Source organism: Pseudoalteromonas tunicata (assembly GCF_002310815.1).
Lineage (GTDB): Bacteria > Pseudomonadota > Gammaproteobacteria > Enterobacterales > Alteromonadaceae > Pseudoalteromonas > Pseudoalteromonas tunicata.
Genome location: NZ_CP011032.1, coordinates 1,539,455 through 1,654,797, shown reverse-complemented (window position 1 = coordinate 1,654,797; position 115,343 = coordinate 1,539,455). Strand labels below are relative to the sequence as shown.

Below are 115,343 nucleotides of genomic sequence, written 5' to 3'. Positions count from 1 at the left end.
CCTAAATACTCAAGCAATTCACTGACTAATACCGATGGCACCCGCTCTGAGTTATCAAAACACGAACGGCCAATATAACTGATGTATAAATGATGGCGTACGCTCAACATGGCTTCTAAAAACAAGTAACGGTCGTCTAATTTACGAGAACGGTCGCCTTTTTGTCGCTTGCTGTGGGGCAATAAATCAAATCCCATTGGTTGCACACTGCGCGGATAATCGGCATCGTTTAAACCTAACATGCACACCACTTTAAACGGCACAGCCCGCATCGGCATTAAGGTGCAAAAATTAACTTGGCCAACTAAAAACCGCTGACCTACGCCATTTTCGCTTAGTCCTTGTTGTACTAACGCACTGATAATGCGTGCGCTAACCTCGCCTTGGTAATCTTTATTATCATAATGTTTGCCAAGGTTTTGAATTAAGCTATCGAGCGTCAGTAAATCCCACGCTTGCTCGTCAGAATGATCATAAAAATCCTGCACTAATTGATGCAAGAGCTGGGCTTTGACTGCAAGCGTTGCATCGGGTTCTAAAATGGTTTTGTAATGGGCTAATCGATTCACAAATGCTAATAAATGCCCAAGTAATGCAGCCGCCATGCCTTCCACTTCATCGGCAGCATAAATACCACTAAATGCATTATTTTCATCACGTTGCACCACTCCAAGCAATAAGCGTTCAAGGCCATGTTGCCAAGTATTTAGGGCTAATTGAGGTTGCGCTAACTGGGCTTTATGACTGGCATTTAAACCCCATTTCACCCCCACTTGTTCAAGCCAAAAGCGAATTTGATCTAAATCGTTATGGCTAATATTAAAGTGGCGTGCAATACAATCAACTTGCAGTAAATCGAGTATTTCTGAGACACCAAAGCGGCTAAAAGGTAAATTCACCAATTGATTAAAACTACTTAATATTGGTTTTTCTTGTGCAATGGCTAAATCGGCTAAGGCATACGGAATATAACGTTCGGCACTTGCGGCACCAAATACAGCTTCAATATAAGGGCTGTAACTGCCGACATCGGGCATCATGACGATTATGTCTTTGGGCGTGAGGCTTGGGTCTTGGCTAAACAAATCGAGTAAATGATCGTGCAGGGCTTCAACCTCACGCAATGCGGTATGGCAATTGGCAAACTGAATGCTGCAATCTTGGGGGTTGACGGCTATTTTACCTTGGTCAGTCACATACCAAGTGGGATCATCGGGCAAACTCTGCCCTTTAAATGCCAAATGATATATTTCAGATTGCATGGCGCTCAGTAAATTGTCAGGTTCTGGTTCAACAAAATAATCGTGCCACTGGGCGTTGAGTTGTATCAATTGCTCAAAATAATCACGGCCAAGTTTACCCCATGACGATAGCAGCGGGTTGCCAACAAAATAGTAGTCTTGCTCTTGGGCGGCTAAATTGGGTTTTATTTGATATTTTGCATTGATTTTAGCTAAGGTTTTTTCATCAACCACATCGCCCCAATAATGCTCGCTCGGATTAAAAAAGTATAAATACACAGGGATCCGTTCTGCTAAAGCATGTAATACCACCAATTGAGAATTGGCTAAGGCTGAAATGCCAAAAATGCTGATCCGCTCAGGTAACAAATTAAGGGGGGCATTAGCTAAAGCCTCAAGTAAGGCATCTTGCATGTTAGCGCGATGATATTGGCTTTGCCCTAAGGATTGGCTGTAAGCCACCAATTTACGCCACAGCTCTGGTTGCCAAGGGGCATGGCTAATATCGACATCAGGTAAAGTATCTTTGCCGGTTTGCCATGTTGCCAGCCACGTGGGGCGATACATCAGGTATTGGTCGTACACATCGGCGATTTTTTCGCATAACGAAAAGAGTTTTTGCCCTGCGTTATCATCACTTAAATAGCGCTCTAGCGGTAAAAAGAGTGGTTCGTTTAAACACGTTGGTAAAATAGCAAACAGCTTCCAGGTTAAGTTTGCTTTATTAAATGCTGATTCGGCGGGCACATCAGGTAATAAACTTTGATATAAGCGCCACGTAAAACTCGACGGTAACGGGAAATCAACTTGTGCCACTATGCCCTGTGCGTGGGCCAGCCCCATTTTTAACCACTGCGACATACCCGGTGATTGCACTAATATAATTTCTTTTTTAAACAAACTATTAAGCGGGTATTGCAGGAGCTTAAGGTGTAATTGCTGTTGCAGTACTTCGAGACGATTTGATTGAATAATATGCAGCATTAGGCTCAGTCATCCTTGGAAAAACTTCTGCCATGAGTGTAAATTAAATTACTGAAAAGCTTAATGACTTTCTTGTAAAATTGCCGATAACTTGGGCACTAAAATGCCAATAACCCAAGTGAACCCGCCTAAATTTAATGATACTATAGCGCCACTTTGGTAAATGGTACGAGTTTACCCACCTCATTTTGCTTGGATTAAAACATGAAAATCATTTCATTTAATATAAATGGCCTGCGCGCCCGTTTACACCAGTTACAGGCTTTAATTGAAAAGCACCAACCGGATGTTATTGGTTTACAAGAAATAAAAGTACACGATGAAGCCTTTCCGTTAGCGGATGTTGAGGCCATGGGGTATCACGTTTATTTTCATGGTCAAAAAGCCCACTATGGCGTGGCGATGTTGTGTAAAAAAGAGCCGTTAAGTATTGAAAAAGGCTTTCCAACCGACACCGATGAGGCCCAGCGCCGCATGATCACTGTGACAATTGAAGATGAGCAAGGGCAACCCGTTAAAATTATGAATGGCTACTTTCCACAAGGCGATAGCATTCATCACGAAACGAAATTCCCATATAAAGAACAGTTTTATAAAGACCTAATGACCTACTTAGCAAGCCAAGACCCTGCAAGTCAGTTAGTTGTAATGGGCGATATTAATATTTCTCCTTTAGATAAAGATATCGGCATTGGTGAAGTTAATGCAAAACGTTGGCTTAAAACGGGAAAATGTTCATTTCAACCGATTGAGCGCCAGTGGCTTGCGGATTTAATGGCATGGGGTTTTACCGATACATTTAGACAAATTCACCCTGATACTAACGCGCATTTTTCGTGGTTTGATTATCGCTCAAAAGGGTTTGATGATAATCGTGGTCTGCGCATCGATGTTATTTTAGCGACAGCCTCACTTGCTGCTCGTTGTGTTGATGCTGGCATTGATTACGAATTACGCGCTATCGACAAACCGTCTGATCATGCGCCAATTTGGGCAAGCTTTAAGTAAGCAGAAGAAGTTGGCGTTATGGAGTCTTGGTCTTTACTACAAATTAGTAGCCTAGTGTGTTTTATTGCGATAGTCATAAAAGCGTGCGACCGCACGTTGATTGACACGTTACTGAAAAACACCTTACTTCAACAAAGTTGCTTAGTAGCAAGCCTCGTCATTGCTGGGCTTTGGTCTATTAAAGCAGGGATTTTGCCCAATCTAACGGTGCATATACTGGGCATGACCACCATCACACTTATTTTTGGTTGGCGTTTTGCGACCTTAATTGCCACGCTCGCTTTAATATTGCTGCTTATTTTTAGCGAGCTTGGTATCGAACAACTTGGCGTCACCGCAGTTGCAAATGCATTTTTACCAATTGCGGTAAGTTACTTAGTCTTTTTAGCCAGCTACCAGTATCTTGCTCGCCATGTATTTGTGTATATTTTTGTGTGTGCATTTTTGTCTGCAGCACTGTGCGCAGCCTTACATATTGGCTTTATGTCTGCTTTACTGTTGTGGCAAGATGCCTACCCGTGGCAACAAATTTACGATAACTACACTATTTTAGCGGCATTAATTTGGTTTCCCGAAGCCACCATTAATGGCATGGTTATTACTCTACTTATTATATATCGCCCACACTGGGTTAAAACCTTTTACGATAAGGATTATTTATCACAATGACTTTGGCCTATCTTTGCCCTATTTGTCAGCAACCATTGGCATTAACCGATAAAACCTTGCGCTGCGCTGCAAATCATAGTTTTGATTTTGCAAAGGAAGGCTATGTGAATTTGCTTCCAGTTCAATTTAAAAAATCTAAAGACCCTGGTGATAACCTTGAAATGGTGCAAGCGCGCCGAGCGTTTTTAGCCAGTGATCATTATGGCTTTTTACAGCAAGCCATTGCAGCTCATTTAACCGAGTTACCAGCAGGTAGTTGTGTGATTGATTTAGGCTGCGGCGAAGGGTTTTATACCCATGCATTAAAAGCCGCTGCGCCTGATTGCCAAGTGTATGGCGTTGATATTTCAAAACCTGCGGTTAAATACGCAGCAAAACGCTACCCAGATTGTCATTTTAGCGTCGCCTCCATTGCGCAAACGCCTTTTGCAACAGGCCAAGCCAATGCATTAGTCAGCGTATTTGCTCCCTTGTTTGATAATGAATTGGCACGGTTAGCGCATTTAGCCGATGCAGAGTCGACTCAGACTAATGGCTTTTTATTAGTCGCAAGCCCTGGGCCTTGGCACTTAAAAGAACTAAAAGAAATTATTTATCGTGAAGTCGAAGAGCATACGCCAGTGCCTTGCCCTTTGGGATTTAAACAAGTATCGCAACAAGTATTAAGCAAACACGTATTACTGCCCTCAGACCTTGCCTGCCATTTGATTATGATGACGCCATTTGCCTGGAAATTTCGCCCTGAGCATTGGGATTCCCTCAGAGCGCTCAATGAAATATCGGTTAAATTAGAGTTTTATCTCACGCGATTTGAGCGCTGCGCTCAGCAACAAGAGTCTGCCGAAGTCAATATTTAGTCTATAACCACTAAAACCTACTACACAAAAGGCCTTTTTAGGCCTTTTAAACTGCTTTATCTGCTCACTTAGCCGTAATAAACTGTAATACCCCATAAATTGTGATGCTCTAAAATTGAATACTCTAACACCGTATTCTCATTGGAGCTCAGTTGTGCAATACATTATTTCACCCTCTGATAATTTACAGAACTGGTTTAATCTCAATAACCACAGTATCTCTGAGCCCTTCATTATTGAAGCGCAATTACCACAAATACAGAGTCAAACTGAATTCATGTGGCATTGTGAATTAATCCCACATTGTTCTAATTTCGCCCATCACAGTATCATAGCCATTGAACCACATAGCCAATATGTGCTCTTTTTAACGATTAAGGGTGCACTTACGGCACGCAGTCTAGCTGAGCAGTTAATCAAAGACTGGCAACAAGAGTTATGGTGGCTGATTTTATATGAGAACATTTTAACGGATGAAGGGCATAAGATATTTCGTAATTCGATTACTCGCCAAGCATTAACGATTTCATATACTTTTGCAGCTAACAGTGAAATTGAAGCAACCTTACATGAAGCTAATTACCAATTGACGCAGATGCTTGAGTTTTCTGAAAAAGAAATCTTATCAAAAGATCAAAAGCTTGAATTAACGTTTATTTTAAATCAAAGTCGTAAAGCCTATATCAAATCTGGCGCAGTGATTTCTTTTTATCCTGCGGTACGTTTATTAGATCACGCATTAGCTGAGTTTTATAACCAAACCGAGCAGCAACAAGGCGTATTGTTCAATAGCCAAATACTCGAAAAACAACCTTTTGAATTCGACAAGGATAATATTATTGCACTGCAAGATTATCTGTTAGACAAAAAACTCAGCCAAGGCTGAGTTTTTTATTTATGAAACAATGAGTAAATCCAGAGGGTTAAAAAATTTCTTTCGTAAATGCTTTATCCATTTTTTCAAACATATCTTTTAGCAAATGCGCTAATTCATAAAAGCGTGGTTGCGCTCGACTGACACTTGGCTGATAACCGTTTTCTTGCATTTTTGATTGTAGCTGACGATACCATGACGCAAGAGAAGGCGGCAAGGTGGTATTCGCGCGTTTACCTAGCCAATACAAACCCTGCACAGGCATAGATAATAAAAACAACGCAAAGGTGAGAGCTTGAGGTAAATACTGAGTACCCATAAACTGAACTTGGACAAAGATACTCAATACAGCAAGCATAGGCATTACTTTTAACGCCATTTGAGTTGCTTTGATCACTCTGCGTTCGGGAAAAATTGGGGCAAGTTCAACATTATCTGGCCAGATCTTGCTGTATTGCTGGCCATCACTCAATTGCGCCACGATACTTTTTTGCATATGGACCCCTTAAATGACTTGAAACATTTAACCATATCAACCAAGTTAGGTTAAAATTAACGGCTGGATAACTCTAGTGTACCATAGTCTGAAAACCCTGCATGTAAATGCCGTTCACTATTGTTTATTTTTGTTCAATTTGAACCTCTATCGCCATTATTTTGGAATTGCCTTTTATGTCTCAACAACATGTTTTAGTTTTAAATTGCGGTAGCTCTAGCTTAAAGTTTGCTATCTTAAATCCTCACACCGCCACTGTGGTATTAAGCGGCTTAGCCGAATGTTTAGGCAGCGATACAGCACGCCTTAGCTATCGTTTTAATAATATAAAAACTGCGATAAATTTAGCACCTAAAGCCAGTCATCAACAAGCCATTGCTACGCTTGTTGATATCATAAAAGAAAATGATTTAGCACAACACCTGGTTGCTGTTGGTCATCGTGTTGTCCATGGCGGTGAGCATTTTACGCGCTCAGTGATCATCGATGCCGCAATTAAAAAGGTAATTGCTCAAACTGCAAATTTAGCACCATTGCATAATCCTGCAAATCTTATCGGTATTGAAGCTGCAGAATTAGCCTTTGCAAATTTACCGCAAATTGCGGTGTTCGATACTGCTTTTCATCAAACAATGTCTGCTGAAGCTTACTTGTATGCTCTACCTTATTCGTTATACGAAAAAGAAGGCGTAAGACGTTATGGCTTTCATGGCACCAGTCATTTTTATGTCGCACAACAAGCAGCAACTATGCTTAAAAAGTCCATTACAGATAGCTATTTAATCAGTGCGCATTTAGGTAATGGTTGCTCTGTTTGTGCGATTAAACAAGGGCAAAGTGTTGATACCAGCATGGGACTAACTCCACTTGAAGGAGTCGTAATGGGCACTCGAAGTGGTGACATTGACCCTGGCTTATTTAGCTTTTTGACTCAACAGCTCGGTTATAGTGCCGTAACCATTGATACCCTACTGAATAAAGAAAGCGGTTTATTAGGACTGAGTCAGTTATCGAATGATTGTCGCACCTTAGAAGAAGCGCACTATGCAGGTAATCTACAAGCAACATTGGCACTCGATGTATTTTGTTATCGCTTAGCCAAACAAATTGCAGCGTATGTCGTGCCTCTTGGCGAACTCGATGCCATTATTTTTACCGGTGGTATTGGCGAAAACTCATCGCTTATTCGTGAGAAAGTTTTAACCCTTCTGCGCTTTTTTGGATTTACCCTTGATAACGATGCAAACTTAGCAGCGCGATTTGGTCAAAGTGGCGTAATCACCGCAAATGAGGGCCCTTGTGCGCTCGTGATCCCAACCAACGAAGAGTTAGTGATTGCTCAAGATGCTGCTCAATTAATTAAGGAAGCCAATTAATGTCTCATCGCATCATGCTTATTCCTGTTTCAACGGGAGTGGGTTTAACCTCTGTATCGGTCGGAATTGTCCGTGCGCTTGAACAAAAAGCGGTCCGGGTAAACTTTTTTAAACCCATTGCACAACCAAGAGCGGGCGAAAGCGGCCCTGAAAAATCAACCGAAATTGTCAAATTAGGTTCAAACATCAAACCACCGATGCCGATTGAACTGAAATATGCTGAGCAAATGATTGGTGATGGTAAAGGTGATATTTTACTCGAAGAGGTGATAGCTCGCTTTGAAGAAAGTGTGCACGATGGTGAAGTGGCGATTATCGAAGGTATGGTGCCGACCCGAAAACAACCTTATGCTGGTCGACTAAACCGTGAAATAGCGCAAGCACTTGGGGCCGAAATTGTATTTGTTTTAACACCAGGCAACGATCCGCTTGATCAAATAGAACACCGCTTAGAGATTGCAGCAAGCTTTTATGGCGGCGTTGAAAACGAGCGTGTCCTTGGCTGTATTTTTAACAAAGTGAATGCTCCCCTTGATGAAGAAGGTCGAGCTCGTGCAGATCTGGCAGAACAATTCGATCCAGAAAACCTTGTTGCAGAACAAAATCGCCTAGCGGCCATGCCGTTATTTAGAAAGCATCCATTTAAATTACTAGGTTCGGTACCTTGGGATTTTGAGCTGGTTGCACCACGAGTCTCTGATCTTGCGCGTTACCTCAAAGCCGAAATTCTCAATGAGGGTGATTTTGCTCACCGTCGCCTGCGCAGTGTCACATTTTGTGCGCGCACAGTATCAAATATTCTATGTCATTTTACCCCTGGGGTATTGTTAGTCACACCGGGCGACCGCTCTGATGTATTAGTTGCTGCCTGTTTATCTGCAATGAATGGCACTAAAATTGGCGCAATTTTATTAACGGGTGGCTTTATACCTGAAGATAGGATCATGAAACTATGTGAACAAGCGATGGCCACTGGATTACCAATATTATCAACCCAAGCAGATACATGGCGCACATCATTGTTACTGCATAATTTTAATATGGAAGTACCAATTGATGATGAACAGCGCATTGAACGAGTAAAAGACCATAATGCAGCTCATCTTGATGCCGATTGGCTCCAAAGCTTAACTAAAGGGGTCGAAAAAACTCGTAAAATGTCACCACCTGCCTTTAGGCATTTATTGACAACTAAAGCACGATTAGCCAATAAAACCATCGTATTACCTGAAGGTACGGAGCCTCGCACCATCAAAGCGGCTGCAATTTGTGGCGAACGCGGCATTGCAAAAACCGTATTACTTGGCGAGCGTGAAGAAATTTTACGTATTGCTGAACAACAAGGTGTACAACTTAATGACGCTGTAACCATTATTGACCCGGTTGATGTGCGTGAAAACTATGTAGCACCTCTGGTAGAGCTTCGTAAAAACAAGGGGATGACCGAGGTTATTGCACAAGAACAATTACTCGACAATACCGTTTTGGCCACCATGATGCTGGCGCAAGGTCAAGTCGACGGATTAGTGTCAGGTGCTGTCAATACCACAGCCAATACAATTCGCCCGCCCCTTCAACTTGTTAAAACAGCGCCAGGTTCGTCTTTGGTCTCGTCAATATTTTTTATGCTATTACCCGACCAAGTTTTGGTTTACGGCGATTGTGCAATTAATCCCGACCCAACGGCGGAACAATTAGCTGATATCGCCATTCAATCGGCAGATTCTGCAATCGCTTTTGGTATTGATGCCAAAGTTGCTATGATTTCTTACAGCACCGGCACTTCAGGTGTCGGGGCGGATGTTGAGAAAGTAAGATTAGCAACCGAGCTTGCACAAGCAAAAAGACCAGATCTTATTATTGATGGCCCACTGCAATATGATGCCGCGATTATGGAAAGTGTTGCTCGCAAAAAAGCGCCCAATAGTTTAGTTGCAGGCAAAGCTACGGTCTTTATTTTCCCCGATCTCAATACGGGTAATACCACCTATAAAGCAGTGCAGCGAAGTGCCAAGCTCATTAGCATCGGCCCAATGTTGCAAGGGATGAGAAAACCAGTGAATGATTTAAGTCGTGGTGCCTTGGTTGATGACATTGTTTACACTATTGCACTCACTGCAATTCAAGCAACTCAAGTTACCCATTAATTAATTGGAGTAAGGTATTTTTTATACTTTGCTCCAATTTTATCTCTTAACAAATGAATCAAAATTTGTGCCATCCATTTAAAGTAAATAAAATCATAATGTTAATTAGTTAATCATCGGTAACTAACAAGGTTATCCACAGTTTTTGTGGACAACAATTAATAGGAAGATCAATCCCCCTCTCCTTTTCGATGGAAAAACACACCAAAAAAGCTATCAATTAACAGCGATAAATAGATTTTTTGCCGCTAATCTCACTTGTACTCAATTGCAGCGAATAAGCGTTTGACTTTAGTTAGAATTAATTTATTTTTTAACTCATCTGGCTTGCACGCATCAGCAGATCATCGCACAATAAGATAAGTCGTCATTCAAGGAAGTACTATGTCAAAACAAACTCTCGAGTTGATGAATGAAACCTTCACGATTCATAGCTTTGATCCATCAACACCTATTCCGAATGAAGTTTACCAAGCCAGTATTTTCTTTATTGCAAAAACCTATGACGAACTTTCGATTGTTTGCCCTGATTCATTCAAGTTGCAAAGTGATGAGTGCGAAACTGGATGGGCCGCGCTCGAAGTATTAGGCCCTTTGGGATTTTCTTTAACTGGGATCCTTTCAAATATTTCTGGTGTGCTTGCCAACGAAAAAATCTCGATTTTTGCAATCTCAACCTTTGATACCGATTATATTTTAGTTAAACAAGATGATATTACATCTGCGGTCAGTAGCTTACGCAAAAGTGGCTATCGAGTTACTAACGTGCCATGAGTGTTATTCATCGCCAAGTCATTAGCGCAAATCAAAATCAGTTAGCCGGTATTGGTTTACCCGTATTTAGCCCAATCTCAGGAAAAATACTGCCTCTGACCTCACACCCTGAGGCTCTTTTTTCTCAGGGTATTATGGGATGTGGACTTGCCATGACGTTAACAGGGCATAAAGTATTTGCCCCTTTTGATGGCAGTGTAGAGCAAATTCGCGCTGGTGGTACTGAGTTCATTTTAAAATCTCGCCAAGGGATCAGAATGATGATTGCGTTGAGTATTGCAACTGACTATTTACCATTACCTGGACTGTGTTTTTATGTGCAAGAAGGACAGCAGTTCAAAGCACAAGATGCGCTCTTTTATGCTGACTTTCGACACGTACCCCAGCCCATTTTCGCCGCAATCACCGTGTTAAATCATGATAAACTCGGTGGCATTTATTATTGTTTACAACAAGCGCGTGCGCCGCAAGACATTCTATTTCACATCACAGCACGCAACAAACGCTAACCAAATTTAGGACTTCTTATGACCATAATGTATGGGATCCCCAACTGTGACACGATTAAAAAAGCAAAAAAGTGGCTTGAAAGTCACAATATTACCTTTGAGTTTCATGACTACCGTAAACAAGGGCTCACCCTTGAATTACTTCAAACCTTTGAAACAGCATTAGGTTGGCAAGCACTTGTAAATACACGTGGTACAACGTTTCGCCAGTTACCAAAAGAGCAACAAGAGAATTTGAACAAAGACAGCGCACTGGCTTTATTATTAGCGCATCCAGCAATGATAAAACGACCATTATTAGTACACAATCAAGTGCACCACCTTGGCTTTAAAGCAGATCAATACCAAGAGATATTTGCATGAGTCAATCAGAGGTTATTACACTTGCCCAAGCACTCATTCAGCGCCCATCAGTGACACCAAAAGATGAAGGCTGCCAAACGTTAATGGCTGAGCGTTTGAAAAAGCTTGGATTTTCGATTGAAGAGCTGTTTTTTGTTGATACCCAAAATATGTGGGCTCGAAAAGGGCAGCAGTCTCCTCTCTTTTGCTTTGCAGGCCATACTGATGTGGTACCAACAGGACCAATAAATGCGTGGCACTTAGACCCATTTGCAGCCACTGTGCAAGATGGTTATCTGCATGGTCGAGGGGCTGCCGATATGAAAGGCTCTTTGGCCGCAATGATTGTCGCGACAGAGCGCTTCATCACTGATTTTCCCGACCATAAAGGGTCTATAGCTTTTTTAATTACATCAGATGAAGAAGGCCCTTTTATTAATGGTACGACACGTGTCATTGACGTGCTTGAAGCTCGTAACGAAAAAATTGATTTGTGTTTAGTGGGTGAACCTTCATCGACTCATCAAGTTGGCGATGTAGTTAAAAATGGCCGCCGAGGCTCATTAACTGGTTTTGTAACAGTAAAAGGGATCCAAGGCCATGTCGCTTACCCTCAGCTTGCGAAAAATCCAATTCATTTAGTAAGCCCTGCTCTGACTGAGCTCAGCCAAACCGTGTGGGATCAGGGTAATGCATTTTTCCCTGCAACTAGTTTTCAGATTTCGAATATTCAAGCAGGCACAGGTGCCGGTAATGTGATTCCGGGCGAGCTTGATGTGCAGTTTAATTTTCGTTTTAGTACGGAAGTTACTGTGGAGCAGTTACAAGTTCGGGTGGTCTCAATTTTAGATCATTATGGCTTTGACTATGATATTAACTGGATTATTAATGGTTTACCTTTTTTAACAGCTGAAGGCTCGTTAGTTGAAGCGACAGTGAAAGCAATCAAGCAAGTGCAGCACATCGAGACCTCACTAGAAACAACTGGTGGCACTTCAGATGGTCGATTCATTGCTCAAACTGGCGCACAAGTAGTTGAATTAGGACCCTGTAATGCAACCATCCATAAAGTGAATGAATGTGTCAGCATTGAAGATCTTGAGAGACTCACCGATATTTATTATCACATTTTACGAGAAATTTTGGCGTGAGTTTATCGCATCAGTTACTTGGGCAAAGTCGCGAACATTTAGTGCCGTTTGGCCAGCATTTCATTCATCCTGCAATACAAAGTGATTTACAACGGCTTTGTACTGCGGCTGAAGATGCAGGTTTTGATTTAACGATAGCCTCGAGTTTTCGTGACTTTGAACGCCAACGGCTCATTTGGAATAATAAATTTTTAGGGAACCGCCCCGTTTTAGATGCAATTGAGCAACCAATTGACATTAGCAAGTTGTCGACACTCGAGCTCTGTCATGCAATTTTACGATTTTCTGCTTTGCCTGGTGCAAGCCGTCATCATTGGGGCACCGACCTTGATATTTTTGATGCAAATGCGGTCGATAAAAAGTATCAACTTAAACTCGAGCAACAAGAATACCAAGCGAATGGCCCCTTTTATGCGTTTAATCATTGGCTGGATTTACATTTGGGGGACTTTGGTTTTTTTCGCCCGTATGCCCGTTATCAAGGCGGGGTGGCCTCAGAGCCTTGGCATATCAGCCATCAAATGCAAAGCCAATTAATGGCAAGTGCTTATGATTTAACCATGCTCGAGGCGCAAATAACTGAGCATGAGGTTGAAGGTAAAACTACGTTACTTGAACACTTACCCACTATTTATCAAACTTTTATTACTAATATTTGCCAGCCTTAATGCGTAAGGCTGGCAATAACTAGCTATCGGTCTTGCTTGTAGTTATCAAAAAAGCGAGCCATTTGGGCTAATGCAGGTTTAAGTTGATCTTGATGGGGTAAAAATACTAATCGGAAGTGATCGGGCTCTGGCCAGTTGAACGCGCGGCCATGTACTAGCAAAATCTTTTCTTGCATCAATAAATCGTAGATTAATTTTTCATCATCATGCACATTAAACTTCGCACGATCAAATTTCGCAAAAGCGTATAGTGCCCCTTTTGGTTTAACACATGAGATGCCGTCAATTGCATTTAAACCTTGATACACAATATCGCGTTGTTGGTATAAACGCCCTGTGGGCCTAATTAAATCATCAATTGATTGAACACCACCTAATGCCTGTTGAATCGCATATTGAGCCGGCACATTTGCGCACAAGCGCATTGATGCCAACATATCAAGTCCTTGAATATAATCATGCATCGAGGCAAGCTTACCGCTTAATACCATCCAGCCCATTCGTAAACCCGCTGCGCGGTAGGTTTTAGCTAAGCCATTGAAAGTAATGATTGGCAAATCATCACATAAACTGCCAACTGAGGTAAAAGTGACGCCGTCATAAAGAATTTTTTCATAAATTTCATCCGAAAAAATTAATAACTTATGCTCACGAGCAACACCTATTAGGTCTTGGATCATCGCAACATCGTAAACAGCGCCTGTTGGATTGTTTGGGTTAATCAAGACTATCGCTTTTGTCTTACTGGTAATTTTACTGCGGATATCATTAATATCAGGGAACCAGTCTTGCTGTTCATCACATAAATAATGAACTGGCGTACCGCTAGCTAGACGCACCGCTGCTGTCCAAAGTGGGTAATCAGGTGCAGGGATCAGTACTTCATCACCATCATTAAGTAATGCCTGAGTACTGAGTTGAATTAACTCACTAACACCGTTACCAATATAAATATTATCGACATCTAAATTAAAAAAGTTTTTTTGCTGATAATGCTGATAAATTGCGACTCGGGCGGAATACAAGCCCTTTGCATCACAATAGCCTTGTGCTGAGGAAAGATTACGAATGATGTCTTTATGCATATCCTCAGGCATATCAAAACCAAAGGCTGCAGGGTTACCGATATTTAATTTAAGGACCTTTTGTCCTTCGTCTTCCATACGACGAGCTTGTTTTAAAACCGGCCCTCGTATGTCATAACACACACCCTCTAATTTGTTACTCTTTTTTATGATCGGCATAGTCCACCCCTATTGAATTAGGCTAAGACTATCCGATCTAACACGTTATAAAAAGGGGGTAAAACTGAATTATATTCAATTTTATTGAGTGACGAGCCAAGAAGTCATTTTTTCTTTAGTGCTTGAGATATGTGGTGCCAATTGCTCTAGATAAACTCGTGCCTGGTTTGACTCAGAGCCACCTAATAAATGTTCAATTTGTCGCGCAATTTCGGCCAAAGAAACAGCACCAAACTGTGCAGCATTTGATTTTAAACTGTGAGCATTTCGCACCGCTGTTTCTTGGTCGGTATCAAAGTGTTCCGCAAGTTCCTGATGTAACCTATCAAACTCACTATGACAAAATAACAAAGTACTTTCAAAGTGCTCACCGAGTAACGTTTGCATGCTCGTAAGTGCGGCCTCATCAATAACAACATTTTGCATCTTAATAGCCTATTTCGTGTTAACATTATTAAAAGTTTAAACAAGGATGTCGTAAAAACCTAATATTTAAAAAAATTTTTACTTTAGATAAATCAAAAATTTGAATCTAAACTAAACAACACTATAATTTCCTTTTAATTTAAAAAATATAATATAAAAGATAGGCTATTCAAGGATGAATCCAACACCGCTTTTTGATACCCTCCTCGCAAATGCTCAACATGGTATTTTACTTGTCAATCAAGACACTGAGATTGTTTACCTTAACCCTTGGCTGGAACGCCGGGCAAGCATTGAACTAAATTTATCAAAAGGAGAGCCAGTTAAAGATACTTTTAATCTTCAATCAGATTGTCATTTTATTCAAACACTAGACAACTGCTTAAGACAACAAGACAGTATGACGCTCACTCCACCTAATAATACTTATTCACTCCCTTTATTTGATACCGACAAATGCAGCACAATTTGCCAGCAAATTCAATTTAAACCCTTTTATTATCAAGACTCCCTGCATTGTTTAATTGAAATTTTTGATATCACAGATACGCTATTTCGCTCAGAGCAATCACATCAGCGCACGCAATCCTTATTAAGCATGACTAAAAATCTTAAGTCATCCGAGAGTAAACTGAGAAATGTTATCGATCATATTCAGCAAGGTTTGCTCACTTTTGATGCCAAAGGGTTAGTATTAGATTACAACACTGAAGTTAAAACGCTGTTTAACTCACCACTAATAGACATTACCGAGATTTTACCCGAACTAAATTTACGTGATTTATCAATGGATGATGCCCTAACGCAATTAGGTCTTAACAATCAGCAAACCTGGTTTGAACTCAAACATTGCCAACAGTTAACCGATCGTCATTTTGAGATTTGTATTTGTAAAATTGACCAAGCCGATAAATTATTTTACCTCGCACAGCTTCGAGACATCACGGCACTCAAAAAACAACAGCAGCATTTAAGTGAAGTCGCTCGAATTGATCCATTAACAGGTATTGCAAATCGCTTAGTATTGGATGATCGCATTGCCCAAGCCCTGGCTCGCAGTCAACGAACCGGTCATTTAATGGCGATGGTACTTCTTGATTTAGATGAATTTAAGCAAATTAATGACTCTTTAGGCCATCAAGCAGGAGACAAATTATTAAAGATATTGGCCAATAGGCTCACCAAAGTCGTACGTAAAACAGATACAGTTGCCCGTCTAGGGGGCGACGAGTTTTGCATCATTTTTGAAAAAATTGATTCGCAAGAACAATGTCGTGACATGTTAAAAAAACTGATTATTCAGGTTGAAAAAAGCACCCTGCTTAGTGGTCACGCTATCAATCCTAAAGCCAGTATTGGGGCATGTATTTGTCGCGGCGATATTGATAAGCAGGAACTATACAAACGCGCAGATGCAGCCATGTATCAAGCAAAAAAAATGACTCGTGGCTCAATTAAAATTTACCAGCACAATGAAGAACAAAAACGACAATCAACGTTACAAATTCAACTTGAAAAAGGCCTTGATTACACTGAGTTAGAGCTTTATTTTCAACCTAGTTTGTCGACCAATGATCAAGAGTTAGTGAGTATTGAGGCACTCCTTAGATGGCGCTTTAATGGTAAAGCAATGTTACCTAAACAATTTATTAGTTTAATGGAACAAGATGGCTGCTTTACTCAAATCGAGCGTTGGGTGATCCACGAAGCGTGTAGACAACGCAAAAGTTGGTTGCAAAAAGAGCTAATTGAAGACTCCGTGACGTTAGCAGTCAATATTTCACAATCGTTTTTCTATCATCCAAGTTTAATTAAAATGCTGAAAAATGAGCTCAATCGCTTCGATCTTGCGCCTTCAATGCTCGAACTTGATATAAAAGAAGCTACTTTACTCCTTTCGAGTAAACGAGCAGCGAAAATCATGAGTGATTTAAAAGAACTCGGTGTAAAAATTGCGATTGATAACTTTGGCTTAGGTATGTCTTCACTTGCTATTTTACATCATCATCCGATTGATCGCATTAAGCTCGATAAGCAACTCTTTCACAACAATGCCACAGAGAGCTTGCCGCTAATTGTTGGCATTATTGAAGCGGCGCGCTCATTAAAGATAGATGTACTGGCAGAAGGAATTGAAAATCAAACCATGTTGGAATATTTACAAGAATATAAATGTGATGCTTATCAAGGTTATGTGATTGCTAAACCAAGTCGCAGTGAAGTATTTGAATCTTTTTTGAAGAATACCGTATAATCCGCTTTTATTTTTAAATTCGATATTTTATGTCCCGTTTGTTATGTACTGTTTGTTGCTATCCTCAGTTGCAATGTGTCTGCAAATGGGCCTCTCCCATTGACAATAAAACCTCTGTATTTGTAATGCAGCATCCAAGTGAAGTTAAAGCGGCTAAGAATACCGTGAGATTAACAAGTTTGTGCTTAAAAAACATTCGTGTTTTTATCGGCGAACAACCCAATGATTATATGCCGTTACAGCAATTAGATGTTGAAAGTACCTTTGTCGTTTATCCGGATCAATCGGATCTTTTTATTGAGTCTTTGCCTCGCACTCAGCTAACTAAAGATAAAATAAACCTGATTTTTTTAGATGGTACTTGGAAAAAAACATATAAACTACTGAAGCTCAATCCATGGTTAACGCGCTATAAATTTATTTCGTTTGCTCATATGCCAAAAGGACAATACCACATTCGTAAAGCGCCTCGACTTGATAGTTTATCAACACTTGAGGCGATAGCGTATAGCTTAACGCAACTTGAGCAACTTGATGTTTGCCCGTTGTATCATTTACTTGATGCAATGATGGAACAACAATTTAGCGCTATGCCAACTTCGGTTAAACAGCGCTATCTAGATACATAACTATGAAACCACTCGGGATAGAGAAGCTCTATTATCGTCAAGGCCCTGATCATCGCAAGGGGCTTAATACCAACTTTCTGCAGATAAAAAATACCTTTGGCTTTAAAGGGATCACACTTGGTAAATGGGTTAACGACAACGAAAAACAATTAGCCGCGAATTTAATTTTTGATGCATTTTCAGACTTAGCACTTTTGCTTAACGTTGCCCCCATTGTGATTGGACTACGCGGTAATTTGAGTTTAGCGTTCGGTACAGGAGGCAGAAAAGGCGTACAAGCCCATTATAATTTTGCTTCTTGCACTCTACATTTAGCCAAAAATGCGGGCGCAGGGGCATTAGCGCATGAGTGGTGGCATGCATTTGATCACTACATCTGCCCGTTTTTATTTGCTTCATGTAGCCCTTTAGACTTCGCCTCATCACAATGGCTAAACCAACCAGCATTAACTCACCATCCTCTAAATCAACGGCTTGACCTTTTTTTCCAAGCCATTTTTTTAAGTGATGACTTGTGCCAAAGTAGTCAGTACGTAAAAACAGCCATTGAGATTGATCACACATTTCAAACCAACTACTTCAGCCAACCTGAAGAGTTGACTGCTAGAGCATTTGAATCTTGGCTACAAAACAGAACCGAGTTAAAAAATGAATATCTGGTCTCAGGCACAAAAAAAAGCAAACTGGCACTTCAAGGTGGCTATCCACTACGAGTTCATCAGCTGAAATATGGCGCTTGTTTATATGACTATTTTTCGTTATTGGGTGAGTTGTTAGAAAGTAAAGGTTAAGCAGATTGGGCGTAGCGTTCTAACCATTGGCAATATTCACTAAATGGCATGGGTTTAGAAAAGTAATAACCTTGCGCTATTTCACAGCCATATTGACGCAGCATTTTAGCTACCAATTCAGACTCAACGCCTTCAGCAACAACATATGCATCAAGATTTTTTGCCATCTCAATAGTGGTTTTACAAATAGTTTGATGTCGACGGTTACTTTCTAAATTAAACACAAATTGTTTATCTATTTTTATTTCATGAAAACCTAACTGACTTAAATACGCAAGAGATGAGTAACCCGTACCGTAATCATCAATCGCAACTTTAATGCCCATTTCTTTAAAATCATCTAAAACATTTTTCGCTTCAGTTTTATCTTTTACCGTCGCAGACTCTGTTAATTCAATCACAATCGAAGATGGTTTTATATTCAACTCGGTTAATAATGTCAGGAGTTGAACGGGCAATTCTCGTTTATTTAAGTCTCGAGCTGAAATATTAATCGAAATTTTGTGGCTCGGTAAAGATGAGAGTATGTGTTTATGATGCAAAAGCGCCTGCTCAACCACCCATTCGGTAATTTCGTTAATAAGACCAGCAGATTCAGCAACTGGGATAAACTCATCTGGCGGTATAAAACCTAATTCTGGGTGTTTCCATCGCAGTAATGCTTCGCTACCATAAATTGAATTATTGCGTAAATCAATTTGCGGTTGGTGATACAAGCTAAATTCATTATTTGCGATCGCTTGATGCAAATCTGCGGCTAATTTAAGTCGATTGCGCATTAATGCATCTGTGTCTTGTTGATAAAGACACCAATGATCGACCTCACCCGCGGCAAATTGCAGTGATTGTAAGGCTCGCTGAATCAATAAATCGGCACTTAATGCATGCACTGGATAACTAGCAATGCCGATATCAACTTGGCCAACAAGATAAGTACCATCTAAATAAATTCCCTGCTCAAGCGCTTCTTTAATATTAGACACATATTGTTCGATAAGCAGCTCTTCTATTTTTGTGTCAATCAATAGGGCAAAAGTCTCATCGTTAAAACGACAAATAAATACAGATGAGCCTTGATTACGTTCTTCAAATATAAACATATTAAGGCCATCAAGCTTATCGTTCAGCTGAAAACACAATTCAATTAAGTATTCGTTGGCATGCACAATACCAAAATTGGCGCGAGTCGTGGTGTAAGTATATGGTTTAAAGAATAATAGCGTATGCGCCCGACCAGCAAGATGCAATTGTGCCAATGCCTTATTAAGTACGATATGATTAGGCAAACCACATACAGGGTCATGGGTCGATAAATACTGATGCTTTTGTTCTTTCACTCGATAACGCTCAGCATGGGCAAGAGTGATTAATGCAACTTGTAATACGATCGCAAGCATAAAAGAGTTTGTCATTAAATGATCATAAGGAACCACACCGTAATAATTTAAAGGCACTATCAAGCTCGCGTAATAAATAGGCAACCAGCTGATAATAAACGTTTTACTCCAGCGCTCTTTATTAGAGTAGCTATTGCTTAGAATCCAAGTCATTAGGCCATAAAAGGCCACTTGACTCACCGTTATTAGCTGATTATTAAATTGCTCAGGTAAGAAAATACAAATCAATGCCAGTATAAAACATAAAAAAGAAAAATACTGACCAACTAAAACACTGCGCATGGGTTGCTGGGAATGTGATTTCAAAAACTCAACGGCAAATAAAATAGCAAATCCTGCCATCAGGAATTTAAAGCTCACATCCTGCCCTACAAGTTTAAATACAAGATCATCAGGTAAAATAAAATAAATATAACCATGGCTCAACCCCGTCACTAATAAGGCAGAAATAAGAAAGCTACTGTGGTAAAGATACATATAACTGCGGCTATAGATAAACAAAGCGCCGTTATAAAACAGCATCAGTAGTACAATTCCGATATAAACACCCCAAAGAGCAAATTCAACATTAACTGTTTGATCAAAACTTGCTATTGAATGTAAATACACAGGAACATGAGGCAAACCATTGCTTTTAACACGAATAAATAAAGTGGCGCTACTGTTAGCAGGTAAATTCGATAACAAATGAGGAAAAGCCTTGCTGCTAATTGGAGCAATATGCTTGTGGCGACCAAGTGTTGCACTATCAATAAGTTGCTTATCTTTTACTAAATAAAAATCGATTAACTCTAAAGAAGGATTATCAAGATGTACTACAAAGTCACGTTGTTGAATATCTCGATTTGTCAGTGTGAGTTTCAACCATAATGATTCTGAAGCGTTAACCTGTGCAATACTAACTATTGATTCAAAAGGTAAATCTTCATGCGGCTGTATCAGTTGATTGATTGATAACTTATTGGAAGCATCATGAAAGACAGCAATTTCATCATTCACTAACTGGCCATTTGCAATGGATAACTCAAAAGCACTGAGGGTGAAGGGATAAAAACACCCAAAAAAAACAAATATAAATGCTAATAATCGTCCTTGACCAATCATTATTATCTCCCAAACCACGAACAATAATGAGTATGGAAGGTTTCAATGATAATGCCATTTTTTGTCTAGAAAATAGTGAAAATTTGTCCCGAATCAATAATAAAATGAATAGCTTCTGTGAAGTAATCAACAAAAAAAATAACATTAAAAAGGCACCGAAGTGCCTTAATTATATTTTTTTATCATCGCTTATTCGACTGGCCACTGCCCCATCTTGTCCCTTATATTTTGCATCAACTCTGACGTTATAAGGGTTATCAGCTGGACTCGACATGGTTTCAAAACTGAGCGCGCCAATTTTCATTAGCGGACGAAGCGCCAATGGCAGCTTTCCTGAATTATAAAATTCAAGCACAATATTGCCTGACCAACCTGGATCAATACGATGAGCGGTCACATGCACCATTAACCCTAAGCGCGCAAGAGACGAGCGACCATCAAGCCAACCAACAATATCAGCCGGTAACGTAACTGACTCATGAGTAATTGCCAAAGCAAGCTCACCTGGATGGAGAAAGAATGCCTCATCCCCTTTTAACACGATTTCATCGGTCATAATGGATTCCATCGCAAGGTTAAGCTGCTCTTTAGGTCCACTCAAATCGATATAAGGTGCGGCATGTTCTTGAAACACTCTAAATTTATTGCCTAGCCTTAAATCAACAGTGACACCCGATATCATCTCATCGGTTGGTGCCGGACTAATGCTAATGCGTTGTTGGGCTAGGTATTGCTTAATATCTCTATCTGATAATCTCATCTAATTAATCATCCGTAATGACTATTTCTAATTGATTTTGGGTCGCATCTTGGTAATAAAGCTGACTGGCAATGGTACGTGCAGCATCACAATAATTGTGCTTAATAACACTCTCACCCGCAAAACAAATTGATTGACCTTGCTCTGAATGTTCACGGATCCCAAGGTGCAGCGGTATTTGAGCTAATAAAGGCACACCATAACGATGAGCAAGCTCTTTGCCTCCATCATGACCAAATACATGGCTTGTTTCTCCACAATGACCGCATACAAATGCACTCATGTTTTCAATCAAACCAATAATAGGAATGTTGACTTTTTCGAACATCGCAATGCCTTTTTGTGCATCGGCGAGCGCCAAATCTTGCGGTGTTGTAACTATTACCGCCCCGCTAGCGGGAACCTTTTGACTCATAGTAAGTTGAATATCCCCAGTACCTGGCGGCATATCAACCACTAAATAGTCTAAATCACCCCAATCCGTTTCATTAAGTAATTGAGTTAAAGCTTGTGAAGCCATTGGACCGCGCCAAACCATCGCTTGCTCATTTGGCACTAAAAAACCGATTGATTGTGCTTTTAAGTTATGCGCTTGCATTGGTAACAATGTTTTATCATCTTTAGCTACGGGTTTTTGATCAGCTAAACCAAGTAACATAGGAATTGATGGCCCATAAATATCTGCATCTAAAATCCCAACCTTCGCACCTTCTAATGCAAAAGCCGCAGCTAAATTAACCGCTGTGGTTGATTTACCCACACCACCTTTACCAGAAGCCACTAAAATAATATGCCTAATGCTTGCTAACTTAGCAGGACTTTTAATCTGACATTCCATCTTTAATGCCACTTCATCAAGTGCAAGCTGCGTTTTTACAAATTGACTTATCAGTGCTTGTTCACCTGATGCTGCAAATCCGACTGACAAACTAAAAGACAGGGTGTTTTTTTTCCACGTTGAGGTGATAAGTTTGGCGCAATCCATCACTCCAACCGGAAAAACGGTAGAACGATATTGTGCCAACACTTCAACTAATTGAAGATTTCGTTTTTTGTCTTGATTGAATAATGAATTTAAAGCAAACATGAGAAGAAATTAAGGTTTCTATAATGAAAATTGCTGCAGAATTATGTAACATTCAACCCATTAACACCAGTCAAATCCATCAATTTGCAGTTTAAGCCATTTTACAGGCTACAAACTTGTTTATTATTGATATTAATTAACGCAAATTAACACTATTATTGTTGCAAATAGCAGCTTGGAACACGGTAACAACACTTATGGCACAGAGAAAAATTCTCATCACTAGCGCATTGCCTTATGCTAACGGCCCAACTCACTTAGGTCATTTATTAGAATATATTCAAACAGATATTTGGGCTCGCTTTCAAAAACTTCGCGGACACCAAGCTTATTATGTTTGTGCCGATGATGCGCACGGTACGCCGATTATGCTTAATGCACAAAAGCAAGGCATAACACCTGAAGAAATGGTGGCAAGAGTAAGCGTTGAAAGACAGCGTGATTTTGCGGATTTTAATATTCTGTTTGATAATTATCACAGCACTCACTCTCCAGAAAACAAAGTATTAAGCGAGCTTATTTATAACCGCTTAAATGATAAAGGCCACATCAAAAAACGTACTATTTCACAATTATTTGACCCTGAAAAAGGCATTTTCTTACCTGACCGTTTTGTAACGGGTACTTGCCCAAGTTGTGATGCGGTTGATCAAAATGGTGATAGCTGTGATGTCTGTGGTGCAACTTATAGTCCTACAGAACTAAAAGACCCTCGTTCAGTGATGAGCGGTGCAACACCAGTATTAAAAGACTCAGAACACTTTTTCTTCGATTTACCTGCTTTTGAGGGGATGTTGAAAACATGGCTTCGCTCAGGTTCAATCCAAAGTGAAATGGCCAATAAGCTAGAAGAATGGTTTGCAGATGGTCTACAACAATGGGATATCAGCCGCGATGCACCTTATTTTGGTTTTGAGATCCCAAATGCGCCAGGCAAGTATTTTTATGTCTGGCTTGATGCACCAATTGGTTATATGGCGAGTTTTAAGAACCTATGTGATAAAACAGGCTTAAATTTCGATGAATTTTGGTCAAAAGACTCAGATGCTGAGCTTTATCATTTTATCGGTAAAGACATTATTTATTTCCATAGTTTGTTTTGGCCTGCAATGCTTGAAGGTGCAGATTTCCGGAAACCAACCAATGTGTTTGCTCATGGCTTTGTCACAGTGAATGGCGCTAAAATGTCGAAGTCTAAAGGTACGTTCATCAAAGCTCGAACCTATTTAGATCACCTTAACCCCGAATATCTTCGCTACTACTTTGCGGCTAAATTAAATTCTGGCATTACTGATTTAGATCTTAACTTAGAAGATTTCGCACAGCGTGTTAATGCTGATTTAGTCGGCAAAGTGGTTAATATTGCAAGCCGTTGTGCTAGTTTCATTACCAAAAAATTTGATGGCACCTTAAGTGAAGTGATTTTAGACCCTGCACTTATCAGCGAATTTCAAAATGCGTCAGAGAGCATCGCCAACCATTTTGAAGGTCGCGATTACAGCCGAGCTATTCGTGAAATCATGGCATTAGCAGATAAAGCGAATCAATTTATTGATGCTCAAGCACCATGGGTGCTGATAAAAGATGAGTCAAAACAAGAGCTCGCTCATCAGGTATGTACTCAAGGTTTAAATATGTTCCGTTTATTAATGGTCTATTTAAAACCAGTATTACCAAAAATGGCATCGGATGTTGAAGCCTTCTTAAATACCGATTTGGCATGGGAAAGTGCTCAAACGGTATTAACTGGTCACACAATCAATCCATTTAAAGCATTAATGCAACGTGTTGAAATGGACAAAGTAAATGCGATGCTAGCTGATTCGAAAGAAAGCCTAGTACCAACGGTTAAAATCGATCCTAATAGCCCGTTAGCTAAAGAGCCAATTGCTGCTGAAATTGAATTCGATGATTTTGCAAAGGTTGATTTACGTATTGCTAAAATCGCTAAAGCAGAACACGTTGAAGGTGCCGAAAAACTACTTAAATTAACGCTTGATTTAGGTGGCGAAACTCGTCAGGTTTTTGCAGGTATTAAGTCTGCTTATCAGCCTGAAGATATTGAAGGCAAATTAACTGTAATGGTTGCTAACTTAAAGCCACGAAAAATGCGCTTTGGTCTGTCTGAAGGAATGGTGCTAGCAGCAGGTCCTGGTGGAAAAGAAATTTATATTCTTAACCCAGACGAGGGTTCAATCCCTGGTATGAGAGTTATGTAACATCCAGATAAAAAACGCACTTCGGTGCGTTTTTTATCTTTAAAATAAAACAAAACAAACCTTCCTCAAACAAATAAATCCAATTTGGTTATTGCCAGTTAATTTACTTTACAGTCACATTTTGTTGTAAATCAACTTGATTACATTAATTAACTAAAGAATGTGTTTAGCTTGATGCAACAGCTTGATCAGTACCTTATTTTAAAGTAAGTTAATACCATGAAATGTGGTTAAAGATAGACAGTCATAACGTTAAAAACTAATGTCTTGCATTCGTATTTTCCTATTTTAGGCGTCTATTCAATCAATAATACAGTTAAGCCACAGTTTTACTCACTATTTTGCAATCTACAACTTGAATTATGAGTATAAAAATTCCCTGATAATGGTAAAATATCTACTAGCGTAGAGGAAAGAAATGACAACAAATTACCAAGACATCAAAAAAATATGTGACGAATTACTGATCGCAGGAAAAAAAGTCACTGCAGCCAAAATATTAGCTCAATCAACAGGTTCACAAGCTAAAATTTTGAGTTTTTATCAACAGTGGCGCAATGAATTACTTGAGCATACAAAAGCCAATGCTGAGCCACCTGGGATCAGTGATACCTTTTTAACGTCATTTAAAGCTGAAATGACTCGTTATTCACAAGCACTCACTCATAATCAAGATCTACAACTTGAGCAAGCCCTTGAAGTGGAAGCTCTTTCTTTAGCAAGTTTAGATAAAGCAGAAACAGAACTTGTTGAATTACGCCAAGCAGTTAAATCACTGACTGAACAAGTAAAAGATGATAAACATCATTTTGAAACTGAACTGCATACAATTGAAGAAAAATACCAACAGCAGATCACTGATTTAAAAAGTCATTACGAAAAACAAATTCTAGCGCTCAACCATGACTCTCAAAATAGTATTTCTGAGGTTAAAAATGGTTATGAGCAACAAATTGCTGATCTAACCAATTCAACCGCCAATGAACTGACTGAGTTGAAAAAAGGTTATGAAACGCTGATTGCTGAATTAACTGATAACCGTAATGAAACAATTAACGAGTTAAAAGATAATTACGCTAAGCATATCAGTGAACTGACTCTTTCAAACGACACTACTGTTAGCGAGCTTACAGCCAAACATCAGCAAATTTTAGCCAATACGCAGCAACAAAGTGATGAGCAAATTAAAAATCTTAAAAGTGATTTTGAAGCCAAATTAGCCACACTTGCGACCGATAGTAACGAAAAAATCAAATCATTAGTGGATGATCGTGATAGTGCAATTAGCAACGCCACTGCTAGTGCTAATGCTCAAGTAGAGACACTTAATGCAGCACTAAATGAAAAAGAACATTTAATAGAAAAACTACAAACACAAACTAATGCTGCGCAGCAGGAACTTAAAGCTTTACAAACACAATTGGCAGATCACCAAGCATCAACCAGTGACAAACTCTCTGAACTTGATGATGCGAGCTCTGCCAATAAGCAACTTAAGCAAGCACTCGCGGCAGCGCAGGCTACAATCGCTGATTTAAACCAAAAAATGCAAGAAGCAAATCGTGTCAACGATAGCCAACAGCAAACCTTTAATAATCAAAAAACTGAAGTTGAAAAAGCAAAAGAGCAAGTGCTTTCATCACAACAAATGATGACAGAGTTACGTAATGAAAACATCCAACTATCTAAGCAGATGAACTTCATTAAAAACAGCTCAACTTCTACCATTGAACGTTTAACAACAAACTCTGAGCAAGCGCTGGCTAAAATTAAACAATTAGAAAGCAGCTTAATTAATGAGCAAACGGATGCCAAAAAAGCCATCTCTGAAAATAAACGTTTAGCAGAGCAACTTGATTTTATTAAACAAAACTCAGCAACTACGTTTGAACGTTTAACAAAAAGTGCCGAGCACGCTGCAAATAAAGCACGCCAACTTGAGGCTGAATTAAAAACAGCCACAGCCTTAGCTGAGCAACTAAAAGTTGAAAACGCAAAACTGACCAACCAAAAACAATTTGTTTAATCTCCCCTTTCCACTTGAGCACATATTCTGCTCAAGTGGAGACTCCTTTGTATAATAAAACGCCCGCTAAACCTAGCAAAATAAAATATAACCAATTGATTTTAAATGTTTTAAGTTATTTTAATGTGGATTTTATTTTAGCAACCACCTAGTGAAATATAACTGTAACAAACTTACTGTTTAATCCGCGACAGACAAGGTCAGCAGATGGTTTTTGCTGATCCAATTTAAATTTTGCGGGATGCAAACTCATTTTAAAAAGCCAAAAGTATGCGTATTGTACTTTTGCTGAGAATTTATTATGCATACACAACCAAATGTTACTAAAAAAGTGTTTAACTGGCTTAGCGTCGCTTTTTTTGTTTATTTAATGCTGGTCGCTGTTGGCACTGTCAGTAGCGGTTTTAAACTTTTTTCTGGTGGCAGCGAGGGAGCAAAAGAAATTTTTGAGTTTGCGACAAATCCTTTTGTCGCTTTACTTATGGGTGCACTTGCAACGGCATTGGTACAATCTTCTTCAACTGTAACCTCAGTGATTGTAGGGCTTGTCGCTGGTGGCTTACCCCTTGGCATTGCCATTCCAATGATCATGGGTGCAAATATTGGCACCACAATAACCAATACAATCGTGTCATTTGGTCATATCCGCGATAAAGAAGAATTTAGACGTGCATTTAGCGCCTCTACTGTGCATGATTTTTTTAATTTAATTGCTGTATTAATTTTCCTGCCATTAGAACTTGCTTTTGGTTTACTCGAAAAGCTTGCCAGTGCCTTAGCTCACCTTTTCATCGGTGATGCCGATTTATCAATGAAAAGCATGAACTTCATGAAACCTCTAATTAGCCCAGGTGTCGATTTAGCCAAAAGTGTATTGGGTTTCTTTGAAGGTAAAACATTAGGCATGGGATTAGTTATTTTAGGTATCGGGCTAATTTTAATCTCAGTGACACTGCTTGGAAAAATACTTAAAAAAGTTATGGTCGGTAGAGCTAAAGATATATTACATCGTGCCATTGGCCGTGGCCCTATCGCAGGTATTACATCAGGTGCTTTAGTGACCGTTATGGTGCAATCATCTTCTACTACCACGAGTTTAATGATCCCCTTAGCTGGCAATGGTATGTTCACCACTAAACAAATCTATCCTTTTACCTTAGGGGCTAATATTGGTACCACAATTACAGCTTTACTTGCAGCAACCGCGATTTCTGGCCCAACTGCCTTAGTAGCACTGACGATATCGTTAGTTCATGTATTATTTAATCTATTGGCAGTGCTGGTTATTTACGGTCTTCCTTTTTTAAGAGAGCTTCCAATTAAAGCTGCTGAAAAACTTGCGCAGATTGGTACAAAAAATAAATCATTAGCTCTGGGCTATGTATTAAGTGTGTTTTTTCTTATACCTGGATTTATGGTGCTTGCCGTCAGGTAACAAACAGCAAAGTCCGACAAAGCGCTCTGATTACTGAGCGCTTATTCTTTCGAATTTAGGAATAAACTCTTCGCTTGAACATCCTAAAACCTGAACCCAATACAGGTAAATCATTGCATTTATGGGGTTTTAATCTTACAAAATCGTGATTTATCGTTTAAACCTTGCCGCAAACAATAAAGCCACCTAATTTTAACGACATTATAACAATTAACCTCACTTTCCTCGGGAGAAAGGATGTTCAAAACATCACTTATCGCCTGCTTACTGTTAGCAAGCCCTGTTGTTTTTTCAGCAAACCCTATGTCAATTCCATTTATCGATACATCGGCAAATATTGATGGCCAATTGAGTGAACCACATTGGCAGCAAGCAAAAAAAATATCTGTTGATAACATTACTTGGCCCTATGAAAATCAACCTAGCCCTGAAAAAATGAATGTCTATGTTTATGAGAATGGCGAAATGCTTTATGTCGCCTTTGAGGCATTTGATAGTGAACCTGATAAAATACGTGCCTTTTATCGCGATAGAGATAAAGCCTGGGATGATGACCTCATAGGACTAAAAATTGACTCTTTCAACAATCAAAAATTAGCCTACCAGTTTTTCATTAATCCACTAGGGGTGCAAATGGATTCCATCGAAAATGAGCTGACAAAACAAGAAAGCGATGCATGGGATGGAATTTGGGAAAGCGCCGGTCAAATTAATGACAAAGGCTTTATTGTCGAAATTGCCCTCCCGTTTCGCATGCTGAACTTCGATGACAAACTACCCATTAAAACCATGGCCATGGAGTTTGTGCGTTTCTTACCTCGCAATGAACGCTTACGCATTTCAAGCATGAAAATTGACCATAATAATAACTGTTGGATTTGCCAGATGCCTCAAGTCAGTGGTTTTGAAAAAACCAAGCAAGGCAACAACCTGACGTTAGTACCAGCGTTAGTGATGGGTAAAAGCCAACAAAGAAACATCAGCAGATCTGCGCCTTCAGATTGGCAAAGTGAATCAAATATTGAACCGAGCCTCGATGTAAAATGGGGAATAACACCTGATATTACCCTTAATACCACGATAAACCCGGATTTTTCACAAGTGGAAGCTGATGCTGCTCAACTGAGTATCAATGATAATTTTGCTCTTTTTTATCCAGAAAAACGGGCGTTTTTTTCAGATAATGCCGACTATTTTGCCTCGTCTTGGGATCTTATCTATACCCGAAATGTCGCCGAGCCAGAATACGGTGCCAAAATTACCGGTAATTTAGAACAACATAACTTTGCTGCTTTTGTTGCTAACGACAAACAAACGAACATTATTATTCCTGGTAATTTAGGTTCGACCATTGTTTCGTTAGATGGTAAAAGTGAAAATCTTGCAATGCGCTATCGATACGATGTGAGTAATAATTTATCGTTTGCATCAACTGCAACCTCAAGAAGTAGTGGTGACTACTCAAGCCGTTTAATGAGCCTTGACAGCAAATACCGCCTAACAGACAGTGATACCTTTAAAGTGCAAGTTGCACACTCTCGCACCCAATATTCGCAAGAAATAATAAATCAACTGTGTAATGGCGACGATTGCCAAACAAACCAAGTTACCTCTTGCCAATCAGGACACGACTGCCAGTTTAACGAATTTGTTCTTCGTGTATTAAACCCAGAGCCGATTTCAGATCAAGCCTATTACCTTAGCTATGAACATAATGAAAAGCATTGGATGGCCTTTAGTAATTACAGTAATTTTGGTGCTGATTTTAGAGCCGATTTAGGGTTTATGGGTCAAATTGATTTTAATAAATTTGTTACTGGTGGTCGCTATCGCTGGTATGGCGAGCAACAAGACTGGTGGAGCCGGATGGAATTTTACAGTGATTGGGATATCAGCCATAACGACAATAATGAACTGCTTGAAAAAGAATTTGAAGCGAGTTTCTCCCTAAACGGTCCCCTTCAAAGTTATTTTGAACTCTATGTCATGCAGCGCGACAGAGCGGGCTTAAGACATGATAAAAGCAGTTTGTTGATTGATGGCAATACCACCTTATTTAATGAAGATAGTGTATCGCTCTATGCTGAAATTAAACCCATGGCAGGCCTTTTCAGTAGCCTTAAAATTTCAACCGATCACGCAATAGATTTAACCAATAATCGATTAGGTCAACGTTTGCGTATTGTGCCCGTCGCAAATGTAAATTTAACTCGCCACCTAGAATTAAAACTGCGCCATACCTATGAAAAAATGGATTCAGGTTCAGCGTCCCTTTTTACCGCGAATTTAACCGATGCAAGACTAACCTATCAATTTGATATAAAAAGTTTTTTACGGTTAGCATTTATTTATACCGATATTGAGCGCAATCCCGATAACTACCTAATTCCGGTCGATAAACATTACCAACAATTTTCGACTCAACTGCTTTATTCCTACAAAGTAAATCCACAAACGGTCTTCTTTGCTGGTTATTCTGATAATGGTTATAAGGACGATGACATCGAGCACCTTAAACGCAATGAGCGAGCCGTTTTTGTAAAATTAAGTTATGCGTGGTTATTATAAATTTTGCTAACAATTTCAGGGAAAGCCCTGATTTTATAAGCTTTGGTAAGCCTTATTGATATAAGTTATAGCCAAAGCTTCCTTCTTTTTTTATGGCACAATTGTATGCTTAAGCTAATACCTTCCAAACACATTGGAATATAAGGAAAAGCAAATGTCTAAGATTTTTAATGATAATTCACTTACGATTGGTAATACACCTCTTGTCAAATTAAACCGCGTTACTACTGGTAATGTCTTCGCTAAAATCGAAGCCCGTAATCCAAGTTTCAGCGTGAAGTGCCGCATTGGCGCATCAATGATTTGGGAAGCTGAGAAATCAGGCCAACTTACCAAAGATAAAGAAATTATTGAGCCAACATCTGGTAATACAGGTATAGCACTTGCTTTTGTTGCAGCTTCACGTGGTTACAAGTTAACACTCACAATGCCAAGCACCATGAGCTTAGAACGCCGTAAATTATTAAAAGCGTTAGGCGCTAATTTAGTATTAACTGAAGGGCCAAAAGGAATGAAAGGTGCAATTGAAAAAGCACAAGAAATCCAACAAGCCGAGCCAAATAAGTTTGTTTTATTACAACAATTTGAAAATCCAGCCAATCCTAAAATTCATTTTGAAACAACTGGACCTGAAATCTTTGAAGCAACCGATGGCAACATTGATTTCTTCGTAGCCGGTGTTGGTACTGGTGGTACGATTACAGGTGTAAGCCGTTATCTTAAACTTGAAAAAGGCTTAGCCGTTAAAGCTATCGCTGTTGAACCTGTTGATTCACCAGTTATTTCTCAAAAATTAGCAGGACAAGAAATCAAACCTGGTCCACACAAAATTCAGGGGATTGGTGCAGGTTTTATTCCTGGCAACCTTGATTTAGAAATGCTGGATGGTGTTGAACAAGTATCAAATGAAGAAGCGATTGCTACGGCGCATCGTTTAATGAAAGAAGAAGGCATTTTAGCTGGTATTTCATCAGGCGCTGCTGTTGCTGCTGCAATCCGTATTGCTGAAAAACCGGAAAATGCAGGTAAGAATATTGTGGTTATATTACCAAGCTCTGCAGAGCGCTATTTATCTTCTCCATTATTCTCAGAAGAGTTTAGCGATCAAGAACTTGTACAGTAAATTATAAATATTCAAAAAGCACCTAAGGGTGCTTTTTTTGTGCCCAAAATACACAGTTGCACTCACATTCTCAACTGATATAGTTACCAGTAGTTAAAAATATAGGTTAATAATTTATGGTTTATTTACGTATTTTACTGTTAGCTACATTTGGCATGTTGCTCACAGCTTGTGGCGATGAAGGGCCGGATATAAAAGGAGATACAAATACTCCTGAATATGCAACTATCCATTTTTTTCATGCTATGTATAACGATAAAGATTTAGAACAAGTCATGTCAATGTCGACACCTAAGCTTGCTCGAATCATTGAATCGTATGGTTCAACCAGTCAATTTGCTCGTAGCATCATTAATATGCAGTTTGATGAGGTAACGCTTGAAGTGGACCAAACAAGTCGCTCTGTTCGTAAAATTTATGGTGATAACGCAACGATCACACTGATTTTTTCTGGTACATTTCAAGGGAATAAAGTTGATGATATGCGCAGTGTGAAACTCATCAAAATCAAATCTACTTGGTATATCGATAAAATAATTGATGATCCTTACGGTAAGTAATACCGCGCATAAAAAAGCCAACATCAAGTTGGCTTTTTTGTTTACATAGGTGAGAAGTTAAGCCGCTTTTGAACTCTTAACTGTGCGTCCTTCAAGCTCCCCAGGGGCAAAATTATCAACATTAATTGCCTGTAAACGTAGCTCATTAGCCGCAAGCATCGCTTCGGCTTCATCTTCATTAATCAGCTTAATGAATTTTGCTTTTTCAATTAATTCGATAATCGATACTTTGCTTGGCAACTCACCTTTATGTTGCGCTTTGTTTAGCTTTGCAAATAATCCTTCACAGCGGTACATGGCTTGAAACGCCTGTTCCATTACACCAGTACCTGCATTGTCATCAATAAAACATAAGTGCGTTAAACGGTTGCGCATGACTCCTGGTTTAATCATATGCTGACAAATTTGCTGAGCGGACTCGTCACTCGGTTGTCTATAACTATTACCAAACGGAAAAATCAAACGCTTAAGTGCATAACCGATCAATTTATTTGGGAAGTTACTACACAAGCCATAAAAAGCTTGGCCAATTTGATACAAACTGTGATCTATTGAGTATTCAACAAAAGGTAAATCAGATTGCTGGCGGCCTTGGTCTTCATAACGCTTTAACACCGTTGAAGCGATATACAAATGACTTAATACATCACCCAAGCGAGCCGAAATCATTTCTTTACGTTTAAGCTCACCACCAAGTAACAACATTGCCAAATCAGTAGAAATTGCAAGCGCACGACTCATACGGCCAAGCTGTTTATAATATTTTGCCGTTGGGCCAGAAACTGGCGCCGAATTAAAACGCGCAGCAGTTAAACCATGAAATAGAGTCATTGTAGCGTTGGTACCTGCAAAGAGGATATGTTTGACTAATAAGTCATCAAACTGTTTAAGACCCTCTTCTGCATCGGCCATCGCAGCGGCTTCCATCTCTTTGAGTACATACGGATGACAACGGGTTGCACCTTGACCAAAGATCATTAAGTTGCGGGTTAAAATGTTAGCGCCTTCAACAGTAATTGAAATCGGCACGCCCATATAACCATGCGCTAAATAATTGTGATGACCTAATTGGATAGCTTTACCTGCATGAATATCAAACGCATCGTTAACTACGACACGACTCATTTCAGTCATATGATATTTAGCAATCGCAGTCACGACCGACGGGCTTAATTTCATATCAATAGCGCTTGCTGTCATCAATCGCATCGCTTCTAGGGCATACGTATGGCCACCAATTCGAGCAAGTGACTCTTGCACACCTTCAAATTTACCAATTGATAAACCAAACTGTTTACGCACATAAGCATAAGCACCGGTCATGCGAGCACTTAAGTGACCGGTCGCACTGGCAAGTGCAGGTAATGAAATACCGCGTCCAGCACTTAAGCATTCAACTAACATGCGCCAGCCTCTTCCAGCATATTCTGGGCCACCAATAATCCAATCAAGAGGAATAAAAACATCTTCGCCGTAGGTTGTACCGTTCATAAACGCCATGGCCATTGGGTAATGACGCTCTCCTATTTGCACACCAGGATGACTCGTAGGTATTAGCGCGCAGGTAATACCAATATCGACCTTATCGCCGAGTAATCCATCAGGATCTGACATTTTAAATGCAAGGCCTAAAACGCTTGCTACTGGCGCTAGGGTAATATAGCGTTTAGACCAATTAAGCCTTAAACCCAATACTGTTTCACCATTATAAAGACCCTCACAAACAACCCCGGTGTCAGGAATTGAGCCGGCATCAGAGCCTGCCTCAGGGCCAGTCAGGGCAAAACAAGGTACATCTTTACCTTTTGCTAAACTGGGCAACCAACGCTCTTTTTGCTCCTCAGTACCGTAATGCATCAGTAATTCACCCGGACCTAAGCTATTAGGTACCATTACAGTGACCGCTGCGGTTAAGCTTTTTGTTGCAATAGTTGAGACTATGGTTGAATTTGCAATTGCTGAGAAGTCACGACCACCGTAACTTTCTGGAATAATGAGGGCAAAAAAACCTTCGTCTTTTAGGTACTGCCAAACCTCTGGCGAAAGGTCTTTATCTTGATGAACAATTTTATAGTCATCTAACATTGCACACAGTGTTTGTACTTGGTTATCTAAAAAGCTTTGCTCTTTTTCAGATAAGCTAGGTTTGGCGTATGCATGTAATTTATGCCAATCAGGATCACCTTTAAATAGTTCTCCATCCCACCAGATATCGCCCGCTTCCATCGCTTCACGTTCAGTTTGTGATAATGGCGGCAGTACTCTTTTGAAAAACGCAAATGCTGGTCGACTGATCAAACTCAAACGAATATCAGTCACCATAAAGATAATTACCACTGCAACTATCAGCAGAATTAAAATAGACATACAAGATCCCTTTTTATTCAAATAAAAACCAATGAGATTCAGTATAGTCCGAACTCAAATGAATATTTAGTTTTAGGCTAATACAATTTACTTATTTTGATTTCGCTCAAGCAAAAATTTAACCAGTGCCTGATAGCTTAAAACTTCTTCATCATACCTGAAAATTTATAGGCTAATAGACTGATTTAATTTTTATTTTCCTATAGTTCAAACTTCTGTAACCATGCGTGATTTACCCTAGCTGCACTGGCTGTTATCATGCATAAACACAATAATAATGTTTCAGGGGAACACCATGACAACAAAAACCTTTAAGCTAAGCTTAACGGCACTGGTAGTAGGTGCAAGTTTATCGCTTACAGCCTGCAATGATGCAAATAAAAGCAACGCCATACCTGTCGTTGCACAAGCTGTGACAGCTCAAGATGCTAAACAATTTTTAGCCAAATCAGAGCAAGAACTGCAAGCACTATATTTAGAAAGTAATCGAGCTGAATGGATTTATGCTAATTTTATTACCGAAGATACCTCTGAGTTATCAGCCGCTGTAAATGAAAAAATGACTGCTGCCGTGGTCCGTTTAGCGAATGAAGCAGCCAAATTTAATGCGCTTGAGCTCGATAGTGATACTCGTCGTAAACTTGATAAACTAAAACAAGCGCTCACGCTTGCAGCACCGCAAGATGAAGCTAAAAATGCTGAACTTTCAAAATTAATGGCTGAGCTCGGTGGTTTATACGGTAAAGGTAAATACTGTAAAACTGAAGGTGAATGTTTAAGCTTAGGCGACATGACAGCCAAAATGGCTACCAGCCGTGATTACGATGAATTACTCGATTTATGGCAAGGTTGGCGTCAGGTTTCAAAACCTATGCGTCCACTGTATGAACAACAAGTGACGCTTGCAAACGAAGGTGCTAAAGAGCTTGGCTACGCAGACACCGGCGCAATGTGGCGTAGCAAATACGACATGCCTGCTGATGATTTTGCCAAAGAGCTAGACCGTATTTGGGGCCAAGTTAAACCGCTTTATAATTCTTTACATTGTCATGTTCGTGCTAAATTGGGCGAAAAATATGGCACAGATAAAGTACCTCAAGATCAGCCAATCCCAGCACATCTTCTTGGTAACATGTGGGCACAAACTTGGGGCAATGTTTATGATTTAGTGGCACCTGCAGATGCGGATCCGGGTTACGATGTCACAGAACTTTTAGCCAAACATAACTATGATGAACTCACTATGGTTAAAGGCGCAGAAAAGTTCTTTACCTCGATGGGTTTTGACCCCCTGCCAGAAACCTTCTATGAGCGCTCTCTTTTTACTAAACCACAAGATCGCGATGTACAATGCCATGCGTCTGCGTGGAATTTAGACAGCAAAGACGATTTACGTATTAAAATGTGTATTCAACGCACTGGTGAAGAATTCTCGGTCATCCACCATGAGTTAGGGCATAACTTCTATCAACGTGCTTACAACAAATTGCCACTTTATTATCAAGAAAGTGCCAATGATGGTTTCCATGAAGCGATTGGCGATACGATTGCTCTTTCGGTCACACCTGGTTATTTAAAAGAAATTGGTTTACTCGACCAAGTACCTGATGAATCAAAAGACATTGGTTTATTAATGAAAATGGCGATGGATAAGGTAGCTTTCATTCCATTTGGCTTATTAGTTGACCAATGGCGCTGGCAAGTATTTTCAGGCCAAGTAACTCCTGAAAATTACAACCAAGCGTGGTGGGATTTACGTGAAAAATACCAAGGTGTAAAAGCGCCAATTGCCCGTAGTGAAGCGGACTTTGATCCAGGTGCAAAATACCATGTACCAGGTAATACGCCTTACACCCGTTACTTCTTAGCACATATTCTACAGTTTGAATTCCATAAAAGCTTATGTGAAATTGCAGGCAATAAAGAAGCAATTCACCGTTGTTCGGTTTATAACTCAAAAGAAGCGGGTGAACGTCTTAATGCTATGCTAGAAATGGGCTCAAGCCGTCCATGGCAAGAAGCATTAGCTTCTGTAACAGGCAAGCCTGAAATGGATGCAACTGCAATTTTAGATTACTTTGCCCCACTACAAAAATACCTTGATGAGCAAAACAAAGGCCGTCAATGTGGTTGGTAAGTAACATTAACAACTAAATAAAAAGGCTCATTCTGCAACAGAATGAGCCTTTTTTAGTCGTTAAAATATGAGTAGTGCTTAGTTACTTAAAAGAACCGCTAAAACTCAGTGACTTTTTTAAAGATATATTACTATTATGTTTATAATACGAACTGACTCAAAATACGGTAAACATCATTGATGTTATCACCAGCTTTAAACTCTTTCACTAGTGGTAATGGCTCTGAGCCAATCCAAATTTTGAGCTCTGCATCTAAATCAAAATGACCTGCGCTTTCTTTACTAAATTTAGTAATTTTATTATAAGGAATACTCAGCATTTCAATTTTTGAACCAGTAACACCTTGTTTATCAATCAATATTAGCCGTTTATTGGTAAAGACAAACATATCACGAATGACTTTATACGCCTTTTGCACTGACTCACCATCAATCAACGCGTCTCCTATCAATTGATCAAGTGTATTTCCATCAACCTCACTGGCATTGCCCATTAAACCACTTAATAATCCCATTAGGGTCTCCTTGTTTTGGTATTAACTGATAAAGTGTAGCTCGATATTACTGAATTTCTTATAATTGCTAATAGAAATCTATTCAAACAGCTGATTTTCAAGTGTTTTACCATTAACTAAACTACGATAACGCCAGTTTTTTTGATGGCAAAGCTGTAAAATCTTAATGTCCGCTTCATGACTTGCGACATTAGCAGCGAGCGTAATCAAATACTCTCTATCTTGGGGCATTGTGACTTTTTCAACTTCGGCAAGCCCTTCAAAAAGACTGATAAGTTCCTCTTGTTTTTGACTCATCGCAAGGGTTAAATAGCCTTGCGTTGCATCACTGGCTAAGGTTTGATGTTGATGCATTTGCCCAAGTTCTAAATACAATACTTGTTGGCATAAACGCTCTAACTCACTTAAATCATGAGAACTTAAAATAAACGTTGTTTCTTGCGATAAGTCCGCCACAAGTTGGCGAATTTCACGAGCATGTAAGGGATCAAGACCTGCGGTTGCTTCATCAAGCATCACAATTTTTGGTTTACCTATTAAAGTTTGAGCGATGCTAACTCGTTTGCGCATACCATGAGAAAGTGCAGCTGGCTTTTCTTGCAATACCTCACTCAAACCGACTAAATCAAGAGTACGCTGCGCTTCAATTTTACTTTCTTTTGCAGACAATCCTTGTAAACGGCCATAAAAAGTAAGCTGATGAGCAATCGAAAAACGCGGATCAAGCACCGCATCTTGAGGTAAGGCCGCCAATTGACCAAATAATGCCGAACTTCCAGCAGGGTGCCCTAAAATCTCAACCTGACCAGAACTGGCTTGTAAATAACCGCATAAAATACTAAACAGTGTGGTTTTACCTGCACCATTGGGGCCAACTAATGCGACAGGATCACCCGCTGCAATTTCAAAGCTCACGTTTTTGAGCGCGTGTTTAGCACCAAAATAATGGTTTAAACTATCAACCTTAATAATTGTACTCATAGCGAACTCCTTTTTATCACCAAACTGGCTGCGGCCAAATAACAGGCGCTTTGAATAACTGGAATAAGGTAACTACTGAGTGAAAAACTCTGCTGACCAATAACTTCATTTAATTGAAACCCAGGATAAATGTAATAAAGGTATTCAGAAAAAGGAATATAGTGAGTCAAGATTGCAATCAGCGCGCTGCCTATGCCATAAAATAAGACACACATCACAATGGCTAATTTGGACGAACGGATAAAACTATTCAAAAACGCCATTAAGGCAATAAACGGGATCACCGCTAATACTAGCTCCTTAAATAACCCAATCCCTTTAGCAAAACCAGGCATCAAAAGCGCGCTCTCACGATAAGTCGCCATCAAAATAGTAGCCAATAACGTCAGTGCAATTAATGCTGTCACTATCAGTAATTGCCCAATAAATCGGCCAAATACCACTTCATTTCGAGTTGCTCTAAGTGTAATAAAACGCAGCGTACCGCGAGTGCGGTCAGAACAAGTTTGATCGCTTGCAGCAAAAAGAGCAAACAATGGAAAAGAATACAATGCAACTAACCAATAAATGGCTAATTCAGGTACTTTCCAAGTCAACAGTTCTGATAAACCAAGCACACCAAACATTTGCATCGCCATTTGGCGGAAATCTTCCGATGATACAATCGTTACCGCCGAATTAACTGGGTAACGCAAAATAACAAACCACACTGTGGCAAAAGCCGCTAAGGCTAATAAACCCCGTTTGGTAAAAAACAACCTTACTAATTCAAAGGTTGCTAAACACCAAGCACGATTAATGCTTTGTTGTATAAACATATTTTTGCTCTTTTTATTTTTACTTACCCTACCCTAATCATAATAAAGAGTGATTGCGAGGGTTAAATTGTTAATGAGTATGTTATTTGTAACAATTGCCATTAAAAAGCCTGCTACGCAGGCTGTTTATTAAATATTTTGTTGATAAATGGTCAGTGCTTGCGCTAAGTCTTCAATCAAATCATCGGTATCTTCTAAGCCAACATGGATACGAATAAGCGGCCCATGCTGCCAACCCGTTGCAGTTCTAAGATGTGATAATGTTAAATTTGCCGTTACTAAGCTTTCAAATCCACCCCATGAATAACCCATTTTAAAATGATGTAATGCATCAAGAAAGGCGTTAATAGCATCTTGAGTGCCCTCTTTCATCACAAAAGAAAATAAGCCATTACTGCCCTGAAAATCGCGTTTAAAGAACTCATGCCCGGGGCAAGTTGGCAATGCAGGATGACGAACATGATCAACTAAAGGATGCGCACTTAGCCAATCGGCAATTTTCAATGCACTTTTTTCGTGTTGTTGTAAACGCACAGCCAACGTACGTAAGCCACGAAGTGCTAAATAAGCATCATCCGCAGACGTACATTGCCCCATTAAATAAGAATTTTCGCGCAACTGTGGCCAATGTTTATCATTTGCGACAGCCACTCCCATCATTACATCTGAATGACCAACAATGTATTTTGTCGCAGCTTGAATACTAATATCAACCCCAAAATCCAGTGGTCTAAAATGAAAGCCATTACCATAAGTATTATCAAGCATCACTAGCATATTGTGCTCATGTGCAATACTTGCAAGCAATGGCACATCTTGCACTTCCATTGAAATTGAACCTGGTGATTCTAAAAACAAAATACGCGTATTGGGACGAATTAACGCTTTAATCCCTTCGCCAATTAATGGGTCGTAATAAGTCGTTTCAACCCCCATATTTTGTAAAATTACTCGGCAGAAATCACGTGTCGGTTCATAGGCGGTATCCACCATTAAAATATGATCGCCAGTTTTAACAAAGGATAAAATCGCATTGCTGATTGCAGCAGCACCTGATGGATACAAAGCACATCCGGCACCGTTTTCTAACTCACTAATGGCATCTTGCAGCGCAAAATGTGTAGTGGTACCTCTGCGACCATAAAATAAAGTGTGATTGGCTCTATTAATCACCGCGTGTTTCATATCGGCTACGGTATCAAACACAATCGTAGAGGCGCGTTGTACCACGGGATTTACCACGCCATGAGTAAATGCTTTTTTACGTCCTGCACTGACAATTTGTGTTTCTTTTTTCATTTTATTCTCCAAATTCGCCTCTGAAATAGCAAAAAATCATACTGTTTCTGGCGAAGCTAAATTGCGCCAGTGTTCAATTAAATAACGAGAGATTGAGTCAATTCGCGGTAATTTATAGCCTTGGCTGTCATCGCCCCATTGACCAAATTCATTTAACTCTGCGCGGCTAAACCAATGAGCCTGCTCAATTTCATCTTCATCAACAGTAATTTTTGGCTCTTCTGCGCGCGCAATAAATCCTAACATAATTGAAGATGGAAAAGGCCAAGGTTGTGAGGCTAAATACCCAATATCGGTCACTTTTATACCCGCTTCCTCCATTACTTCTCGGGCAACGGCTTGTTCCAGCGTTTCACCAGGATCAACAAAACCAGCCAATGTTGACATCGCCCCATTTGGCCAAACACTTTGTCGACCTAATAAGCATCGCTCAATGCCATCGGCAAAGACATGTGTTACCAGCATAATAACCGCAGGATCGGTGCGAGGAAATGTTTGATGCAAGCAGTTCGCATTAGTGCATTTTCGAGAATGCCCAGCTTCAACCATATGATTTTGATGACCGCAGCGGCCACAAAAACGATGCGTTCGATGCCAATAACTTAAGCCCCTAGCAAGTGCTAAAATTGAAGCTTGTTCGCCAAAAATGGCTACACCATGGCGACGTAAATCAACAAACTCACCAAAATAATGTAACGCCTTGATCGCTGGTTCTTCGAGATGACTGACATCAATTGCAAAATACGCATGCTCAGCGTTATTTCCTAAAAAGATGGCTTGGCTGACATCAAGCAGACCAAGTTGCTCTTTAGTTAAAAATACAGGTTCTGCAACATCAACCTTAAATAAGTTTTTATCTTGATAGGTTAATACCCAACGACTATTTTGCACCATTTGACGTTGGCACCAATCCTGACTTTTTCGCTCTTTACTTGCCCGATTAAGGTACATTTGTGCGTAATTATACATCTCGGGTTCCTTTTAACAGTAAATCAGCCCATGTTTGAGACCAAGCTGCCATTGGCTTAATGTGCTCTGCAAGTAACTGGGCATGTTGACTTAAATCATATCCATAAGGAGTTTTTATCACTAAACCTAAAGCAGCAAGCTCTTTTAATCGAGAATTGAGTAACGTCGGGGAAATATCTTCACAGCGCAGTTGAAGCTCGCGAAAAGTAGCAGGACTTTCTCGTAATTGCCAGATAATCCCCAAACACCAAGTGCGACCTAACAAATCAAACAAAGCCATAATAGGCTTTCCTGTTTTTGAGCCTCGTACCGCTTGCCCAGGAATGGGAATAGCCATGATAAGTCTCTATAAAAAAATAATTTTTTAGAGCCTATCAAATCAAGGTAAACTTCGCTACAGATTTTGTAGCGTTATAGCTGTAAAAAAAGACCTTACGGTCTTTTTTAGTTAAAGTGTGGCTAAATGCGCCAATAACTTTTGGTTTTCAGCTTCGATGTGTTTATAAAATTCAACATCGGCTAATTTACTTGCTGCAGCATCATCAATCACAATAACCGCATTACGATGCATTTGTAATGCCGATGCAGGACACGCCGCAGTTAACGGGCCTTCAACCATAGCTTGGATTGCATCGGCTTTATTTGCGCCAGTTGCCAATAAGACCACCTTACGCGAATCTAAAATAGTACCTATGCCCATAGTGATCGATAAATGCGGTTGATATTCATCAGCAGCAAAAAAGCGGGCATTATCTTCAATCGTCGCTTTTGTTAAGGTTTTTACTCGGGTACGAGACGTTAAACCTGACGATGGCTCATTAAAACCAATGTGTCCATTGCGACCAATACCAAGCAACTGCACATCAATACCACCAGCAGCTTCGATTTTTGCTTCATATTCTTTACATGCTGTAAGCGGATTTTTAGCGTCGCCCGGCGGTACATGGGTATTACTTTTATCAATATCCACATGATTGAATAACTGTTCATTCATGAAATACCGATAACTTTGCGGATGCTCACCCGTTAATCCTAGGTATTCATCTAAGTTAAAACTGGTCACTGCAGCAAAACTAACCTCTTTTGCTGCATTACGAGCGATGAGGTCTTGGTAAAGTGCTACAGGTGTTGAGCCTGTTGCTAACCCTATGACTGAGTCTGCTTTTTTATTGATTTGGTCTACAAAGATTTGTGCACCGTAGTGTGCAACCTCTGCGGCGTCTTTTAAAATGACTATTTGCATTTGACTTGGCTCAAGTTAGGAGTTGAAGAAAAAATGGGATCTATGATTAACCCGTCCGTGCAGTTAGATTAACCATAGATCAAAACCAAATCGGGATACGACTACGTTTGGTTTAAACCATTATGACAACGCTGTCATTATTGCGTTAATGATCTTTTTTGTAAAGACCATTAACCCGATTTTTTACATATTTGTGTTTAATTCAGACAAATACACTTAAACACTAATTAATATTTTGCGTTTATATAACCAATGTAACACTAAAAGCTGGACGGCCAGTAAAGCAAATACCGCCAACAAGGGCTGCCAAGCTTCAGAACCCGCATTAACTAAACCACCAAAAACACTTTGGGCAACATATTCCCACTGTACTAAGCTCGATGCTAAATAAATAACTATCGAATTTGCACCAATAATTATAAATGGATAAAAGTACTTTTGAGTATTGAGTAAATCAACAACCGCATAAAAACTAGCTAAGAAAATCAAGCTCCAACCAACTGTCACCAAAACAAACGAGCTGGTCCATAAATCTTTATTGACCGGGAAAACCATATTCCAAGCCCAGCCTAAAGCAAGGCTTGTTAATCCTGCGCCAAATAAATAACTGACGGTTTTCCATTCACCGAATTGATTAGCTTTTGCTATCAGTCGCCCCGCAAAAACCCCCATCAATGCATTTACTACAGCAGGCACATTCGACAGTAAACCTTCAGGATCGGTTGCTCTGTTTTGATAAGTAATTCCAGGCAATAAATGTTGGTCAACCCACGCATTCCAAGTGCCAGCCATGGTTAAATCACCTGCTTGGCCGCCTGGTACGGGCACAAAACAAAGTAATAACCAATATCCGATCAGTAACGACACTGCGGTAATTATTTGTGTTCTCAGACTTGTATGCCATACCAACATAACACAAACAAACCAAGCTATTGCGATACGACCTAGCACACTGGCGTAGCGAATTTCTTCAAGATTAAACGGGATACCTGTGCCCCAGCCATGATTATACAACACACCAAAACCAGCTAATAAAAATAACCTTTTCAACGCTTTTGCATAATAAACGCGCCGCTCTTGAAAAGGTAAATGATCAATTCGTTTGGGCGATAAGCCCATTGCAACACCGGCTAAAAAAATAAACAGCGGAAAAATTAGATCGTAAAATGTAAATCCATGCCAATTACTATGCAAGGTTTGCCCATGAGCCACTTGCCAGCCTGTCCAACCGGTTAGGATAAATAACGCAGCAAAAATTTTCTCACCGCCCAAAATCCAAAACATGTCCATGCCACGCAATGCATCAAGTGATGCTAACCGTCTTTTTTGCGGTTTTGTCTCTGTGTTTGTCATTTTTGCTCTCTTTTTCAATAACCAGAATCAATAAAAAAAGCCCCACTTATTGCTAAGCGGGGTTTTTTATTCCAGGAATTTTATTAAACAAGCTGTCCAGCTATAAAGGTCTGTAATGCATATTGATTGATATCAAGTAGTACAAAATCTGCATCGTAATCAACAGCAATACGCCCTTTAGCATGTGAAAGCCCTAAATATTGCGCAGGATACAACGAAGCCATTCGTAAACTTTCTGCAAGGGAAACATCAAGTGTATTGACCGTATTACGCACTGCACTTGCCATATCTAATACCGAACCTGCTAATTCGCCGGTTGATGAATTAAGGCGATCACCAGTACGAATTACTTTACGACCATCAAAAAAGTCAAATTCGGTTAAATCAGTTCCAACGGGTGGCATCGCATCCGTTACTAATAACATTTTACCTTGCGCTTTAGTTCGAATCGCTAGTTTTGCTGCATTTGGGTGAACATGATGACCATCAACAATAAGGCCACACCAACTATTGTTATCCCAAAGTGCAGCACCTACCACACCAGGTTCACGCGATGTAAACGCCGACATGGCATTAAATAAGTGCGTGAAACCATCAGCACCGGCCTGCAGCGCAGCTTGAGTCGTTTCAAAATCTGCATTGGTATGGCCAAGACACACCTTGACGCCATAACCCACTAACCGTTTAATATCTTCAACCGATACATTTTCAGGCGCTAATGTAATCATTTTTATGCCTAAATCTTGGCGGGCATACACTGCAAATTCGGCTTCTGAAATTGGACGAATATATTGTTCACTATGAGTGCCTTTTTTTGGCAACGACAAATGCGGCCCTTCGAAATGAATCCCTAATACTCCTGGCACTTTTTCTTTTAATGCCTGTGCAGTTGCGTCTGCTGCGGCTTGCATCACTTCAATTTTATCTGTGATAAGTGTCGGCATTAAGCCTGTACTGCCAAAACGACCATGTGCTTTTACCATTTGATTTAAGCAAGCTGGGGTTTGATCAGCATTAAAAAAAGCTCCCCCACCGCCATTGACCTGAACATCAATAAAACCTGGCACGAGTAAACCCATAAGATGTTGACCTTCACCTTCAAATCCCGCCTGAATCGACGTTATAACACCATCAGTCACGGTAATTGTTGATTGAGAAAGAAATGCATCACCAGTGAAAACGCTATCAACATGAAATACTTGAGTCATACAAAGTGCCTTTTAATTTAAACTGCAAATGAACTTTGGGCATAATATACAGCACCCATCTCTGGTGGCTGTTTAGGTGTTTTCACTAATGCTGCAATTTCTGGGCGTAACCACTTTTGCAAAGGCTCAGCCAAACCACCAATCATAGATAAACGTGGTGGATTATTTTCCATCAGTTTTGCTGCTAAGTCGCTAATGTAACCCGCGCCATCTTTAACGATTGCAACAGCCACTTCATCACCTTGGTTGGCACACTCAATAACCAAACGAGCTAATGTGGCATAAACACTTGAAGGCTTACCCGCCATTTTTTCTGCAATTGCCATACTATCTTTTGCCTGTAATTGTGCCATTACCGCATTAGTAATACTGGTTTGTGGTCCAAGGCCATCAAGCGCTAATAAAGATACCTTTACTGCTTCAAGCCCCATCCAAGCACCGCTACCTTTATCACCTTGAGCGAAACCATGGCCGCCATAGATGGTACTTTTTCCATTTACATACGCGAAACCACATGACCCAGTACCAGTGATAATAACTGCACCATCTCCTCCTTCATGGGCGCCAATACAGGCTGTATGAAGGTCGGTTGTTAAAAACATTTTTTTGAATGGATGATGCCATTCTATAATTTGACTATATAGGCTGGGTAAATTGACACCTGCAAGACCAAGACCTGCGACCATGTCATTTACCGAAGATAGACTTAATCCTGCATTTTCAATTGCAAGCTGAGTCGAAACCATGATGGATTCTAAAGTACGGTCTAAACCATGAAGTGGGTTAGCAGGCCCACCAAGACCCGTGCCAAGCACGCCTTTTGCTGGACTAAAAATTGTTGCGCGACATTTAGTCCCACCACCATCAATTCCTATGTATAACTGGTCCGCATTTGCACTTATTGCAACCATCAAATGACCTCAATCTCTTCTTTTTATCATTAGCTTCGGTATTAAATCCAACCGAATCTAATATTCCTCGACCCATTGTTGATTTAATGTTACACAAATAATGACAGCGTTGTCATTAAGTTTTTACTAATATTTAAAATTCACTCTTCTTGAGCAAGAAAATTCTACAAAAATATTTTATGTTTGAACTGATATAGATTTGTTATCTACCACATCAGGTTACTTAGTCAAATCTCATACCTTGTTACTGTATTTCAGCTTGGCAATGAAAACAAGCCAACGATTATTACATAATTAGTCTGATATACTTGTAAAAATAAGTGACTCTCTGATTTTGCGCAAAATTTAAAAACCGCTAGACTTAACCAACAGCATAACATCTTAAAAATTAAAAACACTTCTCATAAAACAACTTTGGTACTTAGTATGGAATCCATAAAAGTCATTGATTATTTAAATAAGCGTCCAGTTACGTTTAAAGCCACTATGAGTGTAGCTGAAGCTTCAGAACGTTTATTACTTTCACACCAGTCAGGCGGCCCTGTTTTAAACGATAACAAACAAGTGATTGGATTTCTTTCTGAACAAGACTGCATTAAACGTATGTTACATGATACCTATTTAAGCGAAGCCTTTTTTACCGTACAAGAAATTATGACTAGCTCCCCATTGACCGTGACCGCAGAGCACTCGATTTTTGAACTTGCTCAACAAATGACCGAAAACAAACCTAAAATTTATCCGGTCGTTGATAGCGATAATCACTTAATTGGTACGATTGGACGCACAGAAGTACTCAAAGCCATTGATATACATCTTCATGCTATTTATGAAAAAGGCCATGCTCGCTTTGTATAGCGAGCTGTCTTATAAAATCTAAAGCAAAAATTCAGGCGTAATTGCAGTAAAGTGTTTTGCACTTCTAATTAATGAATCAGAAGTCAACGTCGGTACGCCATACACCTCAACAGGTTTATCGTATTTATTCTGAATACGGTCAACTAACATTGCAAAATCACCATCACCAGAGACTAAAATAAGCTTATCGACACTTTGCGCATAATCCATCATGTCGATAGTAATCCCCACGTCCCAATCCCCTTTTGCAGAGCCGTCACTGCGCTGAATATAAGGTTTGAGTTTTATTTCAAAACCAATCGCGCGTAAGATATTTTGAAATTGCTTTTGTTTTTCATCACTGCGACCTATCGCATAGGCAAATGCGTAAGAAACGTCATAACCTTCGGTCGCTTCGCGCCAAAACTGATTGTAATTAAAGTTGGCTTGATATGCTTGGCGGCAGGTGTAATAAACATTTTGTACATCAACAAAGATAGCAAGTGTTGGCATTTCATTCCTTTAATAAGGGTTTTGACTACAAAATGTTATTTTATACGCGAAAGGTTCTGATAATTCACTAAAAAACAGGATAAATACTTTCAGTATATTTATCCTGTTTTTTGTCATACTGGCTAAAAAGAGACACTAAAACCTATTGATGGCCGCATCGAAAAGTCATCTGTCTGCTCTTTAATAATCAAGTCATTAACACTATTAATCTCTTGATAATCTAAATCGATATGACTGACATTGTCTTGACCATACACATTCATAAGTTCCAAAATCAACTGAGCATCTAAATCATAGAATTTCAATTCACGTTCAAAACGAATGTCTAAGCGATGATAATTAGCAAAGCGCTCTGAAAAAGGTTCGCCATAAACAGGTAAAAATCGCCCCTCGTAATCTGGATTTTCTCGCACACCGACAATAGGTGTATAGGCTTGACCACTTCGGGCTGTGAAATTAAATCCACCATTCCAAAGTTCATTAATTTGATAATTAAAAACAATATTAACTACAAGTGGTGTATCAGCGTAATAATCACGCGTTATATTCTGACGCAAATCAGTGCGTTCACTTTTGGCATAACTGATTGCAACCCAACCATACCATTTGTCAGTTTTGTTTTTATTTACCAATAAATCAACACCATAAGCACGCCCTTCGACTTCATTGCTATAAAACTGCTCTGAACCTTGTAATGCTAGTGGCAAGTTTTCCATTGATTTGTAATAACCTTCAATAGACCAACTCCACTCATCGGCCAAGTGTTGTGAAAATCCTAACGTCGCGTGATTTGATAACTGAGAATCAAGTTCTGGATTTCCAATTACAGGGGCTATCACTTCTAAATCCTGCATCCGATTATACTGACCAAATTTAGCGGTAATGGTACTGTCAGAGTTGACATAATAACTCAGCGCAATCCGAGGCATTAAAAAAGCTTCATCGGTGTATTTATTGCCTTGCCATTGCACGCCGATTTCGGACTGCCAATCGGCATGAAACTGCCAGATATGGCTTAAGGCAACAAAATAACTATCCGTATCAAAAACAGAACGATCAGCGATACGCTCCCCTTGGTTTAAATCGCAATCAGGATCAAGTTCCGTACAGATATAATGAAACATATCGTAAGAAAAATCAGACTCACTATCAAAATAAGCGGTATCGAAAACCAGTGAATTTGTCTTGTTGATAAGGTAATTGACTCTAGCCTTATAACTAATTTGCTTATCTTTCGCTTGCTGATAAAAGCCTTCGCTTAAGGTTGCCACCTGACCGTATTCTAAACGTTCTGTTTCATTTAAAATCCCAATACCTACTTTTGCACTGAGCTTATTACTGGCATGATCCCAAATTAGACTTTGGCTATTAAATTTTCTATCAAATACTGCATCACCTTGATAATCTGGATTTTTTAAAGCAAATTCAGATCGTTGGCTAAAATTAGCACCTGCCTTATCTTGGGCACCGGTGAAAGAAAAAATGATACTATTTTCGCTATTTACATCCCAAATAAACTTTCCTTGATAGTCGTTATCATCAGGGGCTTCGTTTACTGTAACTCCTGTTAATTCGCCATCTTCATCTTCAAGTTCATCTCCCTCGTCAAAAAATAAAGGTAAAGTACTTTTTCGTGCTGAAAAATAAAAAGCTGTATTTTCTGTAATTTGCCCTTCAACAAAAAGCCCTGCATTAAACATCGAGAAATCAAGTGTTGTTTTAATTTTTTGGTACTTAGGAGTACGTAAATTAACATCAAACACTGCACCCGTTGCATTGCTATAACTAGTGCCATAACCAGCCGAATAGAGTTTAAAATCTTGAATTAAATTACGATTAAAGATAGACATGCCAAAGTCATGGAAAATATAGCCTGCAGGCATAAAATCCACTTCAAAAATATTATCTTGTGGTGATGACCCCCTAACTGCAGGGGCACTCATTGAACCACCAGCGGCAACAACGCCAGGCAATGCAAAGGCTGCTTGCAGAGGATCTCCCATAGCACCAGGCATCGAGACCAGCTTTTGAGCATCTTCGGTGATTTCTGACATAATTGAACTTCGACGATGGCGGACCTCAATATGCTCAACAGGAGTATTGTTTTTTATCTCTTCAGCTGATACCTGATTGGCTTGAACCGCATGGCTTTGTAATGCTAGATACAACAAACTAAGTGGAAAGCAGACTGTGGGGCGCATTTATTTAGTCCTTTAAATTTATTTAAACGTAAATTAAAAAAGACTATATCGAGTTTATTTGTCTTAAACTGTCAGAAAATGTTCCAAATTGTAGCATTATGTTTAGCCTGCAGAAGCTATACCATCAACATCGCTATCAACCATCGCTTCAATGTTAACTATTTCAGAACGATTTAATGTAATTTTAAAACGCTGAGAAACGCTGACCTTTTTTTTATCTGTTTGAATGACAACAAGATTTACTTGATAGCGGCGCTCTACGGCTTGCTTAGATATTTTCTTATTTTCAGCGCTATATAACTTCCCTTCGCCTTTTTTTAAATACCTAACGAGTGGCGTCAAATTGAACGAAATTTCCTGCTGAATTTCATCATAACCTGAGTAAAATTCTTTAGTAACCACTTTGCTATCACAGCGAAAATGCAGTAACTGTGAGTCTTGTTTGTTTTGCTGACGCCTTTTTTGCAGTGAAGCATCTGCAAGCGGCGGTAAATCTTTAGCTCGGATATATTCAAGCCAAATTGTTTGCTCAACCATCCGAGTTTGCGAAGCGCTGTTACTATATAAATTCTCCCATTTAGGCCGGCCTTTTTGGATCCACCGCCAAATAAGCTGGGTTAAATCATCTTTAAATATTTCACGTAAACCATAAATGACGCCTAACAAAGCAACGAGCATAAAAGTCACTTCTGCAAAATTTGAGCGTGCGTTTAAAACTAGCGTCATAACAAAAGCCATCATAACGGCGGTGACCACCCCTTTAACTAAACGGCGTAAGTTATTGTTTAGATTTGAAGTTTCTTTTTGAAATACCACACCATATTCAATTAAACGTTGCAAGAGACGCATTTTATTTGTTATGCGATTAGGATCTGCAAGCGTAACCGTGGTGTTATACAAGTTCGTATCGCGATACTGTTGTTCTTGAGCGCAAAATTCAAACAACTTATCCCTTATCGCAGCATGTTCATAGCTTTTAGGCCCATCAGCAAGCAAATTCAAAAAAGATTGTTCCACATGCCAACTTAAATAGTTGTCGGCAGTTTCAAAAAATGGGCTCAGTTTTTTATCTGGAGGTGTATATCGGCGCAGCTTTTTGAGAAGCGATTCAGTTTGTTCACAAATCTCAAGCGCTGTTTGATAAAAAGGAGCGGGTTCTTTTATTTTGAGCGCTTGTTTGATATCAATATCTAATGCAATTTTGATTTGATAACAAAACAAATTTAAATTGAGACGGTAATCAGCTTGCTCACCTTTTTGCTGACTGATAAAACGGCTGCGTACTAAGGGTAAATGTAATTGATCTGAATAATAAGCGCATTGCGTTTTAATGCTACTGTGAAAGTAATCTTCTTCTTCAAGCGTACTTGGATTGATCCCCATATCAACAGGGAGAGAAAAATACAGGTCGGTCCTTAAAAAATCGCGAGGTAACAACTGATGTTGTAATTTCAGTGATAAATTTTCATCCTGAATCAAACTAATTTGGCTCACAGACTCAACAAGCTCCTTTAAAAATACGTTTAAAAATAATGCTTAATTTCAACAATAGCTTTGTTGCAAAGCCTAACGCTGAGTTTCTTGGGGAAATACCGACAATGTAGTATAATAAAATGCCTTTGCATAGCTGATTGGCATAATGAACAAAAAACTCGACAAATTACTCAAAACTCACCAAAAACTGGTCCATTCAGAAAACCAAAAAGTCGTTTCGCATGTTCAACGTGAAAAAGACGATTGGTTTGTTAATACCTTGATGGTCGAATCCTGTGACGTGCCTTTTAAGTTTCAGCGCAAAAAGAAATATAAATCGTTAGTCGATGCTCGTGTCAACTTAACTTACTACCCAGAAACCGAAACCGTGGCTAGTTTTGATGTTGAGATCATGAAAGTGGTACGCATAAAAATTGCGTAACCACTCAATCGATTAGTCTTCAAAAATTTCATGCATAATTTCAACGTGTTCAGCCACTTCACTCGCTAATGTAAACATCGCCACATGCATAAGTGCATCCCCTTCTTGCACCAGTGGGATATTCAGACGACCGATGACGATCCCTTCATGTTTTGCATAAATGGTTTCGACTCGATGGCCATTTGGATCATATATTTTAGCGATTTCTTCACCTTGCTTAACACGTTCACCTAAGTTTTTCAGTAAACGCACAATCCCGCTTTCGGTTGCTCTGATCCAAGAGCTACTGCGTGCCTCAAAGGGCTCTAATTTTTGTTTACGTTTCACTTTGCGGATCATGCCAAGGTGACGCATCACATCAAGAACGCCTCTTAAACCAGCGCGAATACACAACTCATCAAAACGCAGTGCCTCGCCCGCTTCATACAGCAATATTTTTACCCCAGAATCATCTGCGGCTTGGCGCAACGAACCATCACGTAAATTAGAATTCAGCAAAACAGGAACACCAAAAGCTTCTGCCAGTGCCTTAGTTTGTGGATCATCTAAATTAGCGCGAATCTGGGGTAAATTGCTTCGATGAATGGCACCAGTATGAAGATCAATACCGTAATCACATTTTTGTACAATTTCAGTTAAAAATAAATTAGCTAAACGCCCCGCTAAAGAGCCTTTTTGAGAACCTGGAAAACAGCGATTTAAATCACGACGATCGGGTAAATAACGGCTTTGATTTAATACCCCAAATACATTGACCATAGGCACTAAAATCAACGTACCTTTAATTGCGTTAAGTGTTTCTTGCAGTTGCAGCCGGCGAATAATTTCAATACCGTTAAGTTCATCACCATGAATAGCAGCGCTGATAAATAACGTTGGTCCTGCTCGTTTACCCCGAATAACGTGAACAGGAATTGACATATCTGTGCCGGTATAGAGTTTAGCGACAGGGATATTAATTAGCGCTCGAGTACCACGCGAAACAGCCGTTCCAGACAATACAAAATCACTCGGCACGATTATTTTCTCCTAAATACGCTGTAATTCAACACTTGAGCAAAGCATTAAATATAATAAATTGAAACAGATAGTTACAGTATATTCATCTGTAATGCAATTAAACAACTTGAAATTACAAATAATTAATTAGGAAAGGATTTAATGGCCAGTACGAGCTTAACTCAATAAAGATAATAATAACAAAACAGCCAGTGCCATAGCAACACTGGCTTCATAACCAACGTTTACTTAACGCCTAACTCGCGCAAACGCTCATCTAAATAACTTTGCGCAGTGTAACGCTCTGATAGCACCACATCAGGTCGAGGATGTAAGAATAAAGGCAATGAAATACGTGATTTATCACTGGCTTTACCCGTTGGGTTAATTACCCGGTGGATCGTTGATGGAAAATAACCACCCGATGCTTCTTGTAACATATCGCCGATATTAATAATTAAATTACCAAAATCACACGGTACATCTAACCAACCGCCTTCTTTGGTTTGGACTTGAAGCCCAGGCTCATTAGCTGCGGGTAAAACCGTCAGTAAATTAATATCACCATGCGCTGCAGCGCGAATAGCACCTGGCTCTTCGTCACCTTTCATTGGCGGGTAATGTAAAATACGCAGTAAAGTTTTTTCGCTTTGCGCAATCATATCTTTTAAATCAATTGAAAAATGCTGACTTACTTCCGCTGGCGCGTATTGTTGCACCCAACTTAGTAATTGCGCTGCAAACTCACTGGCTAAACGGTAATATTCCCGAATTTCAGCTTCTAATTGTGCAGGGACACGTCCATTAGGGTAAACATGAAAATATTCTTTAATGTCTTTAACTTGATGCCCTTTTGCTACTTCTGATACTGAAGGTGGAAAATAGCCGTCTTGGGTTTCTTTATTAAATAAAAACGAGTTTTTTTCATCTGAATTAAAAAATTGCTGCCAGTTATTATAAATCGATTCAACAAGCTCTTTTGGGATAGGATGATTTTTTAAAACACCAAAACCTGTATTTCTTAACGATTCAACAAATTGAGCAGCAGCATTATCTGCTTGATAGTCAACGGTAGGAAGTTGCATGAGAGTTAACCTTTGAAAATAAAGTCATAGTTTAAAAAGGCTCTTTAAAAATAACAAGTACAGCCCTGTACGTTTATTGACCTCAACTTTAGATTTTTTAATTAAGTTATTGTTAAATATTGAATTAGCCAAAAAATTTCATTCTAGTGTAATTACTCTAGCTTGATTTAGATCATGTTCTTATTCGTATCGATATTGATGTATTACTTTAAATAGTTTTAAACATCACCATGACAATTGATTGATTTTGTCAGTGAATGAGTGAAAACAGCATAATAATCCATGCTTAAACGCAACAATTTGCCTTTTATAATCAGAAGTTAAAACACAATTTTCAGCTTGCCTAGGCAAGTACCGTCAAAACAGAGTACAATTTAACTCTCAGCTTTTGGCAGCAAACAAAGTAAAAACAAGGTGTTATTTTTCCCATGACTTATTGTGAATCTCACGACTCCCAAGCAACAATCTACTGGCACGATTTCGAGACTTTTGGGGCGAATCCACAAAAAGACCGGCCAAGTCAATTTGCGGGCGTGCGTACAGACTTTGATTTAAATATTATTGGCGAGCCATTGATTATTTATTGCCAACCTGCGCCTGATTATTTACCTCATCCACAAGCATGTTTAATTACTGGGATCACACCACAACATGCACTAAAACATGGCATGATTGAGGCCGAGTTTATTGCTAAAATTCATCAAGAATTTGCCAAACCTAATACCTGTGTTGCAGGCTATAACAGCATTCGTTTTGATGATGAAGTCAGCCGTTATGCTTTTTATCGAAACTTTTATGATCCCTACGCGCGCGAGTGGCAAAATGGTAACAGCCGCTGGGATATTATTGATTTAGTTCGTGCCTGTTATGCGTTGCGCCCAGAAGGCATTCAGTGGCCATTAAAAGAAGATGGCACACCCAGCTTTCGTTTAGAAGACTTAACCAAAGCCAATGGCATTGAGCATGCTGCAGCTCATGATGCGTTATCTGATGTCACCGCGACCATTGCACTGGCAAAACTGATTAAAGACAAACAGCCCAAACTGTATGATTTTTTCTTTAAATTACGCTTCAAAAAAGCCGTAGCGGAATTATTTGATATTTATAATATGGTGCCGCTGGTTCATACCTCGTCCAAAATTCCAGCAAGCCAAGGCTGCACTACGTGGATTGCCCCAATGGCGTTTCATCCTGTGAATAAAAATGCGGTGATCTGTTTTAATTTAACACACGATCCTCGCCCTTTACTCGCTCTTTCTGCCGATGAAATCCGCGCACGTCTTTATACTAAACGCGCTGAGCTGGCCGAAAACGAACAGCCCATTGGTTTAAAGCTCGTGCATTTAAATAAATGCCCTATTGTAGCGCCAGCGAAAACCTTACTGCCTGAAAATGCAGCTAAAATAGGCATAGATCGTGAGCAATGTTTAGCTAATTTAGCCATTTTAAAAGCACATCCTGAGCTGCGAGAAAAAGTCGCCGAGGTGTTTCAAAGCGAAAACGAGTTTGCGGGCAGCGAGAACTGTGACTATCAGCTTTATGCGGGTTTTACCTCCAACGCCGATAAACATAAGTTCGATATTATTCGTGCCGCAGAGCCTGACCAATTAGCAACGCTTGGGCTCGATTTTGAAGATAAAAAGTTCGATACTTTATTATTTCGTTATCGCGCTCGTAATTGGCCACACACTTTAACTACAGCAGAGCTTGAAAAGTGGCGTAAATACTGCCAGAACAAACTGATGTATGGCGAGGATAGCCCCGCCATTGACGCGCAAGAATTTATGATGACGCTCGAAAACCTGGTTCACGAGAATGAAGGCAACGAGCGTAATATGACAATTTTAAAAGCGCTGTACCATTACGCTCAAAATTTATAATGCACTCAAGGTCCTAGTCATTCGCCATTAAGGCTTATGATAAAAAACCAATAAAAAAGGATTTCAATTGAAATCCTTATTTATTTTAACGCGTTAATAAACTGATTTATTGTTCAAAGTAGAGTTTTTCGCGTGTTTTACCATCGACCGCTTGCATCGTTGCGGCATCAAATAATTGGCCGTTGATCATGGTGTAGGTCACTTTATCAGTCACGCGGATATCCTCAAGTGGATTACCGTCAATGACAATTAAATCAGCAAGCTTACCTGCTTCAATTGACCCTATGTGCTTATCAAGCCCTAAATAATGTGCAGGGTCGATAGTCGCAGCGCGCAATGCTTCAAGTGGCGTCATGCCGCCTTGGGCAAACATCCAAATCTCCCAATGAGCAGCTAAACCTTCACGCTGACCATGTGCGCCTAAGTTAACTTTAACGCCCACATTTTGTAACTCTGCCGCAACTTTTGCAGCATTAAAGTGGTTGTAGTGATGATCAGGAGCTTTAGTTCGGCGCATTGAACGTGGAAACAACTGATTTTTTGGTACAAATTTTGACAACCGCGGGTGCTTCCACACATCCGTTTTATCATACCAATAGTTTTCGCCCCAAATACCGCCATACGCCACACCGAGTGTTGGGGTGTAACCCACTTCGGTTTGTGACCATAACTGTTTGATATCATCATAAATATGTTCTGGAGGAATTGAATGCTCAATACCGGTATGGCCATCCACCACCATAGTTAAGTTATGTTGCAGTAATGAGCCCCCTTCTGGCACCACCATCATGCCAAGCTCACGGCCTGCTTCAATAATTTGTTGCCGTTGATTACGACGTGGTTGATTGTACGATTTAACGCTAAACGCACCCACTTTTTGTAAACGTTCAAGATGAAACTTAGCATCATCTAACGAGTCAACATGCGAGGTGTAACCTGGGCCATTGGCGCCATATAAAATAGTACCGGTTGAGAAAATACGTGGACCAACAATTTTACCGGCTTTTTGCATTTCGCTGGCAGCAAAAATTTCGCTGGTATCATTTGATGGATCATGAATCGTGGTGACACCAAGGGCTAAGCCTGCAAGGTTCTTCCAGTTTTGCTCAGGAATTATTTCATTGCTGCCTTGTGCACCATGGGCATGAGCATCAACAATGCCTGGCATAATGGTTTTACCCGTAACATCAACAACCTTAGCATTGCTCGGAATGCTAACAGCACCGACTGCGCCAACCGCTTTAATGTGTTTACCATCAGTTAATACCACACCATTTTCAATCACGTTATCGCCATTCATGGTAATGATTCGAGCGCCGGTTAACGCCACTAAACCATTTGGCTCTGCCATAGTTTGTTTAAAACTAATGTTCGCGCCATCGGCCACTTTAAAATCATTTTTTGCCGATTTAATATCAAAAATACCATTTAAATCTGCATGATAAAGCTCAGGTCCAAGGGTCCAATACAGTTTATCGGCATCAGTATTCCAGCTAATGTTTTCACCCGCGCGCACCGATAATTGCTCAAGTGGGAATTGGGTATCTTTTGGCCCAATGTTAATGGTTTTACCACTGGCTACAAATGGTGTGATAAATACTTTAAAACGCTCTGCAAAGGCTAAATAACGGCTGTCTGGTGAAATTCGAAACTCGGTCGCCAATTCTGACTCATAGAGTTTTTGTGCTTTTTTAGTATTTAAGTCAATCATCGACAAGCTTGGTTTTTCGCCAATGCCTAGCACATAAATTTTGTCGTTATCTTTACCAAACTGTGGTTGCTCACCTTGTTTAAAAATAAGCTCAGCATCACCGCCAGTGCTTGGCACTTTATAAATACCCGGATTTAACGAAAAATCGGGGTCTAAAATTGCACCGCCACGGACTTTACGAAAAACCACGGTTTTACCATCTGGGCTAAACACTGGCTCTACAAACTTACCTTTTTCTTTAAGTAACGTTTTACCTTTGCCGCTGCGGGTTGATACCACATGCAGTTGGCTTTGTTCATCATCTTGCCAGCTTACAAACGCCACTTGTTTGCCATCACGAGAGAAGGTTGGGAAAAATTGAAATCCTGCACTGCTTTTTGTCAATGGTTTGATTTTTCCAGAATCAAGGTCGCGTAAATAGATTTTGCCCATCGCTTCAAAGATGGCCGTTTCACCGTCAGGTGAGATTTGCACATTACGCAGCATTTTTACATCAAACTCTGGGGTATCGATGTTTTGCGCAAAACGCAGCGCTTTTTGCATTTTTTTGCTGGTTTCGACTTTAAAGGCAATTTCAGACGCTTGTTTTGTTTTCACATCAACTTGGTGAATTTTACCACCCGCCCAAAATACCAGCCCTTTGTTATCAGGTGTCCATGCCATAGTTGGATATACGCCGTGAATAGCCCACGTTTCTTGCATATCACGCTCCATCGCACCATATACTTTTGTATGTTGGCCTGTGGCTAAATCATATAAATAAAGGCTTGATTGAAAATCATCACGTTTGATGTAAGCAAGTGTTTTACCATCGGGTGACGGTGTTGGGCGAATGGCACCACCCATACCCGAAATAATGGTTTCAATCTCACCTGTTTGGCGGTCATAACGTTTAATTTTGTAAATTCCGTCGACCGAATCTTTTGAATAATGGAAGGTTTTACCAGGCGTCGCATCATGAGAAAAATACACATAACGACCATCAGGCGAAAATGCTGGCTCACCTAAATCTTTTTGATCGTTTTCGCGTTTTGTTAGCTGCACACCATTGCCGCCAGCTTTGTGATAAAGCCACACTTCACCCGCCCCTAACGAACGGCTAGCAGTAAAATGTTTACGAGCAATAATGAAATCACCATCTGGGCTCCATGCAGGGCTATTGAGCAAACGAAAGGTTTCTTTGGTTACTGCTTTGGCGTTTTGGCCGTCAACATCCATCACCCAAATATTATCACCGCCATCGGCATCTGAGGTAAATGCAATTGATTTACCATCTGGACTAAAACGTGGTTGCATTTGCCATGCAATGTCTGAAGTTAGCTGTGTCGCTTTGCCGCCAGAAAACGGCATAGTGTAAATATCACCCAATAAATCAAAGACAATGGTTTTGCCATCTGGGCTAACATCGATGTTCATCCACGTGCCTTGCTCAACCGCAATTTTGGCATCAAAAAACTCACCTTGCGGCTCATCGACTTTCCAACTTGGTTTTTCTTCTTTTTTTGGTTCGTCAGCAAAACTAGCTGGGCTAAATGTCATTGCCACTGCAAATGCAACGCTCGAATAAATAAATTTTTTCATTTGTTGTCCGAATGGTTGTTATTAATAGTTGTTGTCTTTTGATTTGAACAAACATCGGGCAAATTTTCTAGCGTTATCTGACCAATCCCCAAAAAGGGCTGATTAATACCAGCATGAGGGATCAAAACCATAATAGTTACAAAGAAGATGATACAGCTCTGAGTCAAACTGGCGCAGATCAGCTGGTTTTTCAATAAAGGTTTCAGTGACAACAGCAAAAAACTCCGCTTCATTGGTCGCCCCATAACTGTGAATAACATGCGGCATTTGATAAGCCATGCTTGCTTTTAAATGATTAAAAGCACGGCTAAAAACCCGTGACCAATTTTTATAGGCTGTCGCATCGGGCAAATGCGGGGTGCCAGTGGTGGCACCCGTTTCTTGGTCGAGCTGATGGGCAAATTCATGAAATACTAAATTATGGCCATCTCCCGGTAAGCGATTTCCTTCTAAGACATCATGCCAAGATAAAACCACCGTGCCACCGGGCCACGACTCTCCTTGGCGGATCACTTGATGAAAACTGACTAACCCTGCGCTATCTCGAGCTTCTTGCCCTGCATAATACGCACTTGGGTAAAGTAAAATTTGTTTTACATTACGATAAATTGGCCACGGTTTTTCAATCACCAATAAACACGCATCGGCAGCAATCACCCATTTCATGGCTTCACTCACCAGCAATCCATCGCGTCCTAAAAAACTAATGTTATCTAAAAACCACAGAATATGACGATCTAATTTATGCCGCTGAATACTTGAAAGCCGCCTATAAACAGGCATTACTTTGCTGATTAAATGTTGCTGCTGCGTTGTTAGTTGTTTGTCTTGGTATTTTTTTTGCCAGTAATAGCGTCGAATATCATCAAAACGCCAATAACCTAAAACAAATACCACCAAAAAAATCATCAGAACGATGTTAACCATAAAGGTGCTCAAAAATTGTTATACCCTAGCAATGGGTTCGATAATTGTACTTTTCAAGTCCTGATACCCAAGCCACCTCAAGATACAGCATTCAGCGCTTCACAGGGGCTTAATATCAAGGTTGCAACAATGGTAATCCCTTTTAAGAAGTAACAACGATGAGAGTGAGCCACAGTGAAACGCCCAACGGATTGGTTTTAAAGCGATTTATACTACGTTACTGATTTTAGCAATAGCACCACAATTACTTGCAATCAATGCCTGCCTAAATCGCTTTAAATTTCAACTGAAACTCGCATCTTGAGGTGGTTTGGGTATATACATTACCTCGCACTTTATTTTGGTGTACCATAACCGCGATTTTCACAGTAAATAGCGCCATGACATTACCCATCGACAGCATTAAAGACACATTTTTACATTCCCTTGGCAAACAACCTTTAATTGTCAGTGCCCAAACCGGCTCGGGGAAATCAACGCGTTTACCCCTTTGGGCCGCGCAATCGGGTAAAGTGCTGGTAATTGAACCCCGCCGTATTGCCTGTACAGCGCTTGCGCAATATTTAGCAGAACAAAGCAACAGCCCGTTGGGGGACAAAATTGGTTACGCTATTCGGTTTGAAAGCCACTTTAGTGCCGATACTCGCATTGTGTTTGCAACGCCAGGCGTGGTGCTACGCTGGTTTTTTGAAAATAAACTGACAGATTATCAAACGGTTATTTTAGATGAATTTCACGAGCGCCGTTGGGATACCGACTTATTGCTGGCGCTGTTAAAAAAGCATAATTGCCATCAGTTAGTCGTAACATCAGCAACCTTGCATGCAGAGCAACTCGCTTCGTATTTATCAGGAAAGATTTTAACTGCAAAGGGCCGAAGTTTTCCTATCGAGATGCGCTATCACGCCGCCGATATGCGCCAAATGCCTTGCAAAGAGAAACTAGCAGAACGGGTACTTCAAGCCTGTAATATTGCCCTTAGCGAAGCCCGAGCAGATATTTTAGTTTTCTTAGCCGGTAAAGCCGATATTGATTTTGTTGCCTCAAAATTGATGCATCTGCCTGTTTTGCTGGTGCCGCTTCATGGAGGCTCTGACGCTCAGTCGCAAACTATTGCGCTACAAAGCCAATCAAAACGGCGCATTATTTTAGCTACCAACATTGCCGAAACATCCCTCACTTTAGAAGGCGTTGATTGCGTAATTGATAGTGGCCTTGAAAAACGCACTCATTTGCGAGCCGGGCGCACTGTTTTAGATTTAGACACCATTTCAATGGATTCAAGCATGCAACGCGCCGGACGTGCGGGGCGCACCTCACCGGGGCTGTGCATTCGTTTGTACGGTGAATTTGCCCCTCTAATTGCCCATACACCTGCAGAATCTCAGCGTTGTTCACTCAACGAAATGGTACTGAGCGCCGCCTGTGCCGGCGGGGGCATTGAACAGCTTGATTTTTTAGAGCCGCTGCCCGCGTCATCATTACTATTAGCCAAACAACAATTACTCGCCATTAATGCTATCGATCAACAAGGTCATGCAACCGAGCATGGTAAACGTTTGTATCCACTCCCTATTAATAGCGATCTGGCGCATTTAATTACCCATATGCCAACCAATGCCCTGCGCCAAGCAATGGCTGATGCCGCAGCCTTATTAGCCGTGCCCAAACAAGTCTATCAACTCAGTCAGCAACTTGAACATACCCAAGCGCTGAACGAGCAGCTCCCCCATCATTGTGATTTAGAGCTGGCGATTGCTTTAATTAGAGGCAACGTAACAGATTGGGTTAAAGTCGATGACGATGCATTACAAGAGGCACGGCAATTTGCAGTGCAAATTCGCCAAGCGTTTGATTTACCGCCGCTTGAAAAACCAGCCAGCTACCAACGTTCAGCATTAATTGAAGCCATTGCAACCCATTTACCGCGCGCTCTTTTTATTCATAATGCGCGAAAAAATAGCTTATCAAATGGTGAACTTGAGGTAATAGCTGCCAAACACTCGCGCTTTAACAATCAAAGTGCCGCTTTGGTACTCGATACCTTTTCCCTTGCTGGAAAAGGAGTCAAACAAGCTAAAACACTTGCGCTGTGTATGGCGCCTATCTGTAATAAACGCATTGTTGCTCTGGGCTTATGCACCACCAAGATTGAAGGTGCTGAACTTGATAATAACGAGATAAAAGTCATCATCGCTCATACGTTTGCCGGTAAAGTCCTTGCAACTCAAAGCCAGCTTGCCACACCGGCACAATTACCAGAGGCTGCATGCCAGTTGATAGCACAAGAGCTTATTTTGCCCGGCCTTTGGCAAAAAATAACCCATCAACTGCTATGGGCAGGGCTTTATCAGCAGCTCAATAATTGTATCACGACCCTTCCAACTACTCATGAGTTTATTGCCCAAGCCTTAACCGATTTAGCCATTGAAGGCGCTGACGATTTTGAATTATTAAGCGCAGATGATTTTGCCGTGCACATCATTCCCGAATGGGAATATGCGGATTTCACCGAAAAATACCCCTTGTATTTGCAGCTGCCCGATTTGCATGTAACGGTTGAATATCAGTTAGTGAAAAAATTAGTGGTGGTACATTATTTAAAAGGACTGCGAAAAGAAGCCCCAAAACGCTGGGAATTACCCAGCTGGTCGGGGCTTAAAATTCGCTATAAAAAAGCCAGCAAAGAGGTGGAAATTCGCTAATACTGTTTAAAACTCTACCCCACAATAAGTGTCGCAGAGTTTTAAACGTTTATGGCACCAATATCAGCCCTGTAGAATTCAAAATAACAGTACTGATATGCATATCCTCATTTTTTCTAAATTTTATCGCTCCATGGGAGTCATCTCTGAAAGGAAATTGAAATATCAATTCACCTGATAATTTATCAACCAATTGAAATACATGCTCTAAGTAGTTATACCTTAAACTACTGCGATTTAATTCATCACTAAATATAAGGTCATCCACAGGGTTAGAGAAATTCATATAATCTGGGTTATATGCTTTATCAGATTTTTTCAAACTTTGAACAGCCCAGTTTTTTGTGTCAAAAACAGTATAGTTTTTATAGCCATTAAAATAGAAAATCAGCTCCATTTGCTCATCATCATCAAATTGAGTCATAGTTACTTCACTAAAACTATTTTGATACTCAGGATTACCCCACTTTGTATCACCACCGCTATAAACAGGATAAAAAACACCATTTTTAAAGTGAAATATTTCATAGCTATGTATATAAACGACAAAGAATTCGTTTTTAGATGTACCTGCTGGAAAAATTTTTACTGGATGTCTCTTTTTTAATTCATTAATTACTTTTCCATCTGAATCAGCAACTACCTTAATCGAGTTGTCATTCTGTAACAATGTCATATCATCAATAAATAGCACGTCCTTTACAGACTCATCTATTACCCAAAGCAATGCCCCTTTATTATCAACTTTCTTAAACGTTTGTTTAGAGTCTTCATATAAATAATAATATTTTTCACCATCAACCACCTGACTGGCGATGACATCTTCATAAGCTGAATTAGATAAATCGGTAGTCAGAGTTGAGCCTATATAGTTATATATTTGCTCATCTGATAAGTCATACATAAAATTACGATAAATAGACACTGAATTATCGTCAGCTAATTCTACTAACTTTGCACTTTTGAAGTAGTCTTTACTTCCATATGATTTTTCTTTATATGGAAATGTCAGCTTGTTATCATTTATGGTAAATGCTAAAAAACGGCTGTCTTTACATAATATTTCATCATTTCCATCATTATTAAAATCTGCAGAACCGATAATATGAGAAAATTGAAAGTTATTAATAAAATCAGTTTCTAAAAATGTCGATTCAACCTCACCATTATCAAAAATTTCAATCAAGGTCGGTCTACTTCTGTACCCTCCAAAATCATCTCTATCGTCTGTAGATAATAATAGTTGATTCGTATTACTCCCTGATTTTTTTATATTAAAGACTTTATAAAAATTAATCTTCTGTTCACTGAGCAAGATTTTAATCATACTACTATTTTTATAGTGACCAATCAGTAATTCTGAGTCAGCGTTTTGAAGTAATAAGGCACATTTATTACCTGCCGTCTTAATTACAGTTAATATTTCATCATCTGACTTATATAATACATCCCCCCCAGTAATCCGGCGAATTGCTTTATTCGTTATCACCTCATCGAGCCCATCGTTAGTTACATCACAAAATGACACTACATTTTCAGATGAGTAATGATCTATTTGATATTTAATACTGAAGTTAAGCGTTTCAAAAACAGTTATTTCACCTGCATTACCATAACTAATTAAATCAACGTTTTCATCACTATCAACGTCCTTAAAAATAACATTTTTCCAATGATCTAATTTCGTTGTGACAACTTTTTTTATACTATAATCTGCATCATCCAATATATGTAATTCATATCTTTTAAATTTTTCACTTTGATAATTATATTTATCGGGAACTAGAAAATGTTCCATCACACCATCATTATTTAGATCATAGCTTGCTTTATAATCTAAGTTGAATGGCATAATTGGAATCCTTAAGCCTGATTTCAGCTTATTCTCTTGGGATAAAAAAATCTCTCTTACAACGCCAGCTTGGTTTTCCAGAAGAAAGCGTTCACCCAACCGTTCTTTTGACTTGGCAGGAGTAAATCCATCAGAACTAGTACCAACATATATTTTTTTATCATGAACATCATTCACAATAACTTGGCTTTTAATTAAAGTCATTTTGTCTTTATTTAAAGCTTCGATAGCAAAATGAATCTCAGAATCAAACCCAAAGCTTGGGATATGTGCATTCCACGTTACAACACCGCTTTCATTTACGGTCATCCCAGGAGGCCCATAGGCAATTCTGTAAGTAATAGGCTGATCAGGCATCTCATTGTTATGAGTTACTTTACTGCTAAAAAACCCATCTAAAGGCACAATCTCTTTGTCATTAAAAACCGTCACATTTGGAGCAAGCTGCAAAGCCTGAATTGTTTGGCTGCTTTTATGAGATGCCCCTGATAAGTCTGTAACGGTTAAGCCAACCTTATAATATCCTGGTAAGTCGGTTAATAGACGGGAGATTTGACCTTCAATAATAGTTGCATTGGATTCAATCGGTGCCTGAAGTATTTCCCATTTGTAAATTAAAGGCTCCATATCAAGATCATACGAACCCAATGAAGAGAATTCAAACTCAGCACCACGATCTGCAACTTCGCTTACTACATCGATCATTGCAACTGGCGTTTCATTTATACCATCTGAAAACTCAACGGGAATTGCATTTAAATCAAATTTAAAAGGTATATATTCCCCTCCAAATTTAAATATAATAGTTTTACCGTATTTAACCTCGACTGAAAAAGTATTTTTTGAAGAAAAAACGATAACTAGATCATGTTCCTCAGCATTATCAACTTGCTCAGTCTTCAATAATATTAAACCAACATCTGAGATATATACATCCCCAATATAATTTAACTCTGTTCTATTTTTATTAGCTTTAAATTCTGTAATAAATTTATCGAAATATAATTGCTTAGCACCTTCTTTTAATAGTATTTGATGCTCTGCGTAGAACTTACCTGAACTAGATCTTCTAACTTTAGAATTCCCTGATAGAGTTATTTCACTCTCATCTGTTAAATCTAAAATTACCAAATTAATATTCCAGTCGAGCTCATCTAAATGAGAATCATCAATTGCATTAACCAAATAAACATCTATTTGCCCATTTAATGCTTCAGCTCCCAGTGCGCATTTATCATACAACAATCTAATATGTTTATTTTTTGTTATTTCAGTCGAGGAAAATGTACCAGAATCACACACTATTTCTTGTATTTGATTAGTCGTTTCGAATGGCAAAATATGGTAATACTGCGCATCATCAGAAAAAACTAATGTCGTTAATAAGTCTAATCCTGATGCAATATCTAATACTATTTCCGATGCTTGAGCTGGATTGATCTCAACCGTACCTTTTAGTCCGGTATAATTAGGTTGGGTGAGTGTATAACCACTTGTTGGAGATATTTGACTAGCACCGCCTTGAGAACTTTTACCACCTCCTCCACAAGAAATAATGAAAAGACTGATTAAACAATAAAAAATTAACGTTACTTTACTTTTGATCTCTGTTATCCATCTCATATATCTGCTCCTAACTGCTAAAATAGGAACGTATTCTATAGAAATAGATAACAGAGTCAAAATTTTAAAAACTTAATCAAGCTAATAATTAATGAGCATAATCACCATACTTTATTTACAAATACTTAGACGCATTATCAAAATAGTGCTTCAAACGAGCGACATATTGGGCAACATGAATACCGTCCATTAGCGCATGATGTACTTCAATTGAAAGTGGCATAATGCCAGTGCGTTTGTTGTATTTACCAAAAACTAGTTTTGGAATACCTGAGTATTCAGAATGATTACTCGCATGAGAAAAACTGGTAAAGCTTAACCAAGGCAATACTGAAATATGCAAACAATTGCAGGCAAGGCCGGTTGAATAAAACTGCTCAGAAAAAAATGGTTGTGATTTGGCAAGCTCAAATGCCTGCTTAGATGATGTACAAAAACGATTAAAATCCGTGGCATGCTCTAAATAACTAAAGCGAAATGTTTCGTCTTCTTTAAGCTGCACTACGTTGGCATTGATTTTATCAAAGAGCCACACGTCCCCTTCTATTAAACGTAAGCAAAATGGTTCGATGTCGTTGGCGGCCAACATGGCCAAATACAGATAACTATTAAAGAAAGAAACATTGTTTAAGCGGGAATAATTGAAAAGGCTTTCGGCTTCGAGTTCAACACAGATATTAAAATAGGGATCAGTAAAGTTTTTATAAAATTGAAAATGTTGCTGTCGCGGCCATTGTTCCAATTCTATTTTTATCGCACCATCACTCGGGGTTTTCATAGCTCAAATTTTTACACTAATTAAGGTAGTTTAAGTTTATGCTGCTTTTATAAAATGGCAAATGAAGAAACTGTGAAGATTTCAAACTTGACCAAATCACCGCAGTTTAGATACTTTTCTATGCGTTAAGCGCGGTATCTTACCCAATCACTTTTCCTGAAAAATGCATTGCTTTATAGTCAATCTTTGGCAAGTTGTGGGCGCAAAAAATGAATAATAATATAAAAAAAATAGTGATTGTGGGTGGCGGTACTGCAGGTTGGATGGCTGCGGCAAGTTTAGCTAAATACGTTAATAACAGCGCAGAGATTTGTTTAATCGAATCAAGTGATATTGCAACCGTGGGTGTGGGTGAAGCGACGATCCCTAATATTGTGCAATTTAACCGAAATTTAGGCATTGATGAAACAGCCTTTATCAAAGCAACTCAAGCGACCTTTAAGCTCGGCATTCAATTTGAAAATTGGCATCCACAAAATAAACAATTTTTTCATCCGTTTGCCGATTATGGCCTGAAGATCGATCAGGTCGATTTTCATCATTACCTTTATCGTGCACAACAAACCGAGTGTAGTAGCCAATTAGCTGATTTTAGCTTTGCCTGCCAATTAGCAAAACAGTACAAATTTGCCCAGCCCCATGCAAACCCAAGCACGCCGCTGGCCGATTATGCCTACGCATATCATTTTGATGCTGGTTTATACGGGCAATTTTTGAAAAAACACAGCATTAATGCTGGAGTTAACCACCTAATTGGCACCATCGAGCAAGTTAATTTACATCCCGACACTGGCTTTATTAACAATGTGGCTCTGACTGATGGCCAAATAGTTGAGGGCGAGTTTTTTATCGATTGCAGTGGCTTTGAAGGGCTGTTGATTGAAAAAGCGCTTCATACCGGTTACGAAGATTGGAGCCATTGGCTATTTTGTGACTCGGCCCTTGCAGTGCAAACCACACGCGTTAACCCACCAGAACCTTTTACCCGTTCAATTGCGCAAAGTGCGGGTTGGCAGTGGCATATTCCGTTACAGCACCGCAGCGGCAATGGCTATATTTATAGCAGCCGTTTTGAAAGTGATGAGCAAGCCAAAGCACTGTTGCAAACTAATATCAACGGAGAGCCTTTAGGTGAAATTCGTAAAATCACCTTTAAACCTGGGCGACGTAAACAAATTTGGCATAAAAACTGTTTTGCTTTAGGGCTCGCCAGTGGCTTTTTAGAACCATTAGAATCCACCAGCATTTCATTGGTACAAACCGCCATTGCAAAACTGCTGACGTTTTTTCCTGACTGTAGTTTTAATCAAGCCGATATTAATGAGGTGAATCGTTTACATAACTTAGAGCTTGAAAATATTCGTGATTTTTTAATTTTGCATTACAAATTATCGGCGCGATGCGATACGCCTTTTTGGCAAGCCTGTCAAAATATGGCGCAGCAAAGCCATTGCCACAACCCGCATAACTATACCCGTAGCCGTTCAAGATGCTCGGGTGTTGGCCGCGCGCCTTCACCTCAATCACATAGTCCATCTATGCTCGTGAGGATTCAGGTGCTTGCCGCCTTCGAGCATATTGAAAGGCGACGGGTATATGCGCTTTACTTGCCCCGCATTTGAAAAAGCGGGGCAGTCATTCACGACTCAATTTTTGGCGCTTGGCAATAATCGGTTAAAAATGCCTGATGGCTGGGCTGCTTCACAACACTGCGAGCAAGTGCTGCCTGCCCTTGCGCTAAGCTTTGTGCTAACTTTTGGCTATTTAGAGCATGTAACGTTGGGTTAAATCCTGCAGGGCGCACTTGCATGCCCTCAAAAACCGCATACCAACTGGTCGGTTGAAATAAAGCTTCTACTTCAGGAATTAAGCCACCCGCAACCTTAAAAAAATCAATTTTTTGCTGCAAGCTCTCTGGAATGGCCATGGTTTGGCAATCTTGCCAAAAAGCTGAATCGCTGCGTTTAGTGGTGCAATAATGCAGCACTAAAAAGTCACGGATCTCTTGATAATCAGCACGCACACGGCGGTTAAACTCAGCCATTTGAATACTATTACATTGTTTATCTGGAAACATACGCACAAACAAGGCTAAGGTTTTTGACACTAAATGAATGGCGGTGGATTCAAGAGGTTCTAAAAAACCTTGCGCAAGGCCAAGCGCTAAACAGTTGTTATGCCAACTTTGTTTACGAATGCCCGTTACAAAAGGAATAATGTGCGGCTCGCCAATGACCTCACCCACCACTGAATTTAATAAGGTTTGAATGGCTTGTTGATCCGTAATGTATTTATCACAAAATACATAGCCGTTTCCGGTTTGCCTCAGACGCTACAGCGGTAAATAACACACCCCATTTATTGCCATTGTAGCTAAATAAGCCATTGATATTTGGGTCTGTATCTTTACTGATTGTGCCTTTAGTCGCCTCAACACCACCTGAAAAAGTAAAACCTTCATCCATATCAAAAGGACGGCGGGTATGTAAATCAATTGAACCTGAAATACCTGCGGCTGAAGATTTGGCTTCACTTGATTTATATACATCAAGTCCAGAAAAAAGCTGTGATGGTAAATCACCAAAGTCAGCGCCTGATGAATCAATGGTTGTTGCGCTTAAAAATACTTCGCCATTCATCATGGTATCAACTTGTGGTAAACCACGAATGGCAACAGGGCCACCTTCACCTGCGGTACGTTCAATTTGTACGCCCGTGATACGCTGTAAAGAATCAGCAATAGTTACATCGGGTAATTTACCGATGTCTTCAGCTGTAATTCCGTCAACTTGAGATGCCGCAAAACGCTTGGTATTAATACTGGCTTTAGTACTGCCACGAATACCCGATACTTCAACCACTTCGATATCTTGTTCAGCGGTATTTTTTTCTGCTGCAATAACATGGCCACCTGAAAACAAACACGCAGCAACACTCAGCGCAACCGCTGAGCGTTTAAAACTATTTCGAGAAACGACAACGCTGTCATTTGATACCCGAGAATCCCTCATAACTAACCTTCCCCTAAATTGATGATGCTTATAAGAATTATGTGTTCGAAAATAATATGAACTTTGTTATTTTGCCTATTAACTCAACAATTAAGCATACCATTGTGTGCAATCCATATACTTTTCTATCCATTTAAAGAAGAATTTAGAGCGGGTGTAAGAATTAGGTAAAAAAAATGCAGCCAGTTGGCTGCATTTTTCTCAATAACAAATTGACTATAAACCGTTGGCAATAATTTCTTGTGCTAACTCATCAGCAATTAAGTGGGTTGATTTTTGCTCTGTCACAGAACGAGCAAATATTTCACTCAAAGTACCAAAAATGCCTTCAACATGTTTCGTTGACGCTTGTGCACTATAACCACCCGGCGCAGTTTCATAATATACATTGATTATGCCACCCGCATTAATGACATAATCTGGTGCATACAAAATACCTTTTTGACGAAGTAACTCACCATGACGGCTTTCTGCGAGTTGATTATTTGCACATCCAGCAATGATTGTCGCTTTTAAACGTGCAATGGTATTATCGTTCACTGTTGCACCTAGTGCACAAGGTGAATAAACATCGACATCTAAATCATAAATTTCATCAATACCCACAGCAGTGGCATTAAAGTCATTGACTACTCGGTCAATTGACGCTTGATTAATATCGGTTACATATAACGAAGCACCCGCTTCATACAAGTATTTACATAAGCTATAAGCAACCGCACCTAAACCTTGCACCGCCACTTTAACCCCGGCTAAATCTTGATGACCGTGTTGATGCTGATACGCAGCTTTAATACCTAAAAATGTACCAAGTGCAGTAAATGGTGATGGGTTACCACTTTTGCCTTCAAGTCCAAGTACATAATTAGTTTCTTTATTCATGATAGCGACGTCAGCACAGGTGATATTGACATCTTCTGCTGAATAATACGCACCACCTAAGCCTTCAAGTTTTCGGCCAAACGCACGAAATAATGCTTCTGATTTTATTTCTTTGGCATTACCAATAATAACTGATTTACCACCACCAAATGGTAAACGAGCAACTGCGTTTTTATAAGTCATACCTTTTGATAAACGTAGTACGTCATAGACTGCATCTTCATCAGATACATAATCCCATAAACGACAACCACCCACAGCTGGGCCCAATTTAGTGCTATGAACTGCGATGATAGCTTTTAAGCCTGATTCTTGATCTGAGCAAAATACAACTTGTTCGTGATTATCAAACTCAACTCGATTAAATACAGCCACGTTTATTCTCCAATATTAGTCACCTGAAAGCAGGATCTATGAGCGCTGAACTGGCGAGAACTCTACCACCAAGTAATTAACAGCGCCACATTTTGAGATGATAAAACTCAAACTGCGCCAAATATAGATATTTCAATTCAATTAAAAACATTAAGGCAGATTTATTATGCAGACCGAGCAACTATAATAAAGATTTTAACCAATTTATGATTAAAACCAACACTTTTAGTTTACGTTAACGTAAAAGGAAGTTTATTTGTAAACTTTTAAATACAATTTACCCAGTGATTGAATAAAATATAAAGGTATTAAATTTCAATTAGATATGGCAATCCGCATGCAAAATATACCCCTTCGCTAGATAAAGCACTACCAACTAAATTATCAAGTGGTGTAAGGGATAATACTAATTGCCCTGCTTTTATCACTGTCTGCCCAGCATTTAGCTCACCCTGATGAAGATATAAACCGTATAAACATGAAACCGTTTTAACGCTGTGTTTTTTAGTCGTTATAACATTATTCATACTGTAAAATAGTTGCGCAGCATCAAGCGAAAAACGCACCATGTTAAGTGTGTGCTCTTGCGCTGCTATCAAATTGAAATCTTGAACTGGGCCATTTAGAAGCTCTGCACGCACCGTATCTTGGCCGGCAAAATACCAACACGGATCATTTGGTGAAAACAAAAAGCAAACGTGTGAATCATCTACTTTGCGCTGCTCAAGTTTTAAGCCTTCCCCGCTTAGTAATAATAACGCCCGCTGATAACCCGAAAAGTCACTAAATGGACCACCTTGTTCAACCCTCGCCATACTAATTCTAAGCTCGAAATCACGCTCTGCAACGTTGCTTTTTGGCGGCCAGATCCATAATTGGGTTGTTGAACCACCAGCCCACTGAGTGGTGATAAAATTGCACGGTTCAATAATTTTCATAAAATTCAATCTCGACATTTAAATAAATTTAGCTATCAGCTCTGGACAAGAGATGCATCAAGATATTGATTTAAAATCATATTTCTAATTTTAATTGCTCTAACCAGAGATTTTTAACGGTAAAAAAACAGATTGACGCATCAATATTGCAACTTAATCCAACGCAGTTAACGTTGAAAATAGCGGCCTGAGATAGAGTGATTATCCAGCATTAAGATTTGATAACAAAAAGGTGCGATAAACGCACCTTTTATTCAATACCACTCATTATTTTTGAGTGTGTTTTTTCATCCAACTAAATACTTCATCGTACCAATGAATTAAGTTATCTTGATTTAAAATCCAATGGTTTTCATCTGGATACACGACTAAGCGTGAATCAATACCTTTACGTTGCAATGTGGTAAAGGCACCTAAACCTTGCGCGTATGGCACACGATAGTCTTTTAAGCCATGGATCACTAACATTGGTGTTTTCCAGTTATCTACAAATGACGCAGGGTTAAATTTACCGTAGTCAGCATTTTTAGCCCAAAACTCACCGCCCATTTCATGCTCAGCAAACCAAAGCTCTTCGGTAGTTTGATGAAAACTATCCATATCAAATAAACCTGCGTGGTTTACTAAACAGTTAAAGCCGTCTGTCCAGTTACCGGCAATCCAGTTCATCATATAACCACCATATGAGCCGCCTAGTGCACAGGCATTTTTACCATCTAACCAAGTCTCTTTTTGCGTGATATACGCAAGACCTTTCTGTAAGTCTTCAAGTGGTTTACCACCCCAATCACGGGAGATTGAATCAGTAAATGCTTGGCCATAGCCTGTTGATCCATGGAAATCAACCATAACAACGCCATAGCCTTGCGCTGCCCATAATTGAGCATTCCAACGATAATGGAACATGTTACCAAAAGAACCCTGTGGGCCGCCGTGTACTAAGAACGCAATCGGGTATTTTTTACCTGCTTCAAAGTTCCAAGGTTTAACCACATAACCGTGCACAGTTTCATTGTTCCAACCGGGAAAACTAAACTGCTCAAATTCACCGAGTTTGATATCCGCTAGATTCGTTTTATTCACATCTGTTAGTTGCGTAAGCTCTGAACCATCAAGATTAATTTGGTAAATATCTTTTGGAGAACTTAAGGTATGACGGCTAAAAATAATTTTATTATCAGTTAGTTGTACATCACCAGCGCTACCATTAGAAAACACTTTACGCACATCACCAAAATTAGTGCTGATCTCATAAATGCCCTTTTGCCCTACATCTTGGGTCGTAACATAAACAGCGCGGTTATTTGGTGAAAATTGGTAACTATCAATGCTGCGATCCCAAAGAGGTGCGACTTCATCTAACTTACCGGTTTTTAAATCTTTTACCATTAAACCAAAACGGTCGGCTTCAAAACCTGGTTTCTTCATTGCTAAGTAGGCCATAAAACGGCCATCAGCTGAAAACTGCGGTTGTGAATCCCACGCTAAATTTTCTTTTGTTAGATTCTCAACCGCACCACCTTCAATTGAGACTTTAAATAAATCAAAATTAGTGGTCCATGCATGGTCTTTGCTTGGCGCCTTTGCTGAAAAAACCACATTTAAGCTATCAGGGGTAAACGTAACTTCTTCCATTCCTGCAAATGGTTTGGCTGGAATATCAGTATCCCAATCTGGGGTTAAATCTTTAGCATCTTTGATTGGATTTTCTGTGATATCGGCAACAAAAATATGGCTACGAAAACGGTCTGCCCACGTATCCCAGTGGCGTACCATCAGTTGGTCATACTCCATGGCATGATGCTTTTCACTGTCAAATATCTTTGTTTTTTCAATCGTACAGCTAATTGTTTCACAGCCAGGCACAACTTCTAACGCGAGTGCTAGCTTTTTGTTGTCAGGCGATAACTTATAACCATTAACCGAAAGCGCTAAATCTGTCACTGGTGTTGCTTCACCCCCAGTTAAATTAAGCTGCCATACTTGATGGCTAGCTTTACGGTTGGCTAAAAAGTAAATCGATTTACCATCATTAAGCCAGGTTACATCCGATTCAGACCCCGGATAACTGGTCAAGCGTTTATCGGCTTGTTTTGGATTGCTCAGTGATTTTAAGTACAAATCGCTACCAGTGGGTGTTTTTAAAGAGTAAATCAGTTGGCTGCCATCAGGCGATACACTGATATTGCCTATCTTATTTAAACTATTGAGCTTTTGTACCGTTAACGGTTCTGCTGCTTGCACATTGGCGGTTAATCCTGCCAATAATGTAAGGCTAATAGCGCTTTTTATCATTTTTTTACCTTTGCAGATTATTAAAAGGAAAAGAGCGCATTGCGCTCTTTTTTATTACTCGTGTTTTGAATTATTTTTTGCTTAATTCTTTATCAAGATCTGCAATTTTGGCTTTCCAAATTGCAGGACCTTGGGTATGAGCATTGGCCCCTTCGCTATCAACAGCGACGGTCACTGGCATATCTTCAACTTCAAACTCGTAAATTGCTTCCATTCCTAAGTCTTCAAACGCCACTACTTTGGCTTTTTTGATTGCTTTAGAAACAAGGTACGCTGCTCCACCTACGGCCATTAGATAAACCGATTTATTCTTTTTAATCGACTCAACGGTGGCAGGACCACGCTCGGCTTTACCAATCATGCCAATAATGCCGGTTTTTTCGAGCATCATGTCAGTAAACTTGTCCATGCGGGTTGCAGTTGTAGGACCTGCTGGACCGACTGCTTCATCACGTACCGCATCTACCGGGCCAACATAATAAATAAATTTATTATCGAAGTTGACACCCTCTGGTAGACCTTGACCAGAATTGATCATGTCTTGTAAGCGTTTATGCGCTGCATCACGACCAGTTAAAATAGTACCGCTTAACAATACTGTTTCGCCCATTTTCCACTCTTGGGTGTCTTCTTTTGTTAACGTATCTAAATTAACACGGCGTGTATCTGCACCGACTTCAAACGTCACTTGTGGCCAATCTTCAAGCTTTGGCGCTACTAAATTGGCTGGGCCTGACCCATCAAGCGTGAAATGCACATGACGCGTCGCAGCACAATTTGGGATCATTACCACAGGTTTTGAAGCGGCATGGGTTGGCACTGATTTAATTTTAACATCCACAACTGTGGTTAAACCGCCCAAACCTTGCGCACCAATACCTAATTTATTAGCACGGTCAAATATTTCTAAGCGTAGTTTTTCTTCGGTTGTAACCGCGCCACGCTCCATTAACTCGTGAATATCAACAGGATCCATAAGTGATTCTTTTGCTAGAACCGCTGCTTTTTCAGCAGTACCACCAATGCCTATTCCCAGCATACCCGGTGGACACCAGCCAGCACCCATAGTAGGTAATGTTTTTTCAACCCATTCAGCAATATCGTCTGAAGGATTTAACATCACCATTTTCGATTTGTTTTCAGAGCCGCCGCCCTTGGCCGCAATCATCACTTCAACTTCGCCGCCCGCGACTAAATCAATGTGCACAACTGATGGTGTATTATCTTTGGTATTTTTACGTGTACCAGCAGGATCTGCAACGATAGAAGCACGAAGTGGATTATCTGGATTCATGTATGCACGGCGTGTACCTTCGTCCACCATTTGTTGAACAGTTAAATCGGTTTTATCCCACGATACATCCATACCTACTTTTACAAAACAAGTAATGATCCCAGTGTCTTGACACAGTGGACGCTTACCTTCTGCAGACATACGTGAATTAATTAAAATTTGTGCGATGGCATCTTTTGCCGCTTTAGATTGTTCTTTGTGATACGCTTTTTCGAGAGCTTGAACAAAATCAAGTGGATGATAAAAAGAGATATATTGCAGTGCATCTTCGATGCTATCAATAAAATCTTGCTGACGGATCATGCTCATGGTCGGTCCTTTAAGAGTCGTTAAACCATTGACGGAGGCTTTAGTTTACATTTGCTCGCGCTCTGATTGCAACGGGAGCTGAAAATGCGGCTTATTTCGTTTAGAATCACCCTAATAATACCCTCCCAGTCCCTTTGCGACCAGTCTGGTAAGTAGAAGTTAATGATAAACGAACAAATATCGTGCAAAAAATTAGACATTCGGCTCAATACAACTGAATTGTTTAGTAAATTTGCAGATCAAGCATGGGCAATCTTACTCGATTCAGCCAATCCGACCAATAAAAATGACCAATTTGATATCATCAGCTTTGCGCCGATTAATGTCGTTGAAGCAAAAGAAGGTCAATGTTTCATTGATGGAAAAGTGGCTAAAGAGTCGCCTTTTAGTGCGTTAAAAAATCTATTAGCCCGTTTTAGCCAAGCCAAAGCCCCTGAGCACTTACCTTTTACAGGAGGTTTACTCGGTTACTTCGCTTATGACTTGGGCCGTTACTTAGAAACCATGCCAACACTTTGTTGTCATGATATTAGCTTACCTGATATGGCTGTCGGGCTTTACCCTGATGCGCTTGTTTACCATCATGGTCAGCAATGCTGGTTCTATATCAGCCAACCAGGTTTTGATAGGTTGGCACTTTATCAAACACAGCTCAATCACACAGTGCAAACCGCATCTTTTAGTCTATGTAGCGCTTGGTTATCAAACATGGATAAAACCAGTTACAGCCAAAAGTTTAGTCAAATACAGGATTACTTACGCTCTGGCGATTGCTATCAAATCAATCTGGCTCAGCGTTTTAGTGCGCAATTTTGTGGTGCCCCTTGGCAAGCCTATTTAACGCTTAGAGATAAAAACCAAGCGCCATTTTCCGCTTATATTAACCACCCAGATGGGCAAATTGCTTCTATTTCTCCTGAACGCTTTATTAAAGTAAAAGAGGGATTAGTCGAAACCAAACCCATAAAAGGCACTTTAGCGAGAAGCTCAGATCCAATTGAAGATAAACAACGGGCTGAACAACTAAAACATTCGGCTAAAGATCGCGCCGAAAATGTCATGATTGTTGATTTATTACGCAATGATTTAGGCAAAGTCGCCGCGCCCGGCTCTGTATTAGTGCCACATTTGTTTGAAATTGAGAGTTATCCTGCCGTCCATCACCTTGTCAGTACTGTGACGTCTATTCTGGCTGATGATAAGACTGCCTTAGATCAACTCGAAGCTGCGTTTCCAGGCGGGTCAATTACGGGTGCTCCAAAAATTCGCGCCATGGAAATTATTGAAGAACTCGAACCCCATCAGCGCTCAGTTTATTGTGGCTCGATTGGCTATATCTCAGCGTGTGGCAATATGGATACCAGTATCACCATTCGTACGTTAGTCTTTAATCAAGCAAAAGTTCATTGTTGGGCTGGTGGCGGAATTGTTGCAGATTCAAAAGTAGACTCTGAGTATCAAGAAACGTACGATAAGGTAAATAAAATTTTACCTGTACTACTGTGACTCTTAACGACTTTATTACTCGCTTTCAATTGCACCCTCCGGTGGGTAACCAAGGTTACCCACATAACGCCAAACAAAGCGCGGTGCTATTGCCACTTTGTGAGCTTGAGGGTGAGCTTCATATTCTGTTTTGCAAACGTCCAAGTTATCTTAAGCACCATCCTGCTGAAATTTGTTTCCCAGGTGGCAAATTCGAACTCGCCGATGGCGATTTACGCACCACAGCCCTTCGAGAATCGAATGAAGAATTAAACCTTGCTGCGCAGCATATCAATCTTATTGGCGAGCTTGATGCCTATTGGACACTAACCGGTTTTGAGATAAAACCTTATGTCGGCATTATTACTGATTTAACGGCTATTCAACCTGCCGAAGATGAGGTCGAAAAGATTTTTTATATTCCTTTTAGTGCCCTAAGAACCCCACAGAACTGGCAGCCTCTCCCCTTTGTTCGCCAAAATAAACCCCGTATTTTACAAGGTTTTTATACTGAGCATGGCCTACTTTGGGGTGCAACGGCCCAAATTGTCCGCAATCTGGTCAAACAAGTGAGTGTGTAGCTGATTTCAATCTTGCATAAGATTGCATACAGGTTATGATTAGCGCCCGTTCAAGGTATTCAAGAGATTTTATTATGATCAGTGCATTCGATATGTTTAGTATCGGGATTGGCCCATCATCCTCTCACACTGTAGGTCCGATGCGTGCATCACGCATGTTTGTTAAAAAGCTGCAAGATTTAGCTGTTTTTGACCAAGTGACTGAAGTAAAAGTAGAGCTGTTTGGTTCATTAGGACAAACAGGCATTGGCCATGGCTCTGGCAAAGCGGTTATTTTAGGACTTGCAGGCTATGACCCTGAAAGCATCGACGCAGATCAAGTAGATAGTATTCTAAAAAAAATAGAACTAGAACAAATTATTTACCTTGATCAAAGCCATGCAGTTCAATTCCCAACGCAAGGCGCAATTGTATTTCATCGTCGTAAAACATTGCCAAAACACAGTAATGCAATGGAAATCATCGCCTATAAAGGCCAAGAAATTATTTGTCAGCAAGTTTATTATTCTATTGGTGGTGGTTTTATTGTCACGGCTGAAGATTTTGATAATGAAAAAGAAGCGGCCATTGAAATACGGACACAAAATCCAATTCCATTTGACTTCAATTCTGCCAAAGAACTACTTGAAATGTGTAAAGAAAGTGGTTTTAGTGTTTCAACACTGATGATGGCAAATGAAAAAACCCTTCGTACCGAAGAACAAATTAAAGATGAGCTTTTTAATTTGTGGTTAGTGATGAAAGCCTGTATTGAACGCGGCATTCGTACCGAAGGTATCTTACCGGGTGGTTTAAAAGTAAAACGCCGTGCGCCGAGTTTATATCTACAACTGAATGTAGAAACCAACGATGATCCGTTACGCGCTATGGATTGGGTCGATCTTTTTGCACTTGCCGTAAATGAAGAAAATGCCGCGGGTGGTCGCGTGGTCACAGCTCCAACAAACGGCGCTGCTGGAATTTTACCCGCTGTACTAATGTATTACGATAAATTCATCAAGCAAGTTGACCGTGATATCGCCACTCGTTATTTACTCACTGCTGCTGCTATTGGTATTTTGTATAAAAAGAATGCCTCGATTTCAGGTGCGGAAGTTGGCTGCCAAGGTGAAGTGGGCGTGGCTTGCTCAATGGCGGCAGGCGCGTTAACTGAAATCGTTGGTGGTAATGTTGAACATGTTGAAAATGCAGCAGAGATTGGCATGGAGCACAACTTAGGCTTAACTTGCGACCCAGTTGGTGGTTTAGTACAAGTGCCATGTATTGAACGTAATGCGATGGGCGCCATTAAAGCGATAAATGCATCACGGTTAGCACTTCGTGGTTCTGGTCAACAAAAAGTATCTTTAGATAAAGTGATCAAAACCATGTGGGAAACAGGTAATGATATGAAAACTAAATATAAAGAAACTGCACGCGGTGGCTTAGCGGTTAATATCATTGAATGTTAATAGATAAATTTAAGCAATAAAAAAGGCGGATAGCGCCTTTTTTATTGTTTACAAACACACTATCGAACTGGTAGTTCAATATCGGCAAATAACGCATCAACATCTTCTTGGTTACGCAATAAACTAGCACGCTCAACCCGCTCTTTGGTTAAATGCGAAGCAAAACGCTCAATAAAATCATACATATAAGTACGCAAGAAGGTGCCTTTTCTAAAGCCAATTTTTGTGGTGCTTGCATCAAATAAGTGACTTGCATCAATACAGACTAAATCTTGGTCAGCTTGTTTATCTATCGCCATTGATGCGACGACACCGACTCCCAATCCCAAACGAACATAAGTCTTGATAACATCAGCATCGGTTGCAGTAAATACAATTTGAGGTTCTAAGCCATGCTTATTAAATGCTTTATCAAGCTCAGAACGGCCTGTAAAACCAAATACGTAAGTAATTAACGGATATTTTGCAATATCAGCTATTGTCAGGTTATTTGCTTTTTGAGCTAACGGATGATTTTTAGCCACCACAATACTGCGATTCCAATGGTAACAAGGCAACATCACTAAATCTGAATAAAGATGAAGTGCTTCAGTCGCAATTGCAAAATCAGCATCACCTCGCGCTGCTGCATCTGAGATTTGCTGCGGCGTGCCTTGATGCATATGTAATGACACTTTAGGAAACTTCTTCATAAAGCCTTGAATGACTTGAGGTAACGCATATCGAGCTTGAGTATGGGTCGTTGCAATATTGAGTTTACCTTGATCAGGCAAAGTATGCTCATTTGCAACCGCTTTGATCCCTTCAACTTTTGATAAAATCTCACGCGAGATATGAATAATATCTTTGCCAGCAGGGGTAACATGAGTGAGATGCTTTCCACTTCGGCCAAAAATCTGCACGCCAAGCTCATCTTCTAACATTCGAACTTGTTTTGAGATCCCAGGTTGTGAGGTATACAAGCTTTCTGCTGTCGCAGAGACATTGAGGTTGTGATTAAGCACTTCAACGATATATCTAAGTTGTTGTAATTTCATGATCGATTTTGTCTATTCTTATTACCTTTATTTATAATCGTTTGGCCCAACTATTCCAAGTGATAATTAATTTAAATTAGATTTTTTGTTAAAAAACCACCTTTTGACTAAGATTATTACTAGCTTAGCTGCATAACTATCTCATTATTAATAAAAGAATCTAAATCGCAAACATGACTAATCCACTACAACGCTATACGCAATTGAAATTTTTGATTGTTGATGATTTTTCCGAGTTCCGTCTATCACTCAAACAGATGGTCGAAAGCTTTGGTGCAAAACATGTGGATGTCTGTATAAATGCTGAAGAAGCCATCAGTAAATATGCTGAACATTATCATAATGTCATTTTAGTTGATTACAATTTAGGCGAAGGCCTAAGTGGATTACAGCTGCTTGAAGAGCTCAATCATCGAGAGCTACTTAAACCCGGCACAATTTTTATTTTGATCACTGGTGAGACTGCAATGGAACTCGTTATGGGCGCCCTTGAATACCGCCCCGATGATTATTTAGCAAAACCTTTCACACGAAATACTTTAAAAACACGATTAGATAAACTTGTGCATCTGCAAGAAGTTTTCAGCCCAATTTATCAAGCGTTAAGTAAAGGTAAGCCGAATCTTGCGATTGAATGCTGTGATGCCCTACAACAATCAAGTCGCTTAACCATGCATTGCTTGCGCTTAAAAGGAGATATTTTATTAAAATCAGGTTCCTATGCTAAAGCGGTTAACGTGTTTACCACCGTAATTGAACAACATGAGCTCAATTGGGCCCTGATGGGATTGGCGCGGGCTTATTCAGGATTAAATAAACTTAGCGAAATCGAACAGCTGTGTAAAAAAATAATAACCAAAAATAAAAGCGCCCTTGAAGCCTATGATCTATTAGCAGAAACTCAATGCGCATTAGGTGAATTTGAAGAAGCCTATTCGTTATTAAAATCCGCTTGCGAAATTTCACCCAATTCACTTATTCGCCAACGAAAACTTGGCTCATTGGCAGAGCGCTATCTTGATTTAGAAATCGCTTATAATGCATTTAAGAAGGTTATTTCTCTTGGTAAGTACTCGATTAAAATTCGGCCTGATGATTACCTCAGCTTGCTACAGATTATTGTTCAGATTCAATTTGGCTCATTCGGTTCACTGTCATTACGTGCGCCAAAAGAATATGCAGGTATTTACCGTGATATCAGTCGTCGCTATTTAGGGGATTTTCAACTAGCACTCGCACTGCAACTCCACCAAGCTTTACTGAAATATTTAAGTAATGATAAAGATACGGGTTTAACTGAAATTAAAGAATTACTCTCTCGTTGCCAGCAGCTACCTGATCGTTTAAAACCTTTTTTAATTCATCAAATCACCTTTGTAGAGCAACGGATTGAAGAACCTGAGGTGAAAAATACGATTAATCAGCAGTTTTTAAGTAACAGAGCAGATTTAGTGACCCAAGAAAATTTTAATAAGGCAAATAATTATAACCGCCAGGGGATGGTAAAGTTTAAAGAGAAAGATTATCTAGCCGCTAAAAATGCCTTTAAAACAGCACTCATGAATTCACCTTCAAATATCAATATCGCCTTGAATCTATTACAATGTTTATATCGTTTAGCTGAAAATCATCAACGTAATGCAATTGAACCTGCATTACTAAGTTTGTGTGCACAATCATTAGAATGTGTCGATCCTGCGGATCATCGTTTTGCTCACAGTCAAAGTTTGTTTCGAAATATAAAAGCAATAATTGCGCAATAAGGAATGAATATGCCCACCACTCCACTGGACTTCTCAACCGTGCTTGCTGCAAGTATGCATGATATGAAAAACTCGCTTTGCCTATTACTACAATCGATGGATAACATTAGTTCCAGACTTGAACACGATGAAAAAACAAAAACGGAATTTGCTCAATTTCATTATGAAATAGCTCGTTTAAACTCAAATTTACTGCAACTTCTTGCTTTATATAGAAATTGTCAAAATTCACTACCGCTAAATATCGAGGAGGTTTATCTCGATGAGTTGTTTGAAGAGCTACTGATTAAAAATGAAATGTATATCAGCAATAAAATGCTAAAGTGTACTGTAGAGATTGAAGATGATTTATCTTGGTTTTTCGACAATGACTTAATCACAAATTTATTAAATGACATTTTAGTTAATGCCATGCGTTACTCAAAATCTCAACTACTTTTAAAAGCATTTAAAGAAGAGCAATACCTCAAAATTCAAATAATGGATGATGGTGCAGGATACCCAGAACAAATGCTTCTTAATACTAATGAACAAATGGCAAGTGTTTCACTGAGTCAAAGTAGAACTGGGCTTGGCTTATATTTTGCCAGCTTAATTGCCAAGGCTCATAACAACAATGGGCAGTATGGATCGGTAAATCTAAGTAATGGCGGGCGATTTAATGGCAGTGTATTTACCCTAACACTACCCTAACTTCATATATTTAGGTAAGATTAGAGAATAATCATGAAAAATATAAAAGAGATGTATTTATGATAGTTGCTATCATTTTAGTTTTAATTGTTGCCTTAATAGTTATTGCCGTATGGGTTAATGCTGTGCAGCAACATAGAGAAAAACAAGAAATTGAACGTCGTCAAGAATTAACCAAGCACAAGAAAGTGATTGAAGAAACCGAAGATATCTTGATGAATGCAGCTAACCTACCTATGTCGTCAGCTCTTATTGGCGTATTGCATAAACGAATTGTTGACTCCCTTCGTGCTATGTGTGAACTGTCACCCACTTCAAAAGAACTTAAATCCCGTTTAGTTGAATCAAACGAAAGAATGCAAAACTCACAAAGCACTGATTCCTCAGCAGGTGATAAAATTGTCCTGCCTGATAATGACAAACAAATTATTGCGCTAGTTCAAGGTATTAAGAAGTTACGTAACTTACTGCGTTCTGAACATAGCAAAGGCAAAGTTGATACTCAGATATTTTTAAATGAAGATAAGCGCCTAGAAAAGCTTCAATTAAGAATTAATGTAGAAAGTCAGGCTAAACGAGGTATGGCAGCTCGTTCTGCTAATATGCTGGGTTCTGCGCGTCAATACTTTGAAAAAGCGATTGCGACACTTTCGGCTCAAACTTATTCCGATGAATATATCTCATCTAAAAAAGCTGAAATTGAAAATTTATTAGAAGAAATCACCAATGAGTTAAAAGTAACAAATGCAACTGATAGAAAGAAAAAAGCCGAACAAGAGCAAGACGATTTAGATGTACTTTTTGCACCTAAGAAAAAATGGTAACTGTTTAGCCAACAAATACGATAATTTAGAAAATAAAAAACCAGCTTATAGTAAGCTGGTTTTTTAGTACAAAAAAGTGTTAAGCTTTTTTGCTAGCGGCTTTTTTCTCTTCTACTACCCACTTACCTTGCAAGTAATGTGCAGTCCAACCAGTCGCCTTACCATCAACTTCAGTCATTACATATTGCTCTTTTGCCTTACGACTAAAACGAACAATGGTTTCATTTCCTTGCGCATCAGTGAGCGGTGCATCAGCTAAATAATAAAATTTAGGTGAGATACGATCCCTAAAACGCTTTAACTCTGCCACTTTTGGTGCGCGAGTTTCACGAGATTTAGGAAAGGTTGATGCTGCTAAAAATAATCCCGATGCGCCATCTCTTAGCACAAAATAAGCGTCAGATTTTTCGCAAACAAGTTCAGGTAGATGAACTGGATCTTCTTTAGGTGGTGCAGCTTCGCCACTTTTAAGTAGCTTACGAGTGTTTTTACACTCATCATTCGTACAACCAAAATATTTACCAAAACGGCCTGATTTTAACTGCATATCAGAACCACATTTATCACATTCGATAAGTGGGCCATCATATCCTTTTATTTTAAAAGTACCAGATTCTACAATATAGCCATTACAACCAGGATTATTACCACAAACATGTAATTTGCGACCTTCATCAATTAAATAAGAATCCATCGCTGTTTCACATACCGGACAGCGCTTCATATGACGCAGACTTTCTGTTTCAGCATCTTCTGAATCGACCGCTAAGGCTTCGTCACCGCTAGTTAAGTTCATTGTAGTAGTACAACGCTCTTTTGGCGGTAGGTTATAACCTGTACATCCTAAGAAGACTCCAGTAGAAGCAGTTCTGATCCCCATGTTACGAGCACAAGTCGGGCAAGTTATATCTGTTTCTACCATTTGATTTTGACGCATGCCACCTTCAAGCTCCTCTTTACCCGCCACTTCGAGCTGTAAAGAAAAATCTTTGTAAAAGGTATCAAGTACATCGGTCCATTCCAATTTACCAAGAGCGATATCGTCTAAACGACCTTCCATTTTGGCTGTGAAATCAAAATCAAGTAATTCAGTAAAGTTTTCTACTAAACGATCATTAACAATTTCACCCATTTTCTCGGCAAAGAAACGGCGATTTTCGACTCGGGCATAACCCCTGTCTTGAATCGTTGAAATGATAGCAGCATAAGTCGATGGACGACCAATGCCTCGTTTTTCAAGCTCTTTAACTAAACTTGCTTCACCAAATCGTGCTGGCGGTTTTGTAAAGTGCTGCAATGGATCAAGCTGTTCAAGTTTAAGTACATCGCCCACTTCAACTTTAGGTAATGCTTGTTCTTCTTCATTCTTTTTACGAATAGCAGGTTGCACACGTGTCCAACCATCAAATACCAATACTCGGCCTTTAGCTTTTAATTGGTAGTCTGCCGCTTCTACAGTAATGGTTGTTAAGTCATATTCCGCATTAACCATTTGGCAAGCAACAAATTGGCGCCAAATAAGCTCATATAGCTTTTTAGCGTCAGCTTCAACACCATCTAAGTCACCAGACATAAACGCCACATTAGAAGGACGAATTGCTTCATGGGCCTCTTGAGCATTCCCTTTAGAACTGTAAGAAATAGGTTCAGCTGGTAAATAGTGTTGGCCAAACTTTTCTGCCACATACTCGCGACAAGCAGTCACTGCATCAACAGATAAATTGGTTGAGTCCGTACGCATATAAGTTATGTAACCCGCTTCGTATAAGCGCTGGGCCAACATCATGGTTTTCTTTACACCATAACCTAAGCGATTACTCGAAGCTTGTTGCATTGTTGAAGTAATAAAAGGAGCTGATGGTTTACTTTTACTTGGCTTTTTCTCATTTTCGACCACAGTAAATTGTGCATTTTCTAATGCAGCAACAGCGGCCATTGTTTGATCTTTATTAACTGGCTTAAAGGCTTGTTGTTGATATTTAACAACAGCTAAACGAATTTGTTCTTGTTTAGCAACAACATCTGCGTGTAAGTCCCAATATTCTTCTGGGATAAATGCTTTAATCTCACGCTCACGTTCAACTAAAACTCGCACAGCAACCGATTGCACTCGCCCTGCAGATAAACCTCGCGCTACTTTTTGCCAAAGTAGTGGAGAAACCATAAAACCCACAACACGGTCTAAGAAGCGCCTCGCTTGCTGAGCATTCACCATATCAGTGTTTAATTCACCGGGTGTTGAGAATGCTTGTTGAATCGCATTTTTAGTGATTTCATTAAACACGACACGTTTATATTTGCTCGACTCGCCGCCAATCACTTGTTCGAGGTGCCATGCAATAGCTTCCCCTTCTCTATCTAAGTCGGTTGCGAGATAGATTTGGTCAGCGTCTTGTGCTAGTTTTTGTAATTCTTGAACAACCTTTTCTTTACCAGGTAATATTTCATAATGCGGTTGCCAGCCTTTAGCTGGATCAATACCCATTCTCGCAACTAGATTATTATAATCACGAGCTTGTTTATAAGCGGCTTTTTCTTCAGGATCCATTTTACGCACTTCAGCTGGTGTTTTACCTGTTGAAGATTTTTTATTCTGGCCCGAACCTGAAGTTGGAAGATCGCGGATATGTCCAACACTGGACTTAACTACAAAATCTTTCCCTAAGTATTTATTAATTGTTTTAGCCTTAGCCGGTGACTCAACAATTACTAACGATTTACCCATGTCTGCCTATTTTGAACAATTAGTATTCAATTTAATTAATTACACCCATTAAGGGCTCTATTATTAAAGGTATATCGACAAACTGCCAGTGTGACAAGCAATTAATTAAAAGTTTTTTCAATAAATTGACTACTTTGGGAAAAATTTGAACGATTTGTTCGATTTTTAACAACTGAAACATCTAACTAAAAATTGTAAAATTCAATAACAAGTAACTAATTGATAAATTCAGTGATTGTAATTGTTTATGTATTTATAACGTAAAAATGACACCAAATAATTTATAGCTCCAATAAAAAAGGCCTCAAAAGAGGCCTTATGATTTAAGAAACGAATTAACCAGCATCAAGAACTACTAAGCTCGCTTGTGATATAACGGCTTTAGGTGTGGTAAATTTAATATTAACAGAACCTGATGACTTTTTATTAGGTGTCGCTTCAGGCGCTATTGTAAAACTAAAACCACGCGCAGTTGTACGAGCACTATTTGGTAAAGTTTCGGTATCACGACCTGAAAAATCACCATTTGTTGCAGCAACATCTACAGATGTACCTGCTGGTAACGAGTTATTGTACAAATCAGAGTAATAGAAATTAATCGTAGTTGCACCTAAGCCGACATTAACTGGGTTATCTTCATTACCCGCATCATTATCATCATTATTACTAGGCGTAGCTGGATTATTATCATCATCTATATGAATAAATACAGGTGTCAAATCAACCGCAGCGACATCACAGTAGTCAGCAGACTCTGATGCTTCTAACGTTAATAGCGTTCTTACAATATTGTCTTTGTCAGTAATTTTGTAATTACTGCAATCAGCTGGCATTCCAGCAATACCATAAGCAGGAATGCCAGGCACCGATGCTTTAGCAATGTTAAATCTATAATAAGCTTCACTACCAGACATTACTATTTCAAAACGACGGCGTACATCAATTAAATCTTTAGTACATTTACCTAAAGCCTCAGCATCTGCAGTACAAACTAAGCCATTAAATTTACCATCAGAAGGGCTATGAGCCCCATCATTATTTAAATCAACAAACTCTTCCCATTGTCCGCCGTTAGTATTGCCTGATGAACATGGATTTGAAGCCGCTTCACAATCAACATTTCCTTCAAATTTACCATTTTCATTGTCATCACGAAACGCTTCAGCCAAGTCAAAGCTAGAATAAAATTCTCCGTCATCGAAGACCCCATTGCCGTTTCGGTCAACAAACGATTCCTCGCCTTTTGCTGTGGCTAATACTGTTGCACGTCCACCTAACGGCACGCCAAGAGGATCATATGCTGCATTTCTAATACCAACTAAACATGGAGCAGCCTGACCAAAATACGGATCACAGTTCACAGCACCTAGTCTAGGATTTAATGAACCAATCGTATTATTCCACTTAACCTCTGTAAATGGTTTTGGATCTTGTGAGCGCCATTGCACTTTACATTCACCATCGACTGTACGGCACTCTAATTGAGGATTAAACGCTGCACCATCAAGCGTACCAACAGCACCACCTTCAGTGGTGACATACACAGCAGTCCCATCTGGTACCGGATTATTAAAGTGATCAGCCATCAAAATGGTGATATTAGAGATTACCCCATTATAATCTAAGCCTTCTGCATTAATGATATCCGGTGAGGCTGTAAAACTGTTGTTATCAGGTAACCCAGTACTGGTTGAAACTAAATCTGACACAGTAATAATTTGCTGATCAAGTGCAACTAAACCTAGTTTGCCATCAGGGCATGCTGAATCGCGCACTGCAGCACTTTCATTCGCCTTACATTGGTCATAAAGCTCTTTCCAGCACGTAACATCATCTAACTGACTAGTAGGTATTTGGCTTGCTGGGATGTAACAAGCGTGAACACGCACCGCCATGGGTACTGTGCCAGAGTTCACTTGAACACGGCTAATACCTTCATTGTCGGTATTCACTGTTTTTGGAGATACACTAATACCACCATTTGTAGACGATAATTTAAAGTCCATTCGAGCTTGGCGAACAGCTTGACCAACACTGTCAATTAATTTAAAGGTAATTTCAGAGGTCTCTGAGCGACCTTGGCCGCCAGTACCTTTTAATGCAAGTACAGTATTGGTAGCATCGATAAAACTAATTGACTCAACAGGAGCGCTTGATACAGGAATATTCGTTTCAATAAACTTCGCACTTCCACCACTAACAACTGATGCAACAACGGTATCACCTTGAGAGACATTACAACCCTTAGTGCGATATGTCGCTGTTGCTATACCACCAATACTAGTCACTTTTTCATCTAATACAGATAAACCGGCTTGAGCACAACCTGAAGTCAGCTCAACCTCTAAAGGTAACGTCATCAGTGATTGGTCTGTATTTTTAATCTTTATCGTTATAACGGTAGTTGCACCCGCTGCAAGTGGTTGATTTTTATCTGTTGGAACACCTTGTGCGTCTAATACAAATGGTAATCCATTATCTATATCTAATGATATTTCAGCTACACCAATCTCAAAGGCGGTTGATTTACTCACACCTTTAGCTGTTGCTTTCACTTCGCCAGCACCACCATCTGCGCTAGGTTGAAGTTTTAAAATTGCAACGCCAAAATTGTCAGTAATTGCCGTACCTGATTCAGGTAATATTTTTCCAAGTGTCGTTTCAGCCGATACTAAAATATTTTTAAACCCATCACCTGTATTGGTATCTGTGGCAGTAATATAGATATCTGCGATGCTATCTGAAGAAACACGATTTACCACTTTACAGCCGTTACTTGTTGGATCAAGCTTAACTGAATCGCGATTATTACCCCAATCAGCATTACAGCCAACGAGAATTTTCACATCAACAGTTGCAATTGCTTGATCGATTGGCGCACCATCACCTGATGAAAAAAATACCGTTTCATTAACCAATTCAGAGCCATTTACTGGCGCATAAGTTGCGATAACTTTACCTGCGCCCTTAAAATTGCCTGGTGCTAAGTCTATTTTTGCCACACCTTGACTATTTGTAATAGCGGTACCTGGAGTTGCAGGTTTAATTTCACCTGTAAATTGAGTTGTAAATGAGACTAGAGCTCCTTGAATACCAACGCCATCCTGAGTAATTGTAGCGTTAACAATCCCCATGTTATCGGTCGTCACTGGATTTTGTTCGTCAAAAAGATTTCCGTTACTATCTTGTACAACTAAAGATAATTTTAATGCACCTTGCTCACCGCCGTTATCGCCCTCATCGCCGTTGCTGGTAAAGCTTATTTTTTGGTTTAGAGTTTGACCATCAGCAGAGCTAAAAGCAGCGGTAACCTCTGAGGCACCAGCTGCTGAGCCAGCTCTGAGCTTTATCTTAGCTTTACCATCAGTTGCTGTTTGAGCTGTTCCATTGGTCGGGTCTAACGTACCAATACTTCCAGCAAGCGCAAAAGTAATTAATTGACCACCAAATGGTTGGCCATTTTTAGTCAGAGATGCAACTAATTCACCTTGATTATCTTTAGAAATAACGATTTCAGATTGATCTGGGGCAATGCCATTTATGGATATTGATAATTCAAACTTATCTTTTGTGGTTCCCGTTGTTGTCTCAAGACTCCCACCGCCACCGCAGGCTGCGAGCGCAAAACAAAACAGCGTCATACAGATTAAGCGTATTAAAGGCATGTACCTCTCCCTAGCTTGTTATAATTATAGAGTTATTTACCCTATCTTAACCTATTAGCAATCTAAAAATCATAGCATTTTTAAAAAAAGTTACCGCTTTTAGCTTTAATAATTTAATTTGGCTGGTACGCTATGCAAAATTTTAATAAAAGTACTCTATTTTTATGATCTCTCGCACACCTCTTGGTTTAACCAGCCGCATTATGATTGGTATGGTTCTAGGTATTTTACTTGGTTCATTGATAAAATTTATTATCGGGGATGAAAGTGATTATTTTATTTCGTTTGGGCTGTTTGATTTAGCTATCAAAGGTTTTTTTGTTGATGGTCTATTTCATATTGGTGGGGCTGTCTTTGTTGCAAGCCTAAAAATGTTGGTAGTCCCTTTAGTATTTGTATCACTAGTATGTGGTACTTGTAGTTTAAGTGACCCTAAAAAACTCGGACGTTTAGGTGGTAAATCGATTGGTTTATATTTAATCACGACAGCCATTGCAATTACAGTTGCCATTACATTAGCATTATTAATAGCCCCAGGTGAGGGTGTACCTATCCCTGCCGATGCGGCTTTTGATAACAAACAAGCACCAACACTTGTACAAGTTATCATCAATATGTTTCCAACCAATCCGATCAGTGCCATGGCCAGCGGCAATATGCTGCAAGTAATCGTCTTTGCTTTGTTGTTTGGTATTTCAATGGCACTGAGTGGGGATGCTGGTAAACGTTTAGCCAATGTTTTTGAAGACTTAAACACCGTCATTTTAAAACTAGTCACGATCTTAATGAATTTAGCACCTATTGGTGTCTTTTGTTTAATGGCAAAACTGTTTACTACTATCGAGCTAGATATGATTGCTCGTCTAGCAAAATACTTTTTTGTTGTGGTGCTTGCACTTCTAATCCATGGTCTTATTAATTACAGCTTATTACTAAAATTATTAGCGAACCTGAATCCTCTTATCTTCTTGATGAAGATGAAAGATGCGGCGCTTTTTGCATTTAGTACCTCAAGCTCGAGCGCCACAATGCCAATCACCCTTGAAACAGCAACAAAAAAATTAGGTGCAAATAATAGTGTTGCCTCTTTCACTGTGCCATTAGGTGCCACCATTAATATGGATGGTACAGCTATCATGCAAGGTGTCGCGACTGTTTTTATTGCGCAAGTATTTTCAGTTGACCTTACGTTATCAGATTACTTAATGGTGATTTTAACAGCAACGCTTGCCTCTGTCGGAACTGCGGGTGTGCCTGGAGTTGGTTTAATCATGCTCGCTATGGTACTGAACCAAGTAGGCTTACCTGTTGAAGGGATAGCAATTATTATTGGCGTTGATAGATTACTCGATATGACTCGTACAGCCGTTAATATTACAGGTGATTGTATGGTAACTTGTATCGTTGCTAAATCTGAAGGTGAATTTGACCAAAAAATATTTGATGATTTAAACGCGGCAAAAGATTTAGAAGAGATTCATTTTAAAAAATAGTCACTTTTTAACGCATTAAAAGCCGAGAGTTACACTACCTCGGCTTTCTTATTAGGGTTTTAAGCGCTGTAGAGTCGAAAGTATGCTCAATATTGATCGCTCAATACCTTTTGTTAAACCGATTGAAAATTTATCGGCCAATGTTTTCTTATGGGAGAACTTCACTTTATAAATTTGAGACTGCTGATTGAACGTTAATAAAACATCGTCGCTGGTCGCTATCTCATCCACTAATCCTTTTTCAATCGCTTGAGATGCAAACCAATGCTCACCTGTTGCAACTTCTGTTAAATCTAATGTCGGACGCTTTAAACTAACAAATTGTTTAAATAACTCATGAGTTTGTTGAATTTCTTCCCGAAATTTGTCTCGTGCTTGATCTGTATTTTCACCAAACAAAGTCAAAGTGCGTTTAAATTCACCCGCCGTAATTTGTTCAAACTCAATGTCATTCTTTTTCAAAATTTTATTAAAATTAGGGATTTGAGCAATAACACCAATAGAGCCAATAATTGCAAAGGGTGCTGCAACCACTTTATCGGCAACACAGGCCATCATGTAACCGCCACTTGCTGCAACTTTATCAACACATACCGTTAAGTTAATACCCGCATTTTTGATTCGCTCTAGTTGTGAAGCAGCCAAACCATAACCATGAACAACTCCGCCACCACTTTCTAAACGTAACAAAACTTGGTCTTTTCCTGCTTGCGCTACGGTCAAAATTGCGGTTATTTCCTCGCGCAGCTCATCGACTTCACGTGCATCAATACTGCCATTAAAATCAAGTACGTAGACTTTATTCTTAACATCATTTTTTTGTTGTTTAAGTCGTTTCTTTTCATCTTTTTCAAACGCCTTAAATTCATCTTTCGATAATGTTGCCGATAAAAACTGAGATTTTAGTTCATTTAATTGCAATGAGACATCATCGAGCTCTATTTGCCCTTTTTTTGCTTTCGGCTTTTGAGCCACACCCGCAACAGACGCAGCAATCACAATAAAAGCCACAACAAAAGTGACAGTTTCGGCTAAAAACAAACCATATTGATATAAAAATTCCAAAATAGACCCTCAAAAATAAGTTTATGAAAATTTACCATTTAATAGAGACAAACTGTAGATAAAAAAAAAGCCGCTGAATTCAGCGGCTTTTAAATAAACAATTAAAATTATTCAGTCACTAAAGTCGAATCACCGATAACCAGCATACGACCGCTGCTTGCTAAATAGGTTGCCATTTGTAACTGCATTTCAGCTGTTGCACGTGCACTTTCTTGTGCAGTAGCACCGGCACCATCACGAGGTGCTGGTGATAATAACGAACCATGATGACCTTTGACAAACTTAGTAACATAAGATTGTGGCTCTGCTGTCATTTGAGTTTCAGTCGCAACGGCTAAACCTGCTAGTTTTGCAAAAGGAATAGTACTTGCTAAGGGATTATTCATTGTATAAGGCGGGATAACCGTGTCTTTCTTGTTATCCATACCATCACCTACAACTAAACTAATGTGCACTGGTGTGCCTGTCGCTTTTAAACCTTGTGCATAGTTAGTTGAATCAGCCACATCAAGCACTGTTTGCGCTGCAAAGACAAACTGGGTAAACACAGCTTGAATATTAGCAATCTTTGCGCTCTCGCCTTGTTGAGTTAACGATGTCATAAACTCTTGATAGGCACATGTTGCAAAAGCTTCTGGATTTTGAGCATAAACGGCGCAATTTGCAGGTACTGCCTGTGCAAATGCTAAGAACTCAGCTGTCTCATCAGTACCAGCTGCAGATAAAACTGACGCTTGAATAAATGGACCAAACTCTTGTGATTCTAATAAGAAACTCGCTACACCGCCGCCGCCACTTGATAGCGAGGCTGTATTAACTTTAAACATCGCATCAACTTGAGGATTGCCAAGTGTTGAATTGGTGTGAGTTAAGAACATAGGAGCAACAACAGAACCTAACGATTGACCAACATAACTAACATCAAACTTATTCACGTTCGGTACATTAATAAAGTTAAGACCTAACCGAAGCGCTAGTAAATCGGCTGCTGATTGACGCAAATTATCACGTGCCACTAACAGTGATGATAAATTCATATAATGTAAAACTGACAATGTACTTGCATTAAAGTCATCTGTACCATCTTGGTTCACATCAAGTCCACGTGTGCCATGTAATGGATGATCGATTGCTACAGTTGCAAAGCCTTGTAAACTCAAAGCTGCCGTCACTGCTAGCATATCTTCTTTTTGACGAGTAATGCCATGTTGTAAAATAACTATTGGCCAACCCGCTTCTGGCATCTCTAATGGCGGCAAACCTTGAGTGGAACGGACATAATTAAGTAATGTTAAATCACTATCAGGTGTCGTGAATTGGACCTCAGCATTTTCATAACGTTGCACTTTTGGAATTGAATTATATTTTGTTAAATGCTTTTGTGGGTCTAAACCTAAATCCCTTAACTTGCCACCACTTAAACCAAAACAAAGGCCATCAGCTTCATTAATAGGATCAATAGGAAAGCCATCGCCCGCTAACGCTTTATAACCAGATACGATCACAGCATTATCACACAAACCTTGCCATGAACTTTCTGCTAACGCATTAATACCAGGTGCCTGAGGTGTTTTGTTATAGATAGGAAGAACGATACTTCCTTTTTGATATTTTACCGCTGTGAACACAGGACTAATATCGGTCATACCGATACTTGCAAATACATCAGCAACTGTCATCGATGGAAAATCAGGGTTAATCGCCACTTTAGGCAAAGCCGCTGGATTCATTTGCAGGTTTGCAGCAAGTAACTTTTTAACTGTACCAAGCGCAGTTCCAACTGATTGCATCGTCATTGCACCGCTGAAAATGATATCATCTTTGGTGATAGTACCTTGCGATGTAATGGCATTTTCATAGCTGTTAATAACCGCTTGAAGTTGTTTTTGGCTGGCTGTTACAAGCGGCATTGTGACCATATCTTGTTTAACCAAAGCATAAGTTGATGAAGGCTCGACTGAGCGCCCTTCACTGTCTTTTACGCCTCTAGTTAAAACATTAATATAGGAAGCACCTGCTTTAAATGGTTTAAGTGGAATAATCGCAATGCTGTCACCTACTGGCTTAGTAGCAAAGTCAACACCATAGGTTAGCTCACCGACTAATTTACAGCCAAGTCCTGCTGGGACTACTGAGCACTCCTCATCAACTAAACTTGCGCCCATCACAACTTCAAAAATACGCACCGAACCTGGAGTAACCACGGATACGGCATCTAGGCTAACATTTGCGGGGAATTTTAATGCTATGGTGTAAGGCGTTTGTGTAGACCAACCATCCAAAGCACCGAGTGCTGTTTGAGGATCTGCATAATTGATTGTGGTAGCATTTTCACCTGGCATAGCAAGTGTGCCATCTTTGGTGCCACTAAAAAGTAAATCGTTCGGTACAGACACAACCCCATTACTTGGATCAAATGCGACTGTTGAGGCAGGAACTACCTGCACAGTATCATTTTTTAATTCTTCTAGGCTTTCACCACCACAACCTGTTAAAGCTGTTGTAATAGCAAGTGAGATTAGCAGTTTTTTCATATTATTTTCGCTCCGATCCCGATCTTCTTATTTTTAATTATTAATTGAAAATATGTTCGGTGATTATTATTCAGACATTAGACCAGTTAAAGTTAACGTAAACAAATCCTTTTCGCCACTAAATTTTACACAAAATCCACAACTTCGCAGTTTGAATGTGATAAAATGCCGAAAAATATTATTTTGGGTATTTTAATGCAAAATCAGCAGCTAGATCCTTTAGAACTTAAAGAAAAAGTTATTTTAATTACTGGTGCCGGAGACGGAATTGGTCGAGTTGCCGCACTTGAATATGCAAAAGCAGGTGCAACTGTTATTTTATTAGGCAAAACAGTCAACAAACTTGAATGTGTTTACGATGAAATTATTGCAGCTGGAGGCCCTCAGCCTGCGATAGTCCCACTTGATATGAAAGGTGCAACAAAACAGCATTATCGTGATTTGGCCGCCACCATTGAAAATCAATTTGGTCGCCTTGATGGTTTACTCAATAATGCTGGTATTTTAGGTTCTTTAGGCCCGCTTGAGCATTTCTGCGTCTCTACTTTTGAAAACATTATGAAAGTAAATGTCACAGCTCAAGCTGTATTAACAAAATATATGTTCCCTATTTTGCGAAAATCCCCTAATGCATCAATTATTTTTACATCATCGGGTGTAGGACGTGAAGGACGCGAATTTTGGGGCGCTTACGCTATCTCTAAATTTGCAGTTGAAGGTATGATGCAAACATGGTCAAAAGAAGTAGCAAAAACCAATATCCGTATCAACTGTATTAACCCAGGTGCTACTGAAACAAAAATGCGCGCTTCAGCCTACCCGGGTGAAGATCGTTCAAAATTAGCAAGTCCACTTGATTTAATGCCAACTTACCTCTATTTGATGAGCGATCGCTCAATTGGGATCAATGGTCAATCGCTTGATGCACAGCAAAAGTAACTGATTAAAATGTGCAATTGCTTTGCTCACTTTCAATCAGTCAAAATGTAAAAAAGCCGCAATGTGCGGCTTTTTTATTAAGTACGTTTTTTAGCTTTAGGATCCGTTTTTTTACCCGTTGTACGCTGTTTATGTTTATTAACAGCTTTACGAATTTGGGCAATTTTAGCGCGTTTATCTTTACGTTTTTCAGGAATCACCGACAGTTTAGTTTCTAACTCACGATCTAAGCCAACGAGCTTACGTAAGTAATTTACTTTATCGAGTTCAAGCTCTTCCCATCCACCTTGCGGCAAACGTTTATTTAACTCTAAATCACCGTATCGGACACGAATTAATCGAGATACTTCAACGCCCTGTGATTGCCACAAACGACGTACTTCACGGTTACGGCCTTCGGTTAATAATACGTTGTACCATTTATTAATTCCTTCTCCACCATGCGGCATGATTTTAAGAAATTTAGCTGGGCCATCTTCAAGCTCAACACCTTTAGTTAAGGTTTTAAGCGTTTCAGTTGTTACTTCACCAAATACACGTACCGCATATTCACGTTCAACTTCATAACGAGGATGCATCAAACGATTGGCTAATTCACCATCATTGGTAAATAACAATAAACCCGAAGTATTAACATCTAATCGGCCGACGGCAATCCAACGGTCATCATCTAAACGCATTAAACGGTCAAATACTGTAGGACGCCCTTCTGGGTCTTTACGTGTACACAGTTCACCTTCAGGTTTGTGGTACATCAAAACGCGACAAACGCGCTCTTCAGGTTCTTCAATTTTAACGATATGACCATCTAAACGAATAAGCTGATGTGGCTCTACGCGATCGCCTAATCGTGCAACATTACCATCAACACTTACACGATGGGCTTCAATAAATTTTTCAATCTCACGGCGTGAGCCTTTACCAGCTCTTGCCAATACTTTTTGCAGTTTTTCACTCATTCGGACAGTTCACTCACTGAAGGGTCTCTTAACAACTGGTCGATTTTACTTTGCTGTAATTGTGGCAGCTCGGGTAAATTATCTAAACCAGTTAACGAAAAATAATCTAAAAATAACTTGGTAGTGGCATAAAGGGCTGGACGTCCAGGCACTTCTTTATGACCCACAATTTGGATCCACTCGCGATCTTGTAGTTGTTTCATTATCTGACTACTCACAGCAACACCGCGTACTTGTTCAATCTCACCTCGGGTAATTGGTTGACGATAAGCAATCAAAGACAAGGTTTCTAACAATGCACGTGAATAACGAGGCGCTTTTTCGGGCCAAATTTTATTTAACCAAGGTGCTAAACTGGGGTTACTTTGAAAACGAAATCCTGACGCAACTTCAACTAAGCAAATCCCACGGCTACTGTAGTGTAGTTGTAATTCGCTGAGGTTGTGTTTAATTCGTTTTAAAGAGACATTAAATTCATCCAATACTGTATTTTTCAAAAACTCGATACTCACAGGCTTACCTGCAACAAACAGCGTTGCTTCAATAAGTTGCATAAGTTGTTGATCTGATATTGGACTTTTATTCACGTACTCGCCTATCACAACAAGGGTGACTGAATTTATGGGGATGCACAATTTAGCTTGCTATTATGGCAGGTAATAAACGACAAAGAAACGAGATTATGCATTAAAACGCTGATTGTTGCTCATCACCTTTAACAGCTAAACGCACATACACAGGACTATTAAATGCTGTTTGCATGCATTCAATTAAGCCTTCTTTAATCAACTCTAAAATTGCAATGAAGCTCACCACTACGCCGCTTCGCCCCTCTTTTATTTCAAATAACTCATTAAAGCCAACAAATTCTGTGCGGCTCTGTAATAAGTTTAAAATGTGGCTCATTCGTTCACGGGTTGACAATACTTCAGCTGTTATTTGATGATGGGTAAAAATTTTGGCTCTGGCCATTACATCACTCAGTGCCAATAATAAGTCTTTTAATTCAACACTTGGTAAAGGCTTTTCGTATTCTGGTTCTTGCGGCATGGCTGCTTGTGCGATAAAAAAATCACGTTCAAATCGAGGAATGTCATCCAATTGCTCCGCAGCTTGTTTAAATTGTTCATATTCTTGCAAACGGCGAATAAGTTCAGCCCTAGGATCTTCTTCCTCCCCTGCTAACTCTTGATGTACTGGCAAGAGTAGCCGGGATTTGATTTGCGCCAACAAGGCGGCCATTACCAAATATTCAGCTGCTAATTCGAGTTTAAACTCTTGCATTAAATCAATGTACTGAACGTACTGGCAAGTAATTGTATGAATAGATAATTCGAGGATATCAAGCTTGTGGCGTTTAATTAAATATAACAGTAAATCAAGAGGCCCTTCAAAAGCTTCAAGGGCGACTTCAAGCGCATCGGGAGGAATATAAAGATCCTGCGGCTGATTGGTGTAGGCTTTACCATGTAAAAAAGCTAATGGTAGTGCTTGCTGAACCGGTGCCGTCATTAATTTTATATTCCCATCTCTCAAAATTTACTCGAACGGACTGACATCACCGCAACCGACACGTAATATCTCAACACTGTCGTCTGATAAATCGATTACTGTGGTTGCTTGCTCAATCAAGTAGCCACCATCAATAATTAAATCAACCTGTTTTTCAAGTAATGATCGAATTACTTCAGGATCTGATTCTGTATGTTCTTGTCCTGGTAAAATCAATGAACAAGACATGATTGGCTCGCCAAGTTCTGCCAATAATGCCTGAGTGATTTTGTGGTTAGGAACACGGATCCCAATAGTTTTTTTCTTATCATTCAGTAAACGTTTTGGTACTTCTTTTGTCCCTTTAAAAATAAAGGTATAAGCGCCTGGTGTATTGTTTTTCACCAAACGAAACATTTGGTTATCAACTCGTGCATAGGTTGCAAGTTCAGATAAATCGCAGCAGACTAAGGTTAAGTTATGGTGTTTTTCTAAAGAACGAATACGCTGGATACGCTCCATAGCGGTTTTATTTCCAATACTACATCCAAGGGCATAACCCGAATCTGTTGGATAGACAATCACGCCACCTTTTTGAATCACTTCAATCGCTTGACGAATAAGTCGCGTTTGAGGATTGTCGACATGAATTTGAAAAAATTGACTCATATTATTTTATCTCTTAATCATTGCGTCATTAAGCCGCTGTTAATTCGGTTGGCCATGATTGCCACACTGCTTGGCAATCTTTTGGTAAATATAAATTTTTACCAAGTTCAAGCCAAGTTGTTGGAAAATGAAAATCCGACCCTTGTGAGCCTAACAATCCAAATTCGCGGCTTAGCTGACCTAAAAACTGGCGCTCTGTTGGCGCTTGTTGCGGCTGCGCTACTTCCATCGCGTGGCCACCAGCCATTTTATAGTCACTGAGCAACTGGCGTAGCCATTTATTAGATAACTGGTATCGACCTGGGTGGGCAATAACAGCTTGACCGCCTGCGGCGGTAATCGCGCTAATGGCGGTCGCCATGTCACACCATTCACTTGGTGTATAACCAATTTTGCCGCGCACTAAATATTTTTTAAATACCGACTGCACATTTTTAGCAAGTCCGATTTGCACGATATAACGTGCAAAATGAGCGCGTGTAACTTGAGCATTTTCTGCTAGTTTTTTGGCATTTTCATAGGCATCAACAATACCGTGTTTTTCAAGTCGCGCGCCAATTTCCATTGCTCGGGTATCTCGCTTGGCTTGCTGCTGTGCTAATAGCGCTAATAACTGCGGATTGGTAACATCAATATTTAGACCCACGATATGAATTTCAAAATTTTTCCACTTAGTGGAGATTTCGACCCCATCAATTAACGTCAAAGGCAACTGATTGTCTTTGATATAAGCATGACTCTGAGCCAACGCATTAATGGTGTCATGGTCGGTAATCGCTAAAACATCTACTTTTTTTTCAATGGCGCGATCGATCAGTTGCTCTGGTGTTAAGCTACCATCGGAAAACAAGGTGTGACTGTGTAAGTCATATTTCATGTCTGTAAAATCAATATATTGACGCGTTAATGAAGTAGATTATAGCAGCGACTCAGGCTTAAAAGATACCAAAGGGCTTTTTTGACTGTATTTTCAAGGCAATTAATCTAGTTGGTTTGAATGTGCGATACAGATATATAACAAGTTAACAACAAAATTGAAAAATAATCATATAGAACCAGCCGCTAAACGCTTGACACTCATGGTCTAAATCTTGTTTACTAGGGGTCAAGACATTTTAGGTAAAAATAATAATGAATACTTCAGTTCAAACACTAACAGTAATTTGGTGGTGGCACTCGTAAAACGCGGGGGGGAACTGTCATGTCTAACAGTTTTTTAAACCCGCCTTGTGCGGGTTTTTTTATAGCAAAAATTTGAGGTTTAAAATGAATAACTTAGTTAACAAACACAGCTCTTGGTGGTGGCGCCTGATTTAACGGGACGGAATACTTGTAACTATAGTTTTTCAAGCCCGCACTTTTTACTGCGGGCTTTTTTATTTAGGGGAATGAGAATTGATTTTTAGCCATATAACAACCAGTCCAGGTGAGGTCACCAGTATTACCCTTTCAAGGGAATACATTGCCTGCCCATTATCTGTCTATGCCAATCTAAATAAAGCCAACTCTTTATTGCTAGAGTCAGCCGAGATTGATTCTAAAGATAATGTAAAAAGTTTAATTTTAGTTGATGCCGCCATTCGTATTGAATGCACAGGTGGACGCGTAACTTTAGTTTCTCAGTCTAATAATGGTCAACAGCTTTTACCGTATTTAGCGCAACGAGTTGAAAATTGTGATGTAACACTGACAGACAATTCTCTGACATTACTCTATCGTGACAATCAATCTGAAATGGATGAATTTTCACGTCTAACAGCAGACAATGCATTTAGTGCGCTACGTAGCTGTATCAATACAATAAAAAGTACCACAGCGCACCCATTCGCGGTATTTTTAGGGGGTGTATTTGCATATGATATGGTGGCAAATTTTGAAACATTGCCTGAGGTTCCGACTGGCCCTAACGAATGTCCAGACTACGTATTTTATTTAGCAGAAACCTTGGTGGTAATTGATCACCAAAAACAAACTACTGAGTTAGTGGGCAATGTTTTTAATGGCCCCGATGTACATGCAAATTGTTTTGAAGTAGGTCAACAGCTTGAAACTCTCAATCTGTTGTGTTCTAGCAGTCACCCTTTTACTCCACAAGCCGTTAACGCTCGCCCCAATGTCAATGTTGATATCAGCGACGATGATTTTTGCAACCAAGTAACCCAGTTAAAAAAACACATCGTTGATGGGGATATCTTTCAAGTGGTACCGTCACGCACCTTCAGCATTGCTTGTCCAAATGCATTAGCTGCTTACCAACAGCTTAAAAAGCAAAATCCAAGTCCATATATGTTTTATATGCAAGACCAAGATTTTACCTTGTTTGGCGCATCACCAGAATCAGCCTTAAAATATTGTGCCACCAGCAACCAAGTTGAAGTTTATCCAATTGCAGGCACTCGCCCACGCGGAAAATTTGCCAATGGCGAAATTAACCCTGATATGGACAGCCGCATTGAGCTTGATTTACGCAACGATAAAAAAGAACTCGCTGAACATTTAATGCTGGTTGATTTAGCGCGAAATGATGTCGCACGAATTTCTATTGCAGGCACTCGTTTTGCCAAGGAGTTACTCAAAGTAGACCGCTATTCTCAAGTTATGCACTTAGTCTCGCGTGTTGTAGGTCAATTAAAACCACAACTTGATGCGCTGCATGCTTATCAAGCATGTATGAACATGGGTACACTTGTTGGCGCCCCAAAAGTAAAAGCGTCTGAACTCATTCGCTTAACTGAACAAAAACGCCGTGGGAGTTACGGTGGGGCCGTGGGATATTTAACCGGAGATGGCTCAATGGATTCATGTATCGTCATTCGCAGTGCGTTTGTCAAAAATAATATCGCTCATGTGCAAGCCGGTGCAGGTGTTGTATTTGATTCAAATCCCCAGGCTGAAGCCAATGAAACTCGCGCCAAAGCACAAGCGGTCATTAAAGCCATTCAATCTACATTTTTGGCAGGTGAATAATGAAATATAAAATTTATTTTTTAGATAACTTTGATTCGTTTAGTTACAACCTAGTGGATGAATTTGCCCAGTTAGGGGCTGAACTAGTCATTTATCGTAACAATCTTAGTGCCGAGTTTATCTTCGCACAGATGCAGCAAGAAACCGTGCCGGTCATCTTAGTCTTATCACCAGGACCTGGAGCGCCAAGTGAAGCTGGTTGTTTAATGGCCTTAATCGAATTGTGTAAAGGTAAATTCCCAATTTTAGGCATTTGTTTGGGCCAACAAGCACTGACTCAAAGTTACGGCGGTGTGATTGGTCATGCTGGCGAAACGGTTCATGGCAAATCATCCGTAATCAGCTTGGCAGATCATCCTGTATTTAACGGCTTTGGTGACAGCATGCCTGTGGCGCGTTATCACTCATTAATGGCAACTTATGTACCTGATTGCCTAAGTATTATCGCTCATTATCAAGATATTCCAATGGCCATTTACCATGCACAAGATAAAGTGATCGGTTATCAATTTCACCCAGAATCAATTTTAACGCCTGATGGTTCAGTGCTTTTGCGCCAAAGTTTAGAATTTTTGAGTCAATAAGGACATGGTAATGGAACAGCTCATTCAACAAGTAATTGATCAACAAGATTTAAGTTTTACTCAAGCAGAGCAATTTTTTAATGCGGTGATGCAAGGGGAAATTAATGAAATTCAACTAACCGCAGCCCTTGTTGCGCTTAAAATTAAACAAGAAACGCCCGATGAAATTGCCGGTGCAGCGCAGGCCATGCGCGCCAATGCGGTGCCTTTTACCACATCGTTACCACTGACAGCCGATAGCTGTGGCACCGGTGGCGATGGCTCAAATACCATAAATATTTCGACAACTGCCGCAATTGTTGCTGCCGCTTGTGGCCTTAATATGGTCAAACATGGCAATAAAAGCGTATCAAGTAATTCAGGTTCTGCCGATTTACTCACCGCACTTGGCATTAACATTGCGATGACACCCGAGCAAGCAAGCACTTGTTTAAGTAAAACCGGTTTCACCTTTTTATTCGCGCCGCTTTATCACAGTGGTGTTAAGCATGCGATGCCGGTGCGAAACGCACTTAAAACTCGCACCATTTTTAATATTCTGGGCCCTTTGGCCAATCCTGCGGCACCGCAAGTTCAGCTCTTAGGTGTGTACGATCCTGCTTTATGCATGCCGCTTGCTCAAACTTTAAATACCTTGGGTTGTCGTCGTGCCATGGTGGTTCACGGTGCAGGCACCGATGAAATTGCCTTACATGGTGATACCTTAGTGGTTGAACTTAACAATGGTGAAATAAACGAGTATTCGGTTTCTCCCGCTGATTTTGACTTAGAACACTTTACATTAAGCGAACTTGCAGGAGCAGGTCCCGAATCAAACGCAGCAGCAAGTCGCGCCATTTTAAATGGCCAAGGAACGCCCGCTCATAACGCGGCAATCATTGCTAATGTTGCTGCATTACTGTATTTATCAGGGCTGGCGCAAAACTTTAAAGAAGGTGCAAATCAAGTGCGCCAAGTACTATCTTCCGGTGTCGCCCTTGCGACATTAAATGGAATTGTTGAGGCAAGTCATGGCTAATGTATTAGAAAAAATTGTTGCCGATAAACATCTTGAAATTGCCGAGCGTAAAATAAAACAGCCGCTTTCAAGTTTTATTGATGAGGTAAAACCAAGTCAGCGTAATTTCTACCAAGCACTTGTGGCTCCTGGCACTCACTATATTTTAGAATGTAAAAAAGCCTCGCCATCAAAAGGCTTGATCAGAGAAGTATTCGACTTAAACGAAATTACTGGCGCATATAAACACTACGCCACCTGCATCAGCGTATTAACTGATGAAAAATACTTTAAAGGCAGTTTCGCTTACTTAAAAAAAGTGAGCCAATTGGTCGAGCAACCTTTAATTGGTAAAGATTTTTATGTTGATGAATATCAAGTTTATTTTGCGCGCTTACATGGCGCTGATGCTATTTTATTAATGCTTTCGGTGCTTGATGACAGCCAATATCAACACTTAGCGGCAGTGGCAAAATCGCTCAACATGAGCATTTTGACCGAAGTGAGTAACGAAGAAGAAGTCCATCGTGCACTTGCCCTAGATGCTGACATTATTGGTATAAACAACCGTAACCTGCGAGACTTAAGTACCGATTTAGCAACTACCGAAACACTTCGTGCGCTTATCCCTGGTAATAAAGTAGTGATTTCAGAATCTGGCATTTATACCCATGATGATGTGAAACGCTTACGTGGTCTATGCAATGGCTTTTTAGTGGGCAGTTCATTAATGGCCGAAGCCAACATCGACCTTGCATGCCGTCGCTTAATCTATGGTGACAATAAAGTCTGTGGCTTAACCCGGGTTGATGACGCGCACGCGGCCTTTGAGCGCGGTGCGGTATATGGTGGATTAATTTTTTATAAAAAATCCCCTCGTTATGTCGATTACGACTGCGCGCAAGCCATAGTGCAAAGTACCAGCTTAAAATTTGTTGGGGTGTTTGTGAATGCTGATTTACTCGATGTTGCCGAACACGCCGAACGATTGCAACTTGCAGCTGTTCAATTACACGGCCAAGAAGACATCGCTTATATCACAACTCTGCGCGAGCGTTTACCCGCAAGCTGCCAAATATGGAAAGCTATCAGCGTGAGTGATCACATTCCTGAATTGATCTCAGGCGTTGATCGGTATTTATTTGATACCCACAGCGACAACCAAGCCGGTGGTACAGGCAAAAAATTTGATTGGTCACTGCTCGCTGGGCAAAGCAACTTTATGCTCGCAGGTGGGATCAACGCACACAATATTAATGAAGCGCGCATAGTAGGCGCTTTAGGGCTCGATCTAAACTCAGGGGTAGAACTTAGCCCTGGTAAAAAATGTAAAGATAAAATCGCAACGCTGTTTGCAAATTTAAAGAATGAATGAGGTGAAAATGCAAAATCCAGCCTATTTTGGCGAGTTCGGTGGAATGTTTGTTCCTGAACTCCTAGTGCCAGCGCTAAAACAACTTGAGCAAGAGTTTAATCTTGCTCAAAAAGACCCTGCTTTTTTAGCCGAGTTTCAAAAACTCTTAAATGAATATGCAGGTCGTCCTACGCCATTAACGCTAACCCGTAATTTAGTAACAAATCCTCATGTAAGACTGTATTTAAAACGTGAAGATTTACTCCATGGCGGCGCGCACAAAACCAACCAAGTACTTGGTCAAGCCTTGCTTACTAAGCGTATGGGGAAAAAAGAAGTCATCGCAGAAACCGGTGCAGGTCAGCACGGTGTTGCCACAGCTTTAGCGTGCGCACTACTTGGTTTAAAGTGCCGTGTTTACATGGGGGCTAAAGATGTTGAGCGCCAGCAACCTAATGTATTTCGCATGAAACTCATGGGTGCTGAGGTCATTCCGGTTACTGCGGGTTCTGGCACGTTAAAAGATGCCGTCAACGAAGCAATGCGTGATTGGTCTGCCAATTATAAAGATGCGCATTACTTACTAGGTACTGCGGCAGGCCCTCACCCGTTCCCAACCGTGGTGCGTGAATTCCAAAAAATGATTGGTGAAGAAGCCAAGCAACAAGTTCTTAAAGCCGAAGGCCGTTTACCTGACGCTGTTATTGCGTGTGTCGGTGGCGGTTCAAATGCAATTGGCATGTTCTGTGATTTTATCGATGAAGCATCCGTTAAATTAATTGGTGTTGAGCCCGCAGGTAAAGGTCTTGATACTGATGAACATGGCGCAGCGCTCTGTAAAGGCACCAAGGGTATTTTACACGGTGCGTATACCTACATTATGCAAAACAAAGATGGGCAAATTGAAGAGTCTTATTCTGTGTCTGCAGGGCTTGATTACCCTGCAGTTGGCCCGCAGCATGCATTTTTACACGAAACTGGCCGTGCACAATACGTTGGTATTAGTGATGATGAAGCACTTGAAGCGTTCCAATTACTAGCGCGTAAAGAAGGTATTATTCCAGCGCTTGAATCGAGTCATGCGCTTGCCTACGCACTAAAAATGGCAGAGGAATGTGATAAAGACACCATTTTAGTGGTGAATTTAAGTGGCCGTGGTGATAAAGATTTAACCCATGTACATACTGTTTTAACTGCAGGAGGCAAACTATGAGCCGTTACCAAGCCACTTTTGAACAGCTAGCTGCTAAAAAACAAGGGGCATTTGTGCCATTTGTTACTATAGGTGATCCAAATGCCGAGCTGTCAGTTGAAATAATTAAAAGCTTAATTGATGGCGGAGCTGATGCATTAGAGCTCGGTATTCCATTTTCAGATCCGATTGCCGATGGCCCTGTTATTCAAGCGGCGAATATCCGAGCGTTATTAGAGGATATCAATACCGATACCTGTTTTAACATCATTAAACAAGTGCGTGAATACAATGCCGATATTCCAATTGGTTTGTTATTGTATTCAAACTTAGTGTTTGCCAAAGGGATTGAACACTTTTATCAGTTAGCTAAAGCTGCAGGCGTTGACTCAATTTTGATTGCTGATGTGCCACTACACGAATCAAAACCATTTCGCCAAGCTGCAAGCGCCGCAGGTATTGAGCCTATCTTTATTGCAACTCCTAATGCAGATGATGATACGCTGCGCACCTGCGCCTCTTATGGTCGTGGTTATACCTATTTACTTTCCCGTGCAGGTGTGACAGGTACCGATAGCCAAGTGCAGTTACCTGCTGATGCAATGATCAAAAAGTTAGCCGAATATCATGCAGCCCCAACGTTACTCGGTTTTGGGGTATCACAACCTGAACATGTAAAAGCCGCCCTCGAATCAGGGGCTGCTGGCGCCATCTCTGGCTCTGCGGTAGTGAAGATTATTGAAAATAATTTAAACCAACCAGAGCAAATGCTCAGTGAATTAAAGCAATTTGTTACCCGTATGAAAGCAGCAACCTTGTAACCACAGGTAAGTCAGACAAAAAAGGAGAAGCGAGCTTCTCCTTTTTTATTTACCGTAAAAACCTTAAAAAAACACTTAAGCACATTTCAATTGGTAATTAATCATCAGCTTGAGTAAAGTAAGGCAACTTTTTATTACTGAATGCTTGAATATGCACGTTTTGCTTGAATATATTCCACTGATTGCTTTTTTTGCTGTGTATAAACTGGTCGATATTTTTTGGGCCACTGCTGTATTAATTGGCCTGTCGGCGCTACAACTCGGTTACGGTTATTTTAAAGACGGAAAAATCGCCACCCGACATCTAGTGATGTTCTCGATTGCTTTAGTGCTTGGCTCTCTCACCATTTTGTTTCACGATGAGCAGTTTATAAAATGGAAAGCGACCTTTATTTACGCAGGCCTTGGGGGCACGCTTTTAATTTCACGCTATTTTTTCAAGAAAAACTTGGTTGAAAAAATGCTCACGTCTATTTTAGCTAATGCAATTGAAAATCAGCAAAAGCTAGAAGTGCCACGCCAAGTCTGGGACAAAATCAATGCATTTTGGATGGTTTTACTTTTTTGTGTCGCAGCGCTTAATATTTATATCGCTTATCAGTATTCGTTGGATTTTTGGGTTAATTTTAAAGTCTTTGGTTTAACTGCGATTACCTTTGTAGCCTTCATCATCACGATGATAATGCTATATAAATACTTTCCTGAAGAGGAAGCGAGCTAACCGTTCGTTTTCTTAACCAACACTTGGCTTAGCATCTAAGCATCAGTGACTTACATTTCTGCGTATTAAATCGTCACTAAAGCTTCACATCTATCCTTAAGGGCTTTGCTAAACTGAACCGAGTTAAGCGAAGCAAAGTCCCTGCCTTTGTTTGCTATGTAACTTTCTGCTTTTATGAGTAAACATCAACTATGAATTACAGCTATTACCGCTGGTTTGAACTGATTGCTGTATTTATAGTTTTACCTTTAATTGGTTATCTTATGAAAGACCAATTAAAACTATTATTAATCCCAACCTTACTCCTGCTGACCGTTTGGTGTTGCTTTTTGTTACTCAAAGATCCGAAATTTAAGCGTTTTCGCCTAACAAATGTGGCACAATTGAGTGTGGCAAAAAAACGGATTTTAACTTTTTTTAGTGCCGGCGTCGTCTTTAGCTGTGCATTTTACGCCTTGTTAAATCAAGAAAAGTGGTTTCAATTACCGCTCGAATCCCCCCTTAACTGGCTCATGCTGATTGTGTTTTATCCGTTAGTATCGGTTATGCCGCAAGAATTAATTTATCGTACTTATTTTTTTCATCGCTATAAAAAAATTATTCCCGATAAACGTTGGCGCATTTTACTCAGCGCTAGCACATTTAGTTTAGCGCACATCATTTATGATAATTGGGTTGCGGTACTCCTTTCGTTTGCAGGTGGATTAATGTTTGCGTATACCTACGCGCATAGTCGCTCAACCTTTGCATGTGTTGTTGAACACAGTATTTGGGGGCTTTGGCTCTTTAGCCTAGGATTGGGTCAGTATTTAGATTCTGGGGCGATTGTCAGCACATAAAAAAGGGTTTACATGCTGCCATGTAAACCCTGCCTTGAAATGCGGCACTTAAAAACCAAGTAAGCTCACAGCAAAAAACTTAGTGGCAACCGTATTGATAAAAATGGCCAACAAAATAACTGGAATAAAGGTCGACAGTGAAAAGTTAACATATCGCTCCATAAAGCTGCCTTGATAGTTATCTGAACCTAGGCTGAGCTCTTTAGATAGCTCGCTTTTCTTCCAACGATACATCACAAATAAACACACTAACAAACCGTTTAATGGCAAAATCGTGTCATAAAACACATCATAAACCACATCAAATAAACTCTTATTGCCAGAACCATAGGTAGTAAAGTTAGTGAGCCATTCAACCATACCAAACGATAACGTACACAATACCGTTAATACACCCATAGTGAGCGATAAAATTCCAAGCGCCTTTTTACGGCTGATGCATTTTTCTTCAATTAACGTCGCGGTAGGCACTTCAATAATCGATACTAACGATGTAATTGCAGCAAAAAATACTAACAAGAAAAAGATAAACGCGACCATAGAAGCACCGACATAGCCAATGTCAGCTTGCAGTGCCAGTAGAATTTTTGGTAAATAAACAAAAATCATCGACACAGATGAATCTGATAACTGCGTAGGATCAGTCTCAGGATTAAAACTAAAAATAGCAGGTAAAACCATCAAACCTGCAATAAAGGCCACTAATGAGTCAGTCACCGCCACCATTTTAGCGGCGCCAACAATGTCATCTTTTTTAGAGATATAAGAGGCATAAGTCATTAAAATACCCATACCCAGTGAAAGCGAAAAAAACGCTTGTGATAATGCACCATTGAGTACCGAAGCATCTAACTTCGAAAAATCGGGTACCACATAATATTTAACCCCAGCCATCGCATTATCAAGAGTTAAGACATATCCCACTAAGGCAATCAGTAATACAAACAACGCTGGCATTAAAATTTTAGATGCTTTTTCAATACCCTCTTTTACACCACCAACTAAAATCAGGTTAATAATCAACCCAACTAATGCCATATAAATAAACACTGAAGTTTGATTAATAAAGCTGCCAAAATGTTCTGGTTTAGCCAATAAATCTAAATTACCGATACTCGTTTGCACTAAATAACCAAAAATCCACACTGTGATCACCATGTAAAACACCGCAATCATAAAAGGTGTCAATACGGCTAACCAGCCAGCTTTTCGCCAACCGTTGTGATTATTTGACAACAAACGATACGAACCGAGAGGATCTTTTTGCGCGTGACGGCCCATTGCCATTTCAGCCATCATCACAGGTAAACAAATAAACGCGACAAATAGTGCATACACCACTAAAAAAGCACCACCACCATTTTTTGTTGCAGAAACCGGAAAGCCAACTAAATTACCAATCCCAACTGCAGAACCTGCTGCAGCAAGGATAAACCCTAAACGTGAACTAAAATGCTCGCGACTTGCACTCATGGTAAAACCTTTTTTATTATTCGAATCCGACCGATGCTAGCAGCCTTACACGCCTAGTTTCAAGCTTTTGTCATCATTCTTTACATATCAAGGACAAAACAGTGATAATGCGGCCTCTCACACTTGTTCTTGAAGGTATGTTATGTGGTATATGATTTGTTCAACCGATATTGAAAACAGTTTACCGCTTCGAAAAGAAGCGCGCCCTGCCCATTTAGCCCGTCTTGAAGCATTAAAAAGCGAAGATAGATTATTTGTTGCAGGTCCACTCCCCGCGATTGATTCAGAAGACCCTGCCGAGGCTGGATTTACTGGTTCATTAGTTATTGCGCAATTTAACTCTTTAGAAGATGCACGCCAATGGGCCGCCGATGACCCTTATGTTGCTGCGGGTGTATATGCAGAATCTATTGTAAAACCATTTAAAAAAGTGCTGCCTTAAATTTATGCTTTCACAAGCTTGGGTTTGCTCAAGCTTGTTGGAACAAAACTCCACAATTAAATTTAAATTTCACTATTCAGGCATAATTCAGTCAGTGACCGCTAATTTAGAGTTTAGTTACCCAATTAAGTGAGTCAGAATTATGAAGATACTTCTCTTAAGCAGCTGTTTACTTGTATTAAGCACAAGCGCACTAGCCAAACACACCCAATGGTACGACGAAGCAAAAGTAATTAACGTTACTCCGGTGTATCATCATGACTATTATAGCAATCGCTACGATGACCACTTTGACGATAAAGTCATTGTCAAACATAACAATGATAATCACCGTGGTAAAATTATCATCACTACCGATAACAAGCACCATAATAAACGCCGCAATAAATCTAACAGAGTTATTGGCTATAACGTCAGCTATAAATATCGTGGCCAAGTCTTTGATACGTTTACTGAGCAACACCCAGGTAACTATATCAGTGTAAAGCTCAATATTGAGCCTTTGGTGAATAAAAGTCGGGTTGTAGTTAAACAATATCGACATGATTGAGACAAAAGAGTAATTCTACTTGAGTTTACTGACTTCTTTTCTTTACACTTATGTTATTGCGAGCAAAGATAAGATGCGATACACCATGATACGACTCAGTTTACTCTTATTAATCAGCTGTATAATGAGTACACACTTATACGCAGCGCCACCTGTTGAACCTGTGGTTAAATCTGCAGCCAAAAGTACCTCTATTGGTAAACGTCAAGCGGTGCAAATTGTTAAAAAAGAATATCCAGGCCAAGTCTTAAAGGTGAAAGAAAAAGACTCTCACTTCAAAGTACGGGTATTACAATCTCAAGGCCATGTTATTGATCTGAATGTTAATAAAACAGATGGCAAAGTGAAAAAGGATAACGATTAATGCGTATTTTAGTGATCGAAGATGATTTACATTTAGCAGACAACCTTAGAGCTGCACTAGAAAAAGAAAAGTACAGCGTTGATCTTGCTCATGATGGCGAAAGTGGTTTATTTCATTTAACCGAATACCCTTTGGATTTAGCCGTTATCGATTTAGGTCTGCCAAAAATGAACGGTATCGAAGTCATCAAACGCGCGCGCGCACAACAAGCTGAACTGCCAATTTTAATTTTAACTGCCCGCGACCGCTGGCAAGACAAAGTCGAAGGTCTTGATGCAGGCGCAGATGATTACTTAACTAAACCGTTTCATCCTGAAGAACTTATAGCACGTTGTAACGCTCTTATCCGCCGAAGTGCAGGCCAAGCCAACCCAGAAATGATAGCAGGCCCAATTCGCATCAATACTCGCTCACAACAAGTGTGGCTTAATAACATTGAAGTTTCGCTCACCGGCTATGAGTATCGCGTTTTAGAATACCTCATGGTGAACCCACAAAAAGTGATCTCAAAATCTGAACTCACTGAGCATATTTACGACCAAGATTTTGACCTGGATTCGAATGTTATCGAAGTTTTTGTCTTACGGTTACGTAAAAAAATCGACCCAGATGGCACGCTCAATCCAATTGAAACCCTACGCGGTCGTGGTTATCGCTTACGCAGCCAATGGTAATGCCGGTTATTTCGCTCAAAATAAGACAAGGATTTATCCTTGTCTTTTTATTGGTGGTTGCCCTACCTATCTTATTTATTTCGATTGGTAAGTCTTATTACGCCTCACTAGTGAATGCCACCGAAAACACCTTAGAAGCACATATTTATACCTTAGTGGCAGAAGTCGACTTCGCTGAAAATTCCGTAGAAATGCCGCAAAATTTATTTGCATCAGAACTTAATCGTATTAATTCCGACACCTTCGCTTATATTTATCAAGATGAAGAAAAACGTTGGCAATCAGAATCAAGCCTCAATCAAGACTTAGTGCCACAAATTGGCCAAGCGCCGATTGGTGAAACCTTGTTTGAAAAAATACAATTTCAAGACAAAGAATATTGGCAAATGCGTTTTTCTTTGGTGTACGAAACCAATCAATCGAGCCATACATTTAGCTTTTACTTATTAAAAGATAACGCCTCACTACTTGAAACCATGCAAGAATTTCGGCAAACACTCGTCGATTGGCTGATTATTATGGGTGTAGTGATCACCGTATTATTAATGATAGGTTTTGTCTGGAGTGCCAGGCCATTACAACGACTTGATCACGAAATTAAAGAAATTGAGCTCGGTCAAGCAACCGAAATCACCGGCCGCTATCCAATTGAATTAATAAAGATCCAGCAAGATTTAAACTTACTGTTAGCCTCTCAGCAACGCCAAAAAGAGCAATACCGTAAATCTCTGAGTGATTTAGCCCACGCGTTAAAAACGCCCCTTGCAGTGCTAAAATCAAGCGAAATGGCTCATAGTCCAGAAAATAATGAACAACTCGATCGCATCAATCATATGATTGAACATCAACTCAAACGCGCGGCAACAGGTGCCACTGACACTTGGAAAAAACACACCACAATTAAACCTGTCTGTGATTCGATCATCAATGCCATGAGCAAGGTTTATCGTGACAAAGCCTTTAATATTGACCTAAGCTGTTCTAAAGAAATGTTTTTCCTTGGTGACAAAACTGATTTAATGGAAATTTTAGGCAACCTGATTGATAATGCCTGCAAAGCCTGTGTTAGCCATGTAGTCATTACAATCAGCACAGAAAACCACACGTTAATCATTGAAGTCGCGGATGATGGACCAGGCATAAAAGCCAAAGACCGTGCAAGTTTAGTTGAGCGTGGTAAACGCCTCGACAGTTATGAGGCAGGCCATGGGATTGGCATGGCCATCGTCAATGATCTAGTATCAGCCTATCAAGGCCAATTAACCATTAGTGACAGCCCCTTAGGAGGCGCATTATTTAATGTTACATTTAAACAAAACGTTCATTAATACTGTTGGATTTTTAGTGCTGGCAAATATCAGCACTGTTGCCCAAGCAGCCTTTAACGATGGCTGTGACAACGACAAGTCAACCAACCCGCGTTACATTCGTTGTTTAGAAAATAAGATTACCGAGCAGCAAAATATTGCACAAACTTGGCGTAATAAAATTGAGTTCGATTTAGAAAAAAAGCAAAACGAAACCGGAAATGTCCAACTACTAAAAGTATTTACCCGAGCCGAACAAGAGTTTGTAAAATACGTTGAAGATAGCTGTCGCTGGCGCTATTTAGATTTATTACCCGATACAATTGCAGCAACTATTACTTATAAACGCTGTGAGTTACAGCTAAATCAGCAGCGTGTTGAAGGCTTAAAATTTAAATAACAGATGTCAAACCGTTTAAAAAAGCACCCTCGGGTGCTTTTTACATTTAACTGAATGTATTGCCTAACATTACTGATTATCTATTGTTGTTCGACGTTTACTCTTTCATCGGGTTTCGACAATACCTCAATTGCTGGCGTATCTTCCTCACCAGAACCAAGTAATACAGCAAGCCAGCGACCTTCATCACTCGATTCCAAACCAATTTTAACTATCATAGTTAATGGAACAGATAACAGCATACCGACAGTGCCAAGCAACCAGCCCCAAAAAATGAGTGATAAAAATACCACCAGCGTCGAAAGCCCTAAACCTCGGCCCATGTATTTGGGCTCAACTACATTGCCCATCACAGTATTAATGGCGATATAACCAAAGCCCACCATGCCGGCTACCGCAGGGCCTTGCAGGATCAGTGCTAACAAAACGGCCGGTACAGCTGCAATAATAGAACCGATATTGGGAATGTAATTAAACATAAAAGCAAGTACACCCCAAAGTACAAAGTAATCAACGCTTAAAATCCAGAGCAACAGCCCCACCAGCACACCAGTGGCTAAACTCACTAAGGTTTTTATTGCTAAATAGGCATTCACTGATTCTAAAAAACGGTCGATTTGGCGCATTTTCATTTGCGGATCATCTAATGCCAAATGTACTTTTTTACCGATAACTGGCGCTTCAAACAACATAAACACCACAGTCAAAATAATTAAAAACAAATTAGCCATCACGCCACCCAAGCCCGCAAGCATGTTTGACGCCATATCAATCACTTTACCCGGATCAAATAACTCTAAAATTTGTTCTTTATTGAGCAAAATATTGTATTTTGCTGCAACTTCAACCGCCCACACAAATTCTTGTTGTAACTTAATTTTGTATTCTGGGATGTTTCTTGAAAAATCATTCAGTGATTGCCCAACCAAGCCAGCAAGCGACATACCGAGCAATACAATCAATAGGATAACTAAAATAACCGCCACACCTTTTGGAATGCGATAGCGGGCGCAAATATTAATCAGTGGGTTACAAATAATAGCTAAAAAAAGC

General features: G+C 39.8%; 93 protein-coding genes (2 of these 93 running past the window's edge). 48 read left to right on the top strand and 45 right to left on the bottom strand.

Going from position 1 to position 115,343, the window contains the following annotated elements:
• Positions 1-2,225 carry the 5' portion of an exodeoxyribonuclease V subunit gamma gene (gene recC, locus PTUN_RS07650; RefSeq protein WP_009839650.1) on the bottom strand. Its footprint begins 1,027 nt before the window's first position, so the window shows 2,225 of its 3,252 coding nt (coding positions 1-2,225); it begins with the start codon at positions 2,223-2,225; its stop codon lies beyond the left edge, outside the window.
• 204 nt (positions 2,226-2,429) lie between these two features.
• Here recC and xthA point away from each other — a divergent pair, with 204 nt between their 5' ends.
• The 4 genes from xthA (at position 2,430) to PTUN_RS07630 (ending at position 5,645) form a co-directional block, all read left to right on the top strand.
• A complete protein-coding gene (xthA, locus tag PTUN_RS07645) occupies positions 2,430-3,233 on the top strand; it encodes an exodeoxyribonuclease III (RefSeq protein ID WP_009839649.1) in 804 nt (267 codons plus the stop codon).
• A gap of 18 nt (positions 3,234-3,251) precedes the next feature.
• Positions 3,252-3,902, top strand: a complete 651-nt coding sequence (locus PTUN_RS07640) for an energy-coupling factor ABC transporter permease (protein WP_009839648.1) — start codon at positions 3,252-3,254, stop codon at positions 3,900-3,902.
• Positions 3,899-4,759: a putative RNA methyltransferase gene (locus PTUN_RS07635; RefSeq protein ID WP_009839647.1), complete on the top strand. Its 861-nt coding sequence runs from the start codon at positions 3,899-3,901 to the stop codon at positions 4,757-4,759. The genes PTUN_RS07640 and PTUN_RS07635 overlap by 4 nt, the downstream gene beginning before the upstream one ends.
• 154 nt (positions 4,760-4,913) lie before the next feature.
• Positions 4,914-5,645 carry a hypothetical protein gene (locus PTUN_RS07630; protein WP_009839646.1) on the top strand — a complete coding sequence of 244 codons (732 nt, stop codon included), beginning with the start codon at positions 4,914-4,916 and terminating at the stop codon, positions 5,643-5,645.
• A gap of 37 nt (positions 5,646-5,682) precedes the next feature.
• Here PTUN_RS07630 and yfbV read toward each other — a convergent pair whose 3' ends face one another.
• Positions 5,683-6,129, bottom strand: a complete 447-nt coding sequence (gene yfbV / locus PTUN_RS07625; protein ID WP_009839645.1) for a terminus macrodomain insulation protein YfbV — start codon at positions 6,127-6,129, stop codon at positions 5,683-5,685.
• Positions 6,130-6,305: 176 nt separating this feature from the next.
• Here yfbV and PTUN_RS07620 point away from each other — a divergent pair, with 176 nt between their 5' ends.
• The 7 genes from PTUN_RS07620 (at position 6,306) to PTUN_RS07590 (ending at position 13,096) form a co-directional block, all read left to right on the top strand.
• Complete coding sequence (locus PTUN_RS07620; protein WP_009839644.1) at positions 6,306-7,505, top strand: acetate kinase; 1,200 nt, start codon at positions 6,306-6,308, stop codon at positions 7,503-7,505.
• The gene (gene pta, locus PTUN_RS07615; RefSeq protein WP_009839643.1) at positions 7,505-9,652 is read left to right on the top strand and encodes a phosphate acetyltransferase; all 2,148 of its coding nucleotides are present in this window, start codon (positions 7,505-7,507) and stop codon (positions 9,650-9,652) included. Before PTUN_RS07620 ends, pta begins: the two co-directional genes overlap by 1 nt.
• A 384-nt stretch (positions 9,653-10,036) precedes the next feature.
• The gene (locus PTUN_RS07610) at positions 10,037-10,426 is read left to right on the top strand and encodes an ACT domain-containing protein (protein WP_009839642.1); all 390 of its coding nucleotides are present in this window, start codon (positions 10,037-10,039) and stop codon (positions 10,424-10,426) included.
• A complete protein-coding gene (locus PTUN_RS07605) occupies positions 10,423-10,935 on the top strand; it encodes a PTS glucose transporter subunit IIA (protein WP_009839641.1) in 513 nt (170 codons plus the stop codon). Before PTUN_RS07610 ends, PTUN_RS07605 begins: the two co-directional genes overlap by 4 nt.
• A gap of 18 nt (positions 10,936-10,953) precedes the next feature.
• Complete coding sequence (locus tag PTUN_RS07600) at positions 10,954-11,298, top strand: ArsC family reductase (protein WP_040644123.1); 345 nt, start codon at positions 10,954-10,956, stop codon at positions 11,296-11,298.
• On the top strand, positions 11,295-12,428 hold the full coding sequence (gene dapE / locus PTUN_RS07595; RefSeq protein ID WP_009839639.1) for a succinyl-diaminopimelate desuccinylase: 1,134 nt from the start codon (positions 11,295-11,297) through the stop codon (positions 12,426-12,428). The genes PTUN_RS07600 and dapE overlap by 4 nt, the downstream gene beginning before the upstream one ends.
• Positions 12,425-13,096: a M15 family metallopeptidase gene (locus tag PTUN_RS07590; RefSeq protein ID WP_009839638.1), complete on the top strand. Its 672-nt coding sequence runs from the start codon at positions 12,425-12,427 to the stop codon at positions 13,094-13,096. Before dapE ends, PTUN_RS07590 begins: the two co-directional genes overlap by 4 nt.
• Before the next feature lie 23 nt (positions 13,097-13,119).
• Here PTUN_RS07590 and PTUN_RS07585 read toward each other — a convergent pair whose 3' ends face one another.
• Both PTUN_RS07585 and PTUN_RS07580 read right to left on the bottom strand, forming a co-directional pair.
• A complete protein-coding gene (locus PTUN_RS07585; RefSeq protein ID WP_009839637.1) occupies positions 13,120-14,340 on the bottom strand; it encodes a pyridoxal phosphate-dependent aminotransferase in 1,221 nt (406 codons plus the stop codon).
• An 81-nt stretch (positions 14,341-14,421) separates the two neighbouring features.
• Positions 14,422-14,766: an Hpt domain-containing protein gene (locus tag PTUN_RS07580; RefSeq protein ID WP_009839636.1), complete on the bottom strand. Its 345-nt coding sequence runs from the start codon at positions 14,764-14,766 to the stop codon at positions 14,422-14,424.
• Between the two features lie 175 nt (positions 14,767-14,941).
• Here PTUN_RS07580 and PTUN_RS07575 point away from each other — a divergent pair, with 175 nt between their 5' ends.
• The 3 genes from PTUN_RS07575 to PTUN_RS07565 are packed head-to-tail and all read left to right on the top strand — an operon-like array spanning position 14,942 to position 18,440.
• Positions 14,942-17,020: a sensor domain-containing protein gene (locus PTUN_RS07575; protein ID WP_009839635.1), complete on the top strand. Its 2,079-nt coding sequence runs from the start codon at positions 14,942-14,944 to the stop codon at positions 17,018-17,020.
• Positions 17,021-17,049: 29 nt separating this feature from the next.
• Positions 17,050-17,649 (top strand): tRNA-uridine aminocarboxypropyltransferase, encoded by a 600-nt coding sequence (locus PTUN_RS07570; protein ID WP_040644122.1) that lies wholly within the window; start codon positions 17,050-17,052, stop codon positions 17,647-17,649.
• 2 nt (positions 17,650-17,651) lie between these two features.
• Positions 17,652-18,440 (top strand): CLCA_X family protein, encoded by a 789-nt coding sequence (locus PTUN_RS07565; RefSeq protein ID WP_009839633.1) that lies wholly within the window; start codon positions 17,652-17,654, stop codon positions 18,438-18,440.
• Here the strand turns inward: PTUN_RS07565 and PTUN_RS07560 are convergent.
• The 3 genes from PTUN_RS07560 to apbC all read right to left on the bottom strand — a co-directional run bounded on the left by PTUN_RS07560 (position 18,437) and on the right by apbC (position 22,788).
• Complete coding sequence (locus PTUN_RS07560; protein ID WP_009839632.1) at positions 18,437-20,941, bottom strand: EAL domain-containing protein; 2,505 nt, start codon at positions 20,939-20,941, stop codon at positions 18,437-18,439. The genes PTUN_RS07565 and PTUN_RS07560 overlap by 4 nt on opposite strands.
• A 169-nt stretch (positions 20,942-21,110) precedes the next feature.
• A complete protein-coding gene (dcd, locus tag PTUN_RS07555; protein WP_009839631.1) occupies positions 21,111-21,701 on the bottom strand; it encodes a dCTP deaminase in 591 nt (196 codons plus the stop codon).
• Positions 21,702-21,705: 4 nt separating this feature from the next.
• On the bottom strand, positions 21,706-22,788 hold the full coding sequence (gene apbC, locus PTUN_RS07550) for an iron-sulfur cluster carrier protein ApbC (RefSeq protein WP_009839630.1): 1,083 nt from the start codon (positions 22,786-22,788) through the stop codon (positions 21,706-21,708).
• A 197-nt stretch (positions 22,789-22,985) separates the two neighbouring features.
• Here apbC and metG point away from each other — a divergent pair, with 197 nt between their 5' ends.
• From metG to PTUN_RS07520, 6 genes are all read left to right on the top strand, one after another.
• A complete protein-coding gene (metG, locus tag PTUN_RS07545; RefSeq protein WP_009839629.1) occupies positions 22,986-25,007 on the top strand; it encodes a methionine--tRNA ligase in 2,022 nt (673 codons plus the stop codon).
• A 418-nt stretch (positions 25,008-25,425) separates the two neighbouring features.
• Positions 25,426-27,033 (top strand): DNA-binding protein, encoded by a 1,608-nt coding sequence (locus tag PTUN_RS07540; protein ID WP_009839628.1) that lies wholly within the window; start codon positions 25,426-25,428, stop codon positions 27,031-27,033.
• A 301-nt stretch (positions 27,034-27,334) separates the two neighbouring features.
• A complete protein-coding gene (locus PTUN_RS07535) occupies positions 27,335-28,468 on the top strand; it encodes a Na/Pi symporter (RefSeq protein WP_009839625.1) in 1,134 nt (377 codons plus the stop codon).
• A gap of 237 nt (positions 28,469-28,705) precedes the next feature.
• Positions 28,706-31,036, top strand: coding sequence for a carbohydrate binding family 9 domain-containing protein (locus PTUN_RS07530; RefSeq protein WP_009839624.1), 2,331 nt, complete (start codon positions 28,706-28,708; stop codon positions 31,034-31,036).
• Between the two features lie 154 nt (positions 31,037-31,190).
• Positions 31,191-32,159, top strand: a complete 969-nt coding sequence (gene cysK / locus PTUN_RS07525) for a cysteine synthase A (RefSeq protein ID WP_009839623.1) — start codon at positions 31,191-31,193, stop codon at positions 32,157-32,159.
• 116 nt (positions 32,160-32,275) lie between these two features.
• On the top strand, positions 32,276-32,719 hold the full coding sequence (locus tag PTUN_RS07520; protein ID WP_009839622.1) for a hypothetical protein: 444 nt from the start codon (positions 32,276-32,278) through the stop codon (positions 32,717-32,719).
• A 57-nt stretch (positions 32,720-32,776) separates the two neighbouring features.
• Here PTUN_RS07520 and PTUN_RS07515 read toward each other — a convergent pair whose 3' ends face one another.
• A complete protein-coding gene (locus tag PTUN_RS07515) occupies positions 32,777-35,086 on the bottom strand; it encodes an acyl-CoA dehydrogenase (protein ID WP_009839621.1) in 2,310 nt (769 codons plus the stop codon).
• A 295-nt stretch (positions 35,087-35,381) separates the two neighbouring features.
• Between PTUN_RS07515 and PTUN_RS07510 the strand changes: the two genes are divergently transcribed.
• Complete coding sequence (locus PTUN_RS07510; protein ID WP_009839620.1) at positions 35,382-37,223, top strand: M2 family metallopeptidase; 1,842 nt, start codon at positions 35,382-35,384, stop codon at positions 37,221-37,223.
• A 140-nt stretch (positions 37,224-37,363) separates the two neighbouring features.
• Here PTUN_RS07510 and PTUN_RS07505 read toward each other — a convergent pair whose 3' ends face one another.
• The 10 genes from PTUN_RS07505 to nagK all read right to left on the bottom strand — a co-directional run bounded on the left by PTUN_RS07505 (position 37,364) and on the right by nagK (position 46,520).
• Positions 37,364-37,738: a PH domain-containing protein gene (locus PTUN_RS07505; RefSeq protein ID WP_009839619.1), complete on the bottom strand. Its 375-nt coding sequence runs from the start codon at positions 37,736-37,738 to the stop codon at positions 37,364-37,366.
• Positions 37,739-37,816: 78 nt separating this feature from the next.
• Complete coding sequence (locus PTUN_RS07500; protein ID WP_009839618.1) at positions 37,817-38,719, bottom strand: ABC transporter ATP-binding protein; 903 nt, start codon at positions 38,717-38,719, stop codon at positions 37,817-37,819.
• On the bottom strand, positions 38,716-39,537 hold the full coding sequence (locus PTUN_RS07495) for an ABC transporter permease subunit (RefSeq protein WP_009839617.1): 822 nt from the start codon (positions 39,535-39,537) through the stop codon (positions 38,716-38,718). The genes PTUN_RS07500 and PTUN_RS07495 overlap by 4 nt, the downstream gene beginning before the upstream one ends.
• A gap of 129 nt (positions 39,538-39,666) precedes the next feature.
• Complete coding sequence (locus tag PTUN_RS07490) at positions 39,667-40,836, bottom strand: cystathionine beta-lyase (RefSeq protein ID WP_009839616.1); 1,170 nt, start codon at positions 40,834-40,836, stop codon at positions 39,667-39,669.
• Between the two features lie 36 nt (positions 40,837-40,872).
• Positions 40,873-41,805: an NAD(+) diphosphatase gene (nudC, locus tag PTUN_RS07485; protein ID WP_009839615.1), complete on the bottom strand. Its 933-nt coding sequence runs from the start codon at positions 41,803-41,805 to the stop codon at positions 40,873-40,875.
• Positions 41,798-42,142 (bottom strand): winged helix-turn-helix transcriptional regulator, encoded by a 345-nt coding sequence (locus PTUN_RS07480; RefSeq protein WP_009839614.1) that lies wholly within the window; start codon positions 42,140-42,142, stop codon positions 41,798-41,800. The genes nudC and PTUN_RS07480 overlap by 8 nt, the downstream gene beginning before the upstream one ends.
• A gap of 111 nt (positions 42,143-42,253) precedes the next feature.
• Entirely contained in the window at positions 42,254-43,048 is a 795-nt protein-coding gene (gene nagB / locus PTUN_RS07475; RefSeq protein WP_009839613.1) for a glucosamine-6-phosphate deaminase, read from the bottom strand.
• A gap of 216 nt (positions 43,049-43,264) precedes the next feature.
• Complete coding sequence (gene nagX, locus PTUN_RS07470) at positions 43,265-44,401, bottom strand: transmembrane glucosamine N-acetyltransferase NagX (protein WP_009839612.1); 1,137 nt, start codon at positions 44,399-44,401, stop codon at positions 43,265-43,267.
• 83 nt (positions 44,402-44,484) lie between these two features.
• Entirely contained in the window at positions 44,485-45,609 is a 1,125-nt protein-coding gene (nagA, locus tag PTUN_RS07465) for an N-acetylglucosamine-6-phosphate deacetylase (protein ID WP_009839611.1), read from the bottom strand.
• 17 nt (positions 45,610-45,626) lie between these two features.
• Positions 45,627-46,520, bottom strand: a complete 894-nt coding sequence (nagK, locus tag PTUN_RS07460) for an N-acetylglucosamine kinase (protein WP_009839610.1) — start codon at positions 46,518-46,520, stop codon at positions 45,627-45,629.
• A 426-nt stretch (positions 46,521-46,946) separates the two neighbouring features.
• On the opposite strand from nagK, the gene PTUN_RS07455 reads away from it, so the two are divergent.
• Positions 46,947-47,378 (top strand): CBS domain-containing protein, encoded by a 432-nt coding sequence (locus tag PTUN_RS07455; protein WP_009839609.1) that lies wholly within the window; start codon positions 46,947-46,949, stop codon positions 47,376-47,378.
• An 18-nt stretch (positions 47,379-47,396) separates the two neighbouring features.
• Here the strand turns inward: PTUN_RS07455 and PTUN_RS07450 are convergent, their stop codons facing one another.
• From PTUN_RS07450 to PTUN_RS07440, 3 genes are all read right to left on the bottom strand, one after another.
• Positions 47,397-47,870, bottom strand: a complete 474-nt coding sequence (locus PTUN_RS07450) for a LabA-like NYN domain-containing protein (protein WP_009839608.1) — start codon at positions 47,868-47,870, stop codon at positions 47,397-47,399.
• A gap of 122 nt (positions 47,871-47,992) precedes the next feature.
• Positions 47,993-50,071, bottom strand: coding sequence for a TonB-dependent receptor plug domain-containing protein (locus PTUN_RS07445; protein WP_009839607.1), 2,079 nt, complete (start codon positions 50,069-50,071; stop codon positions 47,993-47,995).
• Positions 50,072-50,173: 102 nt separating this feature from the next.
• A complete protein-coding gene (locus tag PTUN_RS07440) occupies positions 50,174-51,565 on the bottom strand; it encodes a hypothetical protein (protein ID WP_009839606.1) in 1,392 nt (463 codons plus the stop codon).
• A gap of 145 nt (positions 51,566-51,710) precedes the next feature.
• Here PTUN_RS07440 and PTUN_RS07435 point away from each other — a divergent pair, with 145 nt between their 5' ends.
• A complete protein-coding gene (locus PTUN_RS07435; protein WP_009839605.1) occupies positions 51,711-51,986 on the top strand; it encodes a hypothetical protein in 276 nt (91 codons plus the stop codon).
• Positions 51,987-51,998: 12 nt separating this feature from the next.
• Here PTUN_RS07435 and PTUN_RS07430 read toward each other — a convergent pair whose 3' ends face one another.
• Positions 51,999-53,003, bottom strand: a complete 1,005-nt coding sequence (locus tag PTUN_RS07430) for a succinylglutamate desuccinylase/aspartoacylase family protein (RefSeq protein WP_009839604.1) — start codon at positions 53,001-53,003, stop codon at positions 51,999-52,001.
• A 227-nt stretch (positions 53,004-53,230) separates the two neighbouring features.
• A complete protein-coding gene (locus PTUN_RS07425; protein WP_009839603.1) occupies positions 53,231-54,070 on the bottom strand; it encodes an isopenicillin N synthase family dioxygenase in 840 nt (279 codons plus the stop codon).
• Positions 54,071-54,498: 428 nt separating this feature from the next.
• Between PTUN_RS07425 and sbcB the strand changes: the two genes are divergently transcribed.
• The gene (sbcB, locus tag PTUN_RS07420; RefSeq protein WP_009839602.1) at positions 54,499-55,950 is read left to right on the top strand and encodes an exodeoxyribonuclease I; all 1,452 of its coding nucleotides are present in this window, start codon (positions 54,499-54,501) and stop codon (positions 55,948-55,950) included.
• 106 nt (positions 55,951-56,056) lie between these two features.
• On the opposite strand, the gene PTUN_RS07415 is transcribed toward sbcB, so the two are convergent.
• Together PTUN_RS07415 and PTUN_RS07410 are read right to left on the bottom strand one after the other, a co-directional pair.
• Positions 56,057-59,200, bottom strand: a complete 3,144-nt coding sequence (locus PTUN_RS07415; protein WP_415906959.1) for an amidohydrolase family protein — start codon at positions 59,198-59,200, stop codon at positions 56,057-56,059.
• Between the two features lie 144 nt (positions 59,201-59,344).
• A complete protein-coding gene (locus PTUN_RS07410) occupies positions 59,345-60,169 on the bottom strand; it encodes a M90 family metallopeptidase (protein ID WP_040644121.1) in 825 nt (274 codons plus the stop codon).
• 380 nt (positions 60,170-60,549) lie between these two features.
• Here PTUN_RS07410 and PTUN_RS07405 point away from each other — a divergent pair, with 380 nt between their 5' ends.
• Positions 60,550-62,874 carry a DEAD/DEAH box helicase gene (locus tag PTUN_RS07405; RefSeq protein WP_009839598.1) on the top strand — a complete coding sequence of 775 codons (2,325 nt, stop codon included), beginning with the start codon at positions 60,550-60,552 and terminating at the stop codon, positions 62,872-62,874.
• A 49-nt stretch (positions 62,875-62,923) separates the two neighbouring features.
• Here PTUN_RS07405 and PTUN_RS07400 read toward each other — a convergent pair whose 3' ends face one another.
• Positions 62,924-66,349 carry a hypothetical protein gene (locus PTUN_RS07400; RefSeq protein ID WP_009839597.1) on the bottom strand — a complete coding sequence of 1,142 codons (3,426 nt, stop codon included), beginning with the start codon at positions 66,347-66,349 and terminating at the stop codon, positions 62,924-62,926.
• Positions 66,350-66,464: 115 nt separating this feature from the next.
• A complete protein-coding gene (locus PTUN_RS07395; RefSeq protein ID WP_009839596.1) occupies positions 66,465-67,127 on the bottom strand; it encodes a CatA-like O-acetyltransferase in 663 nt (220 codons plus the stop codon).
• A 209-nt stretch (positions 67,128-67,336) separates the two neighbouring features.
• On the opposite strand from PTUN_RS07395, the gene PTUN_RS07390 reads away from it, so the two are divergent.
• Entirely contained in the window at positions 67,337-68,749 is a 1,413-nt protein-coding gene (locus tag PTUN_RS07390) for a tryptophan halogenase family protein (RefSeq protein ID WP_009839595.1), read from the top strand.
• 17 nt (positions 68,750-68,766) lie between these two features.
• On the opposite strand, the gene PTUN_RS07385 is transcribed toward PTUN_RS07390, so the two are convergent.
• The 6 genes from PTUN_RS07385 to PTUN_RS07360 all read right to left on the bottom strand — a co-directional run bounded on the left by PTUN_RS07385 (position 68,767) and on the right by PTUN_RS07360 (position 76,231).
• A complete protein-coding gene (locus PTUN_RS07385; RefSeq protein WP_232285038.1) occupies positions 68,767-69,396 on the bottom strand; it encodes a tryptophan 7-halogenase in 630 nt (209 codons plus the stop codon).
• A 25-nt stretch (positions 69,397-69,421) separates the two neighbouring features.
• Complete coding sequence (locus tag PTUN_RS07380) at positions 69,422-70,138, bottom strand: TonB-dependent receptor plug domain-containing protein (RefSeq protein WP_009839593.1); 717 nt, start codon at positions 70,136-70,138, stop codon at positions 69,422-69,424.
• Between the two features lie 216 nt (positions 70,139-70,354).
• Positions 70,355-71,395, bottom strand: a complete 1,041-nt coding sequence (locus PTUN_RS07375; protein WP_009839592.1) for a Leu/Phe/Val dehydrogenase — start codon at positions 71,393-71,395, stop codon at positions 70,355-70,357.
• A gap of 308 nt (positions 71,396-71,703) precedes the next feature.
• A complete protein-coding gene (locus tag PTUN_RS07370) occupies positions 71,704-72,333 on the bottom strand; it encodes a HutD/Ves family protein (protein WP_009839591.1) in 630 nt (209 codons plus the stop codon).
• A 267-nt stretch (positions 72,334-72,600) separates the two neighbouring features.
• On the bottom strand, positions 72,601-74,628 hold the full coding sequence (locus PTUN_RS07365) for a dipeptidyl-peptidase 5 (RefSeq protein WP_009839590.1): 2,028 nt from the start codon (positions 74,626-74,628) through the stop codon (positions 72,601-72,603).
• A gap of 70 nt (positions 74,629-74,698) precedes the next feature.
• The gene (locus PTUN_RS07360; protein ID WP_009839589.1) at positions 74,699-76,231 is read right to left on the bottom strand and encodes a fumarate hydratase; all 1,533 of its coding nucleotides are present in this window, start codon (positions 76,229-76,231) and stop codon (positions 74,699-74,701) included.
• A gap of 162 nt (positions 76,232-76,393) precedes the next feature.
• Here PTUN_RS07360 and pabB point away from each other — a divergent pair, with 162 nt between their 5' ends.
• The 3 genes from pabB to PTUN_RS07345 all read left to right on the top strand — a co-directional run bounded on the left by pabB (position 76,394) and on the right by PTUN_RS07345 (position 79,748).
• Complete coding sequence (gene pabB, locus PTUN_RS07355) at positions 76,394-77,737, top strand: aminodeoxychorismate synthase component I (RefSeq protein ID WP_009839588.1); 1,344 nt, start codon at positions 76,394-76,396, stop codon at positions 77,735-77,737.
• Positions 77,734-78,297 (top strand): NUDIX hydrolase, encoded by a 564-nt coding sequence (locus tag PTUN_RS07350; protein ID WP_009839587.1) that lies wholly within the window; start codon positions 77,734-77,736, stop codon positions 78,295-78,297. The genes pabB and PTUN_RS07350 overlap by 4 nt, the downstream gene beginning before the upstream one ends.
• A gap of 74 nt (positions 78,298-78,371) precedes the next feature.
• Positions 78,372-79,748 (top strand): L-serine ammonia-lyase, encoded by a 1,377-nt coding sequence (locus tag PTUN_RS07345; protein WP_009839586.1) that lies wholly within the window; start codon positions 78,372-78,374, stop codon positions 79,746-79,748.
• Positions 79,749-79,807: 59 nt separating this feature from the next.
• Here PTUN_RS07345 and cysB read toward each other — a convergent pair whose 3' ends face one another.
• On the bottom strand, positions 79,808-80,785 hold the full coding sequence (gene cysB, locus PTUN_RS07340; RefSeq protein WP_009839585.1) for an HTH-type transcriptional regulator CysB: 978 nt from the start codon (positions 80,783-80,785) through the stop codon (positions 79,808-79,810).
• Between the two features lie 173 nt (positions 80,786-80,958).
• Between cysB and PTUN_RS07335 the strand changes: the two genes are divergently transcribed.
• From PTUN_RS07335 to PTUN_RS07325, 3 genes are read left to right on the top strand one after another with little or no spacing between them, the layout of a single operon-like run.
• Complete coding sequence (locus PTUN_RS07335) at positions 80,959-82,548, top strand: response regulator (protein ID WP_009839584.1); 1,590 nt, start codon at positions 80,959-80,961, stop codon at positions 82,546-82,548.
• A gap of 9 nt (positions 82,549-82,557) precedes the next feature.
• Entirely contained in the window at positions 82,558-83,241 is a 684-nt protein-coding gene (locus PTUN_RS07330) for a sensor histidine kinase (protein WP_198138444.1), read from the top strand.
• Positions 83,242-83,300: 59 nt separating this feature from the next.
• Positions 83,301-84,065: a hypothetical protein gene (locus PTUN_RS07325; protein WP_009839582.1), complete on the top strand. Its 765-nt coding sequence runs from the start codon at positions 83,301-83,303 to the stop codon at positions 84,063-84,065.
• A 79-nt stretch (positions 84,066-84,144) separates the two neighbouring features.
• Here PTUN_RS07325 and topA read toward each other — a convergent pair whose 3' ends face one another.
• Entirely contained in the window at positions 84,145-86,790 is a 2,646-nt protein-coding gene (gene topA, locus PTUN_RS07320; RefSeq protein ID WP_009839581.1) for a type I DNA topoisomerase, read from the bottom strand.
• Between the two features lie 335 nt (positions 86,791-87,125).
• A complete protein-coding gene (locus PTUN_RS07315; protein ID WP_050760046.1) occupies positions 87,126-90,455 on the bottom strand; it encodes a hypothetical protein in 3,330 nt (1,109 codons plus the stop codon).
• A 164-nt stretch (positions 90,456-90,619) separates the two neighbouring features.
• Between PTUN_RS07315 and PTUN_RS07310 the strand changes: the two genes are divergently transcribed.
• Positions 90,620-91,948, top strand: a complete 1,329-nt coding sequence (locus PTUN_RS07310; protein WP_009839578.1) for a dicarboxylate/amino acid:cation symporter — start codon at positions 90,620-90,622, stop codon at positions 91,946-91,948.
• Between the two features lie 51 nt (positions 91,949-91,999).
• On the opposite strand, the gene sohB is transcribed toward PTUN_RS07310, so the two are convergent.
• Both sohB and PTUN_RS07300 read right to left on the bottom strand, forming a co-directional pair.
• On the bottom strand, positions 92,000-93,013 hold the full coding sequence (gene sohB, locus PTUN_RS07305) for a protease SohB (protein ID WP_009839577.1): 1,014 nt from the start codon (positions 93,011-93,013) through the stop codon (positions 92,000-92,002).
• A gap of 107 nt (positions 93,014-93,120) precedes the next feature.
• Entirely contained in the window at positions 93,121-95,547 is a 2,427-nt protein-coding gene (locus PTUN_RS07300; RefSeq protein WP_009839576.1) for a VolA/Pla-1 family phospholipase, read from the bottom strand.
• A gap of 195 nt (positions 95,548-95,742) precedes the next feature.
• Here PTUN_RS07300 and PTUN_RS07295 point away from each other — a divergent pair, with 195 nt between their 5' ends.
• Positions 95,743-96,486, top strand: a complete 744-nt coding sequence (locus PTUN_RS07295; RefSeq protein WP_040644210.1) for a YciK family oxidoreductase — start codon at positions 95,743-95,745, stop codon at positions 96,484-96,486.
• Positions 96,487-96,563: 77 nt separating this feature from the next.
• On the opposite strand, the gene rluB is transcribed toward PTUN_RS07295, so the two are convergent.
• From rluB to rnm, 5 genes are all read right to left on the bottom strand, one after another.
• Positions 96,564-97,445 (bottom strand): 23S rRNA pseudouridine(2605) synthase RluB, encoded by an 882-nt coding sequence (gene rluB, locus PTUN_RS07290; RefSeq protein ID WP_009839574.1) that lies wholly within the window; start codon positions 97,443-97,445, stop codon positions 96,564-96,566.
• Positions 97,442-97,999 carry an SMC-Scp complex subunit ScpB gene (gene scpB / locus PTUN_RS07285; protein ID WP_040644209.1) on the bottom strand — a complete coding sequence of 186 codons (558 nt, stop codon included), beginning with the start codon at positions 97,997-97,999 and terminating at the stop codon, positions 97,442-97,444. Before scpB ends, rluB begins: the two co-directional genes overlap by 4 nt.
• Positions 98,000-98,132: 133 nt before the next feature.
• Positions 98,133-98,957, bottom strand: a complete 825-nt coding sequence (locus PTUN_RS07280) for a segregation and condensation protein A (protein WP_009839572.1) — start codon at positions 98,955-98,957, stop codon at positions 98,133-98,135.
• 27 nt (positions 98,958-98,984) lie between these two features.
• Positions 98,985-99,605, bottom strand: coding sequence for an L-threonylcarbamoyladenylate synthase (locus tag PTUN_RS07275; protein ID WP_009839571.1), 621 nt, complete (start codon positions 99,603-99,605; stop codon positions 98,985-98,987).
• A 28-nt stretch (positions 99,606-99,633) separates the two neighbouring features.
• Positions 99,634-100,482: an RNase RNM gene (rnm, locus tag PTUN_RS07270; protein WP_009839570.1), complete on the bottom strand. Its 849-nt coding sequence runs from the start codon at positions 100,480-100,482 to the stop codon at positions 99,634-99,636.
• A gap of 518 nt (positions 100,483-101,000) precedes the next feature.
• Here rnm and PTUN_RS07265 point away from each other — a divergent pair.
• The 8 genes from PTUN_RS07265 to PTUN_RS07230 all read left to right on the top strand — a co-directional run bounded on the left by PTUN_RS07265 (position 101,001) and on the right by PTUN_RS07230 (position 109,080).
• Entirely contained in the window at positions 101,001-102,572 is a 1,572-nt protein-coding gene (locus PTUN_RS07265; protein WP_009839569.1) for an anthranilate synthase component 1, read from the top strand.
• Positions 102,572-103,156, top strand: coding sequence for an aminodeoxychorismate/anthranilate synthase component II (locus PTUN_RS07260; protein WP_009839568.1), 585 nt, complete (start codon positions 102,572-102,574; stop codon positions 103,154-103,156). Before PTUN_RS07265 ends, PTUN_RS07260 begins: the two co-directional genes overlap by 1 nt.
• A gap of 10 nt (positions 103,157-103,166) precedes the next feature.
• On the top strand, positions 103,167-104,174 hold the full coding sequence (trpD, locus tag PTUN_RS07255) for an anthranilate phosphoribosyltransferase (RefSeq protein ID WP_009839567.1): 1,008 nt from the start codon (positions 103,167-103,169) through the stop codon (positions 104,172-104,174).
• Positions 104,167-105,528 (top strand): bifunctional indole-3-glycerol-phosphate synthase TrpC/phosphoribosylanthranilate isomerase TrpF, encoded by a 1,362-nt coding sequence (gene trpCF, locus PTUN_RS07250; protein WP_009839566.1) that lies wholly within the window; start codon positions 104,167-104,169, stop codon positions 105,526-105,528. Before trpD ends, trpCF begins: the two co-directional genes overlap by 8 nt.
• A 7-nt stretch (positions 105,529-105,535) precedes the next feature.
• Positions 105,536-106,720 carry a tryptophan synthase subunit beta gene (gene trpB / locus PTUN_RS07245; RefSeq protein WP_040644208.1) on the top strand — a complete coding sequence of 395 codons (1,185 nt, stop codon included), beginning with the start codon at positions 105,536-105,538 and terminating at the stop codon, positions 106,718-106,720.
• Positions 106,717-107,520, top strand: a complete 804-nt coding sequence (trpA, locus tag PTUN_RS07240; RefSeq protein ID WP_009839564.1) for a tryptophan synthase subunit alpha — start codon at positions 106,717-106,719, stop codon at positions 107,518-107,520. The genes trpB and trpA overlap by 4 nt, the downstream gene beginning before the upstream one ends.
• Positions 107,521-107,671: 151 nt before the next feature.
• Entirely contained in the window at positions 107,672-108,241 is a 570-nt protein-coding gene (locus tag PTUN_RS07235) for an inner membrane-spanning protein YciB (protein WP_009839563.1), read from the top strand.
• A 191-nt stretch (positions 108,242-108,432) separates the two neighbouring features.
• Positions 108,433-109,080 carry a CPBP family intramembrane glutamic endopeptidase gene (locus PTUN_RS07230; RefSeq protein ID WP_009839562.1) on the top strand — a complete coding sequence of 216 codons (648 nt, stop codon included), beginning with the start codon at positions 108,433-108,435 and terminating at the stop codon, positions 109,078-109,080.
• Positions 109,081-109,128: 48 nt separating this feature from the next.
• Here PTUN_RS07230 and PTUN_RS07225 read toward each other — a convergent pair whose 3' ends face one another.
• Entirely contained in the window at positions 109,129-110,553 is a 1,425-nt protein-coding gene (locus PTUN_RS07225) for a sodium-dependent transporter (RefSeq protein WP_009839561.1), read from the bottom strand.
• A gap of 142 nt (positions 110,554-110,695) precedes the next feature.
• Between PTUN_RS07225 and PTUN_RS07220 the strand changes: the two genes are divergently transcribed.
• The 6 genes from PTUN_RS07220 (at position 110,696) to PTUN_RS07195 (ending at position 114,290) form a co-directional block, all read left to right on the top strand.
• Complete coding sequence (locus tag PTUN_RS07220) at positions 110,696-110,995, top strand: YciI family protein (protein ID WP_009839560.1); 300 nt, start codon at positions 110,696-110,698, stop codon at positions 110,993-110,995.
• Between the two features lie 142 nt (positions 110,996-111,137).
• On the top strand, positions 111,138-111,545 hold the full coding sequence (locus tag PTUN_RS07215) for a hypothetical protein (RefSeq protein WP_009839559.1): 408 nt from the start codon (positions 111,138-111,140) through the stop codon (positions 111,543-111,545).
• Positions 111,546-111,669: 124 nt separating this feature from the next.
• Positions 111,670-111,909: a PepSY domain-containing protein gene (locus tag PTUN_RS07210; RefSeq protein ID WP_009839558.1), complete on the top strand. Its 240-nt coding sequence runs from the start codon at positions 111,670-111,672 to the stop codon at positions 111,907-111,909.
• Entirely contained in the window at positions 111,909-112,583 is a 675-nt protein-coding gene (locus PTUN_RS07205) for a response regulator transcription factor (protein ID WP_009839557.1), read from the top strand. The genes PTUN_RS07210 and PTUN_RS07205 overlap by 1 nt, the downstream gene beginning before the upstream one ends.
• Positions 112,577-113,911 carry an ATP-binding protein gene (locus tag PTUN_RS07200; protein WP_009839556.1) on the top strand — a complete coding sequence of 445 codons (1,335 nt, stop codon included), beginning with the start codon at positions 112,577-112,579 and terminating at the stop codon, positions 113,909-113,911. The genes PTUN_RS07205 and PTUN_RS07200 overlap by 7 nt, the downstream gene beginning before the upstream one ends.
• Positions 113,883-114,290 (top strand): lysozyme inhibitor LprI family protein, encoded by a 408-nt coding sequence (locus PTUN_RS07195; RefSeq protein WP_009839555.1) that lies wholly within the window; start codon positions 113,883-113,885, stop codon positions 114,288-114,290. Before PTUN_RS07200 ends, PTUN_RS07195 begins: the two co-directional genes overlap by 29 nt.
• Before the next feature lie 80 nt (positions 114,291-114,370).
• On the opposite strand, the gene PTUN_RS07190 is transcribed toward PTUN_RS07195, so the two are convergent.
• On the bottom strand, positions 114,371-115,343 hold the 3' portion of the coding sequence (locus PTUN_RS07190) for an AI-2E family transporter (RefSeq protein WP_009839554.1). The gene runs 116 nt beyond the window's last position; only the last 973 of its 1,089 coding nucleotides appear in the window; its start codon lies off the right edge, out of view; its stop codon occupies positions 114,371-114,373.

What these genes read in the sequence shown, in the direction of transcription:
- yfbV (WP_009839645.1), bottom strand. Translation starts at nt 6,129, where the DNA reads ATGCAAAAAAGTATCGTGGCGCAATTGAGTGATGGCCAGCAATACAGC.
- PTUN_RS07415 (WP_415906959.1), bottom strand. Translation starts at nt 59,200, where the DNA reads ATGACATTTAGCCCAGCTAGTTTTGCTGACGAACCAAAAAAAGAAGAA.
- PTUN_RS07260 (WP_009839568.1), top strand. Translation starts at nt 102,572, where the DNA reads ATGAAATATAAAATTTATTTTTTAGATAACTTTGATTCGTTTAGTTAC.
- rnm (WP_009839570.1), bottom strand. Translation starts at nt 100,482, where the DNA reads ATGAAATATGACTTACACAGTCACACCTTGTTTTCCGATGGTAGCTTA.
- xthA (WP_009839649.1), top strand. Translation starts at nt 2,430, where the DNA reads ATGAAAATCATTTCATTTAATATAAATGGCCTGCGCGCCCGTTTACAC.
- PTUN_RS07235 (WP_009839563.1), top strand. Translation starts at nt 107,672, where the DNA reads ATGCACGTTTTGCTTGAATATATTCCACTGATTGCTTTTTTTGCTGTG.
- PTUN_RS07540 (WP_009839628.1), top strand. Translation starts at nt 25,426, where the DNA reads ATGACAACAAATTACCAAGACATCAAAAAAATATGTGACGAATTACTG.
- PTUN_RS07500 (WP_009839618.1), bottom strand. Translation starts at nt 38,719, where the DNA reads ATGAGTACAATTATTAAGGTTGATAGTTTAAACCATTATTTTGGTGCT.
- PTUN_RS07490 (WP_009839616.1), bottom strand. Translation starts at nt 40,836, where the DNA reads ATGAAAAAAGAAACACAAATTGTCAGTGCAGGACGTAAAAAAGCATTT.
- PTUN_RS07605 (WP_009839641.1), top strand. Translation starts at nt 10,423, where the DNA reads ATGAGTGTTATTCATCGCCAAGTCATTAGCGCAAATCAAAATCAGTTA.
- PTUN_RS07635 (WP_009839647.1), top strand. Translation starts at nt 3,899, where the DNA reads ATGACTTTGGCCTATCTTTGCCCTATTTGTCAGCAACCATTGGCATTA.
- trpD (WP_009839567.1), top strand. Translation starts at nt 103,167, where the DNA reads ATGGAACAGCTCATTCAACAAGTAATTGATCAACAAGATTTAAGTTTT.
- PTUN_RS07380 (WP_009839593.1), bottom strand. Translation starts at nt 70,138, where the DNA reads ATGAGGGATTCTCGGGTATCAAATGACAGCGTTGTCGTTTCTCGAAAT.
- PTUN_RS07310 (WP_009839578.1), top strand. Translation starts at nt 90,620, where the DNA reads ATGATCTCTCGCACACCTCTTGGTTTAACCAGCCGCATTATGATTGGT.
- PTUN_RS07315 (WP_050760046.1), bottom strand. Translation starts at nt 90,455, where the DNA reads ATGCCTTTAATACGCTTAATCTGTATGACGCTGTTTTGTTTTGCGCTC.
- PTUN_RS07405 (WP_009839598.1), top strand. Translation starts at nt 60,550, where the DNA reads ATGACATTACCCATCGACAGCATTAAAGACACATTTTTACATTCCCTT.
- PTUN_RS07300 (WP_009839576.1), bottom strand. Translation starts at nt 95,547, where the DNA reads ATGAAAAAACTGCTAATCTCACTTGCTATTACAACAGCTTTAACAGGT.
- nagK (WP_009839610.1), bottom strand. Translation starts at nt 46,520, where the DNA reads ATGGTTGCAATAAGTGCAAATGCGGACCAGTTATACATAGGAATTGAT.
- PTUN_RS07455 (WP_009839609.1), top strand. Translation starts at nt 46,947, where the DNA reads ATGGAATCCATAAAAGTCATTGATTATTTAAATAAGCGTCCAGTTACG.
- PTUN_RS07345 (WP_009839586.1), top strand. Translation starts at nt 78,372, where the DNA reads ATGATCAGTGCATTCGATATGTTTAGTATCGGGATTGGCCCATCATCC.
- topA (WP_009839581.1), bottom strand. Translation starts at nt 86,790, where the DNA reads ATGGGTAAATCGTTAGTAATTGTTGAGTCACCGGCTAAGGCTAAAACA.
- cysK (WP_009839623.1), top strand. Translation starts at nt 31,191, where the DNA reads ATGTCTAAGATTTTTAATGATAATTCACTTACGATTGGTAATACACCT.
- PTUN_RS07515 (WP_009839621.1), bottom strand. Translation starts at nt 35,086, where the DNA reads ATGTCTATTTTAATTCTGCTGATAGTTGCAGTGGTAATTATCTTTATG.
- PTUN_RS07200 (WP_009839556.1), top strand. Translation starts at nt 112,577, where the DNA reads ATGGTAATGCCGGTTATTTCGCTCAAAATAAGACAAGGATTTATCCTT.
- PTUN_RS07335 (WP_009839584.1), top strand. Translation starts at nt 80,959, where the DNA reads ATGACTAATCCACTACAACGCTATACGCAATTGAAATTTTTGATTGTT.
- PTUN_RS07205 (WP_009839557.1), top strand. Translation starts at nt 111,909, where the DNA reads ATGCGTATTTTAGTGATCGAAGATGATTTACATTTAGCAGACAACCTT.
- PTUN_RS07510 (WP_009839620.1), top strand. Translation starts at nt 35,382, where the DNA reads ATGACAACAAAAACCTTTAAGCTAAGCTTAACGGCACTGGTAGTAGGT.
- scpB (WP_040644209.1), bottom strand. Translation starts at nt 97,999, where the DNA reads ATGCAACTTATTGAAGCAACGCTGTTTGTTGCAGGTAAGCCTGTGAGT.
- PTUN_RS07600 (WP_040644123.1), top strand. Translation starts at nt 10,954, where the DNA reads ATGACCATAATGTATGGGATCCCCAACTGTGACACGATTAAAAAAGCA.
- PTUN_RS07575 (WP_009839635.1), top strand. Translation starts at nt 14,942, where the DNA reads ATGAATCCAACACCGCTTTTTGATACCCTCCTCGCAAATGCTCAACAT.
- PTUN_RS07535 (WP_009839625.1), top strand. Translation starts at nt 27,335, where the DNA reads ATGCATACACAACCAAATGTTACTAAAAAAGTGTTTAACTGGCTTAGC.
- pta (WP_009839643.1), top strand. Translation starts at nt 7,505, where the DNA reads ATGTCTCATCGCATCATGCTTATTCCTGTTTCAACGGGAGTGGGTTTA.
- PTUN_RS07495 (WP_009839617.1), bottom strand. Translation starts at nt 39,537, where the DNA reads ATGTTTATACAACAAAGCATTAATCGTGCTTGGTGTTTAGCAACCTTT.
- apbC (WP_009839630.1), bottom strand. Translation starts at nt 22,788, where the DNA reads ATGTTTGCTTTAAATTCATTATTCAATCAAGACAAAAAACGAAATCTT.
- PTUN_RS07215 (WP_009839559.1), top strand. Translation starts at nt 111,138, where the DNA reads ATGAAGATACTTCTCTTAAGCAGCTGTTTACTTGTATTAAGCACAAGC.
- PTUN_RS07640 (WP_009839648.1), top strand. Translation starts at nt 3,252, where the DNA reads ATGGAGTCTTGGTCTTTACTACAAATTAGTAGCCTAGTGTGTTTTATT.
- PTUN_RS07520 (WP_009839622.1), top strand. Translation starts at nt 32,276, where the DNA reads ATGGTTTATTTACGTATTTTACTGTTAGCTACATTTGGCATGTTGCTC.
- PTUN_RS07400 (WP_009839597.1), bottom strand. Translation starts at nt 66,349, where the DNA reads ATGAGATGGATAACAGAGATCAAAAGTAAAGTAACGTTAATTTTTTAT.
- PTUN_RS07610 (WP_009839642.1), top strand. Translation starts at nt 10,037, where the DNA reads ATGTCAAAACAAACTCTCGAGTTGATGAATGAAACCTTCACGATTCAT.
- PTUN_RS07450 (WP_009839608.1), bottom strand. Translation starts at nt 47,870, where the DNA reads ATGCCAACACTTGCTATCTTTGTTGATGTACAAAATGTTTATTACACC.
- PTUN_RS07330 (WP_198138444.1), top strand. Translation starts at nt 82,558, where the DNA reads ATGCCCACCACTCCACTGGACTTCTCAACCGTGCTTGCTGCAAGTATG.
- PTUN_RS07620 (WP_009839644.1), top strand. Translation starts at nt 6,306, where the DNA reads ATGTCTCAACAACATGTTTTAGTTTTAAATTGCGGTAGCTCTAGCTTA.
- PTUN_RS07220 (WP_009839560.1), top strand. Translation starts at nt 110,696, where the DNA reads ATGTGGTATATGATTTGTTCAACCGATATTGAAAACAGTTTACCGCTT.
- sbcB (WP_009839602.1), top strand. Translation starts at nt 54,499, where the DNA reads ATGACTTATTGTGAATCTCACGACTCCCAAGCAACAATCTACTGGCAC.
- nagB (WP_009839613.1), bottom strand. Translation starts at nt 43,048, where the DNA reads ATGCAAATAGTCATTTTAAAAGACGCCGCAGAGGTTGCACACTACGGT.
- dapE (WP_009839639.1), top strand. Translation starts at nt 11,295, where the DNA reads ATGAGTCAATCAGAGGTTATTACACTTGCCCAAGCACTCATTCAGCGC.
- PTUN_RS07585 (WP_009839637.1), bottom strand. Translation starts at nt 14,340, where the DNA reads ATGCCGATCATAAAAAAGAGTAACAAATTAGAGGGTGTGTGTTATGAC.
- trpCF (WP_009839566.1), top strand. Translation starts at nt 104,167, where the DNA reads ATGGCTAATGTATTAGAAAAAATTGTTGCCGATAAACATCTTGAAATT.
- trpA (WP_009839564.1), top strand. Translation starts at nt 106,717, where the DNA reads ATGAGCCGTTACCAAGCCACTTTTGAACAGCTAGCTGCTAAAAAACAA.
- trpB (WP_040644208.1), top strand. Translation starts at nt 105,536, where the DNA reads ATGCAAAATCCAGCCTATTTTGGCGAGTTCGGTGGAATGTTTGTTCCT.
- nagX (WP_009839612.1), bottom strand. Translation starts at nt 44,401, where the DNA reads ATGACAAACACAGAGACAAAACCGCAAAAAAGACGGTTAGCATCACTT.
- nagA (WP_009839611.1), bottom strand. Translation starts at nt 45,609, where the DNA reads ATGACTCAAGTATTTCATGTTGATAGCGTTTTCACTGGTGATGCATTT.
- PTUN_RS07530 (WP_009839624.1), top strand. Translation starts at nt 28,706, where the DNA reads ATGTTCAAAACATCACTTATCGCCTGCTTACTGTTAGCAAGCCCTGTT.
- PTUN_RS07325 (WP_009839582.1), top strand. Translation starts at nt 83,301, where the DNA reads ATGATAGTTGCTATCATTTTAGTTTTAATTGTTGCCTTAATAGTTATT.
- PTUN_RS07370 (WP_009839591.1), bottom strand. Translation starts at nt 72,333, where the DNA reads ATGAAAATTATTGAACCGTGCAATTTTATCACCACTCAGTGGGCTGGT.
- metG (WP_009839629.1), top strand. Translation starts at nt 22,986, where the DNA reads ATGGCACAGAGAAAAATTCTCATCACTAGCGCATTGCCTTATGCTAAC.
- cysB (WP_009839585.1), bottom strand. Translation starts at nt 80,785, where the DNA reads ATGAAATTACAACAACTTAGATATATCGTTGAAGTGCTTAATCACAAC.
- PTUN_RS07295 (WP_040644210.1), top strand. Translation starts at nt 95,743, where the DNA reads ATGCAAAATCAGCAGCTAGATCCTTTAGAACTTAAAGAAAAAGTTATT.
- PTUN_RS07210 (WP_009839558.1), top strand. Translation starts at nt 111,670, where the DNA reads ATGAGTACACACTTATACGCAGCGCCACCTGTTGAACCTGTGGTTAAA.
- PTUN_RS07365 (WP_009839590.1), bottom strand. Translation starts at nt 74,628, where the DNA reads ATGATAAAAAGCGCTATTAGCCTTACATTATTGGCAGGATTAACCGCC.
- PTUN_RS07225 (WP_009839561.1), bottom strand. Translation starts at nt 110,553, where the DNA reads ATGAGTGCAAGTCGCGAGCATTTTAGTTCACGTTTAGGGTTTATCCTT.
- PTUN_RS07445 (WP_009839607.1), bottom strand. Translation starts at nt 50,071, where the DNA reads ATGCGCCCCACAGTCTGCTTTCCACTTAGTTTGTTGTATCTAGCATTA.
- PTUN_RS07395 (WP_009839596.1), bottom strand. Translation starts at nt 67,127, where the DNA reads ATGAAAACCCCGAGTGATGGTGCGATAAAAATAGAATTGGAACAATGG.
- PTUN_RS07580 (WP_009839636.1), bottom strand. Translation starts at nt 14,766, where the DNA reads ATGCAAAATGTTGTTATTGATGAGGCCGCACTTACGAGCATGCAAACG.
- PTUN_RS07480 (WP_009839614.1), bottom strand. Translation starts at nt 42,142, where the DNA reads ATGGCTATTCCCATTCCTGGGCAAGCGGTACGAGGCTCAAAAACAGGA.
- PTUN_RS07435 (WP_009839605.1), top strand. Translation starts at nt 51,711, where the DNA reads ATGAACAAAAAACTCGACAAATTACTCAAAACTCACCAAAAACTGGTC.
- PTUN_RS07280 (WP_009839572.1), bottom strand. Translation starts at nt 98,957, where the DNA reads ATGACGGCACCGGTTCAGCAAGCACTACCATTAGCTTTTTTACATGGT.
- PTUN_RS07275 (WP_009839571.1), bottom strand. Translation starts at nt 99,605, where the DNA reads ATGAGTCAATTTTTTCAAATTCATGTCGACAATCCTCAAACGCGACTT.
- PTUN_RS07410 (WP_040644121.1), bottom strand. Translation starts at nt 60,169, where the DNA reads ATGGTTAACATCGTTCTGATGATTTTTTTGGTGGTATTTGTTTTAGGT.
- PTUN_RS07505 (WP_009839619.1), bottom strand. Translation starts at nt 37,738, where the DNA reads ATGGGATTATTAAGTGGTTTAATGGGCAATGCCAGTGAGGTTGATGGA.
- PTUN_RS07560 (WP_009839632.1), bottom strand. Translation starts at nt 20,941, where the DNA reads ATGATTGGTCAAGGACGATTATTAGCATTTATATTTGTTTTTTTTGGG.
- PTUN_RS07425 (WP_009839603.1), bottom strand. Translation starts at nt 54,070, where the DNA reads ATGCAACTTCCTACCGTTGACTATCAAGCAGATAATGCTGCTGCTCAA.
- nudC (WP_009839615.1), bottom strand. Translation starts at nt 41,805, where the DNA reads ATGTATAATTACGCACAAATGTACCTTAATCGGGCAAGTAAAGAGCGA.
- PTUN_RS07230 (WP_009839562.1), top strand. Translation starts at nt 108,433, where the DNA reads ATGAATTACAGCTATTACCGCTGGTTTGAACTGATTGCTGTATTTATA.
- PTUN_RS07565 (WP_009839633.1), top strand. Translation starts at nt 17,652, where the DNA reads ATGAAACCACTCGGGATAGAGAAGCTCTATTATCGTCAAGGCCCTGAT.
- PTUN_RS07570 (WP_040644122.1), top strand. Translation starts at nt 17,050, where the DNA reads ATGTCCCGTTTGTTATGTACTGTTTGTTGCTATCCTCAGTTGCAATGT.
- dcd (WP_009839631.1), bottom strand. Translation starts at nt 21,701, where the DNA reads ATGAGATTATCAGATAGAGATATTAAGCAATACCTAGCCCAACAACGC.
- PTUN_RS07360 (WP_009839589.1), bottom strand. Translation starts at nt 76,231, where the DNA reads ATGAGCATGATCCGTCAGCAAGATTTTATTGATAGCATCGAAGATGCA.
- pabB (WP_009839588.1), top strand. Translation starts at nt 76,394, where the DNA reads ATGATAAACGAACAAATATCGTGCAAAAAATTAGACATTCGGCTCAAT.
- rluB (WP_009839574.1), bottom strand. Translation starts at nt 97,445, where the DNA reads ATGAGTGAAAAACTGCAAAAAGTATTGGCAAGAGCTGGTAAAGGCTCA.
- PTUN_RS07195 (WP_009839555.1), top strand. Translation starts at nt 113,883, where the DNA reads ATGTTACATTTAAACAAAACGTTCATTAATACTGTTGGATTTTTAGTG.
- PTUN_RS07390 (WP_009839595.1), top strand. Translation starts at nt 67,337, where the DNA reads ATGAATAATAATATAAAAAAAATAGTGATTGTGGGTGGCGGTACTGCA.